Genomic DNA, 112,438 nt, shown 5'->3' with positions numbered 1-112,438 from the left:
GCAGCTCGGTCGACTGGATCGCCACCCTGACCGGCCGCATCGGCTATGCCTGGGACAACTGGCTGCTCTATGCCAAGGGCGGCGCCGCCTGGGGCGGCCGCGACGGCGGACGCAACTACGACCTCCTTGACGTCTACTACGACAACCGCGACGACACCCATACTGGCTGGACGCTCGGCGCTGGCGTCGAATGGGCGTGGACGCCGAACTGGTCGGTCAAGCTCGAATACGACTACATCGACTTCGGCGGCGGCCACGAATACTACGTCGGCGACTATTACTTCAAGGAAGAGGCCCAGATCCACACGGTCAAGCTGGGCGTCAACTATCGGTTCGGCGGGCCCGCTCCGGCGGTTGCAGCGCGCTACTGATTGCCGAAACCACCAGTTAACAACGCAACGTAGCCCCCGGCTCAGGCCGGGGGCTTTTTTTGTCCGACGGCGGTTCCCCCTCGCTGCCCCTCGCCAGCCGCGGCTCGCCCGTCGCCGGCCGCTGGTTTCCGGACTGTGGCGCCAAAGCCACAAACGATGGGAAAATTCTTCCTAGTAACCGGCGCTTAATCGCGTTCGCCCACAACAGCCGCATAGCCGAAAGGACACGGTCATGCGGCGCGTTGGTGTGCGTTTTGGATCTTCGCTGAGGGATCGCCCGACTGGGGCGGCCCGCAGCAGCCATGCCGTCGCATTCACTCTTGCCCGGTCGGCAGCGGTCGGCGGACGCGGCGGCGAGCATTCGCCCACCCGGCCCGTCCTTCGGAATGACCGTGGCGTCGACGCCGGCGCCGCGCTCGGCGGAGCTGACTGAGGAAATCCACCGCCCGCGGCGCCAGTGGTGCCGCGGACACCCAATACCAAGCCGCCGGTCTTGCGGACTTCGCCGTCGGCCCGGCCCATTTACTGGAGACTACCATGCGTCGAATCACCCTTGCGCTCCTGGCAACGACCATGATCGCCGGCACCGCCTCCGCCGCGGACCTCAGCTCGCGCCGCTATGCCCCGGTGCAGGCCCCGACTGCCTATGCCTTCAACTGGACCGGCTTCTATCTCGGCGGCAACGTCGGCTACGGCTGGGGCACCAACGACTGGACCGCGCCGTCGTGGTCGGCCGGCAAGCTCAACACCGACTTCGACGGCTTCGTCGGCGGCGGCCAGCTCGGCTTCAATTACCAGATGGGCAACATCGTCCTCGGCCTGCAGGGCGACATCTCCGGCTCCAACCTTGAAGGCAAGGTCTACGGCTTCGACGGCGAAGAGCTGAAGAACGAGGCCACCTGGCTCGCCTCCATCACCGCCCGCGTCGGCTACGCCGTCGACCGCGCCCTGTTCTACGTCAAGGGCGGCGCCGCCTGGACCGACCTCGACAGCACCTTCGTCGACGGCGCCGGCGACGTCTGGAAGAAGAGCAAGACCCGCGACGGCTGGACCGTCGGCGCCGGCGTCGAGTACGCCTTCGCCCCGAACTGGACCACCTTCGTCGAGTACGACTATTACGACTTCGGCAACAAGAACACCGAGTTCGGCGGCGACCTCTACAAGGTCGACACCGACGTCAGCGTCGTGAAGGTCGGCGTCAACTACCGCTTCGGCTACTGAGCCGCGGCTATCGTGGTCAATGGAAGCCCCGGCCCCGGCCGGGGCTTCCACGCCACCGTACGGCAACGGCGGGCCCGCAATCGGGCCAGCGCCTGATTCGGTAGCAAGCCCGTCGCGAGGGACCCCATCCCCGGTCGCGCGCCGCCGCGGCTTTGCCGATTCCGGTGACGCCTGTTCGCACAAACGGAAACCGCATCAGGCGCTTGGAGCGTCCGTCTGGCTCGGCCGGACCGCAGGCCGCTCGCGTTTAACGGGAATTTTCCGCCCCTCCATCCGCGCAGGCGCCGGCGGTCGGGCGCCGGGTCGCCTGTGCTGGCACAGCTTGCCGCCCCGTTGTTATGCAAATTTGCATGCAACCTGTGGATGAGGCCGCATTGTGGCATAGCTGCAACAGCCCGGCCAAAACCGGGGTGCTGCACGATTTCGCCATTTTTTCGGGCAGCGGCGGGTCTAAACGATGGCCTCCACCACAACGGAGACCCAACATGCGTCGTATCGCATTAGCCCTTCTCGCCTCGACCGTTCTCGCCGGCACCGCCTCGGCCGCTGACCTCGCGGCCCGCAAGGCCGCCGCGGCCGCGGCGGCGCCGGTGACCTACGGCACCAACTGGACCGGGTTCTACCTCGGCGGTAACGTCGGCTACGGCTGGGGCACCAACGATTGGACCTTCGACGGCGTCGGCACCGACAACGACTTCGACGGCTTCGTCGGCGGCGGCCAGATCGGCTTCGACTACCAGATCGGCAACATCGTGGTCGGCATCCAGGGTGACATCTCTGGCGCCAACCTCGAGGGCAAGAGCACCATCGGCGGCGTCGAATTCAAGAACGAAGCCACCTGGCTCGCCTCCGTCACCGGCCGCGTCGGCTTCACCGTCGATCGCGCGCTGTTCTACGTGAAGGGCGGCGCCGCCTGGACCGACCTCGACAGCACCGTCTCCGACGGCATTGACTCGGCCAAGAAGAGCGAGACCCGCGACGGCTGGACCGTCGGCGGCGGCATCGAGTACGCCTTCGCTCCGAACTGGTCGACGTTTGTCGAGTACGACTATTACGACTTCGGCGACAAGAACACCATCATCGGCGACGGCCTCGTCAAGATCGACACCGACGTCAGCGTCGTGAAGCTCGGCGTCAACTACCGCTTCGGCGGCGCGGCCGACCCGGTCGTCCGCAAGTATTGATCGACTGCTGTCGCACGTCTTTCGTGTGGCAAGGAACCCCGGCCTCGCGGCCGGGGTTCTTTTTTGCGTTGTCGGCGCCCGCCGCGACCGGCCGCCGCATTTTTGGATGAAACTTAATCGCAACCGGCGCGTTTCCGACGCGAGCTTAACCTGTGGGAGGGTTCCATGAAGCGCGTCGCCATCGCCGTTGCTGTTACCGTCGCGTTCGGCGGCTCCGCCATTGCAGCCGATCTCGGGCGCGCCCCGGTGCCCTATTCGCCCGCCTACGTGCCGTTCAGCTGGACCGGCTTCTACGTCGGCGCCCATCTCGGCGGCGCCTGGAGCGAGAGCGGCTGGGGTGACGACTGGGGCGCAGGCTGGGCCGGCGGCCATGATGCGAGCGGCTTCATCGGCGGCGGCCAGATCGGCTACAATTACCAGTTCGGCCAGTGGGTGGTCGGCGTCGAGGGCGACATGTCGTGGACCGACCTCGGCGGCACCGATTGGGGCGGGATCGGCTGGTCCGGCGGCAGCGACATCAACTGGATCGCCACCCTCACCGGCCGGGTGGGCTACGCCATCGACAACACCCTGATCTATGTGAAGGGCGGCGCCGCCTTCGCCGACGTCGAGCGCTGGGTGGCCTACAACGGCGGCACGGTGTTCAAGGACAGCGACACCCGCACCGGCTGGACCATCGGCGCCGGCGTCGAATGGGCGTTTGCCCAGAACTGGTCGGCCAAGCTCGAATACAACTACCTCGACTTCGGCAGCGACCGCGCCGATTTCACCTATGCCGATACCGCCTACGGCGTCAGCTCCGACCACCAGATTCACGCGGTCAAGCTCGGCATCAACTACCGGTTCTGACAAAGCAGCCGGCCGGCGTTCGGCAAGGCCGCGCGCGGGAGCCCCACGGGCTTCCGCGCCATTTGCGCATGCCGCGACAGCCGCCCCGCCAGAACCCGCGCGCCGCCAGCCGCGCACCCGCCCCCTGCGACGTCCGTCGTCTTTCGTGCACCGCCGTGTTTGGCTATGCGTAAGGCCGAGCGGGGCTGCAACGTCCCCGTCGCAACAAGATCGGGAGAGACGCATGCGGGAGTACGGGCATTTCATCGGCGGCCGCCATGTTCCGGGCAACTCGGGCCGGTTCGGCGAGGTGTTCCAGCCGATGACCGGCGAGGTGATCGCCAAGGTGGCGCTCGCCACCGCCGCCGAGCTGCGCGCCGCGGTCGACAACGCCCTCGCCGCCCAGCCGGCCTGGGCCGCCACCAATCCGCAGCGCCGAGCCCGCGTGCTGATGGAATTCCTGCGGCTGGTGCAGCGCGATTACGACGAGCTTGCCGAGCTGCTCGCCCGCGAGCACGGCAAGACCATCCCGGACGCGCGCGGCGACATCCAGCGCGGCGTCGAGGTCATCGAGTTCTCGACCGGCATTCCGCATTTGATGAAGGGCGAATACACCGACGGCGCCGGCCCCGGCATCGACATCTATTCGATGCGCCAGCCGCTCGGCGTCGTCGCCGGCATCACCCCGTTCAACTTCCCGGCGATGATCCCGATGTGGAAGTTCGGGCCGGCGCTGGCCTGCGGCAACGCCTTCATCCTCAAGCCGTCCGAGCGCGACCCCGGCGTGCCGATGAAGCTCGCCGAGCTTTTGCTTGAGGCCGGGCTGCCGGCCGGCGTGCTCAACGTCGTCAATGGCGACAAGGAGGCGGTCGACGCCATCCTGGACGACCCCGACATCAAGGCGGTCGGCTTCGTCGGCTCGACCCCGATCGCCGAGCACGTCTATTCGCGCGGCTGCGCCGCTGGCAAGCGGGTGCAGTGCTTCGGCGGCGCCAAGAACCACATGATCATCATGCCCGACGCCGACCTCGACCAGGCGGTCGACGCCCTGGTCGGCGCCGGCTACGGCTCGGCCGGCGAGCGCTGCATGGCGATCTCGGTGGCGGTGCCGGTCGGCAAGGCCACCGCCGACCGCCTGATCGAGAAGCTGATTCCCCGCGTCGAGGCGCTGAAGATCGGCCCCTCGACCTCGGCTGATGCCGATCTCGGCCCGCTGGTCACCAAGGCCCACCTGGAGAAGGTGAAGTCCTACGTCGAAATCGGCGTCCAGGAAGGCGCGAGGCTCCTGGTCGACGGCCGCAATTTCACCCTGCAGGGCTATGAGAACGGCTTCTATATGGGCGGTTGCCTGTTCGACGAGGTTACGCCCGACATGCGGATCTATCGGGAAGAGATCTTCGGCCCGGTGCTGTCGGTGGTGCGCGCCAAGGATTACGCCGAGGGCCTGAGGCTCGCCAACGACCACCAATATGGCAACGGCGTCGCCATCTTCACCCGCGACGGCGACGCCGCGCGCGATTTCGCCTCCAAGGTCCAGGTCGGCATGGTCGGCGTCAACGTGCCGATTCCGGTGCCGCTGGCCTATTACACCTTCGGCGGCTGGAAGCGCTCCGGCTTCGGCGACCTCAACCAGCACGGCCCGGATGCGATTCGGTTCTATTCCCGCACCAAGACGGTGACCTCGCGCTGGCCGTCGGGCGTCAAGGACGGCGCCGACTTCGTCATTCCGACAATGACGTGACAATCCACACCGCCGCGGCCACCGCAGCGTATGCAACGGTGGATCGGTGGCCGGAGCCGTTCGTCATTTTTCCGGCAACATGGTAAGAAGACGGACACTGAGTGGCCATCCGGGTGCGCAAACGCCCGCTGGCCTGCCGTCCGGTCGCGCATTTCGTGGTACCGGCAGGCACGCGAGTATGGGGGATTGCATGCAGGCGTTTTCTCGTTTTGCCGTGATTGCCGGCGCTGTGTTTTTGGCCGGATGTGCGACCGACGGGTCGACCTTGCTGAGTTCGACCGACCAGCCGCCGCCGCCCGCGGAAGAGGCGGAGGTGGCGCCGCCGGTCGCCAGCGCCCCGCCGCCGGCCCACAGCACGCCGGCCCGCTCCTCGACCGCCGCCAAGCCGCCGCGCCAGCCGGACAAGGAAAAGAAGGCCGCCAGCAAGCCCGAAACCAAGCAGGCGCCGCCCGCCCAGCAGGCCAGCAAACCGCCGGCGGCCGCGTCCGCTCCGGCGAGTTCGGCCGCCCCGGCGGCAGCAGCGGCGGAGGGCGGCAAGGCATTCAACGGCTCCTGGCAATTCTCCAACGGCCAGAAGGCCTGCATGATGACGCTGTCGGGCAGCGGCGCCAGTGGCACGGTGTCGGCCGGCGGCGAATGCTGGAACGCCTACACCAAGGCCAAGAGCTGGAAACTACAGGGCAACGAGATGGTGCTGACCGATTCCGGCAACCAGCCGATCGCCCGCATGCAGTCGACCGGCGCCACCCGTTACGACGGCTACGGCGCCGACGGCGAGCCGGTGGTGCTGATCCGCTGACGGCCGCGCTTCCAGCCGGCCCCTGACGGCGGGCGCGGCAGATGCGCGCCCCGGCCATCGGGCCGGGGAGCCGTCGTCCAATCGCCGGAACCCGGTCTGCGATCGGGGGGTCGGCAAAGGTGGCTTCGGGATTCCGCAACGGCATTCCGCCGGCCGAACGTTCCGGCCCGGCGCGCCGCCGGCAGCGTCGAGGTCCGAAGCGCTGGCGCGATGATCACCGCAGGAGGCCTCCCGGTTTGACCGCCGTCACCAAGCCGCGCCCCCCCGCCGCCGCCGTGCTCGCGGCCGTGCTGCTCGCCACCGCCGTTGGCGGCTGCGCCATCGAGCACCAGTTGGTGCTCGATTCCTCGACCGCCGAATCGACCGCCACCGCTGCGCCGGTCTCGGCCGCGCCCACCACCCCGGTCAGTTCCAGCGCGCTGCCGCCACCGCCCGGTGCCACCGAATCCGCTGCCCCGCCAGCCAGCCCGCCGCTGACCCCGCCGCTTGATCAGCCGCAGGCGATGGCACCCGCGGCGGCCCCGGCAGCCCCGGCGGACGAGCCGCCGCGCGTTGCCCCCGGCGCCCAGGCCGGCGGGCTCGGCGGACCGTGGACGCTGTCGGCCAACGGCCAGAGCTGCTCGCTCACGCTGCAGGAGCCGCCGTCGTCGCGCGCCGGCTGGGTGCAGGGCGCCACCGCCTGCGGCGGCTTTGCCGAGGCGGCAAGCTGGACGCTGTCCGGCTCGCAATTGCTGATCTACGACCGCAACACTCGGCCGCTTGCCCACCTCACCGCCGCCGGCCCGAGCCGGTTCGAGGGCACCACGACGCAGGGTGCGGCAATTTCTCTCGTGCGCTGACCGCCCCCCAAGGTGAACCAGCGCGTTGTTATCCCGTACAATTAAGATCGAGCTCCCCGCATCTGCCATAGAATTGGCAGGAACACGTTTCGTTGATCGGTCGCGCCTTAGAATTCACTGAAACGTAAATCAGACTACCGGGGAAATTCTAGACCGATCCGGTCTTCAGAATGTCCCTTGAGTGAGGTTGTAATGGTTTTTCGTCTGTTTGGTCTCGCCACCGAATTTGCAACCGCTGCGGTTATTTCGTCGATGGATGCCGCCGTAACGATCGCACACCGTATGCCAATTCTTGCCTCCGGAAACGGCCATGAGGAAGCGGTTCGCATGGTGTCGGAGAAGATCGATGCGGCGGTCCGCGGCAGCCTCGACGCCAGCGTCGCCGCCAGCGCCCTGTTCGGCCGTGCCGCCACCGGCCGGCTGAACGCCGACGAGCTTCCCGAAGGGCTGCTGCGGGTCGGCCAGGCCGCCCTCGCTCCGGCCTACCAGCAGGTGCACGCCAACGCCCGCCGGCTGTCGCGGCGCTGAGACCGACGTCCAGCTGAGCAGCCGCAAATTGCACGCGGCGACATCCGGCGCGACCGCGTCCCGGCCGAGAGCTGCGGAAGCTTGTCGCAGCGAGCCCGCTTGGAGAACGGCTCTTCCCCGCCGCCGAATCACCGCGGCGGGGCTTCGTCTCGGCGAGAGCATTCTCCGCAAACGTGAATGCCGGAATATAGACCAATAATTCAAAGACTTAGAGCGGCCGCTGGTCCAACCAGACCGGCGGCCGCTGTCGTTAACGTGGCATATAGCAGGCAGCGGAATTCTGCCGGGGCGTCAGACCAACGGCCCCGGATGTTGACACATGCGGCCGTTGACCCGGCCCGAACGGCAATCGGACCGAGTCGGTTCGATCTATCAGCGCCGGCGGGCGCGGGCGGCGACCCGGACCGGGATCAGCTCGCCGTCGACCGGCCGGCGAGCGGCGCCGCCGTCACCGCCGCTGCCGGTCGGCAGCAGCATCACCGCCGCACCCATTGCCACGCTCGACAGCGTGACAACGAAGCCGAAGGTGAGCACCGCCAGCGGCAGCAGCGGCGCCTCGGACTGCATGACCAGCGTGCCGAGGCCGTGGGCGTCGACCGCCACCAGGGCGGCGACCAGCGCCACCGCCGCCGCAGCGCCGGCCAGGGCATTGGTCAGGAGGAGTTTCAGCAGATGTCGGGGCACGCCGTGTCTCCTATCGTTCGATTTCACTTCAGACGAAGATAAGTCGCGTATGCCGCCTCCGCCACTGGCCGGCGCCCGCACGTTGCGGTGATCGGCGCCGCAGCCCGTCCGCCGCGATGAGAAAGATCCGCGCATGGTCAGCGCTTCGTTACTGTCCGCCCTCCCCGCCCCGGCCGAACGCGCGCTGTCGCACGCCGGGCTCACCGGCACCCTGACGCTGGCGCCAGGGCTCCACATCGGAACCGCCGCCCTCATTCTCGCCGGCTCCGGCCCGGTCGACCGCGACGGCAATGCGCCCAGCGCCCGCAACGACAGCCTGAAGCTGCTGGCGCACGGGCTCGCCGCGCACGGCCTTGCCACGCTGCGCGTCGACAAGCGCGGCATCGCCGGCAGCGGCGGCGTGGTGCGCGAGGAGGAACTGCGGTTCGAGACCTACGTCGCCGACGCGGTGGCGTGGCTCGACCGGCTTGGTGCGGAGACCGGCGCCGATCGCCTTGCCATCATCGGCCACAGCGAAGGCGCGCTGGTGGCGACGCTGGCCGCCCGCCGCCGCGACCTCGCAGCCCTCGTATTGGTGGCCGGCGCGGGCGAACCGGCGCCGGCAGTGATCGCGCGTCAGCTCGCCGCCGCCAACCTGCCGCCGGAACTGCTGAACGCCTTCCGCGGCATCGCCGAGGCGCTGAGCCGCGGCGATGCGGTGGCGGAGGTGCCGGCCGCACTCGCCCCGCTCTACCGGCCGAGCGTGCAGCCCTATCTGATGTCATGGTTCCCGCTCGATCCCGCCGCCGAACTCGCCAAGGTCGCCTGCGAGGTGCTGATCGTGCAGGGCTCGGCCGACCTCCAGATCGGCGAGGCCGACGCCCGCCGGCTCGCCGCCGCCAACCCGGCCGCGCAGCTGGTGGTGATTCCCGGCATGAACCACGTGCTGAAGGCAGCGCCGGGCGAGCGCGCCGCCAACCTCGCCACCTATGGCGATCCCGCGCTGCCGCTGGCGCCAGGGCTTGTCGAGGCGATCGCCCGCTTCTTGCGCGGCGGGTGAGCGGAAATCCGGAACCTCGACCGGTCGTCCCCGGCGAGCATGGCGAAGCCATGCGAGAACAGGGGGTTCGGTCGTCCCCCGGCGATAGCCTTCTTCGGTCGCCAAGGGACGCCCGATCGAGGGTCTGGCGCGTGGCGGAATACGCTGACGCTATTCCGCCACGCGCGTCCGCTCACCCCTTCGCGAGCTTGGCCGCCACCCGCGGGGCGAAATAGGTCAGGATGCCGTCGGCGCCGGCGCGCTTGAAGCAGAGCAGGCTTTCCATCATCGCCTTCTCGCCGTCGAGCCAGCCGTTCTGCACCGCGGCCATGATCATCGCGTACTCGCCCGACACCTGGTAGGCGTAGGTCGGCAGGCGGAAGGTCTCCTTCAGCCGCCACACGATGTCGAGATAGGGCATGCCGGGCTTCACCATCACCATGTCGGCGCCCTCGACCACGTCGAGCTCGGTCTCCTTGAGCGCTTCGTTGCCGTTGCCGGGGTCCATCTGGTAGGTGCGCTTGTCGCCGGTCAGCGCCGCGGTCGAGCCCACCGCATCGCGGAACGGGCCATAGAACGCCGAGGCATACTTGGCCGAATAGGCCATGATCGAGACGTCCTGGAAGCCGTTGGCGTCGAGCGCGGTGCGGATGGCGCCGATGCGGCCGTCCATCATGTCGGACGGCGCGATGATGTCGGCGCCGGCCTCGGCCTGGGCCAGCGACTGCCGAACCAGCATGTCGACGGTCTCGTCGTTGAGGATGACGCCGTCCTCGATCAGCCCGTCATGGCCGTGGCTGGTGTAGGGGTCGAGCGCGACGTCGGCCAGGAGGCCGATCTCGGGCACCGCCGCCTTGATGGCGCGCATCGCGGTGTTGACGAGGTTGTTCGGGTTGAGCGCCTCGGTGGCGGCCTCGTTGCGCCGGGCCGGGTCGGTGTAGGGGAACAGCGACAGCACCGGAATCTTCAAGGCCGCGGCCTGCTCGGCCGCCTTCACCGCCTCGTCGACGCTGAGGCGCTCGACCCCCGGCATCGAGGCCACCGGCACCCGGGTCTTCTCGCCGTCGACGATGAAGATCGGCCAGATCAGATCGTCGACCGTGAGCGTGTTCTCGCGCACCAGCCGGCGCGCCCAATCGGTGCGGCGGGTGCGTCGCGGCCGGTGGACCAGATCGAGGGTCGGCGCGGTGTGGCCGGCCGGCGCTTCGAGCGGGAAGAGGTTGGCGGGTTCGATCGGGCGGCCGTATTTGATGGCCATGGCGACGCCTCCGGAACACAGGAAAAGTGCGGCACGCCTTAGCACCGCAGGGCGGCCCCGGCCACAGCAAATCCCCACCCGCACTTGGCGTTTCCGCCTGCAACCAATGTCGCGTTGACGGTTGCGCTCCGGCCTCGTTAGATCGCAGTCAACGGGAGGACCGGCGCACCCAAGCTCCGGCAAAACAACGAGAAAATTCAAGATGGACTTCGCCCTCACCGCCGACGAGCGGGCGATAAGCGAGGCGGCGCGCGATTTTGCCCGCCACGAGATGGCCCCCAACGCCAAGGCCTGGGACGAGGCCGAGACCTTCCCGATCGACACCCTGCGACACGCCGCCGCGCTCGGCTTTGCCGGCATCTATGTCCGGGACGACGTCGGCGGCTCCGGCCTTTCTCGCTTCGAGGCCGCGCTGGTGTTCGAGGAGCTGGCGCAAGGCTGCGTCTCCACCGCCGCGTTCCTGTCGATCCACAACATGGCGTCCTGGATGATCGACGCCTTCGGCTCGGACGCGTTGCGCCAGCGCTATCTGCCGAGCCTGTGCACCATGGACAGGATAGCGAGCTATTGCCTGACCGAGCCCGGCGCGGGGTCGGATGCCGCGTCCTTGCGCACCCGCGCCCGCCGTGACGGCGATAGCTGGGTGCTCGACGGCGACAAGGCCTTCATCTCCGGCGGCGGAGTGTCGGACGTCTATGTGGTGATGGCCCGCACCGGCGAGGCTGGCCCGCGCGGCATCTCCTGCTTCGTGGTCGAGACCGGCACGCCGGGCCTCAGCTTCGGCGCCAAGGAAAAGAAGCTCGGCTGGAAGACCCAGCCCACCGCGGCGGTGCATTTCGAGGCCTGCCGCATTCCGGCCGGCAACCTAGTCGGGCCTGAGGGCCATGGCTTCAAGATCGCCATGGCCGGGCTCGACGGCGGACGGCTCAACATCGCCGCCTGCTCGCTGGGCGGGGCGCAATTCTGCCTCGATCAGACCGTCGGCTACATGCGCCAGAGAAAGCAGTTCGGCCAGCCGATCGCCGAGTTCCAGGCGCTGCGCTTCCGCGTCGCCGACTACGCCACCGAGCTGGAGGCGGCGCGCCTGTTGCTGCGCCGGGCGGCGAAAGCGGTCGCCGACCGCGAGGCGGGCGCCACCCAGCTTGCCGCCATGGCCAAGCGGCTGGCCACCGACGTCGCCTTCCAGGTGGTCGACGGCTGCCTGCAGCTCCATGGCGGCTATGGCTACTTGCGCGATTTCCCGATCGAGCGGGTGCTGCGCGACCTGCGGGTCCACCGCATCCTGGAGGGCACCAACGAGATCATGCGGCTGATCGTCAGCCGCGGTATATTCGACGCTTGAGGGGCTCTCAGGGAGGCGGCGATGGACGACGTCGCGAACAAGGCGCCGAAGCTCGGAAAGGCCACGGTGCGCTACGAGGACGACACCTATAGCTGGGCGTTCGAGCAGGCGGCATTGCTGCGCGCCGGCAAATGGTCCGAGCTCGACATCGCACACCTCGCCGACGAGATCGAGGACGTGGGCAAATCAGAAAAGTGGAAGCTGGAAAGCGCCTTGCGGCTGGTGCTGATGCACCTGTTGAAATGGGATTTCCAGCCCGAGAAGCGCACCCGCAGCTGGACCCTCAGCATTGCCGTCCACCGCAAGAACGAGGCCAGGGTGCTCCGGGAAAATCCGGGCCTGAAAGGCGTGCTGGCGGAGGTGCTGGCCGACGCCTACGAAACTGCCCGGCTCGAAGCGTCCGGCGAGACCGACCTCGACCTTTCCGTCTTCCCCGAGGTTTGCCCCTACGACCTCGACGCCATCATGACCCGGCCGGTCGAGTGGCCGGCGGCCGACTGACCATGCAACAGCCGGCTGAGACAGCAGTTCATTCAAGGATTAAGACAGCCGGCATGGATTGTGAAATTCTATTCGAGCAGCGCGGCGCCGCCGGCATCGTCACGCTCAACCGTCCCAAGGCGCTCAACGCCCTCACCCACGCCATGGCGCTGGCGCTGTCCCGCCAGCTCGACGCCTGGGCCGAGGACCGCACCGTCAGCTGCGTGGTGGTGAAGGCGGCCGGCGAGCGCGCCTTCTCGGCCGGCGGCGACGTCCGCAAGCTCTACGACCTCGGCCGCGCCGAGAAGTTCGACGAGCAGCGCGCGTTCTGGCACGACGAATACCTGCTCAACGCCAAGATCAAGGCCTACCCCAAGCCCTACGTCGCGCTGGTCGACGGCATCGTGATGGGCGGCGGCGTCGGCATCTCGATCCACGGCAGCCACTGCATCGCCGGCGACCGCTTCCTGTTCGCCATGCCGGAGGTCGGCATCGGCCTGTTTCCCGACGTCGGCGCCACCTACGCCCTGCCCCGCCTGCCGGACGCGGTCGGCAGCTATCTCGCCCTCACCGGCACCCGCATCGGCCGCGCCGACGCCGCCGCGGTCGGCCTGGTGCGCGCGGCGGTGTGGTCGGACGACTTCCCCGCCCTGATCGACGACCTCGCGAGCGGCGAGGACGCCGACGCCGTGGTGGCGGGCTGGACCATGGCGCCCGAGCCGGCGCCGCTCGATGAATTGCGGCCGCTGATCCGGGCCTGGTTTGCCGGCGACAGCGTCGAGGACATCCTGGCGCGGCTCGACCTGGCCGGCGCGCCCGGACCCGAGCTCGCCGCCGCCATCCGCACCAAATCGCCGACCAGCCTCAAGATCGCCTTCGCCCAGATGCAGCGTGGCGGCGCGCTGTCGTTCGCGGAGGCGATGCGGACCGAGTACCGCATTGTCACCCGGGTCGCCCGCGGCCACGACTTCTATGAGGGCGTGCGCGCGTTGATCGTCGACAAGGACAACGCGCCGCGCTGGAGCCCCGCCACCCTCGACGCCGTGCCGCCCGCGGACATCGAGCGCCACTTCGCCCCCCTCGACGACGAGCTGCCACTATGAGCGATATTCCGATCCACGACCCGCCGATCCAGATCGACAAGCTAGAGGAAAAGGGCGTGTGGGCGCGCCGGCTGACGCTATTCGTGCGCGCCGTGGCGGTGCTGGTGCTGCTGAAGGGCCTGTTCCACTGGTCGCTGCTGTGCGGGGTCGGCGACGGCTCCGGCACCCGGTTCGAGATCATGTCGCCGGCCTGGCAGATCGCCACCATCTTCTTCGCGGTGATCGACGTGGTGGCCGGCGTCGGGCTGTGGCTGCTGGCGGCGTGGGGCGCCGCGGTGTGGCTGATCGGCGGGCTGACCCAGGTGGTGATCGACATCTGGTTTCCCGACGTCTACGGCGGCGTGGTGCCGCTCACGGTGTTCTATGTGCTGCTGCTGGGCAGCTACGTGGTGCTGCGGGTCCAGGCGTTGCGCGAGAAGCCGGACCGCTGACGCGGTGTCCACGACCGTGGCCGCCGGTTTTGCGACCGCGCATGCGAGGACACGAGGGTATCTGGCATCCGCCCGATCGCGCCGAACCGGCGGATGCTCGAATGCGGCTGCCCGGCTCGTGACATCATTGATTTCAAGGACGAAAATCTGCGAGCTTCAGCAGCCCCATGCGTCAGCATCCGGGGCCGTCGATACAATGGTCAAGAAAACGGAAAATCCGTTCACGGGAGGAACGTGCGATGGCGAATATCGGGTTTATCGGGCTCGGCAACATGGGCGGGCCGATGGCGGCCAACCTCATCAAGGCCGGCCACCGCGTCACCGGCTTCGACCCGGCGCCGGCGGCGGTCGAGCGCTTCGCCGCGGCCGGCGGCATCAAGGCGGCGCAGGCGGCGGACGTCGCCGCCGGGGCCGAGGTGGTGGTGACCATGCTGCCGTCCGGCCGCCAAGTGCGCGAGGTCTATCTCGGCCCGGCCGGGGTGATCGCCGCGGCGGCGCCCAGCACCCTTTTGATCGATTCCTCCACCATCGACGTCGATTGCGCCCGCGCCGTCGCCGCGGCAGCGGAGACCGCGGGCCTTGCCATGCTCGACGCCCCGGTGTCCGGCGGCGTCGGCGGCGCCACCGCCGCCACCCTCACCTTCATGGTCGGCGGGCTTGAGGCCGCCTTCGCCCGCGCCGAGCCGATCCTGCAGGCGATGGGCAAGACCATCGTCCACGCCGGCGGCGCCGGCACCGGCCAGGCCGCCAAAATCTGCAACAACATGATCCTCGGCATCTCGATGATCGCGGTGTCGGAGGCGTTCGTGCTGGCCGAGAAGCTCGGGCTCGACGCCGGCAAGCTGTTCGACATCTCCTCGAAATCGTCCGGCCAGTGCTGGTCGCTGACCAGCTATTGCCCGGTGCCGGGGCCGGTGCCGACCTCGCCCGCCAACCGCGACTATGCCGCCGGCTTCGCCGCCGCGATGATGCTGAAGGACCTGAAGCTGGCCCAGGACGCCGCCGCCAGCGCCGGCGCTGCGACCCCGCTCGGCGCCAGCGCCGCCCAGCTCTACGCCCTCTATTGCGCCAGCGGCGAAGGCGGTCGCGACTTCTCCGGCATCGTCCGCTTCCTGCGCGGTCGCTGACCACCGATCCCGCAAATTGCGATGGCGGTATCAACCTTGTGTCAAGGCTGACGAGGTTCACAGACGATTCACGGTATTCTTTAAGGCGAACCTTAGTGGATGCTGTTAGCTTCCATTGTGAAGCCGGGAAACACCGGCACTGACAGCAGACAAGAGGCGCATGATGAAGAGTGCAGTGAAGACGGTCGAACCCGTCGACCGCCCGGCTCGTGGGCAGGATATACGTCCGCTCTATCTCGAGTCTCTGACGCTGGTGGAGCGGCTGCACCGCCGTCTCCTCGATGTGATCAAAGACGAATTTGACCGTCGTGGCCGCTCAGACGTCAACAGTGTGCAGGCACTGCTGCTGTTCAATATCGGCGACAGCGAACTGACCGCAGGTGAGCTTCGCACCCGCGGCTACTATCTCGGCTCAAACGTCTCGTACAATCTCAAGAAGCTGGTGGAGATGGGATACCTTCACCATCAGCGCTCGCGTGTCGACCGGCGCTCGGTGCGGATTAGTCTGACCGAGAAGGGCACGGAAGTGCGCAATATCGTCGAAAGCCTCTACGCCAAGCACATCAAGACCATCGAGCAAGTCGGTGGCATCAATTCCGCCGATTTCGCTGGCCTTAACAAGGCGTTGCAGCGCCTCGAGCGATTCTGGACCGACCAGATCCTCTACCGCCTATGACCGGTCGGCGCCGGCATCGACACGCGGCTCCGGGCCAGAACGGCCCGGGGCCGCACGTCGTTTATGGACTGTAAATCCGCACACGGAACTTCGGATCATCTTGCGAAATCTTTCGAAAACCATCGCCGTCGATCCGGACGACATCCGGCCGCTCAGGCCGGCGCCTCATGATCCTGTCTCCGAAAAAACCCTTTCCGATCAAGGACGTTTCGGCGAGGCGTGTCGTTAGGTCACGCCGTGACCAACCGGAAACCGCATCTGCCGCCCCGGCTCGCCCGGGCCGTCGGCCACGGGTCGCCCCGTTGTAGCCACTTTGTTTGTTAACGAAGCGGGTGTTAGTCCGTCCCGGCCGCGCCCCTGGCGCGGTGTAGCCGATTGAAACTGGAGTCCGGCCTCGTGTCCTCACGCGCCGACCGCCGCTTGGCGTCTTCTCCGCTTGCCGTTCTGTCCCGTCGCAGCCTGCTCGCAGGGCTCGGCGCCGGCGTCGTGGCCGGCCCGGCCGCGGCACAGGACTTCTTCGATGGCCTCATGCGCGCCGAACCCCGTCCGGCCGCCCACCGGGCGGCGCCGGGCGCGGAATGGAGCCAGGGCTTCGATTCGGCCTCGCGCAATATCCAGATGCCGCGCTCCTCGCTGCCGACGCTGTCGCCGGAGACCCGCGAAGCCACCGAGCAGGCGGTGCAGATCTACGCCAACATCGTCGCCCGCGGCGGCTGGCCGATGGTGCCGCCGGCCGACCGGCTGCGGCTCGGCATGCGCCACCGCTCGGTGCCAGCGCTGCGCCAGCGCCTCGCCGTCAGCGGCGACCTCGATTCCACCGCCGGGGTGTCGGATGTGTTCGACTCCTTCGTCGAGGCCGGCGTGCGCCGCTTCCAGGCCCGCAACGGCATCCAGGCCGACGGCGTGGTGCGCGAGAGCACCTTCCGCGCCCTCAACGTGCCGGCCGAGTTGCGCGCCCGCCAGCTCGAAATCAACGCTGCCCGGCTGCGCGCCCGCGCCGGCGCCCTCGGTAACCGTTACGTTGCGGTCAACATTCCCGCCGCCCAGCTCGAGGCGGTCGAGAACAACGTGGTGGTGTCGCGCCACACCGCCATCGTCGGCAAGCCCGACCGGCCCTCGCCAGAGCTGGCGGTGCGGATTCTCGAGGTCAATTTCAACCCGTTCTGGACGGTGCCGGTCTCGATCATCCGCAAGGACCTGATCCCCAAGATGCAGGCCGAGCCGGACTACCTCGCCAAGTACAAGATCCGGGTCTATGACGGCCGCGGCCGCGAGCTCGACCCGCGCAACATCAACTGGAACTCGGACGAGGCGGTGAACTACCAGTTCCGCCAGGACCCCGGCGAGCAGAACTCGATGGGCACGGTGCGGATCAACATGGCCAACCCGCACTCGGTCTATATGCACGACACCCCGCAGAAGAACCTGTTCGGCGAGGATCGCCGGTTCGACTCCTCCGGCTGCGTGCGGGTGCAGAACGTGCGCGACCTCGTCACCTGGATCCTGGCCGGCACCCAGTGGGACCGCAGCCACGTCGACGCGGTGAGCCGCTCCGGCGAGCGGATCGACGCCCGGCCGGTGCAGCCGATCCCGGTCTATTGGGTCTACGTCAGCGCCTGGGCCACCGCCGATGGCGTGGTGCAGTTCCGCGAGGACATCTACGACCGCGACGGCCTGGGCGGGCTGGTCGCCGGCCGCTAACGCCGCCGCCATCCGAGGCGCCGCCATGGCCGAGGTGCTGTTCGAGTTCACCCAGGTCGGCGCCTGTGTCCGCGTCGCGGCGATCGACGCCGCGAGCGGCGTCGAGGTGGTGGTGATGGCCCCGGCCGCCAGCGCCCGCAGCGACCTCGAACGACTGGCGCTGCAGAAGCTGGAACGCCGCCTCGGCGGCGGCCGGACACCCGATCGGGGCCGGTGATTTCTGTCCGGACATCAGAGATCTTGTGAAAATCCGCCGGTCGCGCCGCCGTTCGGGCGTGGTCGGCGCCGCCGGGACGCACATTTTTGCGGAACATGCCGCGGCCAGCTCTTGACCGCATCGCCGCCCCGCCGGCGTTTCACCACCCGTCAAAACCGGCAACGCCGGCTCAACCTCGCTGCGGCTGGCGTTTCCTTGCGCTATGCTTGCCGCGCCGTAGCAGAGGGATTCGGCATGACATACAGCTTCAAGGGCAGAGGTATTCTCTGGCACAGCCAAACCGGACCGGTGAAGTGGTGGCCGATCAACTGGTTCTGGTTATTCGTGGTCAATTTCGAGCAGCAGCGCCAAGCCAAGCGTGAGGAAGCGGCCGAGGCGGCCGCGGCCAAGGCGGCGGACGCCAAGGGCATCGCGGCCGAAGCCGAGGCGGCGAAGCCAGCCGAGGCCGCGGCGGTGGTCTCCAGCGAGGCGCTCGAGCCGCCGGCCGAACCGGCGGCGTCTCCAGCCGACGCCGCCGCCACCGCGGTGGTCGCCGGCCCGATCGCCGAGGCCATCATCGTGTCGCCGGCGTCCACCTCGGACCTGGCGCCACCGCCCCCGCCCGAGCCGGAACACCTCGGCGAGCCCGACAAGCCGGCCGAGCCACCGAAAACCTGACGCAGCGTCGCAAGCCTGATGGGGAGACCGACGTCGGCGGGGGCCGGTGTCGGTCTTCTGCGTTTTGCCGCCGCTCGCGCCTTCGACCAGGCGGCAGGTCGCCCGGTTCGAGCCACCACGGCGGCTTGCGGCGCGCTATCCCTCGAACCGGTTCGACTTCGGGAAGCCCTTGGGCGGCAGCCGGCCGGCATCAGAGCGGTTGCCGATCCACTCGCGCAGCTCGCGCTTCTCAACAGTGAAGGTGCGCTCGGCGGAATCGATCCAGGTCAGGCCCTCCGCCAGGGTGAAGCACTTGGCGTGCGACAGCCCGCCATTGCCGAAGCGTTGCAGCCGCACCCCCTTGCCGCGTGGCATCTCCGGCACCTGAGAGAGCGGGAACACCAAAAGGCGCCGGTTTTCGCCGATGGTGGCGACGCTGTCGCCCTCCGCCACCGTCACCACCTTGGCCTCGTCCGGCGGGTCGACCGCCAGCACCTGCTTGCCCTTGCGGGTGGTGGCGAGGCATTCGTCCTCCGCCACCACGAAGCCCCGCGCCTCGCGGCTCGCCACCAGGAACTTGCGCCCGCCCTCGTAGACGAAGGCGTCGACCACGTCGTCGGCCTGCTCCATGTCGAGATAGAGCCGGATCGGCTCGCCGTGGCCGCGCCCGCCCGGCAGCTTGGCGGCGTCGAGGGTGTAGAACCGGCCGTTGGTGACGAACACCATGATCTTGGAGGTGGTCTCGGCGTAGAACGCCAGCTTCAGCCGGTCGTCGGTCTTGAAGGTGAGGCCGGAGACGTCCTCCTGGTGGCCCTTCAACGCCCGGATCCAGCCCTTTTCCGACAGGATGACGGTGATCGGCTCGCGCTCGACCAGCGCTTCCTGCACCGCCTCGTCGTCGTGCTCGGGCGCGGTGCCGAACACGGTGCGGCGCTTGCCGAGCTTGGATTTGGGATCGTAGCTCTCGCGCACCTTGGCGATCTCGGCCGCGATGGCGCGCCACTGCACCGCGTCCGACCCCAACAGCCGCTCCAGGGCGGTCTTCTCCTTGGTCAGCGCGTCGAACTCGCGCTTGATCTCGATCTCTTCCAGCTTGCGCAACGATCGCAGCCGCATGTCGAGAATGGCGGTGGCCTGGACGTCGGTGAGCTGGAACTCCCGCATCAGCTCGGCCTTGGGCTCGTCCGTGGTGCGGATGATCTCGATGACGCGGTCGAGGTTGAGATAGGCGATCAGGTAGCCGCCCAGCACCTCCAGCCGGTGCACAATCTCGCCGAGGCGATGCTGCGAGCGCCGCGTGAGCACGGTGCGGCGGTGGCCGAGCCATTCGCGCAGCAAGTCGGCGAGGCTGACCACCTTGGGCACCTGGCCGCCGACCAGCACGTTCATGTTGAGCGGAAAGCGGCTCTCCAGCTCGGTGAGCTTGAACAGGCTCTCCATCAGCAGCGAGGGCTCGACGTTGCGGCTCTTGGGTTCGAGCACGACGCGGACGTCCTCGGTCGATTCATCGCGCACGTCGGCCAGCAGCGGCAGCTTCTTGGCGTCGAGCAGTTCGGCGATCTTCTCGATCAGCCGCGATTTGGCGACCTGATACGGAATCTCGGTGATCACCACCACCCAGGCGCCGCGGGCGCCCTCCTCGACGTGCCACTTGGCGCGGACGCGGAAGCCGCCGCGGCCGGTCTCGTAGGCTTCGCGGATCGCGGCCTTGTCGTCGACGATGATGCCGCCGGTCGGAAAGTCCGGCCCCTTGACGATCTTGAGCAGATCGCGCGTGGTCGCCTGCGGGTTGTCGATCAGGTGCGCGGCCGCATCCAGCAGCTCGGCCATGTTGTGCGGCGGGATCGAGGTCGCCATGCCGACCGCGATGCCGGCCGAGCCGTTGGCGAGCAGATGCGGAACCGCCGCCGGCAGCACCACCGGCTCGGATTCGGAGCCGTCATAGGTCGGGCGGAAATCGACGGTGTCGTCGTCGAGGCCGTCGAGCAGGAAGCGCGCGGTCTCGGTGAGGCGGGCCTCGGTGTAGCGCATGGCGGCGGCGCTATCGCCGTCGACATTGCCGAAATTGCCCTGGCCGTCGACCAGCGGGTAGCGCTGGGCGAAGTCCTGGGCGAGCCGCACCAGCGCGTCATAGACCGACTGGTCGCCGTGCGGGTGGAACTTGCCGATGACGTCGCCGACCACGCGGGCGCTCTTCTTGAAGGTCGAGCCGGGGTCGAGCTTGAGCACCCGCATGGCATAGAGCACGCGGCGGTGGACCGGCTTCAGGCCATCGCGCGCGTCGGGCAGCGCGCGGTGCATGATGGTGGAGAGCGCATAGGCGAGATAGCGCTCCTCGAGCGCGCTCTTGAGGTCGATCGGCTCGATATTGCCGCCCGCCCCAGCGCCGTCGCCCGACGGCGGCAGAATCCGTTTTCCCATGGCTCAAGGGGTACAGGAGGGGAACGGGGGCGGCAAGGGTGAGGGGAGACGTAGAATGATATGGTTAAAAAGTTACGGCCATGAAGCAATATCTATAAGTATATCAACCATTCCGCTGAAATGCTTATCCGATTCCGAAGCTTTCTTGATATGCGCTCCCCTCAGGCCATCACCTGACCCGCAGTCAAATACAGGCTTTTTTGCGTTGAGAGAGTACGGGATAAGGCTATGCAGGTTAGGTATTTGCCCCAACTTATATTCTTCATCGTCCCATTTAACAACTTGATCAATGGAAATCAACTTATCTATTATGTTACTTTTTATGGCTGGCTCAAGCTCGTCGCCATATATACTCCAGCCAGCCGTCATCCCATCTTTGGAAGCGCTTCTTAAGTTGTGCCGCTGGATAACATACCCAAGGTAGGAAGGCTGCCCTTTGGGGATTGATAACTCACCATCCCAAGCATTGTTGCATTGATCCCATTCCTTCCGCCAAGTTAATAGCTTGTTTCCAAGATTTTCCGTTCCTTGTATGGAAAATAGATCTGGAGAAACTGGCGTAATAAAGTAATCACTTGTGGCTAGAGCCGCCCTATTTAATGCGCCAAGGTTGGGACCCAAATCAAGAAGTACTAAATCAGCCTTTACTTTACGGGATGCAGCTTTGATATATCTATGAATTGCGGATTGTGCTCTAAGAGCGGGCTCACTTCCACCCTTCGCGCTGCTCCATGTGTCGCCCAACAGATCCTCGAAATTGTTTAGCCGCAAATCTCCCGGAACGAGATACAAACTTCCAACTTCGGACACAGAGGTAGGCGCACGATTTCTAATATCTCCAGTAGTTTTATAAACAGGCTCAATTACTTGGAAAATACTATTTCCATCATCACGCCAAGATCTCTTTATTTCAGAATCCGACATTGAATAGGACGTAAGATTGCATTGGCTATCACAGTCCACCATCAGCACAGTAAGGTCGCATCGAGACAACAAGTGTGCAACATGGTACATATAAGTTGTCTTACCAACTCCACCCTTATTATTGAAAATGCTGATCGTCTTTGCCATAAGCCCCTCCGAACAAGAGCAACCCTACCGCACTAAGCTGCATCTTCCAACCCCTACGGTAGAGAGTGCAGCGTGCCCCGTCATATGGCTGGCCGCATAACACCCATGGCTGAATCGCCACCGCCCGCCGTCGTTCCCGGCGAGCGCAGCGAAGCTGCGCGAGGGAAGGGAACCTATCTTCACCACAAGCAAAATCGCACCGCGCCACGCGGGAACGGCCCCACACAACGCAAGATGGGTCCCCTTCCCCTCGCCGCCAAGGCGGCTCGGCCGGGGACGACCGCCGTGGTGCACCGGGCACGGGCAGTCACCGGAGACGAGCGCGGTGGCGCCCAAGACACCGGCGCTCACTGGGGACGACCGCGGCGGGGATGGCGCGGGCGCCTGCCGTGGCGCAGCCCTACGGACGCCGCGTGCCGATCTCGCCAGTGGCGATCATCCGCCGGAGCTCCGCCACCAGTGCCTGCGGCCGCAGCGGCTTGGCCAGCGCCGGCACGCCGCGGAACGCCACCGGGTGCTGCTCGCGCGCAGAGCCCGACAGCGTGACGAACCGCTTGCCGCTGCGCTGCAGGCCGTGCGCGATCGGCTCGGAGGTCTCGCTGCCGAGATTGATGTCGAGCACCGCGGCATCGCAGCCGATCGTTTCCATCAGCTCCAGCGCCGGCCCGACCGCCATCGCCGGCCCGACCACATCGAACCCGGCCTCGGTGAGCGCCTCGGCAATCTCCAGAGCGATGAGCGCATCGTCCTCGACCACCAGCACCCGCGGTCGCGCGCCGGTGGCCTCGCCGGCCCGCGCCGCAGCGCCCGCGCCGGCACTGGCACCGGGCCGCCCGCCCTCCAGCAGCTTGCCCGCCGGGCAGCGCAGCCGCCACACCAGCCCCTCGGGCGGATAGCTCAGCTCGACGTGGCCGGCGAGGCTGAGCTCCGCCATCCGCCCCATCACCGTGGTGCCGAACCCGGTTTGCCGCGGCGGCGACACCGGCGGCCCGCCATGCTCGCGCCAGCTCATCACGAACGCGCTGTCGCCGCCCGCCTGCTCCAGCCGCCAGGCGATCTCGACCCGGCCGTCGGCCGACAGCGCGCCGTACTTGCCGGCGTTGGTGGCAAGTTCGTGCAGCGCCATGCCGATGGCCTGGGCGGCCAGGGCCGAGATGAACAGCGGCCCGCCGGCCAGCGTGATGCGATCGTCGATCAGATCGGCGAAATGCGCCAGTTGGGAGCGCACCAGCCGGTCGAGGTCGGCGCCCTTCCACTCGGTCTTGACCAGCAGATCCTGGCCGGCGGCCAGGGCGTAGATGCGTTCCTCGAACCGCTTGACGAAATCCTGCGGCCCGGTCGCCACCGTCTGCCGCGCGATCGCCTGCACCAGGGCCAGCATGTTCTTGGCGCGGTGGTTCACCTCGCGCAGCAGCAGCTTGATCTGGTCATCGTGGCGCTTGCGCTCGGTGATGTCGCGAATGGTGCCGGTGAAATAGCGCTTGCCGGCGTGGCGCCACTCGGCGATGGCGAGGTCTGAGGGGAACACCGAGCCATCCTTGCGGCGCGTCTCCACCTCGCGGCCGATGCCGATGATCTTGGCCTTGCCGGTGTTGAGGTAGCTGCGCAGGAAGCCATCGTGCCCCGAGCGGTCGGTCTCGGTCATCAGCACCGATATGTTGCGGCCGATCAGCTCGTCGGGCTCGTAGCCGAAGATGCGCCCGCCCGCCGGGTTGATCGACTGGATGGCGCCGCGCTCGTCGATAACGATGATGGCGTCGACCGCAGTGTCGACGATGGCGCGCAACCGCTCCTCGCTCGCGCGCAGCGCATCGTCGGTGCGGACGCGGGCGATGAACCCCGCCGCCTGGCGGGCGTAGAGATCGAGCCGCTTCAGGTCCTGCTCGGCCGGCCGATAGACGGTGCGAAAATGGGTCGACAGCACGCCCAGCAGCTTGCCGTCGCGGCTGATCAAGGGCGTGGTCTGCACCGCGCGGACACCGGCGGCAAACGACAGGTAGGCGGCAAAGTCGGGGCCGGTCGCGACGTCCTCGATCACGATGCGCTTGCCGGCGTGCAGCGCGCGGCCGATGGCGTCGTCCTCCAGCCGCACGTCCTGGAAACGGGCGACGAACGCCGGATCGAAGCCACGCTGCGCCGCCAGCGTCAGCACGCTGCGCGAGCTGTCCAGCAATCGCACGGTGCCCTTGTCGGCGCCGAGCAGGTCGATGGCAGCGCCGAGCATCTCGTCCAGCCCCTCGCGCAACGTCGAGGTCCGCCACAGCCGCGAGCTGGCCTCGCTCAGCCGCGACAGCGCCGCCACCTCGCGGGCAAGCTGGTCCTGGCTGGCCCGCAGCGCCGCCTTCGCCTCGACCGTCTCCGTGGTGTCGGTTGCGGTGCAATAGACGCCGACGACGGCGCCGGTGTCGTCGCGCAGCGGCGTCCAGGCGAAGCTGTACCAGCGCTCCGGCTGGCCCGGCGCCGACAGCGGCTGGTCGAGGAGTTGCCGGGCGTCGCCGGCCATCGCCGCCGCGACCAGCGGACGATGGCGCACGAACGCATCGCCCCAGGCGGCCGCCCACGCCGCCGACCACGGCTGGCCGAGCGCGTCGGGATGGTGGTCGCCGAGCAGCGGCACGAAGGCGTCGTTATAGATCGCGATCAGGTCGGGACCCCAGCCGATCATGGCCGGCTGACAGGTCTCGAGCAGAAGGGAAACCAGACAGCGAAGGCGCGAAGGCCAGGACTCGACTGGCCCGAGCGGGGTCGATGCCCAATCGAACGCCTGGATCGGCCCCGCCATCACGTGGTCGCCGGCGGGACTGTGCCAACTGGTGACGTCGACTCTCGGCATCAAGGTTATGCCTACGCTGTGCAACGACGCCAGCATCTGACAGTAACAGACATTGCATGTCAAATGCACGGGCGAAGTTGGCCTTGACCGTCGTCCGTGGTCTCCACGTATTCGGCGGCGTGTCGACTTGCCGGCCCAAGCGTCAACTTGGCCGGTAACGTGCCGCGATCGGCCCGGCCTGGCCAGCGCCATGTTGCAGCGCACCGCGCGCCTGTATTGCCCGCGATCAAAACGGTCGGGCCGGCGTGAGCCGGTCCGGCCGCCGGCGTTACCGACCGGCTGGGCAGATTTCGCGTGGTTGGCTATGGTTCGCGCGACCGGCGCGAGGCGGGATGACGCCTTCCCGATCTGGAGTGCTGCCGATGACCGAGCTCCCCACCTCCGACCTGCCGTCCTATTTGGCCCAGCTCGAGGACGAGTTGACGGCGCTCGACTCTGGCGCCGACGTCATGCTGCTGAGCGAGCTCGACGGCTTCCTGACCGCCATCGCGCTCAATCCCGAGCCGATCGCGAGCGAGAGCTGGCTGCCGGCGGTGTGGAGCGGCGGCGAGGACGGCGTCGCACCCGGATTCAAGGACGACAGCAACGCCGCGCGCATCGCCGCGCTCATGGTCCAGCACCGCGACCGCCTCGACGACATCCTGCGCAACCGCGCGGAGGACTACACGCCGGTGTTCGACATCGACGAGGGCCAGGACGACATCGTGTGGGGCGTCTGGGTCGAGGGCTTCGAGCGCGGCCTGGCAATCCACGCCGAAAGCTGGAGCAAACTCGCCACCGAGGACAACAAGGCGTCTGAAGCTCTCGCCTTCCTCACCGTGCTCGGCGCGGTCAACCGCGGCGACAGCGGCCTATCCGACGACAAGGCTTTCGAACTGACCGCGATGGCGCCCAGCATCATCCCGCTGCTGGTGCTGGTGTTGAACGCCTGGCGGCTGGGCAGTCTCGATGACCTCGACGAACTGGACGATCTCGACGACCTGGACGATCTCGACCTCGACGACCTCGATTGGGACGATCTCGACGACGACGACCTCAAGACGCTCGAGGCTGAACTGTTCAAGGACAACACCGCTCCGCCGCCGCAACCGCCGTCCCCGAGCATCAAGATCGGCCGTAACGATCCCTGCCCGTGCGGCTCGGGCAAGAAATTCAAGAAGTGCTGCGGCAGCAACTGAGCCGTGAGGTCGAAGCGCGGCGTCCGTCTCCAGGGCGCCGCCGCGCCATCGCACAGCCGTCCGATCCGACACGCCGCGTTCGATCACGCCGCCCGATCGGGCCGCGTCGTCTCGGCCAGCACCGCCACGCGCCGCTTGGCGGCGTAGCGTGCACGAACGACTGGCGTGATCAGCCACGCCGCCACCGCCGCGATCACGAACGACGACACATTCACCACCGGCAGCCAGACGTTGCCGTTCTCCATCAAGGACGGCGTAATCACGACGACAGCCGTTCCCAGGCCGAACACCATGGCCTGTGCCGTGAGAAAGATCAGAAACATGATCAAACGGTGAAACGACATGGGAAAGCTCCCGCATTTCTTCACCAGCCAACGCCGGTCTTGGCCGGGCGTTCCGATGCTCTGCTGCGTCAAAGTGGTTTGGCGACCATCACCCAGATGCCGACCAGCAGCGGGCAGACGCTAACCACGCCCCACACCAGCCAACGCCGGTTGTCCCGCCAGTAGGCATCGGGGATGTCGCCGCCGGCGGCGAAGCGCTGCGCCAGTTTCGCCATGCGGATTTGGGCGGGGACCAGCACCGCGATCCAGATGCCGCCCGACACCAAGAACAGGATCTGGCCCCACAGCAGCCAGCCCTTGAACGGGTCGAGGCCGCTGGCCCACGCCGCGCCGAACCCGCCGAGATAGACCAGCACGATGCCGCCGGCGGTGAACACGAAATCGGTGATGGTGACGAGGCGCTGGCTGAAGGCGATGACCTGGGGATTGCCGGTGCGGTTGGCGAACACCTTCCAGAAGGCGGTAACGCCGACATTGCCGACCAGAGCGATGATCCCGAAAATGTGCAGGGTTTTGAAGGCGTCATAGAGCATGAACGGTTCCGGTCGCTCGACATTCGGGAGATGGACGGTCCGTCTCCGGGATTACGAAAAGACCTCCCGGAACCCGCCTCGCAGATCGTCGGGACACTCAGACCATCTCGCCACCCTGCGCAATTGCCGTGAAGGCTCCGCTGGAATGTGGCCCCGCGGCAGTGCTCCGGCCATAGGCGCTGTCCCTCAGACCAGTGCGAGCGCGCGCAGGAATGCCTCCCGCTCGTGCGGCACCGCCAGGCCCCGCGGCTCGTAAACGCGGCGGGCAAAAAAATAGCCGGTCAGGGCGAAGCCTGCGGCGATGTCGGCGGCGGTCGGCATCTCCGCCGTTCCAGTGAGGAAGGCCGGCAGCACCAGGAGCTTGTCGGCCCACGGCGCGCCCGCGGTCCGCGAGGCGGCCCGACCGGTCTTGGGCGAAACATAGCTCAAGTCGGTGCGGACCCCGGTCATGGCACAGGCGTCGAGGTCGAGGCCGAAGCCGAGGTCGGCCAGAACGCCGAGTTCGAACCGCACCAGCAGCGCCGCCGCCAGCATCGGCTCGGTCAGTTGGCCGACCACCCGTTCGGCGGCGGCATGGAGGTCGGGGTGCGGATCGCGCTCCGGCAACAGCCGCAGCAGAGCAGCAACGTGCTGCAGGCCGAACGTCGCCGCTGGCGTCGCGATCAATGTCGCGGCGCGCTGCACCTGCGGTTCCACCGTGTAGGTGCCGAGATGCTCGTCGAGCCGGGCCCGCCACGTCGCCTGCACGGTGTTGCCGGGCTGGAGCACCGCAGCGAACCTTCGCGAGCGGCCGCCGCGCACCATGCCGAGATGGCGGCCATGGGCCAGCGTCATCAGTTCCAGGATGACGCTGGTTTCCCCGTGGGTGCGGGCGCCGATGACGAGGCCGACGTCGGTCCAATCCATGGCGTTTCATACCCCGGATGACCGGCCAGCGACATCTGCTGCCGCGCGATGTCATCCAAGGCCACCCCGGCCGCCCGGGCACCGGCAAAAGTCGGCGAGAGACCAAAACGGCACCTGCCTGCCGAAATATCCGCTCGCCACCCGCCCAATCAGGGACGCTACGGAGCGCCGCGCTTGATCCAACGCAAAGCCTGCGCTTTCTTTTAAGTTATTCTAATACTCGTTCGCATCAAGCGACCCAAGCTCACGGGGGGAGTCATGAAATCCGTACTGCTGGCGACCGCAATTTTCGCCTGGATCACCATACCGGTCGCGGCCGACGACCAATCGCTGATGAAGGATGCCAAGTCCCACTTCAAGCCGATCCCCTCGCTCGTCCCCGCCGTCAAGGACAATGCGGTGACTCACGACAAGGTCGAGCTCGGCAAAATGCTGTTCTTCGATCCGCGCTTGTCGGCGTCTCATCTGATCAGTTGCAACACCTGCCACAATATGTCGATGGGCGGCGACGACAACTTGGAGACTTCGATCGGCCATGGTTGGGCCAAGGGGCCGCGCAACGCCCCGACCGTGCTCAACGCAGTGTTCAACATCGCCCAGTTCTGGGACGGCCGCGCCAGCGATCTCAAGACCCAGGCCAAGGGGCCGATCCAGGCCGGCGTCGAGATGAACAATACGCCCAAGGTGGTCGAGGAGACGCTGCTCAGCATCCCGACCTACGTCGCCAAGTTCAAATCGGCCTTCCCCAATGAGGCCCAGCCGGTGACCTTCGACAACCTCGCCCGCGCCATCGAGGCGTTCGAGGCCACCCTGATCACCCCGGCTTCGCGGTTCGACCAGTTCCTTGAAGGCAAGCTCGACGCGCTTGACGCCACCGAGAAGACCGGGCTCCGCCTGTTCGTCGACAAGGGCTGCGTCGCCTGCCACAGCGGCGTCAATGTCGGCGGCGAGGCGTACTACCCGTTCGGCGTGGTGGAGAAGCCGGGTGCCGACATCCTGCCGGCCAAGGACCGCGGCCGGTTCGAGGTGACCAAGACCGCCGATGCCGACTACGTGTTTCGCGCCGGGCCGCTGCGCAACATCGCCCTCACCGCCCCCTATTTCCATTCCGGCAAGGTGTGGGACCTGAAACAGGCGGTGGCGATCATGGCCACCAGCCAGCTCGGCACCAAGCTCAACGATCCGGAGATCGAGGCAATCACCGCCTTCCTCTGCTCACTCACCGGCGAGCAGCCGCGGGTCGAGTTGCCAATCCTGCCGGTCAGCACCACCAAGACGCCCCTGCCGAAGTGAGGAGGCTTTGGGCTTGAGCTCCGCACCAGTCATCCCGGGCAAGCGGCTGAGTCTGCTTGGCCGGGACGACGAAAACGCCGTCCGGGGTGGCGAGGTGCTCACTCCCGCGGGAACTCCAGCCCCATCTCGCGATAGCGCTCGGGGTCGTTGCCCCAGCCCTCGCGCACCTTGACGAACAGGAACAGGTGCACCTTGGCGTCGACCGCCTCGGCGATCTCCTTGCGCGCGGCCATCGAAATCGCCTTGATGGCCTCGCCGCCCTTGCCGAGCACGATCTTCCGCTGGCTCTCGCGCTCGACGAAGACGGTCTGCTCGATCCGCACCGAGCCGTCGCTTCGGGTCTGCCAGGAGGTGGTCTCGACCGTCGACTGGTAGGGCAGTTCCTCGTGGAGCCGGAGCGTCAGCTTCTCGCGGGTGATTTCGGCGGCCAGGCTGCGCAGCGGCGCGTCGGACACCTGATCCTCGGGGTAATGCCACGGCCCCGCGGGGACGCGCTGCGCCAGCCAGCTCCGCAGTTCGTCGACGCCGCTGCCGGTGGCGCCGGACACCATGAAGGTGGCCTCGAACGGCAGGCGGACGTTGAGGTCCGCCGCCAGTTCCAGCAGCCGGGGCTTGTCGGCGACGACGTCGACCTTGGTCAGCACCAGCACCAGCGAATGGCTGACTTGCTTCAGCTTGCCGAGGATCGCCTCGATCTCCTCATCGACGCCGCGGCGGGCGTCGATGAGCAGGCAGACCATGTCGGCATCGGCAGCGCCGCTCCAGGCGGTGGAGACCATGGCGCGGTCGAGCCGCCGCTTGGGCGGGAAGATGCCGGGGGTATCGATCAACACCAGCTGGGCATCGCCCTCGAGGGCGATGCCGCGCACCAGCGCCCGCGTGGTCTGCACCTTGTGGGTGACGATCACGACCTTGGCGCCGACCAAGGCGTTGACCAGCGTCGATTTGCCGGCGTTGGGCGCACCGATCAGCGCGATGAAGCCGCAGCGGCGCGCGACGGGCAGTGTTTCAGGCATCACGTCCTCATGCATCGGATGGCGCCCGGATCACGCCCTGCCGGATCAGGAATTCCTCGGCGGCGGACTGCTCGGCGAGGCGTTTGCTGCGGCCGCCGCTCTCAACGGTCGGCAGGCCCGGCAGTTCGACCTGGATGGTAAATCGCGGTGAGTGATCGGGTCCGACCCGGTCGGTCACCCGGTAGACCGGCGGCGGCAGGCCGCGCGCCTGCGCCCATTCCTGCAACGCGGACTTTGCGTCGCGCACCGGATTGACCGGCTTCAGCATCCGCCCGGACCAGTGCTGCTCGATGAACTGCTCGGCCGGGCCGTAGCCGCCATCGATAAACACCGCGCCGATTACCGATTCGCAGATGTTGGCGAGAATCGCCGCCTTGCGCCGGCCGCCGGTCTGGATCTCGCCGGGGCCGAGCCGGATGTGGGGGCCGACCTGCCAAGCCAGCGCCACCTCGGCGCAGGCCTCCTTGCGCACCAGATCGGCGAGGCGTTGCGACAGCTCGCCCTCCTCGGCGTCGGGGAAGGCGCGATAGAGCATCGCCGACACCGCAAGGCCCAGCACATGGTCGCCCAGGAATTCGAGCCGCTGATAACTGTCGAGCCTGGCCCGCACGCCGCTGGCGGCGCTGACATGGGTCAGCGCTAGCTCCAACAGCGAACGGTCGGCAAAGACATAACCGATGCTGGTTTCGAACTGTCCAAGATTGTCGCGCTTTCGACTCATCGCACCAGCTTGAACACCCGGCTCCAGCGGACCGACCACGGCCACTCCCAGATCGCCCAGGCCGACTTGCCCTCTTCGATCGAGAAGAAGATGACCTCGGCCCGGCCGATCAGATTCTCGAACGGCACCGGCCCCACCGCGCTCTCCACCCGCGAATCGGTGGAGTTGTCGCGGTTGTCGCCCATCATGAAATAGTGGCCGGCCGGAACGACATAAACCTTGGTGTTGTCGTAGAAGCCGTTCTCGACCATGTCGAGCGTGGTGTGGGTGACGCCGTTCGGCAGCGTCTCGCGATAGCGCGCGACCGGAACGCGGCGACCCTCGGCGTCCTCGCCCAGGAAGTCGTCGATGCGCTCACGCTTCACCGGCTCGCCGTTGATATGCAGCACGCCGTCGACCATCTGGATGCGGTCGCCCGGCAAGCCGATGACCCGCTTGATGAAATCGGCGTCGTCCTGCTTCGGATTGCGGAACACCGCCACATCGCCGCGCTGCGGCTCGCTGGCGAAAATCCGCCCGGAGAACAGTTTGGGCGAGAACGGGATCGAAAACCGGCTGTAGCCGTAGCTGAATTTCGACACGAACAGGTAGTCGCCGATCAGCAGCGTCTCCTTCATTGATCCCGACGGGATGTTGAAGGGCTGGAACAGGACCGTCCGGATGACGAGCGCGATCAGCAGCGCCTGCACGAGGACGCGCAGAGCCTCGCCAATACCGCCCTTTTTGGTGGTTTCGGTCGACACGTTCATGATCCTGGTTCTCGACGCCGGTCGCGTCCCGAGGGCTCGTATAGCCTCAGGACGGCCGGTGACGCAATCAAGCGCCGGCGGTTGGGAGCGGAACCGCCGAAATGATGACGACGGCACTGGCCAGCGGATAGTCGTCGGTCAGTGTCAGGTCGATGCGGGCCTCGTAGCCCGGCGGCGTCATCGCCGCGAGGCGGGCTGCGGCGCCACCGGTCAGCTTGAGGGTGGGCCGGCCGCCCGGCAGGTTGACCACCCCCATGTCGCGCCAGAACACCCCGGCCCGGATGCCGGTGCCAAGCGCCTTGGCGCAGGCCTCCTTGGCGGCGAAGCGCTTGGCATAGGTGGCCGCCGGGCCGACCCGGCGTTCCGCTGCGGTACGCTCAACGGCAGTGAAAACCCGCGCGATGAAGCGCTCGCCGTGGCGCTCCAGCGTCTTCTCGACGCGGCGGATGTCGATCAGGTCGGAGCCAAGGCCGAGAATCATGCCGTCACCGCCCGGCTGCGGCCGCGTTCCATCGCCGCGCGCATGGCGCCGATGACCGCGGCAAGCCCCTCGAACACCGCCTCGCCGATGATGAAATGGCCGGTGTTGAGCTCGACGATCTCGGCAACGGCGGCGATGGTCTCGGAGGTGGCGCAGTCGAGGCCGTGGCCGGCATGGACCTCGATGCCGAGCGCATGGGCCTGCCGGGCGCCGGCGATGATGCGGGCGAACTCCGCCTCGGCCTCCACGGTTTGCCCGGCGGTGACGAAGTCGGCCCAGTGGCCGGTGTGGAACTCGATCGCCGGCGCGCCCACCGCCGCCGCCGCCGCGATCTGCACCGGGTCGGGGGCGATGAACAGCGACACCTGGATGCCGGCCTCGACCAGACGGCCGACATAGGGCGCGAGCGCCGCGCGGGCGGCCTCGACGTCGAGCCCGCCCTCGGTGGTGCGCTCCTCGCGCCGCTCCGGCACCAGGCAGCAGGAATGCGGCCGGGTGGCAAGCGCGATCGCCATCATCTCCGCCGTCGCCGCCATCTCGAAATTGAGCGGCGCGGCGATCTCGGCCTTGAGGCGACGGACGTCGTCATCGCGGATGTGACGGCGATCCTCGCGCAGGTGGAAGGTGATGCCGTCGGCGCCAGCCGCCAGCACGGCGTGGGCCGCCCGCACCGGGTCGGGGTGGGCGCCGCCGCGGGCATTCCGCAGCGTTGCGACGTGGTCGATATTGACGCCGAGGCGAAGCGGCGGAACTGGCACGACGTCCTCCAATAACTCATACGGTTGCGGCGACGATCTCGTCCCCTCGTCATCCCGGGTCGCGCAACTGCGCTCGCCCGGGGCAACGCCAGACGTTTCCTGTCGTCCCGGGCAAGGGCCGAAGGCCCGCGACCCGGGATCGCCGTCAGGAAGAGGTGCCCTTCCCTGCGGACGGTCCCGGATCTCGGCTGAAGCCTCGCCCGGGACGACAAGGGAGAGATCGTCACCCCGGGTCGCGCTACTGCGCTCGGCCGGGGCGACGCCAGACGTTTCCTGTCGTCCCGGGCAAGGGCCGAAGGCCCGCGACCCGGGATCGCCATCAGGAAAAGCTGCCCTTCCCTGCGGACGGTCCCGGATCTCGGCTGAAGCCTCGCCCGGGACGACGCCAAGTGGATCAACTCAGCCATTGTAGCGCTCGACCGACGACACCACCGATTTGGTGCGCAGGTCGGCGATGATGGCATTGAGGTGCTTGAGGTCGTGGACCTCGATATCGATGGTGACCTCGGTGAAATCCGGCGAGCGGCGCGACATCCGGACATTGTCGATGTTGCCGTCGCGCTCGCCGATCACCTGGGCGATCTGCGCCAGCGAGCCGGGCTCGTTGAGCGAGGTCAGCTTCAGCCGCGCCGGAAACCGTTGCTGGTCGTCGCTGTCGATGTCCCAGCGCACGTCGAGCCAGCGTTCCGGCTCGTCGTCGAACGCCTTCAGCGCCGGCGACTGGATCGGGTAGATGGTGATGCCCTCCCCCGGCGTCAGGATGCCGACGATGCGGTCGCCCGGCACCGCGCCGCACTCGGGGGCGAAGCGCACCGGCAGGTCGCCGTTGATGCCGCGGATCGGAATCGCCGGACCGACCGGCGACACCGCCTCGGCACCCGGAACTTTGAACTTGAGGCTCCGCGCCCGCGACAGCGCGAACCAGCCGGCCTCGGTCGCCGCCGGCTGGCGGCGCTGCTGCTGCGGCGCGCTGACATCCTCGGTCCAGTCGGGATAGACCGCCTTCACCACGTCGTTGGCGCGAACCTCGCCGCGGCCGACCGCGGCCAGCGCGTCCTCCAGCGAGGTGCGGGCGAGGCGATGCAGCGAGGCGACAAGGCGCGGCTCCTCGAACGGCTTGGCGGCGCGCTCGAACGCGCGCTCGACCAGCTTGCGGCCGAGCCCGGCATACTGGGCGCGAATCGCCGCGCGTGTCGCGCGACGGATGGCGGCCCGCGCCTTGCCGGTGATCACCAGCGACTCCCATGCCGCCGGCGGCCGCGACCCCGCCGAGGTGATGATCTCGACCTCCGAGCCGTTCTGCAGCTCCGTCACCATCGGCGCGATCTTGCCGTCGATCTTGCAGCCGACTGCGGTGTCGCCGACGTCGGTGTGGACGGCGTAGGCGAAGTCGATCGGGGTCGCCCGCCGCGGCAGCGCGATCAGCCGGCCCTTGGGCGTGAAGCAGAACACTTGGTCGTGGAACAGCTCGAGCTTGGTGTGCTCGAGGAATTCCTCCGGGCTGTCGCCCTCGGCAAGCAGCTCGATGGTGCGGCGCAGCCAGCCATAGGCCTGCGAGTCGGTGGACAGGCGCTCGTAGGCGTTGGTGCCGTCCTTGTAGAGGGCATGCGCGGCGATGCCGTATTCGGCGATTTCCTGCATCTGCCTGGTGCGGATCTGCAGCTCGACGCGCTGGCGGCCGGGCCCGACCACAGTGGTGTGCAGCGACCGGTAGCCGTTCTGCTTCGGCGTCGAGATGTAGTCCTTGAAGCGGCCCGGCACCATCGGCCAGGTGGTGTGGACGATGCCGAGCGTGCGGTAGCACTCGGCAAGTTCGTCGACGATGACGCGGAAGCCGATCAGGTCCGACAGTTGTTCGAAGCCGATGGTCTTGCGCTCCATCTTGCGCCAGATCGAATAGGGCCGCTTCTCGCGCCCGGTGACCTCGGCGGTGATGCCGTTGTCGGCGAGCTTCTTGGTCAGCTGCTGCTCGATGTCGGCGATCGCCTTGGTATGACGCTCGCGCGAGGCTTCGAGGCGGGACACGATGGTGTGACAGGCGTCCGGCGACAGCTGGCGGAACGCCAGCTCCTCCAGTTCCTCACGCACCGACTGCATGCCCATGCGGGCCGCCAGCGGCGCGTAAATCTCCAGCGTCTCCTCGGCAACGCGATTGCGCTTGGCGTCCGGCACGTAGCGCAGCGTGCGCATGTTGTGCAGCCGGTCGGCCAACTTGACCAGCAGGACACGGACGTCCTCGGCGATGGCGAGCAGCAGCTTGCGCAGGTTCTCCGCCTGGGCCGCCTGCTTGGACACCAGGTCGAGCTTCTTGATCTTGGTCAGGCCCTCGACCAGCGAGCCGATGTCAGGGCCGAACAGCTCGTCGATCTCGCCGCGGGTGGTCGCGGTGTCCTCAATGGTATCGTGCAGCAGCGCGGCAACGATGGTGGCATCGTCGACGCGAAGGCCGGTGAGGATCGCCGCGACTTCCAGAGGGTGCGAGAAATAGGGATCGCCCGAGGCGCGCTTCTGCGTCCCGTGCGCCTTCATGGCGTAGACGTAGGCGCGGTTGAGCAGCGCTTCGTTGGTATCGGTATTGTATCGACGAACGCGCTCGACGAGCTCGTACTGCCGCATCATGGACGAACACCCCGATGCGAAACACCCTTAGACCCGAGAGACCAAATCCCGACCGGCACAACGTCGCCCGGCGCGATACCGCGGAGGTTCCGGGCATGGCGCCGTGGCTTCGACCGCTGCCGGCGGGAAGATGGCCTCGTCACTCCCGCTCGTCGTCGTCGTTGTTCTGCGGCGGGACGAGCCCTTCCAGGCCGCGCAGCAGCTCTTCCTCGGTCATGCGGTCCATGGCGATGTCGCTGTCGTCGGACTCCTCGCCGCCCGACCCCGCGATCAGCGGCACCGCTTCGGACTCGGGCTCGTCGACCTCGGTGAACTTCTGCAGCGAGTGGATCAGCTCTTCCTTCAGATCCGCCGGCGTGATCTGCTCGTCAGCGATCTCGCGCAGCGCCACCACCGGATTCTTGTCGTTGTCACGATCGACCAGGATGGGGGCGCCGGCGGAAACCATGCGGGCGCGGTGGCTTGCGAGCAGGACCAGCTCGAAGCGGTTCTCGACCTTGTCGATGCAGTCCTCGACGGTGACGCGAGCCATCGGTCGTCACTCCACAACGTTCGACGTATTGGTTGATGCGAACGTTCCGCCTACACGAAACCGTTGCCGGATTCAAGAACAGCGTTGGATGCGACGGTAAAGCGCTTTGCAGCGCGCGGAAGTCCTGCTAGGCATGGCGATAAGTTGCAGCCGCGAACAATAGTTTCGCCATCCTGAGGTTGATCGGACCTCGATTTCATCCAAGCGATGTGACGCAGGCATTGTCGATATCCGCGCAGCCGGTCGGAGACGCTGACCGCACCGCCGGGCGTAGTGTTCAACAAAAACGTGTCAGGGCCGAGCCGCCGTTGCCCTAAAGGAAGTCGGATTATGAGCGCTTCTACTGAAAAATTTGCTCTTTTCATTGACGGTGCCAATCTTTACGCTACCGCAAAGGCGCTCGGTTTCGACATTGATTACAAGCGCCTGCTGAAGGAATTCCAGAGCCGCGGCTATTTGATGCGGGCATTCTATTACACCGCTCTGATCGAGGACCAGGAGTATTCCTCGATCCGCCCGCTGCTCGATTGGCTCGACTATAACGGTTACACGGTGGTGACCAAGCCGACCAAGGAGTTCGTCGACCAGTCCGGCCGCCGCAAGGTCAAAGGTAACATGGACATCGAACTCGCGGTCGATGCCATGGAGCTGGCCGAGCACATCGACCAGATGGTGCTGTTCTCCGGCGACGGCGATTTTCGCTCATTGGTGGAAGCGGTTCAGCGGCGCGGCGTGCGCGTTTCGGTTGTTTCGACAGTCTCGACGCAGCCCCCGATGGTGGCCGACGAGTTGCGCCGTCAGGCCGACGAGTTCGTCGACCTCGCCAGCCTTGCCTCGAAGATCGGACGCGACCCGGCCGAGCGGGTGTCGCGCCAGTCCGAGCACACTCCGAACTTCCTGCGCCGGCCGACCTCAACCACAGCAATCGACGACACCGATTGACGATGGCCGAACCGGAGCCGGGCGGCGACTGTCAGCTGTGCCCGAGGTTGTTCGAGTTCCGCGCTGCGAACCGGGCAGAGTGGCCGGACTGGTATAACGCGCCGGTGCCGTCGTTCGGCCAAGCCGACGCGCGGCTGCTGGTGGTCGGGCTGGCGCCCGGGCTCAAGGGCGCCAACCGCACCGGACGGCCGTTCACCGGCGATTATGCCGGCGACTTGCTCTACAGCACGCTGGTCGCCTACGGGATGGCGCGCGGTCGCTATGAGGCGCGCCCCGACGATGGACTGACCCTCATCGACGCCCGCATCACCAACGCGGTGCGCTGCGTGCCGCCGGAAAACAAGCCGACCACCGGCGAGATCGTCGTCTGCCGCCGCTTCCTCGAAGCGACGCTGGCGGAGATGCCGCGGCTTGAGATCATCGTGGCGCTCGGCCGCATCGCCCACGATTCGACGATCAGGGCGCTCGGCGCCCGCCCGACCCACCACCCGTTCGGCCACGGCGCCGAGCACGCCATCGGCGGCCGCGCCGTGTTCGACAGCTATCACTGCTCCCGCTACAACACCAACACCGGCCGGCTGACCGCGGCGATGTTCCACGCCGTGTTCGCCGCGGTTCGCGCCCGCCTCGACCGTGCCGGCCGCCCGGCGGCGTGATCCATTCGCCGTCCCGTGCGTTGTCAGGCTGTCGTATGCCGCAACACGCCCGGGAGACGGTCATGAACAGACGCGATACTCTGCAAACTCTTGCGACGGTGATGGCGGTCGGCCTCGCCGGCCGCAGTGGCTTTGCCTTCGCGCAGTCCACCGCGCCGAGCGGGCCGTTCACGCTGCCGCCGCTCGGCTACGACTATGCCGCGCTCGAGCCCCACATCGACGCGCAGACGATGATGATCCACCACCAGCGCCATCATGCCGGCTATGTCGCCAAGGCCAACGCGCTTGCCGCCGACGTGCCGCTGCTGCGCACGCGCAGCGTCGAGCAGATCCTCGCCGATCTCGCCGCAGTGCCGGAAGCGAGCCGCACCGCCGTGCGCAACAATGTCGGTGGGCACTGGAACCACAGCTTCTTCTGGATCCTGATGCAGCCCGGCGGCGCACGCGAGCCGGTCGGCGCGCTCAAGGCGGCCATCGATCGCGACTTCGGCGGCCTGCAGCAGCTCAAGGAGCGCATCAACGCCGCCGGCGAAGGACGTTTCGGCTCCGGCTGGGCCTGGCTGGTGGTGGGCAAGGACAAGAAGCTCGCCGTGCTGTCGTCGCCGAACCAGGATAGCCCGCTGATGGACGGCACGCCGGGCGTCGTGCTCGGCGTCGATGTTTGGGAGCACGCCTACTACCTGAAATACCAGAACCGCCGGCCCGAATATCTCACCGCCTGGTGGAACACGGTGAACTGGGACAACGCCGAGAGCAACTATCGCAAGGCGGTCGCCTAACGTTGCGGAATCGGCTATCATTTCGGCGGCTGATCGCAACCGAACCGTGCGACGCGCATCGCAGCCGGCAACACCCGGCTGCGTGTTCGATCACATCGCGGCCGAGCCGACAGTGTGCGATGCTCGAAATGGAGCATTTCCGCAAAGGTGGGTACCGGTTGTCCCAGCAAAAATGCGAAAACCAGAAGCTTAGAGCCGCCGATCTGATGCAATCTGATCGGCGGACGCTCAATCCCCGATCGAGAGCTTGAAGCCGATGGATCGGCGGACCCGCACCGCCTCCGGCGCAAGAGCAGTTCAATGACCGAAAAGACCTCGTACTCCGCAACCGAATTTTCGCGGTCGGCCGATGGCGCGGCCTCCCGCCGGCCCGAGCTCGACAGCGTCTGCGTCTATTGCGGCTCGACCGATGGCAGAAACCCGGTGTTTTTAGAAACCGCCCACCAGCTCGGCCGATTGCTGGCAGAAGACGGCATCCGGCTGATATGGGGCGGCGGCAGCATCGGCCTGATGGGGGCGGTGGCACGCGCGGTGCTCGACCACGGCGGCAGCGTCACCGGCATCATTCCGCAGTTCCTGGTCGACCGCGAGCTGTCGTTCGAGGGGGCCAGCGAACTGATCGTCACCGAGGACATGCATACCCGCAAGCGCCAGATGTTCGAGCGGGCCGACGCGTTCGTCGCGCTGCCCGGCGGCATCGGCACGCTTGAGGAACTGGTCGAGCAGATGACGTGGGCGCAGCTCGGCCGCCATCGCAAGCCGATCCTGATCGCCAACATCGCCGGCTTCTGGGATCCGCTGCTGGCGCTGATCGATCACATGCGGGACAGCGGCTTCATCCGCCCGCAATGGGAGGTACGTCCGCTGGTGGCGACCCGCGTCGAGGACATCATCCCGATGCTCCGCGCCGCCATTCGCCCGCCGCTGATCGCCGAGGAACGCGACATCGGCCGCAAGATGTGACGCGGTGCTGTGGTTCCTGGGCCCCTTCCCTCGCATCGCTGAAGCGATGCTCGCCGGGGGCGACGGCCCCCAGTTCCGCACAATTCATACTAACGGCCTTTACGTTTGACCTTTCACCGACGCCAGCTCGCCTCATCCTGAGGAGCGGTCGCAAGACTGCGTCTCGAAGGATGAGGCGACGCTGACGGCGGCCTTCGGCCCATGCTTCGAGACGGCTGCTGCGCAGCCTCCTCAGCATGAGGCCGAGAAAGGTCGCTCATCAGCGCCACTGGTATCACGCGGTCGCGCCGACCCGCACCAGTTGGTAGACGACCGAGTCCATCAACGCCTGGAACGAGGCGTCGATGATATTGGGCGACACCCCGACCGTGGTCCAGGTCTCGCCATCGGCAGCGCGCGACGTGATCAGCACGCGGGTCACCGCGTCGGAGCCGCCCTGGAAGATCCGCACGCGATAGTCGATCAGCTCGAGGCCGCAGATCAGGCTCTGGTACTTGCCGAGGTCCTTGCGCAACGCGACGTCGAGCGCGTTGACCGGACCGTTGCCTTCCGCGGCCGAGATAAAGATCTCACTGCCGATCCTTACCTTGACGATGGCCTCCGCCACCGTGACCAGCTTGCCAACCGCGTTCCAGCGCCGCTCGACATTGACCGAGAAGCGCTCGACCTTGAAGAACTCCGGCACCTCGCCGAGTACGTCCTTGGCGAGCAGGAAAAATGAGGCGTCGGCACCCTCATAGGCATAGCCCTCGGCCTCGCGCTCCTTGATGCGATCGAGCAGGTGCGAAATGCGCGGGTCGTCGCGATTGGCCGACAGCCCAAGTCGTTCCAACTCCGCCAGCACGTTCGACTTGCCGGCCTGGTCCGACACCAGCACCTTGCGGCGATTGCCGATGCGCTCCGGCTCGACGTGCTCGTAAGTCGCCGGGTTCTTGGCAATGGCAGAAGCGTGGATGCCGGTCTTGGTGGCGAATGCGCTTTCACCGACGAACGGCGCGTAGCGGTTCGGCGCGCGGTTGATCATCTCGTCGAACACGCGGCTGACGTGGGTCAGGCTCGCCAGCGCCTCGTCCGAAACGCCGACGTCGAAGCGCTGGGCGAACTCCGGCTTCAGCTTCAGCGCCGGAATGATGGTGGTGAGGTTGGCGTTGCCGCAACGCTCGCCGAGGCCGTTGAGTGTGCCCTGCACCTGGCGCACGCCGGCCGCCACCGCCGCCAGCGCGTTGGCGACCGCGCAGCCGCAGTCATCATGGGTGTGGATGCCGAGATGATCGCCCGGCACCACCCGCACCACCTCCGCCACGATCCGGCTCACCTCCTCCGGCAGCGTGCCGCCATTGGTGTCGCACAGCACCACCCAGCGCGCGCCGGACTCGTACGCGGTCTTGACGCAGGCCAGCGCGTAGGCCGGATTGGCCTTGAAGCCGTCGAAGAAGTGCTCGCAATCGACGATCGCCTCCCGGCCGCGACCGCGCGCGGCGGCGACGGACTCGCGGATGCAGTCGAGGTTTTCCTCGCGCGAGATGCCGAGCGCGACGTCGACGTGATAGTCCCAGCTCTTGGCGACGAAGCAGATGGCGTCGGCTTCCGCATCGAGCAGCGCATTGAGGCCGGGGTCGTTGGAAGCCGAGCGCCCGCCGCGCTTGGTCATGCCGAAGGCGGTGAAGGTGGCGGCAAGGTCCTTCTTCTCGGCGAAGAACTTGGTGTCCTGCGGATTGGCGCCGGGATAGCCGCCCTCGATGTAGTCGATGCCGAGCCGGTCCAGCATCGCCGCCACCGCGGCCTTGTCGTCGAGGGAGAAATCGACGCCGTTGGTTTGCGCGCCGTCGCGCAAGGTGGTGTCGAACAAATAGACGCGCTCGCGACTCATCGGCTGTGGTCCTTGGATTTTTGCCCCGCCAGGGCTTTTCTCATTGTGGTGTTGCCGAGCCATTCGCCGCCCAGCACTTTGGTGTTGCGCTGCTCGGGCGAATAGCCGCGGCGCTGGAAGAACGGCTCGGCGGTGTCGCTGGCCTCGACCTCCAGCGTGCTTGCGCCCCGCGCAGCGGCAAGCTTCTCAAGCGCCTCGATCAGCTGGGTCGCCACACCCTGCCGCGCCAACTCGGGATGGACGTAGAGCAGGTCGATCTTGCGGTTGTCCGCGAGCGCGGCGAAGCCGGCCACCTGGCCGCCGACGGTCGCGACCAGCGCGAGCTGGTCGGCCATCCGCGCGGCGAGTTCCTCCTCGTTGAGCGAGGCCATCCAGGCGGCGAGCTGGGCCTCCGAATAGTCCTCGGCCGCCAGCTCGGCGATCGCGGCCTCGAAGATCGCCGCGGCCGCCGGCGCGTCAGTGGGCAGGAACGGCCGGAGCGCAATGGTCGGTTTGGATTGGCCCATGGCATCACCTCATAGCGTGGTGCGAGAGGGCGGCCGCGCTCATCGCGCCACCTTCCAGGTGGTGGTGAGCTCGCCGGTCGCCGGGTCCTTGGCGTCCATCAGCGCGATGCCCATCGCAACGAGTTCATCGCGAATGCGGTCGGACTCGGCGAAGTTTTTCGCCTTTCGCGCGGCGAGGCGCGCGGCAATCAAATTTTCGATTACCGTCGCGGCTTCTCCCCCCGAAGGAGTCGTCTCACCGTCGGCAGAAGACATCGTTATTTCGACCGGATGACCCTCTAACCTGTAAGCTGCAGAGCCAAGCGCAATCCGGCGGTTGAGCGTACTGAGCTTCTCAGCCTCGTTCTTCTTCTGCCACGCCTCGAACCGCGCGCGGTCGAAACCGAGGAAGGCGAGATTGCGCGCCAAGTCTTCAGCGTCCGCGCCCTGCTGCGGCACGCGGATGCGGTTTCGCATCGCGTGCAGCTCGGCCATCATCTTCGGCGTGTTGAGGTCGTCGGCGAGCGCCGCCTCCAGCGACGGCGACAGGGCCTCGCCCTGCCCCGGCGCGGCGAGGCGGAACCAGTCACCGAGGGTGCCCGCGCTTTCCTCCAGCCCCTTCGCCGTCCAGTCGATCGGCTGGCGATAGTGCGTCTTCAGCATGTTGAGGCGGATGACGTCGCCCGGCCAATCGTTCAGCAGCTCGCGGATGGTGATGAAGTTGCCGAGCGACTTCGACATCTTCTCGCCTTCGACCATCAAGAAGCCGTTGTGCATCCAGAACGCCGCCATGCGGGTGGTGCCGAAGGCGCAGCACGACTGCGCGATCTCGTTCTCATGATGCGGGAACACGAGGTCGATGCCGCCGCCGTGGATGTCGAACTCCTCGCCCAGCAGCGCGCCCGACATCGCCGAGCACTCGATGTGCCAGCCGGGGCGCCCGAAGCCCCACGGCGAGTCCCAGCCCGGCTCCTGCTCGGGGTCGGAGGGCTTCCACAGCACAAAGTCGGTCGGGTCGCGCTTATAGGGCGCGACGTCGACGCGGGCACCGGCCACCATCTCGTCGAGCGAGCGGCGGGCGAGCTTGCCATAGGCCGGCATCGAGGGGACGTCGAACAGCACGTGACCGTCCGCGACATAGGCGTGGCCGCGGGCGATCAGCTTTTCGATGATCTTGATCATGTCGAGCGCGCCCGGCGCCGGCCGGCACACGAAGTCGGTGGCGCGCGGCTCATGGCTCGGCCTCAGGCAGCCCAGCGCGTCGACGTCGTCGTGGAATTGCTTCAGCGTCGTATCCGTTAACGCACGGATCTCGGCGGTCAGGGGCCGCTCACGGCTCCAGCGCTCGAACGCGCGCTTGTTGATCTTGTCGTCAACGTCCGTGATATTACGGACATAGGTGACCCGGTCTTCGCCGAAGAGATGGCGCAGCAGCCGGAACAGCACGTCGAACACGATCACCGGCCGCGCGTTACCGATATGAGCAAAATCGTAGACGGTGGGTCCGCACACGTACATGCGTACCCCGCGTTCAGAATCGAGCGGCTGAAACGGCCGTTTCTCTCGCGTTAACGTGTCGTAAAGCCTAAGAGTTGCCACGACATTCCCCCTGCCGGGCCGGCGGAGGCGCTCGCTGATGGCGTAAAGCGTGGCGTCCGCGGCCGGTTCTACCTCAGCCGCCGATAATCTGTGCGATGATGGCACAGCGCGATGTGACGCCAGAATTGGTCATGGCCGGCACCGTGATGACGCCGCCGGACCTTGTCAAGCACGACCATGCCGCGGATTCGAAATTGGCGTTCCGTCCACGCAACCCCGGATAATCCGACTTGTTTTGGAACCTTTAAGACAACAGTCTGTTCACAACGTATCTTGGGCGGTCGTGAACCTTCGATGGCGTAGAGACAACATATCAACAGGGCCATTGCCGGAAGGCAGGCCAATGCCACAGGAAGGCGTAATGACCAGACCGCATCCTCAGTTCCCCAGCCCCGCCGACACCCCGCTGTTCGAGCGCGTGGAGAGCGACGGCACGCGCGTGCTGGTGATGATGCCCGACCTCGACACCCTGCTCGGTGTGCTCGGCTTCTCGCGGTCGGATGCGATCGTGCTCAAGGGTTACACGCCCCCGGTCGATGGCTGGACGCTGTTCGGGCGAGGCCGTGCGCAACGCGCCGTCACGCTACACTGACCGGACGGCCTGACCAATCGGCGATGCCGGCGCTGCGAGACTTCGCCGCCCGCAAACCGCAACGTCAGATCGCAATCAAGCCCTTTGCCGAACCAGAGGCTGCGGGTTCCAGCCGCGGCTGCGACCCACGGGCAACACCTCGCGGCAAAATCGGCGGCGCACGGCACCGTTGATTGACGAGAGCTCGACCGGACCGCTCTAACCATCACGCGCGATTGAACCCGCCGTCGTCGCGACGAGCGGCGGGGTTCGTCGTTGACGTGTGTTGGTGGGCTGCGGGTGTCCTGGCCCATGCGTAATAAGGTCATGGCCATGGGTTTTCCCCGTTCAGTCCTGGTCGGCTGCGTTGCGGCCGTGCTGTTTGGCGCCGCCGCATCGGCGGAGACGACCACCTTCGTCATTCCGAACGTCGACGGCTATGGAATCGATGAATGCCTGGCGAGCGGCCGGCCCTGCGGCCAAGCGGCCGCAGCGGCGTGGTGCCGCAGCCGCGACTATACCGCCGTGGTCGAATTCGGCCGGTTCGACCGTGACGAAAGCACCGGCTCGCTGCCGGCCACCCAGGTGGCGCAACTGTCTCCGATCACACCGTCGTGCAGCGGCCGGTCCTGCCGCGAGCAGGTCGCCATCATTTGCGTCCGCTGAGCGCATACGTTGCCGGGCCGCCGGCCGTGACACCGTGCCGTTCGCTTGGCTGAACGTTCGGGACGTCGACCCGGCGGTTTTCCGCCGCCGGATCGACCCGCATTCACGTCACTTCACGAAGTCCGCGCAGCGAGCCGGGGTGTCACTGCCGCCCCAGGGCATGATCGGAACCGTCGAGGTCGAGTTCTTCGGCGACCCTTCGATGATCTTGTCGGAATAGATCAGATAGACCAGTACGTTGCGTTTTTCGTCGCAGCCGCGCACAATCTGCATCTTCTTGAAGAACAGCGACCGCGACTGGCGGAATACGACATCGCCTTGCGAGAACTTGACCTTGAACTTGATCGGACCAATCTGCCGGCAGGAGAGCGAGGCGTCGGACGCCTCTTCGGCGACGCCGAACATGCCAGAGACGCCGCCGCGCTCGGGCACGGTGAAGTGACAGGCCACGCCCTCCACGTCGGGATCGTCAATGGCGTACGTTGCGAGCTTGTCGTCGGGCGTCAGCATCTTCCACACTGTCGACTTCCGAAAGATCAGGTCAGGCTCTTCCGCCGCGGCCGGTCCCGCCAGCGCCACGCCGAGCACAAAGATCGCCCCGCACACACCGCTTAGGATTCGCTTGGTCATGACTTGCCTCCGTTCTTCCCATATAGGTGCGTCGCGGCGGCAGGGCGAGCCGTCCACCGCGTAATACGGCCTCGCCAGCGCCGCCGCCGCCGTCCCACCAGGTTGCGGTCCAAGGATGCCAACCCGTTCACCAGCGCCGCGTTCGGCGTCCCTCAAAGAGGATTCGAGCATGGAGAGACGAACGTTCCTGAAGGGCGCCACGGTGGCTGCGACGGCAACCGCGATCGCCAGCCCCGCCGTGGCTCAGTCCATGCCGGAGGTGAAGTGGCGCCTGACATCGAGCTTCCCCAAGACGCTCGATACCATCTACGGCACTGCGCAGCAGATGGCGAAATTCGTCTCCGAGGCCACCGACGGCAAGTTCCAAATCCAGTGCTTCGCCGCGGGCGAACTGGTGCCGGGCCTGCAGGCGCTCGACGCCGTCACCACCGGCGCAGTCGACTGCGCCCACACCCCGACCTACTTTTATACCGGCAAGGACCCGGTGCTGGTGTTCGGCACCGGCACGCCGTTCGGCCTCAACGCCCGCATGTCCAATGCGTGGTGGCATTTCGCCGGCGGTGCCGACCTCATCAACGCCTCGCTCGCCAAGTTCAACGCCATCGGCCTGCTGTGCGGCAATTCGGGCTGCCAGATGGGCGGCTTCTTCCGCAAGGAACTGAAGGAGGTCGCCGACCTCAACGGCCTCAAGTTCCGCATCGCCGGCATGGGCGGCCAAGTGCTGGCCCGCCTCGGCGCGGTGCCGCAGGTGATCGCGCCCGGCGACGTCTACCCGGCGCTGGAGCGCGGCACCATCGACGCCACCGAGTTCGTCGGCCCCTATGACGACGAAAAGCTCGGCCTCTACCGCGTCGCGAAATATTACTACTATCCCGGCTGGTGGGAAGGCGGCGCGATGATCCATCTCGTTGCCAATCTTGAGAAGTACAATGAACTTCCCAAACACTACAAAGCGATCCTGTTCCAAGCCTGCGAGGCGGCCAATACCTGGATGCTGGCCAAATACGACACGGTGAACGCACCGGCGCTGCGCCGATTGATCGCCGCCGGCACCGAGCTTCGGCCGTTCCCGCAGGCGATCATGGAGGCGTGCCTGAAATCGACCAACGAACTCCTCGCCGAACTGGCGGGCGCCAACCCCGATTTCAAAAAGACGCTGGATTCGGTCAACGCCTACCGTGGCGACCAGTTGCTGTGGTGGCAGGTCGGCGAGCTGTCGTTCGACACGTTCATGGCCCGCACCCGCGGCCGGACCTGATGGTGCCGGCGCGGGGCACCCTTGCCCCACGCCGACGACACTGAAGCATGCCTGCCAATCTAAGGCTCAACCAGAAAGCGTTTCGCCGGTCCCGCCCCTGCCCCCGCCGTCGGCTGGTATCCGTTCGCCGGAATTGCTGAAATTTGCGCCAAATTTGGCGCTGCAGCCGATTAGTCCGTAGCGCTACCAATTCGATGTGCGATCAGGAGGTGGCAGGGTCCTTTCCAGCAAACCTGCCCTAAGCTATCGGAACGGCGCGATCTCGTCAGAGTTCCGGTTCACCAGAAGACTGTGCATGCAACCTCATTCAACGCGGCCGGCCGTCCCCGAGCAGGATTCCGAGGCCAGTGTCATCCCGTTCCCGACCGGCGAACCGCCGCTGCAGCTTGAAGCCTTCCTGCCCTATCGTTTCAATGTGCTGTCGGCACTGGTGCTGCGGGCGTTGGGCCAGATTTTCGGCGAGCGCTACGGCATCGCCATTCCCGAATGGCGCGTCATCGCCACCATCGGCCAATTCGGCACCCTGACCGCCAAGCAGATCGGCGCCCACAGCCACATGCACAAGACCAAGGTGTCTCGGGCGGTGGCGACGCTGGAGCGGCGGAACCTCATCATCCGCCGGTCGAACAAGGCCGACCTAAGGGAAGCGTTCCTGTCCCTGACCGAGGACGGGCTGGCGATCTATCGCGACATCGCGCCGACCGCGCTCGAATTCGGCGACCGCATGGTGGCCGATCTCGACCCGACCGATTACGCGGTGCTGGACCGGGTGCTCGACAAGCTCACGGCCCGCGCCGCCGCCCTGGCCTCGGAAGCAACCTCCGGCCCGGACGACGATCTCGACTGAGCGGAACGCCAGCGTATAAATCAGCGCCCGAGCCGGGATCCGGATCGGGCGCTGCGCGTTTTATGTCGGCGGCGCCGGCAGCGCCGCCGTTTGTGGCGCGATGTCCACAAATCGGACACTAAGCTTGGCTTGAAAGGATGCCGTCCCCGCCCGGGTGGCAGGCCCACCGCCGTTTTGAGAGCGCAATGCTCGCCATCGCAGTTCCCATTGCCGCCGTCCTGGCGCCTGTCTTGGCTTCCGTCCTGGCCCTTTTCGCCGGCCCCGCCGCGGCGCAGGCGCCGGGGATGCCGCAGGCGCAGATGCAGATGTGCATTCGGCTGGAAGCCGAACTCGCCCGCATCGACCGGCCCTCGGGCGACGCCTATGAGCGCCGCCGCTACGAGGAAGCCATCGCCCGCCAGCAGGCCGAACTCGACCGCACCATCGCCCAGGCCCAGCGGCTCGGCTGCACGCGGCCCACTGACTTCTTCCTGTTCGGCGCGCCCGAGCGCCCGCGACAGTGCGATCAGCTCGACCGGCAGATCGACCGCATACGGCAGAACCTCGACCGCATGATGTCCGAGCTCGGCCGCTTCCGCGGGGCGCAGGGCGCCGATCGCGATTTCCAGCGGCGGCAGCTGCTGGTGGCCCTGGCCCAGAACAATTGCGGCCCGCAATACCGGGCCGCCCTGCCGCAGCAGCCCCCGCAGCAGAGGGCACGGCCGCGTTCGGGCAATTTCTTCGAGCAGCTGTTCGGCCAGCCCGGCGAGTTCTACGACGACGAGCCCACCACCGAGCCGCCGGCCGACCTGGCGGCCCCCACCACTGTCGGCACCTACCGAACCGTCTGCGTACGCACCTGCGACGGCTTTTATTTTCCGATCAGCTTCTCGGCAACGCCGGTCAAGTTCGGCGAGGACGAGCACATCTGCAAGGCGCAGTGCCCGGCGGCGGAAGTAATGCTGTTCGCGCACCGCAACCCCGGCGAGGACGTCGCGAACGCGATGTCGATCGACGGCCAGCAACGCTATTCCAAGCTGCCGAACGCCTTCCGCTACCGCCAGACCTACGATCCCAGCTGCGCCTGCAAGCCGGCGGGACAGAGCTGGGCCGAAGCGATCGGCCAGCTCGACAACACGGTGCAGCGCGGCGACATCGTCGTGACCGAGGAGCGATCCAAGGCGCTGCAGCTGAAGGCGCTGGAAGAGGCCAAGGAGGCGGCCAAGCCGCAGCCGAAACCCAGCCGCGACAAGAAAACCGGCCGCAAGACCGACCCCGCTGCCGCTCTGCCGCCGCCCCCCGAGCCGGCACCTGCGGCGCCCGAGCTGCAACAGCCATCGACGGCGGCGGCGCCCGACGGCCGCGGCGTGCGGGTGGTCGGACCGACTTTCCTGCCGGGGCGGTAATCGCGTCGGCGATCAGCGCCCGTGGCCGGCCGACCCCAGAAGTTCGCCGATCGCCTGCGGCAGGCTGTCGAAATGGTCGATCAGCCGGTCGGCGCCAAGGTCTTCGGGCGGCACGTCGCTGTAGCCGAAGCTCACCGCCACCACCGGCAGCGCGGCGTTGCGGGCGGTGGCGACGTCGGTTCGCGAATCACCGACCATCACCGTCCGGGTGGGGTCGCCGCCGGCATCGGCGATGGTGCCCCAAAGATGACCGGCATCGGGCTTGCGCATCGCGAACCGGTCGCACCCCGCCACCGCGGCGAACCGGTCGATCAGCTTCAGCTCGGTCAGGAGCTGGACCGCCAGAGCCGTCACCTTGTTGGTGCAGACCGCGAACCGGAAACCCTGCCCGGCCAGCCGGTCCAGCGCCGCCTCCATGCCCGGGTACGGTCGCGACAGCCGGGCGATGCGGGCTGAATAGGCGTCGATGTAATCGGCATAGATGCGCTCCAGCTCGTCGGCCGCGGTGTCGCGGCCGAGTTCGGCCAGGGCGCGCACGATCAACGGCTTGATGCCGGCCCCGACCAGCCGGCGCCCTTCCTCCACCGACAGCGGCGGCAGGCCGAGCTCGTTCAGCGTGTCGGCCAACACGTCGATCAGGTCGGGCAGGGTGTCGACCAGCGTGCCATCGAGGTCGAACACGGCGAGCGGCGGAAGGATCAAGGACATGGGCGGCCCGGTCGTGGTGGGAGCTTCCCCTATCACGCCTGGCTGCTCCTGTGTCCAGCCCGACCGTGGCTGCCACTCGGCGCCCATGCTAAAGCGCCGTCATCGACAAGGCGCCCGGACGGGCAGCGGGAGAGATGACATGGCCGCGAACAGCGACTCCGCCAAACGCGCCGCCGCAGCGCGGGCGCTCGACGAGGTGAGGCCCGGCATGCGGCTCGGCCTCGGCACCGGGTCGACCGCCAACATTTTCGTTGAATTGCTCGGCGAGCGGGTGCGTGGCGGCCTCGCCGTCCGCGGCGTGCCGACCTCGGAGGCAACCCGAGCGTTGGCCGAGCGGGTCGGCATCGCCTTGGCGACGCTCGACCAACTGCCCGAACTCGACCTCACCGTCGACGGCGCCGACGAGATCGGGCCCGACCTCGCGTTGATCAAGGGCGGCGGCGGCGCGCTGCTGCGCGAGAAGATCGTCGCCGCCGCCTCGGCAGCGATGGTGGTGATCGCCGACCACACCAAGGTGGTCAGCACGCTCGGCCGCTTCCCGCTGCCGATCGAGGTGGTGCCGTTCGGGCTGGAGGCGACCCGCCGTGCCATAATCGCGGCGGCAACCGCGCTCGGTCTCACTGGGGATGTTCGACTCCGGATGGAAAACGGCCACGTTTTCGTCACGGATGGAGGCCACTTCATCCTCGATGCGGGGTTCGGCGCCATTCCCGATCCCTTGGCGCTGGCTCAGCGCCTCGCCGGCATCCCCGGCGTGGTTGAGCATGGGTTGTTTATCGGCTTGGCGACCAAGGCCATCGTTGCCGGAGACGGCGGCGTACAGGTGCTGACGCGAGCGGCCACGACGGAGTCCTGAGGAGATGCATATGTCCCTTTCTCTGGCGCGCGCCCTGCGGGGCAGCCTGATTGCGCTGAGCCTGGCCGCGGCCCTGCCCGCGGCCGCCCAAACCGCCGCGACGCCGTCGGCGACCCAGACTTCGCCGGCACAGGTCCAGCTCGCCCGCGAACTGATCGAAACAAACGGCTCGTTGCGGGCGCTGGACGAGATCGTGCCGGCCTACCTCGAGCAGACCCGGCGGATGTTTGCCGCCAACAATCCGGACGTTGCCGGTGCGCTGGGCGAGGTCGCGACCAGCCTGCGGGCGGAATTCGACGCCAAGCGCGCCGAGGTCATCGACGCCATTGCGCGGGCCTACGCGGCGCGCTTCACCGAAGCGGAACTGCGCGAGTTGGTGACGTTCTACAAATCGCCGACTGGCAAGAAGTTCGTCGCCGTCCTGCCGGTCGTGCTTCAAGAGAGCTTCGAGCGCATGCAGGCCTGGAGCACGAAGCTGTCGGAAGAAATGGTGGCGCGGATGCGGGCCGAGATGCGCAAGAAGGGCTTCGAACTCTGAGGCTTGACGCACAGCTGCGGGGTTCGGCTCTGCGCAAACGCCCTGCTTGAGCGGAAACGACGTCGCGCCGACGATGCTGGCTAAACGCACCGTGCTTTTCAGTCGCCCGTCACGCAGCGAAACCGAGGGAAAGACAATGACTGTTCGCGTTCGCGTGTTCGCAGCGGCGCTGGCGTGCCTGCTCGCGCCGGCGCTGCCGGCACTCGCCCAGGCTCCCCAGCCGCAGCCGGCCACCCAGCCCAAGCCGCCGGCCGATCCGCAATTGATCGCGATCGCCCGCGACTACGCCCGCGCCGCGGAACTGACCGCCGGCCTGTCGCGCTCGCTGCCGGCGATCTCCGAGCAGATCGTCCGCGCGGTGCGCCAGAAGAACCCGAGCGCCAGCGACGACACCATCCGGGCGTTTTCCGACGCGTTGTTCGACGAGTTCCTGCTCAAGCGCGCTGGCGAGATCGAGGCCGTGGTGATCGACATCCTGGTCGAGATCTACAGCAAGGAAGAGCTGACCGCGCTGAAGACGTTCTATTCGAGCCCCGTCGGCCAAGCGATCATCAAGAAGCAGCCGCAGCTCGGCGCCAAGCTGCCGACGGCGCTGCAGGACTGGACGCGGCGGGCGGCGCCCGAGGCGGTTCAGGCCGCCGGGGCGCGGATGAAGGCAGCGGGCAAGGAGCTGCGGCTCTGATACGAATTCCGGCGGAACAGGCCGGAATTTCGTCGTCCGGCCGCCGGATGTTCCCGTTCGACCAAGGGTTTTCGGCGAGGGTGTTTCCGGGGACACCGGGATGACCTTCCGAAAACCGTGGGACGCGTGCAGAAACTGCCGTTGGTCCTGCTCACGTTTTCTCGCGAAAACGTTGAACTCGGATCGGAAGGCCGGCGCGTTGCATCGGCCCCATGCCTCGGCATCCGGCGCCGGTGGCAGGGCCCCTCTCGTCTGACCGGACCGCAGCCGGAGGCACCATGGCCGAATTCGACGTCGATCTGTTCGTCATCGGAGCGGGATCGGGCGGCGTGAGGGCCGCGCGCATCGCCGCCGGCTACGGCGCCAAGGTGATGATCGCCGAGGCGTTCCGGTTCGGCGGCACCTGCGTCATCCGCGGCTGCGTGCCGAAGAAGCTGTTGGTCTATGCCGCGCGCTTCGCCCACGAATTCGAGGACGCGCGCGGCTTCGGCTGGAGCCTGGATCAACCTCTCCACGACTGGCCGGCGCTGATCGCGGCCAAGGACCGCGAGATCGCGCGGCTGGAGAAGATCTACCGCACCAACCTGGAGCGCGCCGGTGTCGCCATCGCCGCCGAGCATGCCGCCTTCGCCGACGACTATACCGTGGTGCTCGGCTCGGGCCGGCGGGTCACCGCCCGGCACATCCTGATCGCCACCGGCGCCCACCCGATCCGGCCGGTGTTCCCCGGCTGCGATCTTGCCGTGACCTCCAACGAGGCGTTCGACCTTCCCGAGCGGCCAGGCCGCGTGGTGGTGCAGGGCGGCGGCTACATCGCGCTCGAATTCGCCGGCATTTTTTCCGGCCTCGGCGCCGAGGTGACGGTGGTGCACCGCGGCGACAAGGTGCTGCGCGGTTTCGACGACGACGTGCGGATCCAGATCCAGCAGGAGATGGAGGCACGCGGCATCCGTTTCCGGCTGGCCGAGACCATCCGCGCCGCCGAGCGCGCCGAAGGTGGCGTCGCCGTGCTGCTGTCCGGCGGCGAGGAGCTTTCGGCCGACCTGCTGATGGTCGCCACCGGTCGGGCGCCCAACACCCAGGGGCTCGGGCTCGACCGGACCGGCGTCGCGCTCGACGCCCGCGGCGCCATCTCGGTCGATAGCGCCTCCCGCACCAGCGTGCCGCACATCTATGCGGTCGGCGATGTCACCGGCCGCGTCGCCTTGACCCCGGTCGCCATCCGCGAAGGCCACGCCTTTGCCGACACCGTGTTCGGCGGCAAGCCGGCGGGGGTCGACTACCTCGCCATCCCCACCGCGGTGTTCACCGAGCCGGAGATCGGCACCGTCGGCCTGAGCGAGGCCGAGGCCCGCGCCAGCACCGGCAAGGTCGACGTCTACAAGGCCCAGTTCCGCCCGATGAAGGCGACGCTCACCGGCCGCGAGACCAAGGTGCTGATGAAGCTGGTGGTGGACGGCGACAGCGACCGTGTGCTCGGCATCCACATCATCGGCGAGGGCGCCGCGGAAATGGTGCAGTGCCTGGCCATCGCGGTGAAGATGGGCGCGACGAAGGCGGACTTCGACGCCACCATGGCGCTGCACCCCTCGGCCGCCGAGGAACTGGTGACGCTGCGCACCAAATGGCAGCCGGCCTGATTGGCCTCCGCCTCGCCGTCCCGCGCCGAGCGCAGGAAGGACCCGGGACCCTGAGCAGAAAGGACGCGCCTCGTTCTGACAACGATCCCGGCTCTCGCTCCGCTCGGCCGGGATGACGCGTATTTAAAGGGTCGTCGTCCCGGGCAAGCGCCGCAGGCGCGCGACCCGGGACCGTCAGCGCTGAGCGGCTCGGCGCCGGAGCACGATTGAACCTCCGGCCGATTTGGCAAAGCTCCCCCCTGGTGTATAACGCCCGCGCCTTGGCGGCGCCGGCATGCGTACTGCCCCCGGCCCAAGGTGGCAGGACAAGGACCATGGCTGAGCGTTGGACGCCGTCGAGCTGGCGGAATAAGCCGATCGTGCAGGTGCCGGATTATCCGGACCAGGCTGCCCTAGCGGCGGTCGAGAAGCAGCTCGCCTCGTTTCCGCCGCTGGTTTTTGCCGGCGAGGCCCGCAAGCTGAAGAAGTCACTGGCGAAAGTCGCGGCGGGCGAGGCCTTCCTGCTGCAGGGTGGCGACTGTGCCGAGAGCTTCGCCGAGCATTCGGCCGACAACATCCGCGACTTCTTCCGGGTTTTCCTGCAGATGTCGGTGGTGCTGACCTTCGCCGGCTCGGTGCCGGTGGTGAAGGTCGGCCGCATCGCCGGCCAGTTCGCCAAGCCACGCTCGGCGCCGACCGAGACGCTGGACGGCGTCGAGCTGCCGTCCTACCGCGGCGACATCGTCAACGACATCGCCTTCACGCCGGACGCACGCATTCCCAACCCGCGCCGCCAGATTTCGGCCTACCGCCAGTCGGCGGCGACGCTGAACCTGCTGCGCGCCTTCGCCACCGGCGGCTACGCCAACCTTGAGAACGCCCACCGCTGGATGCTGGGCTTCGTGAAGGATTCGCCGCAGTCGGCGCGCTACCAGCAGTTAGCCGACCGCATCACCGAAGCGCTCGACTTCATGCGCGCCTGCGGCATCGACCCGGAAACCCATCCGGAGATGCGAACCACCGACGTCTACACCAGCCACGAGGCGCTGCTGCTCGGCTTCGAGGAGGCGCTGACGCGAGTGGATTCCACCACCGGCGACTGGTACGCCACCTCCGGCCATATGCTGTGGATCGGCGACCGCACCCGCCAGACCGACCACGCCCACGTCGAATATTGCCGCGGCATCAAGAACCCGATCGGGCTGAAGTGCGGCCCCTCGCTCTCTGCCGACGGGCTGCTGGCGTTGCTCGACATCCTGAACCCGACCAACGAGCCCGGCCGCATCCAGCTGATTGCCCGCTATGGCGCCGACAAGATCGGCGAGCACTATCCGGCGCTGGTGCGGCGGGTGAAGCAGGAAGGTCGCGCAGTACTGTGGACCTGCGATCCCATGCACGGCAACACCGTGAAGGCCGGGACCGGCTTCAAGACCCGGCCGTTTGACCTGATCCTGCAGGAGGTCAAGAACTTCTTCGCGATCCACGCGGCCGAGGGCACCCATCCCGGCGGCATCCACCTCGAAATGACCGGGCGCAACGTCACCGAATGCACCGGCGGCGCCCGCGCCATCAGCGAGAACGATCTGTCGGACCGCTACCACACCTATTGCGACCCACGCCTCAACGCCGAGCAGTCGATCGAGCTGGCGTTCCTGGTCGCCGACCTGCTCAAGAAGGCCCGCACCGGCAAGACCCGCCCGCAGGTCGAGGCGGCGGAGTAACCCTCACGCGTCGTCCCGGGCAAGCAGCGAAGCTGCGCGACCCGGGACCGTTTGCAGAACGGGGACCGTTTCCGGATGACGATCCCGGCTCGGCGCGTCGCGCCGTCCGGGATGACGAAGCCCCGGCTGTCGTCCCGGGCAAGGGCCGTAGGCCCGCGACCCGGGACCGCTGGCCGGAAGAGGTGTCCTTTCTGCGCACGATCCCGGCTCGGCGCGTCGCGCCGTCCGGGATGACGAAGACCTGTCGTCGTCCCGGGCAAGGGCCGCAGGCCCGCGACCCGGGACCGCCGGCCGAAAGAGGTGTCCTTTCTGCACCACGATCCCGGCTCTCGCTCCGCTCGGCCGGGATGACGAAGACCTGTCGTCGTCCCGGGCAAGGGCCGCAGGCCCGCGACCCGGGACCGCGGGCCAAAAGGGGTGTCCGTTCTGCACACGATCCCGGCTCTCGCTCCGCTCGGCCGGGATGACGAAGACCTGTCGTCGTCCCGGGCAAGGGCCGCAGGCCCGCGACCCGGGACCGCGGGCCAAAAGGGGTGTCCGTTCTGCACACGATCCCGGCTCTCGCTCCGCTCGGCCGGGATGACGAAGACCTGTCGTCGTCCCGGGCGCTGACGCTCGGCCGGGATGACGAAGCTGAAATTGGCGCCTCCCCGCTGCGATGCTATGCCTTGCATCAACTGGCATTTCGGGAATGATCGTGAACCGCCTCTACCGCGCGACGATGAACTCCATTCGCGGTCTATCCGCCGCGCTCGACACCGACGCGGCGGTGCGCGAGGAACTGGTGGTGCTGGCGCTCGCCGTGCCGGTCGGGTGGCTGTTGTCGCCCTCGCTCGGCTGGTTCGTGGCGATGATCGCCGGGCTGATGCTGCTGCTCGCGGTCGAGATGCTCAACACCGCAATCGAGAAGCTTGCCGACCACGTCACGCCGGAAAGCCACCCGCGCATCGGCGTGATCAAGGACATGGGCTCGACCGCCGTGCTGTTCGCCATGGTGGCAGCGCTGCTGATCTGGCTCGCCGCTCTCGCCGTCCGGCTGGGGGCGGCTTGATGCACCCCGCCCGTTGAGCCGCCGCACCGCGCGCGCTACACCGGCACCATGCTCACCATCGCCCTTGCCCAGCTCAACCCGATCGTCGGCGACATCGCCGGCAACACGGAGAAGGTGCGCCGCGCCCGCACTGATGCCGCCGCCGGCGGCGCCGACATGGTGCTGTTTCCGGAGCTGTTCCTCGCCGGTTATCCGCCCGAGGATCTGGTGCTGAAGCCCGCCTTCCAGGCCGCCTGCCGAAGCGCCGCCGAAGAGCTGGCGCGCGAGACCGCGGACGGCGGCCCGGCCCTGATCATCGGCACGCCATGGGTCGAGGCGGGCCGGCTCTACAACGCCGTCGCGGTGCTGGACGGCAGCGGCGTCATCGCACTGCGCTACAAGGTCGATCTGCCGAACTATGGCGTGTTCGACGAGAAGCGGGTGTTCGCGCCGGGTCCGCTGGCCGGCCCGGTCGAACTGCGCGGCGTCAGGATCGGCCTGCCGATCTGCGAGGACATTTGGGGGCCGGACCCGATCGAGTGTCTCACTGAGACCGGCGCCGAGATCGTGCTGGTGCCGAACGGCTCGCCCTATCGCCGCACCATCGCCGCGCAGCGCCTAGGCGTGGCAGCGGCGCGGGTGGCCCAGTCCGGGCTGCCGCTGGTCTATCTCAACCAGGTCGGCGGCCAGGACGAACTGGTGTTCGACGGCGGCTCGTTCGTGATGGGTGCCGACCGCACGCTGGCGGCGCAGCTCCCCGCTTTCCGGGAGGCCATCGCCCTCACGCGCTGGGAGAAGCGCGCAGCAGGCTGGGTCTGCACCGCGGGGCCGGCCGCCACGCCGCTCGCGGAGGACGAGGCCAACTATGCCGCCTGCGTGCTCGGCCTGAAGGATTATGTCGATAAGAACCGCTTTCCCGGCGTGGTGCTGGGCTTGTCCGGCGGCATCGATTCGGCGCTGTGCGCGGCGATGGCGGTCGACGCGCTGGGCGCAAGCCGCGTCCATTGCGTCATGCTGCCCTACCGCTACACCTCGAACCAGTCGCTGTCGGATGCCGCCGACATCGCCACCCGTCTTGGCGTGCGCTACGACATCGTGCCGATCGCCGCGGCGGTCGAGGGGTTGGAGGCGACGTTGGCGGGCGTATTCGCCGGGCGGCCGCGCGACGTGACGGAGGAAAATCTCCAGTCGCGCGCCCGCGGCACCATCTTGATGTCGATCTCCAACAAGTTCGGCGCGATGGTGGTGACCACCGGCAACAAGAGCGAGATGTCGACCGGCTACGCCACGCTTTATGGCGACATGAACGGCGGCTTCAACCCGATCAAGGACCTCTACAAGACCGAGGTGTGGCGGCTGTCCCGCCTGCGCAACCGCTGGAAGCCGGACGGTGCCGGCGGGCCGGACGGCGAGGTGATCCCCGACGCCATCATCACCCGGCCGCCCACCGCCGAATTGAAGGACGACCAGACCGACCAGGACACCTTGCCGCCCTACGAGGTGCTGGACGATATCCTGGAACAGCTGGTCGAGCAGGAGAGGCCGATCGCCGACATCGTTGCCGCCGGCCATGAGCTTGAGACCGTCAAGCGGGTCGAGCGCATGCTGACGCTGGCCGAATACAAGCGCCGGCAGGCGGCACCCGGCGTCAAGGTGACGGAGAAGAACTTCGGGCGCGACCGCCGCTATCCGATCACCAACCGCTTCCGCGACCCCGGTGCGACGCCGAGCCGCACCTGACGCCCGCGACCCCGCGGCGGGATTTGGGTGCGTGATATGCTGGCGTCGCCTGCAACCCTCCCGGATGCTGCGCGCGGTTTGCACGCGCGCTTAAGCTGCCGTTAAGCCGCGATTGGCACCTTTACCGACATCTCGCCGCACCATGATCCGGCGAAGCGCCAGCGCGGGCTACGTCATGTTGAACCTGTCGTTCCGCCGGCGGAATTCCGCCGACACCCTGCCGACCGTCCCCTCCCCCGTCATTGCACCGACCGCGCCAGACAGCAGCCGGGAGGACCTGCAGCTTCGGCTCGACCGCATGCGCGAGGCGCTCGACCTGATCGAGGTGGACCTCGCCGCGCTGATCGGCGATGTCACCAGCGGCACCGACGCGGTGCGCGCCGGCGTCGGCGCCGTGACCGACGCGCTGGGCGGCATCCGCGACCACTCCAGCGAGATCGCCGACCTCGCCCGCAAAGCCAATGACGACGCCGGCCAGCTTGCCGCCGCCACCGAGGAACTGGCGTCATCCTCCGGCGAAATCGGTCGGCAGGTCGCCGAGGCCGGCCGCCTGACCGGCCAGGCGACGGACGCCGCCGCCGAGGCCGGCCGCTCGGTCGACGGGCTGAAGACGTCCTCGGGCGAGATCGGTCAAGTGCTGTCGCTGATCGCCTCGATTGCCAAGCAGACCAACCTGCTTGCGCTCAACGCCACCATCGAGGCCGCCCGCGCCGGCGACGCCGGCCGCGGCTTCGCGGTGGTGGCGAGCGAGGTCAAGGCGCTATCGGTGCAGACCCAGAAGGCGACCGAGGAAATCGCCCGCAAGATCGACGGGCTGCAGAATGACGCCGCGCGCTCGATCGACGCGGTGGACCGCATCACCCAGGCCATCGACGCCATTCGCCCGGTGTTCAGCGCCATCGCCGCCGCGGTCGAACAGCAGATCGCCACCGCCGGCGAGCTGTCGCGCACCGCCGCCGAGACCTCCTCGTTCGTCACGCGCGTCTCCGACGGCGCCAGCGAGACCGAGGTCGCAGCCAACGACATTTTCGACAAGGCCCGCGGCATCGACGACACCAGCGCCGATGTCGCCTCGCTGGCCGAGAAGCTGCGCTCGCGCCTCGTCATCGTGCTGCGCAACAGCGACATCGGCGATCGCCGCCGCGCCGACCGCCTGCCATGCGACCTCGGCGCGAAGCTCGCCGTCGGCGGCCGCACCCTGGTCGGCCGCACCCTCGATCTGTCGGAGGAAGGCGCGCTGCTGCGGGTCGAGGGCGGCAGCGGCATTGCCGGCGGCACGGCCGGCGAACTCGACCTCGCCGGCCTCGGCCGGCTGTCGGTGCGCGTGGTCGGACATTCGGCGCTCGGCCTGCACTGCGAATTCGTGCGCATCGCCGAACCGGTGCGCGCCGCGATCGACGCCAAGCTCGCCGCCATCCGCACCGAGAACGAGGCCGTGGTCGCCCACGCCACCGGCATGGCCGAGGAGGTGCAGGCTGCGTTCGAAGCCGCGGTCGCATCCGGCCGCGCCACCATCGAAGACCTGCTCGACAACAGGGTGGCGGAGGTGCAGGGCTCGGACCCGCCGCAATTCACCGCGACGACGCAGCCCCTGCTGGAGGCGATCCTGCCGCCGATCCAGGAGCGCGCGCTGGCGGCCGACCCGACGCTGGCCTTCGCCATCACCTGCGACCGCAACGCCTTCGTCGCGGTCCATAACAAGGTCTATTCCCAGCCCCAGCGGCCGGGCGAGCGCGATTGGAACATCGCCAACTGCCGCAACAAGCGCTACTTCGACGATCGCACCGGCCTCGCCGCGGCGCGCAACACCCGGCCTTATCTGCTGCAGGTCTATGCCCGCGACATGGGTGGCGGCAAGACGGTGATGATCAAGGAAGTCGACGTGCCGATCCGCATCCAGGGCAAGCACTGGGGCTCGGTGCGCCACGGCTACCGCATGTAATGCGTGAATGGAGCGGGTACCCGGAAAATTCCGTTGAGATTTCCAAACACCCGAGACGCGAAATTCGGCCGACTAGGCCGAAGAATTGCGATCCGCTCACCGAAAAACCCCTTTTAATCAGGGATTTTTCGGTGAGGTTGCTCTAAAGATCACGAGGTGATCTTGCAGAGGTCGGATCACGCCTTCTTGGCGTAGAGGCGGCACCAGCCCTCGCCGGCCACCGGGCCTTCCACCACCTGGCAAGCGTTTGGCGCCACGAACATGCGGCAGTTCTGGCAGGTTTGGCCGCCCTTGGGCATCGCCTGATAGCCAGAGGCCTTCTGACTGGCCTTCTTGGCGACCTGCGCCTCGGCGGAGGTCACGGCAAGACCGGCGGTGGCGCAGGCGCCCAGCAGATAGGCGGTCCAGGCGAGCGCGTCGCGGCGCGATAGGCGGCGAGCGGTGAGCATACGAATGTCGTCCATGGTCTTCCTCCGTTTAGGCTGGCCGTTCCGGCTCAGGTTTACGTCGTCATTAAGCAGACCAATTCACCACTTGATCGCAAGCGACGCGGTGATCAGCTGAACGTCGTAATTTGGATTGTATGCCGCCAGAGAAATATTCCTGACCTGGGCGCCGTCGACGAGATACATGTACGGCGTAGCAAGATCGTTCTGCCAGTTCTCGACCTCGTTGCGCTCCCAGGCGTAGCGCAGCTTGAAGACGACGTCGCCAACCAAGCCAAGCTTGGTCACCAAGCCGGAGTCGAGCCGATACTTCAGCACCGCCTCGAAGCGCTGGTAATCCGTCGTCACCGTCGGGAACGGCTGGCACAGATTGGTGACGTTGTTGGGTGCCGCTGCGGTGTTGAGGCACTGGCTGGTGGCGCCGAACGCCTCGGCGCTCCAGTCCTCGTCGGCGTGGGCGTAGGAATAGCTGAGCCTGAGGTCGAGCGTGTCGGGGATCAACTCGATATTGGCCGAGGCGATATAGGTGTTGACCCTCTCGACCATGTTGCTGAAGAACCGGCTGCCGATCACCGGACCGGCGGCGACGGTGTTGGTGGTGACGCTGCCGACGAGGTCGCGGTCGAAATCCTCGCGCACATAGGCGAGCATCAACGTGGTGCCGGGCGATACCGCGTAGGCAACCTCGATCCCGGCGTTCCAGTTGCGATCCTTGAGCAGCCCGAGTTCGCCGGCGTCCGGGTCGGTCTCGTAGTCGTCGAACCGCAGGCCAAGGGTCGGCGTGACGGTCAGGTTCTCGAGCGCCGCCCACTCCAGCGACACATTGGCTTTTTGCCGGTCGCGGTCGGCGAGGTCGAACTGGCGCATGTAGAAATTGGTCACGCCAACGGTTGTCGAGGCGTAGTAGATGTAGCGGGCGATCGACTGAAAGTCGTAGTTGTCGTAAGCCCGCTCCGAATACTGGTAGCTCGACCGCAGCCGCAGGTCATCGTTGAACCGGGTGTCGAGATAGACCTTGCCGATGATTTCGTTGGTGACATCGACCGAGCGACGGTCACGGTCGTACTGCTCCCAACCGACGAGGCCGCCGAGCGTGAGGTCCTTGTCGGCGCGCCAGGTCAGTTCTTCCGAGGCATTCTGCTTGGTGTAGCCATAGGCGAGGTTGCGGCGGAGCGAGCCGGTGCCGGCGCCGTCCTCGACCACGAACGCCGGCATCAGCAGTTCGGCAGTATTGTTGTCGTTGTCGTAGTAGCGATAGCGCAGCGTCGACTTCACGTCCTTGCTGAGCGGAGTGTTCAGCACGTTGTTGACCAGCAGCGTGTTGACCTTGGCGTCCGCGCTCGAGGCCGGCAATACGTTGGAGGTGTTCGCGTTCAGTGGGTTGGTCGAGAGCGGGATGAACGCATCGTCCTGCCGCATCATGGTATAGGACACCGTGCCCATGTAGCGGCTCTTGTTGGGCAGGTCGACGCCGGTGGTGGCGGCAACGTTGTAGGCTTGGTTATCCGGCGACAGGCTGACGCGGCCGTACTGCGGATAGTTGGCGTTGCCGGCGACGTAGAACGGGTTGGTGAAAGTGTAGGAGTCGAAGTCGTTGGCGTAGGACGACACGCTGGCCGACGTCTTGACGTTGAACTTTCCGCCCCACAGTGCGTCGCCATAGTATTGGCCGGCCAGCTTGGCGTTCTGAGTGGTGTCGGCCACCGGCGCTGGAAGTTGCATGATCTGCTGATTGGTGGCGGCGATGCCGCCAATCACCGCGCCGGCGACTTGGCTGCCTTCGCGCCGCTCGTGCGAATAGTCGGCGCGGACGTCCCAATTCTGGTTCGGCGTCCAGCGCTGCATCGCGGTAAACTTGTCGCGCTGGATGCCGATGTCGATGGTTTGCAGGTTGCCTTGCAGCGCGTCGTACATCGCCCGCTCGGCAGCGAGGCCGTTCTGACCGGGATTGCCGATGATCACCGGCGTGGTGAGGACGTTGGTGCCGACGCCGTTCCAGATGCTCTGAGCCGAGGTGCTGTAGAGATGCGGGATCTGGTCCCAGGCATAAGTGCCGTAGATCTCGCCCGCCTTCGACCAATCGAAGATGTAGCGCTGATTGTTGTTGCCGACATTGTCGGCCCGAAGTTCGGCGAAATAGTCGCCGTCCTTGGTCTGGCCGCCAAGCGTCAGCTTCTCCAGGTAAAAGCCGGGGCTGATATCGCCATATTCTTCAAACTTCGCGCGGTTGTTGCGGTCGGTGTTGATCACCGGCGCCGGCAGGCCGCCGCCGGTCGCGGTTGGGGCCGTGGCCGGGCGCCCGCCCGGCAGCACGCCGGGCAGCGCCGAGTGCGGCGGGCGTTCGATGAAGGCGCGGAACCCGGCCTCGACCACGCCCCAGGTTTCGACGCCGCCGTGCTCGGCCCACGGCCCGTTCAAGGCCTGTTTCAGGGCCTCGCCGCTCGGCGGCGCGGCCATCGTCTCCTGCGCCCGCGCGCCGTGCGACAGGGCTGAACCGGCCGCGATCAGCAGCACGCCGGTCAGCGTCATTCCCCCGTTGACCTTCATCGAGCCCTCCCCTTCGGTAGCGCCTCTCGCGGGCGTTTGCCGTGGTCATTCCTGCAGCGACAGCGGCAAGCTCAGGTGGTCGCCGTCCGCGGTGCTCCGCCGCCGGTATCAGCGGTGCCAGCGCGAGCCGGACGGGCTGTTGGAGCCGTGAATGTTGGTGTGGCAGTTCTGGCAGGAGCCACCGATCGCGAAGCGCATGGCGTTGGCGCCGCCGGTTCCTGCGACCGTTCCGACCGAACCGAGCGTGCCGAGGCCTGCCTGGCTGTGCGGGTTGGTGTGGCAGCGCTGGCACAGCCGCTCACGCGACACCACCAGCAGCTTGTCGTGCATCGAGCCGTGCGGATCGTGGCAGTTGAGGCAGTTCTCGCGAACCGGCGGATGCTCGAACAGGTAGGGCCCGCGCTTTTCAGCGTGGCAGGTGTAGCAAGTGTCGTTGACGGTATCCTCGCGCAGCATCGCCTCGGTGGCGCTGCCATGCGGGTTGTGGCAGTTGGCGCAGGTGATCTTGCCCTCGCGCACCGGCATGTGGGAGGTCCGCAGCGACTGCGCCCGCCGGTCCTTGTGGCACTGGAAGCAGGTGTCCATCACCGTGGTCTTGGCGAGCTGGAAGCGCGGCGTGGTCTTGCGCATCACGGTGTGACAGTCGGTGCAGGCAACGTCGCGGGTCTCGTGGGTCGAGCCGCGCCAATAGGTCTGCTCGCCCTTCTCGTGACAGCCCAGGCACACCGTATTGGTGTCGGCGACCGAGGTGCGCGGGTCCGACTTGCGGAAGGAGCGGATGTGGCCGGCGCCGCGGCCGCCGCCGGCGTTGACGTGGGCGGACCCCGGGCCGTGGCAGCTTTCGCACTCCATCTTGCCCTGCGGCGTCGCCTTCCCGGACTTGATGTTGCGGCCCATGATGGTTTCGGCGAACTCGTCGAACAGGCCGGCGTGGCAGGTCTCGCACAGTTTGGAGCCGACGTAGGTGCGACCCTCCGGATCGTCCGGCGCGAGGCGCAGCACCGGCATCTGGGGTCCGGCGGCGACCTGCAGCGCCTTGGCGTCGGGGACCGTTCCGGCCGCCGGCGGCACCGCGCCGGCCGGCGGCGCGGAAACCGCCACACCCACCGCAGCGACGGTCAATTTGTGCCCGTGCGGCTTGACGACGCCCGCCCCTGTCGCCGCAGTTCCAGCAGCGGACAGCCCGACATTACGGGCATAGCTGGCCAATGCTCGGTATTCATCCGGACTGATGAGATAGCCCGTGTGCGAGGAGGGCGCCAATGGTTCGGCTACAACGTCAGAAGGACTTATGATCGAAAAAATCCCAAATACTGCTGGGACCGCAAACACAGCTCCAAATAAAACGACCATGAATTGGCGTTCACGGAAGGCTTTATGCCCTCCACTGACTGAAGAAGACATGCACGTATCCCCCCGGATAAAACGGCATTATTGTTTTTATGGGATGTTTTGCGCTTTCTACGGCCACGACCGCAGAAACGCCGTTATTATTCACCGAGAAAACCCTAACAGCGCCATTGTTGCGACGGCAACCATAAACATTGCCGCGACGGCATATTAGGTATTCATCCGGATAGCATCTTTTTGCAAAAGGGGATTGCCGTGCGTCGCAACATTGTCCTTCAGCGACAACCGCCAGCCCGGCATTCCCGTTCGGAAACGGGCGATATCCTCGGCCGATCGCGGCGGCGACGACGTTCCGGCGCGGAAACGTCAGCCTATGATCGAATTTTTCCAAACTGCAGCGATGCCGCAGCGCACGCATTTTCGCGCGTGATCGCGCTGCCAGCCGTCCCGGCGATGCTTCCCGGCGAAGACCACACCCCCGGTTATCCCCAGCTCACCGCCGGGCCGCTCAGGCCGGCCGTTCCGGGCACGTTGCGCAAACACAGATGCCAGCCTTGCGGCGGAAAATGGCGCAGTCCATCCGAAATCCGGCCGATCACGCCGGCGTTTCGTCGTCCGGCCGCTGGAAATCCCCTTTCCGATCAAGGTTTTTCGGCGAGATTGTTTCCAGGATCGCGAGTGATCGTTCGGAAACCGCATCAGGGCCCGGAGTATTCGCCGGTCAGGTCCGACCGCCACATGCTTACAAGACTCGCTCGGCCGCCCCCGGCGCGAGTCGTTTCGCCGCAGCCAAGCCGCCGGGCATCAAACCCGCGGATCATGTGGGAAAGGCGAGAACAGTCTCGCCGACGGGCGCAACGTTCTTGACAGCGCCGGGCGAGCGCTCCAAGAAAGCACCCTCGCTGCGGCGGGCGCGTAGCTCAGCGGGAGAGCACTCCCTTCACACGGGAGGGGTCACAGGTTCAATCCCTGTCGCGCCCACCATTTGCCCGTGCGATTCTCCGAAATCGAAGACATCTCGACTGTTGCGTTTGGCTCGCGGACGCTCGACCTGTGGTCGCAGCGGCCGGTACGACAATGCAACCTTCGAAGCCTGCGGCGATTACGCATCCCGAAGGCCAACCGAAAGCGAAACAATGATCGGGTCACACCCGATCCGGGAAGGCTGAGCGCGCGTACGCCATGTGCGCGTGATGCGAGCGCAAAACGAGGAGGATGGCGATGATGCGGATTCTCGTTGCCACCGATTTGTCCGAGCGGTCGAACCGGGCGCTGCGCCGCGCCGCAATGCTTGCCTCCGAGCGCCGGGACGATCTGATTGCGGTGCACGTCGTCGACGACGACCAGCCCGCCCGCATGGTCGAGTTGGAGTGCCGCGAGGCCGCCGCGGTGATTGAGGACGCCTTTGATGCGCTCGACCTCCCCGACACCGTCACCGCGAAAATCCTGATCGAAACCGGCGACGCCTTCGACGGCGTTCTGCGGGCCGCCGCCTCGCAGCAGGCCGATCTGGTGGTGATGGGCAGCCACCGCCGTCGCATGCTCGCCGACGTGTTCGTCGGCACCACCGCCGAGCGCGTCATTCGCCACGGCACCCGGCCGGTGCTGATGGTCAATCGGGAGCCCGAGGGCCCCTATCTTAACGTGCTCGCTACCACCGACCTGTCGGAGGCCTCGGTGGTGGCGTTTCGCGCCGCGCGCCGGCTGGGGCTGACGGACGGCCCGCACGTCGGGCTGTTCTACGCCTTTGATCCCGCTGCCAAGGGCCTGGTCACGCTGTCGAGCGGCAGCGGCACGGCAACGCGCGACTATGTCGAGGACGTGCGCTCGCACCTGCGCCGCGAGGTTCATGCCTGGATCAAGCAAAATGCTCTGCCCGTCCCGACCTCGCTGACGCTGGCCGAGGGCCCGGCCCCGGCCGAAATCGTCGCCGAAGCCGATCGGGGCGGCTGGGAACTGGTGGTGGTCGGCACCCACGCCCGCAGCGTCGTACCCCGCCTGCTGCACGGCAGCGTGGCCGAATACGTGCTGCGTCACGCCGCGCGCGACGTGCTCGCGGTGCCGCCCGCGGCGCTGGCCAAGGCGGCCTGATCCGGTCTGTCGCCGGTTACGCGCTCGAACCGCAGCCCGCGCGCCGAGCACGCGGCTCCGGCGAAGCCGCTCCGGCAGTCACGGCGTGATCACCCGGAAGCCGACAAATCCGTCGCCGCAACGGAAGCACGGCGGCGCAATGCGCGACGGCGTCCGCCGCCTTGAGAAAAAAAACGCACTCGACCGCCCGCCCCCCTGGGCATCGGCGCGACACCGGCTTATGGGAGAGTGGCTGCAGCGCAACGTCAACTGCCGAAATTCCGGCGCAGCGCTCGTTTCATCGGGCCAAGACGTTCCCAGCCGCCGGACCGTGCCACGCGGCGCCGGGGGATCGGCTGCAGCGCAGGACAGGTCTCACCATGTTCGGACGCGGCTCACCGGAGCTGCCCGACCGATCCGCGCCGCCCGCGCGATCACGGAGGTTCGATGAACGGCAGAACACGACGGCCCCTCGACGCGCGCACCGCGGCCGAGGCCGCGTTCAAGGCCATCACCAACACGCCTGCCACCACCACGCCCGCCACCAAGACGCCTGGCACCAAGTCAGCTGGCACCAAGACTCTCGGCACAAAGACTCTGGGCGCAAGCACACTGGCGCCGGCGCCGGTGCCGCCCCCGCGCCCACCGGTGCCCGGCATCAAGGAGCAGGTCTCGCTCCGCCTGGACCAGGACGTGCTCGACCATTTCCGCGCTGGCGGCCCCGGCTGGCAGGACCGCATCAACACCGCTTTGCGCAAAGCCGCCGGCAAATAGCTTGCACGCAGCGCGCACCCGTCCTGATCGCTCAAGCGGAACCACCCGCATTTGAGGCGTTGAGGACTATCGTCGCCCTTCGGCTGTTTCGCAGAACCGGCTCCGCCGTTTTGCGGAGAAGCTCTAGAGCCTTCTCCGATCTGACCGCGTCGGACCGAAAGCTCTACAGTCCAATCGACCGCGTTGCCGTCGCAAATGCAGTTGCTGTTTTGCGTACGACATCATATCCCCGACCGCCCTGCGGAGACGACCAATGACCAACGACACCAAGACCCATCGCGACGGTGCGGCCAACCCAGGCTTATTGCAGTACGAGCTCGACGCGCGGACGCTGCGCGAGAAGACCGAACGGCTGAAGGCGCTGCGGATGGCGCGCGCGGCGACCGAACCGGCCGCTGGCGCCGCATCGTCTCGCACCGGCAAGCCGGCGACCGCCACCGCCGCAAAGACTCCCGGCAAGATCACCGGCAAGGTCACAGGAACCCGCAGCACCGGCTCGCGCGGCACCAAACAGGCCAAGGGCGCCAAATCCTCCCGCAGCCTGTCGGAGTGGCTGTCGGACCAGGAGGCGCTCGGCCGCAAGCCCTGAGCGCGCTGCCGGCAACCGGATGAAAATACCGTGCACTTTCGTCCGGACCTCAGATAGCGCCAGCGGCCACACCCAACCGTTTCGTCGTCCAACCGGCGTTGGGTGAGGCACACGACCAACCGAGCGGTTGTCCCGCCGGCGCCGGGCTCCAAGGTATGGTGGAACCTCCCTGGTCCCGCGCGCGCCGCGGCAGACCGTGGCCAGCGACCGCGAATGAGTCGGCCGCTCCGCCCAGCCCGATCTGCCGATGCCATCGGCTTGCCCCCACCCGCCTGCGCGCCATCCGCTCGGCCCTGCCGAACCACCCTCGTGGCGCGAGCGCTGCAATGTACTCGCCTTCTGGTTTATGCAGAATGGCCGGGCAGCGGCGTCTCGCTGCGCCGCACGAATGCGTGAGTGGCCATCCTCGCCGCATGGTGTGTTTTGGGTTGAAGACAGCGGCAAATTATGGCGTTCATCAGCGTAAGCAGCGCCATGCTGCCCGCCCCTGCCAAAGCTGCCAACCTGTCCGACTGACCTTCCAGACCGAAAAGGATTGCCATGCGCTCGAAGCTGATCCCGTTTGCCGCCATTGTCGTGGCCGCCGCGGGCTCGACGACGGCCTGCGCCGTTTACGATGATCGCTATCCCCATACGTTCGCGCGATCCGGCTCTGGTGGCGTTTACGAATTGTTCGGATCTTCGCCGATCGCGCGCCAGACGGTGCGCTATGACGGGCCCCACAAGCCCGGCACGGTGATCATCAGCACCTCCGAGCGGCGGCTCTATCTGGTGCAGGAAGGCGGCACCGCGCTGAGATACGGCATCGGTGTCGGCCGCGAGGGCTTCCAGTGGTCGGGCACCCAGTCGATCACCCGCAAGGCAGAATGGCCGGATTGGCGGCCGCCGGCGCCGATGCTCAAGCGCCGGCCCGACCTGCCGCGCTACATGCCCGGCGGTCCCAGCAATCCGCTCGGCGCCCGCGCCATGTATCTCGGCTCGTCGATGTTTCGCATCCACGGCTCCAACGAGCCGGAAACCATCGGCGAGGCGGTGTCGTCCGGCTGCATCCGCATGACCAATGACGACGTGATCGACCTCTACAATCGGGTTCGCGTCGGCACCACCGTGGTGGTGCGCCGCTGAGGCTCCGGCGTCCCGCCCGGGCGGGACGCCCCCTTGCCGACCCCGCGCGCTGTTACCGGACCCGGCGGTCCGTCACCGCGGCAGGTCGGGGGTCTCGCGCGACAGGCCCTTGGCGGCAAGCTCGGCGAGGTAGCGCTGCCAGCGCTCGTCATGCTGCTCGCCAAGTTCGGCAAGGTAGTCCCAGCCGTAGAGCCCGGTCGAATGGCCGTCGTCGAAGCTGATGCGTACGGCATAATTGCCGACAGGCTCGATTCCGACAATCCTGACATCGATGCAGCCGGAAACGGTCTTGCGCTCCGCCGGGGCGTGGCCGCGCACCTCCGCGGAGGGGCTTTCGACGCGCAGGTATTCCGCCTCCAGCCGGTGGCTGACACCGTTGTCGAACACCACCGTCAGGCTGCGACGATCCTTGCCGAGCCGCAGTTCGGTTGGCCAAACCCGCAGTGCAGACATCGGATGTCGTCTCCCTTCCATAATGACCCACGCCGATTTGACGCAGGCTGCGCTTGTTTCCATCGCGCCGCATGAAGATGATCATAACAAGTCGGCACAAACGCCAAGTCTTGTATGTGGAACCGATTTTGCACGACAGGTTTCCATTCGCCCGGCGTGACAAGCCGGAACGGTAAGCCAGCACGGGAGGACCGCGCATGCGTCTCGACGACCCGTTCGCGGCGGGGACCGGATTCGCACGGCCGGCGCTCCGGCCAATGGTCGATCCGTTCGGGCGCCACGTCTCTTATCTCAGGCTGTCGGTCACCGACCGCTGCGATTTCCGCTGCGTCTATTGCATGAGCGAGGACATGGCGTTCCTGCCCAAGCAGGACCTGCTGTCGCTGGAGGAACTCGACCGGTTGTGCAGCGCCTTTATCGCACGCGGGGTGCGGCGGCTGCGGCTGACCGGTGGCGAGCCGCTGGTGCGGCGCGGCCTGATGCGTTTGGTCGGCCGCCTGTCGCGCCATCTGGCCAGCGGCGCGCTGGACGAGCTGACGCTGACCACCAATGGCTCGCTGCTGGCAAAGTTCGCCGCCGAGCTCGCCGCCCACGGCATCCGCCGCGTCAACGTCTCGCTCGACACCCGCGATGCGGCCGCCTTCAAGGCCATCACCCGCTGGGGAAACCTCGACGCGGTGCTGGCCGGCATTGCGGCCGCGCGGACCGCCGGCCTCAAGGTGAAGATCAACACGGTGGCGCTGAACGGGATCAATGACGGCGAGATCGAGAGCCTGATCCGCTGGGCCCACGGCGAGGGCATGGACCTCACGCTGATCGAGGTGATGCCGCTCGGCGACGCCAGCGGCGGCCGGCTCGACCGGTTCATGCCACTGTCGGCGGTGCGGACCCGGCTTGCCGAGCGCTTCACCCTGGCCGAGACCGACCACCGCACCGGCGGCCCGGCGCGCTACGTTTCAGTTGCCGAAACGGGGGGCCGGCTCGGCTTCATCACCCCGCTCACGCACAATTTTTGCGAAAGCTGCAATCGCGTGCGCGTCACCTGCACAGGAACGCTGTTCATGTGCCTCGGCCATGACGATGCCGCCGACTTGCGAACGCCGCTGCGCGCCCACGCCGACGACGGGGCGCTCCACCGCGCCATCGACAGCGCGATCGGCCGCAAGCCCAAGGGTCACGATTTCGTGATCGCCCGTCGCCGCAGCGAGCCTGCGCTGGCGCGTCACATGAGCGTCACCGGCGGCTGACGCCGGCCGGCAGGTCATCGCCGGCTCGCCGCCCAAAATACCTCACCCAGCGGAAATTCCATCGTCCTGTCCGCGAAGTAAGTTTCGGATAACGGCGTCGCAAAGCGCGCTCGAGCCCCCCCTTCGCGTGATTCAAATTGACGCTCGGCGGCGTGACGCTTAGGCGTACGCCCTCAATGCCCATTCCTGGCCGGGCCTCGGCTCGGTGTAAGCTTTCGGCCAATCGTCCGGCTGGCGAGGAACGCAATCCAAGGAACGCCCTTCATGAGAGCGCTGCTCGGTTTCAGCCGCGCGGTCGATGCCCTGAACCGAACGATTGGCCAGGCGACCAGCTGGCTCATCTTGGTGGCGGTGCTGGTTTCCGCCGGAAACGCCATCGTTCGCAAGCTTTACGACACCTCCTCGAACGCCTGGCTCGAGATGCAGTGGCAGCTGTTCGGCGCAGTATTCCTGCTGTGCGCGGCATGGACGCTGCTGACCAACGAGCACATCCGCATCGATATCGTCAGCAACATGCTGCCGAAGCGGGTGCGCGACGGCATCGACGTGTTCGGCCATCTGGTGTTCCTGCTGCCGTTCACGCTGGTGATGATCGTCACTTCGTTGCCGTTCTTCCTCAGCTCCTACCGCGTTGGCGAGCAGTCGATGAACGCCGGCGGCCTGCCGGTGTGGCCAGCGAAGGCGCTGGTGCTGGCCGGCTTCGTGCTTTTGTTCCTGCAGGCGCTGTCCGAGATGATCAAACGCATCGCCATCCTGGCCGGCCGATTGCCGGACCCGGCCATCGCCGGCCAGCGCCCCGCCGGCATCGCGGTGCCGGACCAGACGGCCCCGGCCTCCTCTTCGAACCCTTAAGATCGTCCGGTATCCCATGACCTTGCTGCGCACGATCAGGGTGACGCTTTCATTGGCGGTGCTCGCCGCCTTGGCGCTGTACCTCGCCATGCCCGCCGAAGCGGCGGTGCCGGCCGGGGTCGCCGGCTTTGTCGAGCACAACATGGCGCCGATCATGTTCGCGGCGCTGGTGGTGTTCTTGCTGCTCGGCTACCCGGTGGCATTCGCCCTCGCCGCCAACGGCTTGGTGTTCGGCCTGGTCGGCATCGAGTTCGGCTTGTTCCGGCCCGATTTTTTGCAGGCTCTGCCCGAGCGCGTCTTCGGCACGATGAACAACGACGTGCTGCTGGCGATCCCGTTCTTCACCTTCATGGGCCTGGTGCTGGAGCGCTCCGGCATGGCCGAGGATCTCCTCGACACCATCGGCCAGCTGTTCGGCCCGGTGCGCGGCGGTCTCGCCTATGCCGTGATCTTCGTCGGCGCCCTGCTCGCCGCCACCACCGGCGTGGTCGCCGCCTCGGTGATCTCGATGGGGCTGATCTCGCTGCCGATCATGCTGCGCTACGGTTACGACCGTCGCCTCGCCTCCGGCGTCATCGCCGCCTCCGGCACGCTGGCGCAGATCATCCCGCCGTCGCTGGTGCTGATCGTGATGGCCGACCAGCTCCAGCGTCCGGTCGGCGACATGTACGAGGGCGCCTTCATTCCCGGCCTGATGCTGGCTGGCCTTTATGCGCTGTGGGTGTTCGCCTCCTCCATGATCAACCCGGCCGCGGCGCCCGGCCTGCCGCCGGACGCGCAGACGTTGCGCGACGCCGACGGCAAGACCCGCCGGCTGTCGCTGCTGGTGGTGACGATCATCTCCGCCACCGGCGCCATCACCTTGATGCAGACTTTCTCCACCGTGAAGGCTGGCGCCGACTATGTGGTGCTGACGCTGTCAGCCGGCATGTTGATCGCGTTCGCGCTTGCGGTCCTCAACCGGCTGCTCCGCCTCAAGCTGCTGTCACGGCTGGCCGAGCAGGTGGTGTTCGTGATGGTGCCGCCGCTGGCGCTGATCTTCCTGGTGCTCGGCACCATCTTCGTCGGCGTTGCCACCCCGACCGAGGGCGGCGCGATGGGCGCGACCGGCGCGTTGCTGCTCGCCGCGGTCAAGGGCCGCATGAACTTGAAGCTTCTCAAGCAGGCGACCGAATCGACCGCAAAGCTGTCGGCGTTCGCGATGTTCATCCTGCTCGGCGCGCGCGTGTTCTCGCTCACCTTCTACGGCGTCAACGGCCACCGCTGGGTTGAGGAGCTGTTGACCTCGCTGCCGGGCGGCGAGACTGGTTTCCTGATCTTCGTGAACGTCTTGATTTTCGTGCTGGCGTTCTTCCTCGACTATTTCGAGCTCGCCTTCATCGTGATCCCGCTAATCGGGCCGGCCGCCGAGCACCTCGGCATCGACCTCGTCTGGCTCGGCGTGATGCTGGCGGTGAACATGCAGACCAGCTTCCTGCACCCACCGTTCGGCTTTGCACTGTTCTTCCTAAGGTCGGTGGCGCCAAAGGACAGCTACCTCGACCGTGTCACCGGCAAGCATACCGATGGCATCACCACCGCCCAGATTTACCGGGGCGCGGTGCCGTTCGTGGCAATCCAGCTCGTCATGGTGACGCTGGTGATTCTGTTTCCGGGCATGGTGATGCACTATAAGTCCAGCACGCCGACGGTCGATCCCGCCACCATCCAGATCGACGTGCCAATGCCGCCAAGCGACGACCTGCCGCTCAACATCCAGCCGCCGAGCCTGCCCGAGGCTCCCGGCCTGTCGCCCGAGCTGCAGGCGCCCGACAGCACGCAGCCCGAACCGCAAGACGCCCCTCCTCGGGCGGACTGACGGCATATCCCAGCGTCATCCCGTCTCGCCGGCGGCCGGGGTGACGAATGATGCGAACTCCGGCCGATCAGGCCGGGGTTTCGTTGGCCGGTCGCACCAAGATCCCGGCTAATCCAAAATTCTCGGCGAGGTCCGGGGCGGGAACCCGACGTGATCATGCGAAAACCGCATGAGCCGCGGGGAAGGGCCCTCGTCCCAGGTCGCGGCCAGGCCGCACCCGGGACGACGGCAACCAACTCAGCTCCGCGAGCGGGCGCGAATCATGAAGGTGTCGTAGGTGTACTCGGCGACCTGCCACCACAAATACTGATCCGAGCGCGAGGCGACGACGCTGTCGTAGATCTTCTTGAAGTCGGCGTTCGACGCCGAAACTTCGGCATAGATTTCACCCGCCGCCTTGTAGGCCGCTTCCATCACCGACTGCGGGAACGGCCGAAGCTGGGTGCCGGCAGCGACCAGGCGCTTCAGCGCCGCCGGGTTCAGCGAGTCGTAGCGCGAGCCCAGCCAGTCGTTCTGCAGCGTCGACGCGGTGCGCAGCACCGCCTGATAGGCCGGCGGCAGCTCGCCCCACTTCTCGAGATTGACGAGGTTGTGCAGCATGGAGGCACCTTCCCACCACGCCGGGTAATAGTAGTACTTGGCCACCTTGTAGAGGCCGAGCTTCTCGTCGTCGTAGGGGCCGACCCACTCGACCGCGTCGATGGTGCCCTTCTCCAGCGAGGGATAGATGTCGCCGGCGGCAGTCTGCTGCGGCACCACGCCGAGCTTGGACAGGATGCGCCCGGCGAAGCCGCCGACGCGGAACTTCAGGCCCTGCAGGTCGGCGAGGTCCTTGATCTCCTTGCGGTACCAGCCACCCATCTGGGCGTTGGTGTTGCCGGCCGGGAAGCTGATGACATTGTATTTCTTGAGAAAATCGTTGGCGAGCTCGGTGCCGCCGCCATGAGTGAACCAGGCGTCCTCCATGCGGGCGTTGAGGCCGAACGGCATGCCGGTGAGCAGCGCGAAGGTCGGGTCCTTGCCGAGATAGTAGTAGCAGGCGGTGTGGCACATCTCGACGGTGCCATTGGTGGTGGCATCCATCGCCTGCAGTCCGGGCACGATTTCGCCGGCCGCGAACACCTGGATCTGGAACTTGTTGTCGGTCATCTCGGCGACCGCCTTCGCGAACACCTCGGAGGAGGCGAACAGTGTGTCGAGCGACTTCGGAAAGCTTGACGCCAAGCGCCATTTGATCGCCGGCGACGACTGGGCGACCGCCGGCGCGGCGATCGTCGCCGACGCGGCAGCGCCGATTGCAGCGGTTTTCACGAACTGACGACGGTTCATTGTCTCAACCTCCCATGAGCCTCGGATGCTTCATCGGCACCCGACGGCGATCCTGGCCACGATCTGTTGGTGGAGCGGTTCGCATCGGACGGATCCGATTCGGGATCGACCGCGCCCGGTCGCGACGAAGGTGGGCAATCTAGAGCATTTCGCTGAAAAAGTGGAACCGGTTTTGCTAAAGAAATGTTCAACAAATCAAACTCTTAGCATCGGCGCGTTTTGGCGCCGCCCGCCCGAACCCGCTGCGTCCCGGCAGTCAGCCGCTTGCCGGCGACAGGCTTCGATCCCGCGTGAGCCGGGTCAGATATCGCGGCCTTCGACCTTTGCCGTCAGGTCCTCGATCAAATCCGGCACGCGATCGAGATAGGGATTGAGCGCCAGCGCCTGGCGAAACGCCTCCAGCGCCTGGCTGTCCTGGCCGAGCTCCTGGAAAATCAGGCCGAGCCCGACCAGGGCGCCGAAGTGGCGCGGCTCGCGCGCCAGCGCCTCGGCGAGATCGTTGAGCGCGCTGCTGAAGTCCTTGCGCAAATAATACAGCGTCGCCCGCCGGTTGCGACCCTCGACGTAATCGGGCGCCAGCGCCACCACGGCGTCGAGCAGTTCGAGCGCAAGGTCGGTGTCCTTGGCCTCGGCGGCGGCGCTCGCCCGCGACATCAGCAGGTCGGCGGTGACGCTGCCGGACTGGTACCACTGCCCCCAGATCCGCGCCTCGATCGCCTTGGCGGCGTCGCGGTCGGGCGCTCGTTTGAGCAGGCTGAACAGGCGGTCGAGATCGGTGCGGCCCTGCGGGCGCTTCAGGTCTTTGGGCGGCTCCGGCGGCAGCTCCGGCTCGCGCAGGCCCTGGACGCGATCGTCCGCCAACTCCAGCGCGAACGCGGGCACGTCCACAGCGGCAATGACGAGGAGAGCGAGGACGCAGCGGAACACGGCCATGCCGCGACATTAGGGCCAGCACGCGCCGCGGCCAAATCGAAGCTGCGTGAAAAGCCAAAGAGCCGCAGCAGGTGCGGCTCTTTGCAGGTTGGCGACCGGACGCCGGCACACCGGCAAGTCCGTCTCAGCGCTCGGCCAAGCCATGCCAGGCTCGGCCGTGTTGCTCAGCCCTGACGGGCCTTGAACCGGCGCTGGGTCTTGTTGATGACGTAGACACGACCCTTGCGGCGCACCAGGCGGTTGTCGCGGTGGCGCCCGCGCAGGGACTTCAGCGAATTACGGACCTTCATGACACGTTCCTCGGCGACCGGAAGCGCGGGCCACCGGTTGAATTGGGAGCGCAGCGTGTAGCTGGCCGGCAACCGCCGTGTCAACTGTGGCGGAGGCGCCCGAGAGCGGATCCGGCAGCGAAACGATTTCACAAGATGTCACGAAAAGTGTACGTTAAGTTTGCTTGACACTCGTCTCGGCGCCGCCGGGCCGAGTGATTTGTGTTTGTTTGGCATTTTGTGGCGTCGCGCTTGGATTGATGACGTGCGTTCGCTCGATCGCGAGAATGGAGAAGCCGATGCTGGTGCAACAGAACGGTGGAGAAAACACCGGCCATGACGCTGGGCACGATACCGGCGACGTCGCGCGGATTGGACCGAACTCGATCACCCGGGTCGCCGAGGCGCTGGAAACCGACGTCGGCCGCGACGAAACGGTGGCGCTGTTCCAGAGCGTGGGCCTGGAGGGCTATCTCGCCAGCCCGCCCAACCACATGGTCGACGACCGCGAGGTGATGCTGCTGCACCAGGCGCTGCGCTCCACGCTCGGCCTTGAGCGGGCCCGCGAGATCGCCCGCGAAGCCGGGCGCACCACCGGCGACTATCTGCTCGCCCACCGCATCCCGCGCGGGGTGCAGATTCTGCTCAAGATGCTGCCGCCCTCGCCCGCCGCCCGGCTGCTGATGGCCGCGATTCGCCGCAACGCCTGGACCTTCACCGGCGGCGGCGCCTTCCACATCATGTCCGGCTCGCCGCTGCGCTTCACCATCGCCGGCGGCCCGATCAGCCGAGGCGCCACCAGCGACGTGCCGGTGTGCGACTATTACGCCTCGACCTTCCAGCGGCTGTTCCAGGTGCTGGTCAGCCCGGCCGCAACGGTGGTCGAGATCGCCTGCGAAGCGCTGGGCGATCCGGCCTGCGTGTTCGAGGTGCGCTGGGGCTGAGCGGGTGGCTGGCGGTCGCCCGTCGGGCGAAGCTTCAGCCGGACCCGAGCAGCCATGATCCACGGCTGCCGCGGATGCAGACCATCCGACGCTCGGCCGGACCGACTGCGAGAGACTACCGCGCCGCCGCTTGCGCCGGCTCCATCGCGCCGTCGGCGGCGTCGATGTCGAACGCCTCGTCCACCTCGACAAAGGTGTCGGGATAGAAGCCGTTGAAGTGGGTGCGAAGGCCGAGCGAATAGGCCCCGATGTGGCCGATCTCGATCCAGTCGCCGGTATCGACGCTCTCCGGCAGCCAGAACGGCCGCGACAGGATGTCGACCGAATCGCAGGTGGCGCCGCACACCCGGAACGGCTCGATCTTGGCCGGGTTGCCGGACCGGCGCCTGCGGGCCGGATCGGGTAACAGTTGCACGGGGAGCGGTATCCTGCCGGTCCAGCTGTCGGACAGCGAGCCCCACACCCCATCATTGATGTAGACGCGCTGGCCCTTCTTCAGGAGCACCCGCACGATCACCGACAGCGCGCGGGCGACGATCACCCGGCCGGGCTCGGCGATCAGCGGCACGTCGGAAAAGCCGAACTCGGCCACCTCGCCCTGGATCTCCTCCAGCAACGCCGCAAGGTCGGGCGCAGGCGCGGTCTTGCGGCCGGGTTCGCGGCCATAGCGGGCGGGAAACCCGCCGCCGATGTCGAGCCCGGCGATCGCGACCCCGGCGCGACGGCGCACCGCGGCGGCGATCGCCAGCGCCTGGTCGTAGGCGTCGGGGTCCTCGACCTGGCTGCCGACGTGGAAGGCAAGACCGACCTGGAAGCCGATGCCGGCGATGCGCTGGACCAGTTCGACGGCGTGGCCGGGTGCGGCGCCGAACTTTTTCGACAGCTCGTAGGCCGCCTCGCCCTTGGTGGCGAGGCGGACGTAGAGCGTCACCTCGCCGGGGTCGATGTCCATGGCGCGAACGACGCGGAGAATCTTGGCGACCTCGTCCTCGTGGTCGAGCGCAAGGGTGCGGATGCCGTAGCCCTCAAGGGCGAGGCGGATGTCGGACAGCGCCTTGACCGGGTGCATGTAGAGCAGCTCGGCGTGAGGCGCCGCCGCCCGCACCGCGGCGAACTCGGCCGGGCTCGCCACGTCGAAGCAATCGACCCCGGCCCGCGCCAGCGCCGACAGCACCATCGGCTCGCCATTGGTCTTCACCGCGTACGCCATCTTGCCGCGGAACGCGGAGCGGAAGGCAGCGATGTCGGCGGCCAGCACCGCCGGCCGGAAGCAATAGACCGGCTGGTCGGGCCGCAGCCGCATGGCGGCGTCAGCGGCGGTGGCAAAGCGCGGCAGCGCGGTCTGCGGCATCTAAACTCTCCCCTGCGGCGAGCCCGCCGCGAATCGGTGCCAGCCTGCCCTACCATGCGGCTCCGAAATGGCGATGTCGGCCGCGCGGCGCCATGGCGCTATCGCCTTCTCTATTGGGGCAAAACCGGGGCGCGCCCTTGACCGTGGCGGCGCCTCCGCGCATCGTTCGCCGAGATACCGAGCGAGCGGGGGCACGTCCATGCAGGACGGGAAGCGGATGGGACTTGCGGCGCTGGCCGCGCTGGCGGCTTCGGCACTGGCGGCGTGCTCGCCAAGCGTGGCGGGAATTCCCTACGCCGTCGACCGCTCGGTGATCGTCGAGGCGTCGCCGGCCGACCCCAGCCCGATCGAGCGCCATTACAGCGGCGCGCTGCCGTCGTGCGGCGACCCGTGGGCGCTGAGCCGGATCATGCTGTTCTTCGCCGAGAAGGAGCAGCACTTCTGGGCCTCCCCGCTCGCCATCCAGGGCTTCAGCGACCTGCGCGAGGTCGCCTACCGGCCGTGGGGTTATGGCAAGATTCCGCGCCGCTACTGCCAGGCGGTGGCCCACGTCAACGACGGCCGGCCGCGCACCGTCTACTATTCGATCATCGAGAACGGCGGCTTCGCCGGCTTTGGCACCGGCGTCGAGTGGTGCGTGAAGGGGCTCGACCGCGACTGGACCTACGCCCCCGATTGCCGGATGGCGCGGCCGTGAGGCTGCTTGCCGCCGGCTTTGTTGCCGCAGCGGTTGCATTGGCGGGCACCGCGCCGGTGCGCGCCGACCAAACCAGCGATAACACGCCCGGCGCGTTCGATTTCTACGTGCTGTCGCTGTCATGGTCGCCGAGCTATTGCCGCGACAAGGGCGGCGAGCGCGACGCCGAGCAGTGCCGCAGCGGGCGGCCCTACGGCTTCATCGTCCATGGCCTGTGGCCACAGTTCGAGCAGGGCTATCCGGCCAACTGCATCGCCAGCCCGCCGCGCATCGACGACAAGCTGATCCGCGGCATGCTGGACATCACCCCGAGCTTTGGGCTGGTGATCCACGAGTGGCGCAAGCACGGCACCTGCTCCGGGCAGGAGCCGGCCGCCTATTTCGACACCGTGCGGCGCGCCTTCGCCAAGGTTTCGATCCCGGCCGAGTTCCGCGATTCCGACCGGCCGCGCCAGATGGCGGCGGTCGAGGTCGAGAACGCCTTCGTGCGCGAAAACCCTGGCCTCGCTCGCGACATGATCGCGGTCGACTGCCGTGGCAACCTGCTGCGCGAAGTCCGCGTGTGCCTTGACCGCGACCTCGCCTTCCGCGCCTGCGACGAGGTCGACCGCAAGGCCTGCCGCAGCGGCCGCATCGAGGTGCCGCCGGTGCGGGGGCCGTAGATCGCGCTTCGGGCCGGGCAGGCTTGAGACAGGCAGTCCGCTCGCGTCGTCTCCCCACTGCAGGAACCACCACGCATGGCTCGGTCGGACGCTCCCAACGCAGCAAGACGGTCTCTCCCACGGTGGCTCCGGCCACCGCGGACGGGACCTTTGCTCGTCCTGGTCATTCTCCTGAGCGCCGTCTTGATCGCCGCGACCGAAGCAAGAGGCATTGGCCTGCTGGCCTCTCCGCTCCCCATGGCCATCCCCTACGCGGTCGCCGCCTTGAACCTCGCCGTTGCCGTTGCCGGCCTCTGGACGCGGCACAAGCTGGGCTGGAGCCTCTATCTGATCGCGAGCCTTGCCGGCTTCATCTTGATCGGTGCAACCACGCCCATCACGGCGGTCTTAACCCTGATCACCGTAGCTTCGAACTGATCGCCCGCCATGAACTATCGCCACGCCTTCCATGCCGGCAATTTCGCCGACATCCTCAAGCACGCGGTGCTGGCGCAGGCTCTCGCCTATCTCGGCAACAAGCCGGCGCCGTTCGCGGTGCTCGACACCCATGCCGGCCGCGGCCTCTACGACCTTGCCGCCGACGAGGCGACGCGCACTGGGGAGTGGCGGAACGGCATCGGCCGGCTCGGTGCTCCGCTCGCCCCTGACGCCGAGGCGGTGCTGGCGCCGTTTCGCGCCGCCCTGGCGGCCAACCCTCCCGGCCATTATCCCGGCTCGCCGTCGATCATCGCGGCGCTGGCGCGGCCGGGCGACCGCCTCAATTTCATCGAGCGCCACCCCGACGACGCCGCCGCCCTGGCCGCGCTGTTCCGCCGCGACAAGCGGGTGAAGGTGACCGAGCTCGACGGCTGGCTGGCGCTGCCGGCGTTCGTGCCGCCGCCGGAGCGGCGCGGCGTCGTGCTGGTCGACCCGCCGTTCGAGCTGCCGGGCGAGTTCGACCGCATGCTGCACGGCGTCGAGAAGGCCCATGCCCGCTGGCCGACCGGCACCTATCTGTTGTGGTACCCGCTGAAGGACGTCACGGCGGCCGAGGCGTTCGCAAATCGCCTCGCCCACGCCGGCATTCCCGACATCATCCGCGCCGAGCTGCGGGTTGCCGCCATCCGCAGCGACGGACCGCTCGCCGGCTGCGGCGTGATCGCCATCAACCCGCCTTATACGCTGGAGCAGGGCCTCGCGTCACTGCTACCCGCCCTCGCCAAGCGGCTGGGACAGGACGGCCGCGGCCGCTTCCGGCTCGACCGCCTGGCTGACGAGGCCGCCGCCCGCCCCGCCACAAGGACACCGCGATGATCCTGCGCTCGTCAAAACCCTCGCCGTTCGGCCGCAAGGTCAAGATCGCCGCAGCCCTGCTCGGCCTGTCCGAGAAGATCGAGATCGTGATGGCCGACACTCTCGACCCGAGCGATTCGCTGCGCCGCCAGAACCCGCTCGGCAAGATCCCGACCTTGATCCTCGACGACGGCGCCGCGCTGTTCGACTCGCGAGTGATCCTGGAATATCTCGACCACCTCGCCGGCGGCGGCCGCCTGCTGCCGGCCGAGGCGGGGTCCCGCTTCGCCACGCTCCGGCTGCAGGCGCTGGCCGACGGCATCATGGACGCCGCGCTGCTGCAGGTGCTGGAAGCGCGTTTCCACGCTGAGGGCGCACGAAGCCAGACCTTCCTCGATCACCAGGCCGGCAAGGTGGCACGCGCGCTGGCCGAGCTGGAGGCCGCGCCACCGGCGCGGGCGGGCGGCGAGACCGCCGGCACCATCGCGCTGGCGTGCGCGCTGGGCTACCTCGACCTCAGGTTCGACGGAACGTGGCGTCACACCCACCCCCGGCTGGTGGCCTGGCTCGACGGCTTTGCCGCCGACGTGCCGGCATTCGCCGCAACGCAGCCAGCATGAGCCACCTCTGCCCGAAATAAAAGGCCCCGGCTTTGGGCCGGGGCAAGGTCGTCATTTCGGAGGCGGACGATACAGAGGCAACAGGTTTAGAACCGGTAGTTGACGCCGGCGCGAAGAACGTTAGCGTCGAACTCGTTCTTCCACGGCAGATCGCCGTATTGCTTATCGCCGAGGTCGACGTAGAGGTACTCGACCTTGGCAGTCCAGTTCTGGGCAATGGCACCCTCGACGCCGGCACCGACGGTCCAGCCGATATGGGTCGCATCGGCCTTGTCGCCCCATATCGTGTAGCTGCCGCGGCCATAGGCGATGCCGCCGGTGATGTAGGGCAGGAAGCGGTCCCAGGCGTAACCGGCGCGGACGCGGGTGGTGCCGAACCAGTCGAGTTCCCACTTGTAGCCGGAGACGCCGTCGTCGACGCCGGAATAATTGATGTCGGTCTCCAGACCGAACACCACATTGCCCCACTGCCAGTTGGCGCCGCCGGTCAGGCCGCCGAGGAAACCGGCCGGCTCCAGACCAGCGGAATTCGACAGATCACCGGACGCCAGGCCGGCATTGAGCCCGAGATAGAAGCCGCTCCAGTTGTAGCTGGGCGCCGGCGCCGAATAGTAGGGCTGGCGCTGCACCATGTCGGCCGCCATCGCCGGCACGGACGCGAGCACCAGGGCCGCGAATGCTCCTGCGATCTTGGTCATCAGTCGTACTCCCTTACGCGCGGTAACTCACACCACCGCAACTGTCGTCGATTATACAATGAACGATTCACCGTTTGCGGTAGCCGCTCCCGTCACTTCGGCGAAAGCGAACGCCATGCTGAACGAAGCGTAAATTTGCGCTATGTTGCGGTTAATCCGGCAGAAATCATGGCCAAACATGGCCGAAATCGAATCCAGGTGGTGGCGATGCCGGGCGCCCCCGTCAGATCGACATGTTTAATGTTCGGTTAAGCTGGCCGACACCGCGAATCGCTCAAGCCAACGCCGGCGGCCAGCCGCAGCACGGGCGGCCGCGCGGTGCTGGGGCGCTTGCCGGCTCGCCGGCGCCATGGCATCGAGGCAGCACCCACGAGAGAGCCGATGGCCGCATCCCCCCTCCCCGTCTCGATTTTCCTGATCGCCGGCAACGAGGCCGACCGCATCGGGCGGACCCTTGCCGCGGTGAAGGACCTCACCGATGACCTCGTCGTCGTCGAATCGGGCTCGACCGATGGCACCCCGGCAATCGCCCGGGAATACGGCGCGCGGGTGGTGTTCAACGCCTGGCCCGGCTACGGCCCGCAGAAGCGCTTCGCCGAGGAGCTGTGCCGCCACCGCTGGGTGCTCAACCTCGACGCCGACGAAGTGATGCCGCCGGATCTGGTCGCCGAACTGCGCGCGCTGTTCGCAGACGGCGAGCCGACGTGCGATGCTTACGAAATCCCGATCGCCGAGGTGTTTCCAGTCGAGTCCGAACCCCACCGTTGGGCCTATTGGCTGGCGCCGGTCCGGCTCTATCGCACCGACCGCGGCCGCTACGCCGACAGCCTGGTGCACGACCGCGTCGTGCTGGCGAAGGGGGCGCGTATCGGCCGGCTGCGCGGCCGCGTCCACCATTTCTCGGTGCGCTCGCTCGGCGAGCAGATCGCCAAGCTCAACGCCTACACCGACCAGCAGGCCGACGACCTCGACCAGCGCGGCGTCAGCCTGCCGACCTGGCGGCTGTTCGTCGAGTTTCCGGCCGCCTTCTTCAAGGCCTATGTCGGCCGGCGCCACTTCGTCCGCGGCGTCTACGGCGTGATGACGGCGGCGAACTACGCCTTCTTCCGCCACCTCAGGCTCGCCAAGCATCTCGAACGCCGGATGGTCCGGCGGGCGCGGGGCGGCGCGTGACCGCCCCTGCCGCGGCGCTGGTGACCGGCGGCGCCAAGCGCATCGGCCGCGCCATCGTCGAGGCCCTGGTGGCGCGCGGATACGCGGTTGCCATCCATTACGGCCAGTCCCGGCAGCAAGCCGCCGACGTTGCCGACGCCCTCACCGCCCGCGGCGCGCGCGTTGCCACCGTATCGGCCGACCTCGCCGACCCGGCGGGCGTCGATGCGCTGGTGCCGGCGGCGGCGGCGGCGGTCGGACCGCTGACGCTGCTGGTCAATTCGGCGTCGGAATTCGTGCCGGACGAAATGGGCGACCTCGACCGGGCGCAGTTCGAGCGCCACATGAGGGTCAACCTCGAGGCGCCGGTGTTCCTCGCCCAAGCATTCGCCCGCCAGTTGCCCGAGGGCTGCACCGGCACGGTGGTCAACATCCTCGACCAGCGGGTGTGGCGGCCGACGCCGCGCTTTCTGTCCTACACCCTGGCCAAATCGGCGTTGTGGACCGCGACCCAGACCATGGCGCAGGCGCTGGCGCCGCGCATTCGCGTCAACGCGGTCGGCCCCGGGCCGACGCTGGCCAACACCCGCCAGGGGGCGTCGGATTTCGCCCGGCAATCGGCCGCGGTGCCGCTCGGCCGCGCCGCCACGCCGGCCGAGGTCGCCAGCGCCGTATTATTTCTGGCCGAGGCCCACAGCGTCACCGGGCAGATGATCGCGGTCGACGGCGGCCAGCATCTCGCCTGGCGCACACCCGACGTCGAAGGAATCGCCGAATAGGCTCGAAAATTGAACCGGCGCCTTCCGGGCGGGGGGCCAGAAGGCGCCGGTATTGGTCCGGGCGATCGAAAGTCAAGATGCTTTCCGGCCGATCGCGCCGGAAAGACGTGGTCCTGTCGCCGAAAATCCTGCTTCGAAACAAGATCTTCCGGCCTCGCGGCTTCCTTGGATCAGGCGTGACCGTCCGGAAACCGGATCGCGATCACATCCGTCCCGGGCCACCGGGGCCACCCGGACCCGGCTTGCCGCGCGGCCCGAAATGGCCCTCACCGAACTTCAGCAGGATGCCGAGCCGGCGCTTCTGGCCGTCGTCGAGCGTGGCGTTGAGCGGCGCCACCGCATCGGCGAGACGGCGGAAGTCGGCCGCGGTGTCGGTCATGCGGTCGGCACCGGCGCGCAGACGCTCAACCACGTCGGGCCGGGTGTTGCGCTCGTCGCGCAGCTTGCGGGCCTCGTCGATGCGCGCTTGCCGCTTGGCAGCGGTGTCGCGGACGGCGGTTTCCACCGCCGGCCACAACTTTTCCTGCTCCGGGGTGAGCTTGAGGCCTGCCTTCAGCGCCGCGATGCGCGCATCGACCAGCGCGGAGCGATCGGCGGGGTTGAGCTGGGCGCGTTCGGGCCGTTGCGGCCCGCCCGGCCCCGGCGCGCCCTGGGCGTAGGCGCTGGTGGCCCCCGCCGCGAGCGCCGTCGCCAGTAGAATGGTGGTGATCTTCATGGCTTCCTCCAGACGAAGTCGATGGCGGGAGAATGGGGCACCGCACCGGGTGAAGCAATTTAAGCTTCTGTAATATTGAGGAAATTTCCGGTCGTTCCTGAATAACTGTTCAGGTTCGCCCCCCGTTGCGGCCACCTTGCAACGGTCTCGTGAGCTGGCGCCGGGCGGCGTGTCAAACCCGGCCGAGCAGCGCCAGCACCAGCAGCACGACCAGGATCGCCCCCACCAGGCCGCTCGGCCCGTAGCCCCACCCGGAGCTGTAACCCCAGCGCGGAAGCGCACCGATCAACAGAAGAATGAGGATTATGATCAGAACATTGCTGAGCATCGGGTCATCTCGCCTCTGCGCCCCAGCAGCGAACCAACGGAGCGTAGAGCTTGAGGTTCCCGGCCTCGGGCCGTGGCGGTCGGAAAATCCCAAACCCTGTCCAGCCGGTGTGTTGCGGATGTGTGAACGCGCCCGTGGGCGCATACTTTTTTTATGGCACGCTCGTCGCGGTGCCCGAGATCGGGTTGCGCAGGTGGTGCGGTGAGGTGGACGCTTTGGGGCAGCCTCGAAACGGTCGTGAACTCGGCCGCTTCGATCCGTTGCCTGAGTGAGCGCGGTGCGCCGACGGCGGTTCCCCAGTCACGCACCCATCCACCGAGGGACGCGGTTTCGCCTTGTGCTGAGACCGCACCCAGTGGCATCCGCGGCGGGCGTGCTTCCATTTTCCAACCGCCGCCGACAGGCGTTCGGCAAACAGGCTGCCCGAAAGTGCATGTCCGCAACAGCGGGTGCCATCCCGTCTTTCGCACCAGCGCGCGCAAGGGCACGCCGAACCGGTTCAACGCCAGTCGCCGCGCACCGCCTGCACCAGCGCCAGCGCCGCGACTGCCGCAGTGTCGGCGCGCAGGATGCGCGGGCCGAGCGACAGCCGCACCACCTTCGGCACCGTCATCAGCCGCGCCCGCTCGGCCGGATCGAAGCCGCCCTCCGGGCCGATCAGCACCGCAAGCGGCCCCTCTGCCGCCGCACCCAGCGCCGCAGCGGCGCCGCCGGCCGCAGCGTCCTCGTCGCAGAACACCAGCGTGCGCCCCGCCGGCCACGTCGCCAGCAGCGCCTCCAGCCCGACTTCGGCGCGAACCTCGGCCAGGTCGAGGATGCCGCACTGCTCGGCGGCCTCGATGGCGTTGGCGCGCATGCGATCGAGATTGATCCGGCTGACCTGGGTCCGCCGCGTCATCACCGGCTGAAGCACCGCGGCGCCCATCTCGACCGCCTTCTGCACCATGTAGTCGAGCCGGGCATGCTTGAGCGGCGCGAACAGGTACCAAAGATCGCACGGTGCGGTCTGCGGCCGGGTCTGCTCGACCAGCTCCAGCGTCGCTGCGCGCTTCTTCAGATCGCTGATCCGCGCGCGCCACTCGCCGTCGCGGCCGTTGAACACCAAAAGCTCATCGCCAGCGCGCAACCGCAGCACGTTGGCGAGGTAGTTGGTCGGCTCTAGCCCGAGCGGAAACTCGGCACCGGGCGCGAGCGCAGCATCGACGAACAGCCGGACGGAACTGAAATCATAGGCAGCCATGGCCGCTCCATTCGCCCGCCCGCGCCGGACAGGTCAAGCCGGCGCGTTCCTCGCTGTCGCGTCATCGGCCGGATGCATCGCCAAGCTATGAGCTGGCATCTGCCTGGATTATGGTCGTGCTGTGCCGTCGCGACCTGCGAGTCGCGATTCCATCGACACCGTCCCCAAGGTGCCCTCATGGAGGCCATCCGCCTTCCAGATACGCTTCAGGGCGCAATCATCCTGAGTGTGATCGATTTCCTTCTGAGCTTCGTCATCATCGCCGGCATCGGCGTGGTGCTGACGTTGCTGCCGCTGATCAACCGCCTGGGCCGCAAGGACGAGGCCGCACAGGCCGAGCCGACGCCTGCCGAGCAGCATCAGGCCGAGCTGGCCGCGATCCGCGCCGCCCACGTTCCGGTGATCGCCGCCGCCGTCCATGCGGTGTTCCGCGCCGGGCATGTCGTGCGCATCGAGGGACCGCTGCAGAGTTCGAGCTGGGCCGGCCAGGGTCGCGCCCGCCTGCTCGCCCACGCCGCCGGCTCCGCCAGCCGCAGTCGGCCGGCCGAGCCGCCGTCCCGCCGCGAGCCGGACGCCAACTGACCGCGCCGGGGGCGAGTTATGATCGACCAAATCGGCATCTTTCTGAGCGCACTTTACGCGCAGACCGGCATCGCCCACTTCTGGTGGGGCAATTTGGTGATGATCCTGGTCGGTCTCACCATGATCTACCTCGCCATCGCCCGCCACTACGAGCCGTATCTGCTGATCGGCATCGGCTTTGCTTGCGCGGTGGCGAACGTGCCCGGCTCCGATCTTATCCTGGAAGGCGGCCTGTTCTGGTACGCCTATCAGGGTGTGGCGCTGCTCATCATTCCGCCGCTGATCTTCCTCGGCGTCGGCGCCATGACCGATTTCGGGCCGATGATCGCCAACCCCAAGCTGGTGATCCTTGGAGCCGGGGCGCACCTCGGCATCTTCGTGGCGCTGATCGGCGCGAAACTGCTCGGCTTCTCGCTGAACGAGGCCGGCGCCATCGGCATCATCGGCGGCGCCGACGGCCCGATGGCGATCTTCGTCACCATGAAGCTGGCACCCGACCTGTTGCCGCAGATTTCGGTCGCCGCCTATTCCTACATGGCCTTGATGCCGCTGATCCAGCCGCCGGTGATGCGGCTGCTCACCACCAAGGCCGAGCGCAACATCCAGATGGCGCAGATGCGCGAGGTGTCGCGGGCCGAACGCATCGCCTTCCCGCTGCTGATGGCGTTCATCGTCAACATGTTCTTTCCGCCGGTGGCGCCGCTCATCACCATGCTGATGCTCGGCAACCTCCTGCGCGAGACCGGCGTGGTCGACCGCCTCGCCCACACTGCCGCCGGCGGCCTGATGAACGTCATCACCATCGCGCTGACGCTGGCGATCGGCTCGACCATGACGGCCGACCGCTTCCTCACCGTTCAGACCTTGGAGATCGTCGGGCTGGGCCTCATCGCCTTCGTGTTCGGCACCGCCTCGGGCGTCGTCACCGCCAAGGCGATGAACCTGTTCCTCAAGACCAAGATCAACCCGCTGATCGGCTCGGCCGGCATTGCCTCGGTGCCGATCGCGGCCCGGGTGTCGCACATGGTCGCCTACCAGGAGAACCGCAACAACTTCTTGATCATGCACGCCATGGGGCCCAATCTTGCCGGCGTGTTCGGCACCGCCATCTCCGGCGGCATCATGCTGGCGCTGCTCGGCGTTCGTTGAACGGGGACAGCCGGGTGCACCGCGCCTTGCGGGTGCCACGATATCGCGATAAGCCGAGCCAGCGGACATGACACGCGAGCCGGAAAGCCTGATGAACATCGTCCAATCGCTGCCGATCGCCCTGTTGATGGTTTGGGCCGCTTTCGGGGTGAATCCAGCGGCGGCGCAGGCCCAGATGGAGATGCAGGCGTCCTGCAATCAGCAGGAAATTGCCTCGTTCCAGACAGAGCTCCAGAAAGCCAACGCCGACGCGCTGGCCGCCAACAAGCGACGAGCGCCGCCCGAGGAGCAGTGCAAGAATTTCCGCCGGCTGCTCGATACCCATTCGCGTTGGGTCAAGTACGTCGAGACCAACATCAACTGGTGCTTCCCGCCGCAGGCCGTCACCCACTTCAAGGCCGAGCACCAGAAGCTGAGCGAAATCCGCACCAAGATCTGCCAGGCCCGCCCAGTGGTCGGCCCCACCGGCCCGGCGCAGCCCGCGGGCAAGGGCATCGGCTCGCTCGGCGGCCCGACCGGCCTCGGCGGTGGCTCCTCGACCCCGACCAATCCCAGCACGCAAGGCTCCGGCGTGTTTTCAACCTTGGGCGGTGCATCCCGGTGACTGAGCATTCGGCGCACGACGTCCGCGTCGCCGACGCGGTTCCCGACCACTGGGCGGACCGCTACGCCCCGCTCGGCTGGCGCCCCTATTTGCGGCTGGCGCGGATCGAGCGCCCGATTGGCTGGTGGTTGCTGCTGCTGCCGTGCTGGTGGTCGGCGGCGATCGCAGCGATCGCCGGCGGCGACGCCTTTCCCAACCCCTGGCACCTCATTCTGTTCTTGGTCGGCGCGATCGTGATGCGCGGTGCCGGCTGCACCTGGAACGACATCCTCGACCGCGACATCGACCTCAAGGTCGAGCGCACCCGCCAGCGCCCGCTGGCCTGCGGCCGCGTCAGCCTCGGCGCGGCGCTGGCCTTCCTGGTGCTGCAGGGGCTGATCGGGCTCGCGGTGCTGGTGCAGTTCAACGGCTTCGCCATCGCCACCGGCATCGCCTCGCTGATCGTGGTGCTGATCTACCCCTTGATGAAGCGCGTCACGTGGTGGCCGCAGCTGTTTCTCGGCCTCGCATTTTCGTACGGCGCCCTGATGGGCTGGGCCGGGGCGTTCGGCCGGCTCGACCTTGCCCCGGTGCTGCTCTATCTCGGCTCGATCTGCTGGGTGATCGCCTACGACACCATCTACGCCCACCAGGACCGCGAGGACGACGCTTTGGTCGGCGTCAAGTCCACCGCCCGGCTGTTCGCCGACCGCACCCGCGAGGCGCTGATCGTGCTCTACGCCCTCGCGGTGGTGCTGATTGGCGCCGCGGTGGTGCTGGCCGGCGGCCATACCATCGCGCTGATCGGCCTCGCCGCCTTCGCCGCCCACCTCGCCTGGCAGGTGATCAAGCTCGACATCTCGGATTCGGCGCTGTGCCTGCGCCTGTTCAAATCGAACCGCGACGCCGGGCTGATGCTGTTTGCCGCCCTGTGCCTCGACGCCGCGGTGCAGGCGCTGGCCTGACGAGGTCAGCCCCCGGCGAGCAGCGCCAGCCGCGCCGCCATTGCGAACGCTCAACGGTCTGCGGCAGCCCGGCTCGGACGCTACGAATTGCCTCAACTCCGGGCGATGATCTCGCACTCGTCGCGGTAGACCTTGGCGGTTGCCGCCGGCCGGCCCGGCTTGCGTCGCATCAGCGCCTTGGGCCGCCGCCTGGTGTGCGGCGAGTGTCGCCGCCGCCGCGGCGAGGGCGTCGTGACCACCACCGCGCCAAGCCTGGTCATCGGCTCGCGCCAACTCCCGTCGCCATTGCCGATCAGGAGCGGGCAGCCGAGGCTCTTGGCCCAGGCTTGCCAGTCGGCGATGACGTCGTCGCAATCGTCGGCCGCCGACAGCGTCACCGACAGCGCCGGGTCGCGGTGAGCGAGCACCACCGCGATCTGGCTGTGGTCTGGGGTGACGTCGGGCTCGATTCGGACGACGACGCCGAGATAGCTCTCGATCGGCACGTTCAGCCGCATCCGCACCCCGGCCACCGCCCGCCGCACGATGACGCGGGTGCGGTCGATCTCGATTTCGCGAATACGTCCGTCGGCAGACGGATCGACCGCCGCGAAGCACGCAGGCAACGCGAAAGGATCGATCCGAGACGTGCGAGCGGCTCCGGAAGATAAACCGATGCCGCACTCAGTTTGACGCTGCATAGTACTCCCCGCCGGTTTTTATTCGTCCCGGTTTGACATGAAGACTACCGCGGCGGTTTCGCTATGCGCTTAAGAAGTTGGGTTAACTAAACCTGAGCTTGGTCCGTTCCGCAGCCATGCTTGACGCAACCTTTCCAACACCAACCCTGGCGGGTCCCGGCGGCGTTGGCGGCCGGCGCGGCGCGCGCGAGCCGCGCCCCCTCTTTCGGAAGCCGGCGCAGCTTTGCCAGAATTGCAGTTCACCTCTGGTCTGCCGCGCTGGCCCGCCCGGCGCTCGCGCAAAGCCGTTTCCACTTTGCTCGAAACGGCTTAAACCGCACTGGAAAGGACACCCATGACCGATCTCATCGACCTGTCGGCGCTTCAGGCGCGCGTTGAAACCTTGCTGGCTGCCGCCCGCCGTGCCGGCGCCGATCAGGCCGACGCCGTCGCGCTGCGCGGCGTGTCGCTGTCGGTCGAGGTGCGCGACGGCCGGGTCGAGGAGAGCGAGCGCGCCGAGGGCGATGACATCGGCCTTCGGGTGTTCGTCGGCCGCCGCCAGGCTGCGGTCTCCACCAACGACGTCGTTCGGCTCGACCCCGACCAGTTGGCCGAGCGCGCGGTGGCGATGGCGCGGGCGACGCCGGAAGACCCCCACGCCCGGCTGGCCGATCCGGCCCGGCTGGCCACGACGGTGGCCGATCTCGATCTGCTCGACCCCGTTCTGCCCGACGCAGCAGTGCTGGAGCGCCTCGCGCGCACCGCCGAGCAGGCCGGCCTCGGCGTCGCCGGCGTCGCCAAATCCAACGGCGCCTCGGCCTCCGCCGGGCTGGGCGGCTTCGTGCTGGCGACCTCGGGCGGCTTCCGCGGCGCCTATGTGTCCAGCCAGCACAGCCTGTCGATGACCGCCATCGCCGGCGAGGGCACCGCGATGGAGCAGGACTGGGAGATGAGTTCGGCGCGCCACGCCCGCGACCTCGACGCCGCCGCCGACATCGGCCGCAAGGCCGGCGAGCGCGCGGTGCGGCGGTTGAACCCGCGCAAGGTGGCCACCACCCGCGTGCCGGTGATCTTCGACCCCCGCGTCGCCGGCAGCCTGGTCGGCCACATCGCCGCCGCGGTCAACGGCGCCGCCATTGCCCGCAAGACCAGTTTCCTGCTCGGCAAGCTCGGCAGCGAAATCATGCCGCGCGGCACCCGCATCGTCGATGACCCGCTGCGGCCGCGCGGCCCGCGCTCGCGCCCGTTCGACGGCGAGGGCGTCGCCAGCGCGCCGCTGGTGCTGGTCGATGACGGCGTGCTGTCGTCGTTCCTGCTCGACAGCGCCACCGCCGACGAACTCGGCCTTGCCACCACCGGCCACGCCAAGCGTGGCACCGGCGGCCCGCCCAGCCCGGCGCCGACCAACCTCCATCTCGCCGCCGGCCCGCTGAGCCCGCGCGAGCTGATCGGCGATCTGGCGGAGGGCTTCTACGTCACCGACCTGATCGGCATGGGCGCCAGCATCGTCACCGGCGACTATTCGCGCGGCGCCTCCGGCTTCTGGATCGAGAATGGCGAGCTCACGTTTCCGGTGTCCGAGGTGACGATCGCCGGCCACCTCGCCGATATCTATCGCGCGCTGACCCCGGCGAACGACCTCGAATTCCGCTACAGCACCAACGCGCCGACCGTGCGGGTGGAGGGGCTCACCATTGCCGGACGCTGACGCTCTCGCCGATCCGGAATCCGCCTGCGCCGTTCTCGCCGCGGCCGCCACCGCCGCCGGCGACATCGCCCTTCGCTACTTCCGCGCCGACGTGCGCAGCTGGACCAAGGGCCCCGCCAAGTCGCCGGTCACCGAGGCCGACGTCGCGGTCGACGTCTTCCTTCATCAGCGTCTGCTCGAGCTGGCGCCGGCCTATGGCTGGCTGTCGGAGGAAACCCGCGATTCGACCGACCGGCTGACGCGGTCGCGGGTGTGGATCGTCGACCCCATCGACGGCACCCGCTCCTTCATCGCCGGTGGCGCCGACTGGTCGATTTCCGCCGCGCTGGTCGAGGACGGCCGCCCCATCGCCGCCGCGCTCTATGTGCCGGTCTCACAAGAGCTGTTCGTCGCGCGCCTGGGCGGCGGCGCCAGACTGAACGGCCGGCCGATCCGCGCCGGCGACCGCACCGACCCAGCCGGCGCCCGCATGGCCGGCCCCAAGCAGGGCTATCCGGCGGTGACACGGCTGATGGAGCAGGCCGGCGCGACCGAGCGGGTGCGTTCGCTGGCGCTGCGCATCGCCCGCGTCGCCGAGGGCGCGCTGGACGCCGCCTTCGCCAGCGCCGGCGGCAACGACTGGGACCTCGCCGCCGCCGCCCTCCTGGTCGGCGAGGCCGGCGGCCGGCTCACCACCCACGCCGGCGCCGGGCTGGTGTTCAACCGGCCAAAGCCCGTTCACGGCGCGCTGGTGGCATCCGGGGCGGCGCTGCACGGCCCGCTGCTGGCGCGGCTCGCCGACATCGGCGCGCCACCGACGCCACCGGGCTGACGGTCCAGGCCCGACATTTGCCCCGCAAGCAGGACGTCGGGTGTGTTGGCGATTGTGGATTGGACCTTTGCAGGCGACCCCGGCGGCCGGGGGCAAGTGTCAAATTCGTTCCAAAGGCTGCCGGGATCGGCCTTGGCTTGACCGCTATCCACAGCGACGCCCGGGCGCTGCCTTCATAAACTCGACACCGTCGCCCACTAACCCGATGATGACGTCGGCGGGATGCATGAAGCCCCGTCTCAGCGGGCGGGTGCCCGTTCACTCGTTTCTCCGCTCGATCCGGAGCACCAACCGCGGACTGACCCTGTTGTGGAAGCGTCTTGCCCGCTCGCCGACGTTCCGGCGAGCCGCCGGTGCGTTACTCGCCGGTTACCTTCGTCTGGTCTGGAACACCGGCACGCCGGTGCGGGAGCCGTCCGACATCTACGACCGGCTCGACCCGGATTTGCCGCTCATCCTGACCTTCTGGCACGGCCAGCATTTCCTTTCCCCGTTTGTGATGAAACCGGGAATGAAGGCGAAGGTGCTGGTGTCGCGCCACGCCGACGGCGACATCAACGCCATCGCCGCCGAGCGCTTCGGCGTCGGCACCATCCGCGGCTCGGGTGACCACAAGGGCCGCTTCCAGCGCAAGGGCGGGGTGTCCGCCTTCCTGGAGATGGCGCAGAGCCTGGCTGAGGGTTTCAACATCGCCGTCACCGCCGACGTGCCGAAGGTCTCGCGCAGGGCCGGCCTCGGCGTGGTGATGCTGGCGCGCACCAGCGGCCGGCCGATCTATCCCCTCGCCATCGAGTCGAGCCGCCGCATCGTGCTGCCGTCGTGGGACAGAGCCAGCGTCGACCTGCCATTTTCACGCCTTGCCTTCGTGGTTGGTGAGCCGATCCGGGTTGCCGCCGATGCCACCGACGCCGAGTTGGAACAGGCCCGCTGCCTGCTGCAGGATCGCCTCGAAACCGCGCACCAGCGCGCGGCGGAGATCGCCGGACGGGGACGACGCTGACCGATGATTGGCCCGGTGTGGAATGGCCTTGCGTTCACGGCCTATCGCGGCCTTGCGGCCGCGGTTCGGCCGTTCGTGCCGATTTACCTCGACCGCCGGGTCCGGCGCGGCAAGGAAGACCCGGAGCGCCTGAGCGAGCGCTACGGCCGCGCCTCTGCCGGCCGCCCGCCGGGGCCGCTGATCTGGGCCCATGGCGCCAGCGTCGGCGAAACGCTGTCGATCATGCCGCTGCTCGACCGCCTGACCGAGCGCGGCTTCGACCTTTTGCTCACCTCCGGCACCCTGACATCGGCCAGGCTGGCGGCGCGGCGCGCACCTGCCGGCGTCATCCACCAGTTCACGCCGCTCGACGTGCCCGCCTTCGTCAGCCGTTTCCTCAACCACTGGCAGCCGGACCTGGCCCTGTTCGCCGAATCGGAGCTGTGGCCGAACTTGATCCTTCAGACCACCGGTCGCGGCACGCCGATGATCCTGGTCAACGGCCGCATGTCGGAGGCCTCGTTCCGACGCTGGCATAACCTGAAATCGGTGCCGACGGCGCTGCTCTCGACCATCGACCTCTGCCTCGCCCAGAGCCGCGACGACGCCGAGCGGTTCGAGGCGCTGGGAACGCCGCGGGTGACCACCACCGGCAACCTGAAATTCGACACCCCGCCGCCGCCCGCCGACCCGCGGGAGTTCGCCGCGCTGTCGGCCCACCTTGCCGGCCGCACCGTGATGCTGGCGGCCTCGACCCATCGCGGCGAGGAGCAGGCGATCTTCACCGCGCACCGCGCCCTGCGCGAGGACCACCCCCAGCTCTTCACCATCGTGGTGCCGCGCCACCCCGAACGCGGCCTCGAAGTCACCGCCGTCGCCGAACAGGAGGGGCTGCAGGCGCTGATGCGCTCGCGCGGCCACCTGCCAGACGCCGGCACCGAGGTCTATGTCGCCGACACCATCGGCGAACTCGGCCTGTTCTACCGGCTGGCGCCGATCGTGTTCATGGGCGGCTCGCTGGTGAAGCACGGCGGCCAAAACCCGATCGAGCCGGCCAAGCTGGACTGCGCCGTGCTGCACGGCCCGCACGTGTTCAACTTCACCGAGGTCTACGCCGCGCTCAACCAGGCCCGCGGCGCGGCCACCGTCGCCGACATCGGCTCGCTGGCCCGCAGCCTGGCGCTGCTGCTCGACAATCCGGAAACGGCCAGGCGCATGGCGCTGGCCGCCCGCGACACCGTCGGCAAGTTTACCGGCGCGCTCGACCGCACCTTGGCGGCGCTCGACCCCTACCTCATCCAGCTCCGTCTCGGCCGGGCCTGAAATGCGCGCCCCGGCCCTGTGGTGGCGCAAGCCCGGCATCGCCGCCGCCATGCTGGGACCGGCCGCCTGGCTTTACGGCAGCATCGCCGAACGCCGGCTGGCGCACGCCGGCCAGCGCGCGGCGCGGCCGGTGGTCTGCGTCGGCAACCCCACCCTCGGCGGCGCCGGCAAGACGCCGACCGCGATCGCGCTCGCCGCGCTGCTCGCTGAGTTGGGCGATGAGCCGGTGTTCCTGTCGCGCGGTTATGGCGGGCGCATCGCCGGGCCGCGGGTCGTCGATCCCGGCCGCGACACCGCGGCAGAGGTCGGCGACGAGCCGCTGCTGCTCGCCCGCGCCGCCCCGACCGTGGTCGCCCGCGACCGCCCGGCCGGCGCCGCGCTGGCAGCAAGCCTCGGCAGCGTGGTGGTGATGGACGACGGCTTCCAGAACCCGTCGCTGATCAAGGACCTGTCGCTGCTGGTGGTCGACGCCGCGGTCGGCCTCGGCAACGGGCGGGTGTTTCCGGCCGGCCCGCTGCGGGCGCCGCTCCGGCCCCAGCTCGACCGCGCCGACGCCATGGTGCTGGTCGGCGATGGCCCGTCGATCGACGCGGCGCCCTTGCCGGTGCTGCGCGCCCGGCTCGAACCGGACGCTGCGCCCCTGGAGGGGCTCGGCCCGATCCTGGCGTTCGCGGGCATCGGGCGCCCGCAGAAATTCGCCGACACCCTGGCCGCGCTCGGCCGCCCGCCGGCGCGGTTCGTCGCCTTTCCCGATCATCACCGCTACAGCGCCGCCGACGCCTCAGCGCTGCTCGACCACGCCGCGCGCGAAAACCTCGCGCTCGTCACCACGGAAAAGGACAGGGTTCGTCTCGCCGGCGACCCGGCGCTGGAGACGCTGGCGCAGACCTGCCGGACGCTGCCGGTGCGCCTCGTCTTTGAGGATGAGCCGCGCGTCCGCGGCCTGTTGGCCGAGGCACTGCGGCGCTGACGGTTTGTCAGCGGGCGCGGTCGGGATGCAGCCGCTGCAGCACCGCGGTCGGGCTGGCATAGGCTTCCTGCAAATCGACGCTCCAGTATTTGAGCTCGTCGAGCGGGATCGGCTCGCCGGTCACCGCGCAGCGGACATATGCCCCCGGCCGGATGATGCGGAAGTCACCATCCAGGTATCTCACCTCGGCCTCACCCACCGGATTGGGCGACCTGTCGTAGCGATTGAGCACGGCATCCTCGCGACAACCGCGCCGGACGATCAGCCGGCGCCTACCGCAGACATAATGCCACGCGCCGCTCTCGCCAAGCCTTTGTCGCGGGGATCACCCCGCCGCCGGCGCTCAATCAAACAGCGAGCCTTGCCCGGACCCCGAGCGCCGCCTGGCGCCAGCCGGACGGCCGCCGCCGCCCGCCACCGCCGGAGCGCGGCCGTCGGCGAACTCGATCTCCAGCCGATCGCCCGCCTTGATCGCGGCGGCGGTGCGGACCGCGCGCCCCTCGGCGTCGCGCACCAGCGCAAAGCCGCGCGCCAGCACCGCGTGGTAGGACAAGGCGTCGAGCAGCGCCGTCCGGCCAGCCAGCCGCTCGCGCTTTGCGGCGAGCGCCCGCGCCAACGCCGGCCCGAGCCGCGCGCCCAGGGTCGCAAGCCGCTGGCGGTCATGCGCCAGCCGCTGGCGGGCGTCGCGGAGCTGCGTGGTCCGCGCCGTCGAAAGGCGCCGCGCGAACGCCTCGATGCGGTCGCGGTCGCGGCCGATCCGCCACGCCAGCGCCCGCGGCGTCAGCCGGCCGGCAACGCGGAGAAAGGCGCCCCGATGGATCTGGTTGTTGGCGGTAAGCGCTCGCGGCAGCCGGTCGGCGACGGCGTCGAGCCGCTGGCGGGGCCCGGCCAGCAGCGCCTCCGCCCGCGGCAGCGCCCGCGCCGCACCGCGCAGCAGGTCGCGGCGGCGCTGCACCAGCCGCACCAGCGCGCCGACCAGCCGGCTGCCGCGGTCGGCGACCTGGGCGAGCAGCTCGGCCCTGACCGGCACCGCCATCTCGGCCGCGCCGGTGGGCGTCGGCGCACGAACGTCGGCGGCAAAGTCGATCAAGGTGGTGTCGGTTTCGTGCCCGACCGCCGAGATCAGCGGGATGTCGCTCGCCGCCGCGGCACGCACCACGATTTCCTCGTTGAACGACCACAGATCCTCCAGCGAGCCGCCGCCGCGGGCGACGATCAGCACGTCCGGGCGCGGAATCGGGCCGCCCGCCTTGAGCGCGTTGAAGCCGGCGATAGCGGCGGCGACCTCGGCGGCCGAGGTCTCGCCTTGCACCCTGACCGGCCACACCAGCACGTGGCAGGGACAGCGGTCGGCGAGGCGATGAAGAATGTCGCGGATCACCGCGCCGGTCGGCGAGGTGACGACGCCGATCACCCGCGGCAGGAACGGCAACAGCTGCTTGCGGGCGGGGTCGAACAGACCCTCCGACGCCAGCATCGCCTTGCGCTGCTCCAGCAGCGCCATCAAGGCGCCGGCGCCGGCCGGCTCGATCGATTCGATGACGATCTGGTACTTCGAGGAGCCGGGATAGGTGGTCAGCCGGCCGGTGGCGACCACCTCCAGCCCCTCCTCCGGCTTGAAGCGCAGCCGGCCGTAGACGCCCTTCCACACCACCGCCTCGATGCGGGCGCCCTCGTCCTTGAGCGCGAAATAGGCGTGGCCGGAGGAATGGACGCCGCGGAAGCCCGACACCTCGCCGCGCACCCGCACGTAGGGGAACGTTTCCTCGACCGTGCGCTTCAGCGCAGCGGAGAGTTCCGTGACGGAGAATTCGGGCAGATTCGGGCGAGGGGCGTCGGTCATGGGATGAGTTTACACACAGGACCGCGACCGTTCACCTCGTCGCCCCGGCGGGCGTCGCGAGACACGGGGCCGTCGGCAAACCGTAACGTCACTCGATCCCGGCTCGCGCGGCTTTGCCGCTTGGCCGGGATGACGGGACACAACGACCTGCGCGCCGTCACTCCGCCGTCCCGCCCTCCTCCTCCGGCGTCTCGTCGTTCTCCACCACCGGAATGGCGTAGGCGCCGGTGAGCCAGCGGTTGAGGTCGACGTCGGCGCACCGCTTGGAGCAGAACGGTTGCCAGCGCCGCTCCGCCGGCTTGCCGCAGATCGGGCACGGCTTCGCCGACGGTGAAGCGGTGTCGGGCTTGTCCTGGTCGGAAGCCGGCTTGGTCATCGTTCCCTCGGCCGCCAAGCGTTAGAGTTTGCTCGCCCAATCGGCGTGGACCGGGTAGCCCTCGCCGCCGAGCAGCGACAGCGTCTCGTACAGCGGCAGCCCGACCACGCCGGTGTAGGAGCCGACCAGCTTGACCACGAAGGCGCCGGCCAGCCCCTGGATGGCGTAGCCGCCGGCCTTGCCGCGCCACTCGCCCGAGCTGAGATAGGCCTCGGTGTCCTCGCGCGACAGCCGCTTGAAGCGCAGCCGGGTCTCGACCAGCCGGGTGCGCACGCTGCCCGACGCCGTGACCAGCGCCACGCCGGTATAGACCCGGTGCGAGCAGCCGGACAAAAGCTTCAGGCACGCCAGCGCCTCGTCGGCCAGCTCCGCCTTGGGCAGGATGCGGCGGCCGACCGCGACCACGGTGTCGGCGGCAAGGATCAGCGCGCCCTTGAAGGCGGGGTCCAGCGCCAGCAGGTCGCGGGCCTTGGCCGCCTTCTCGCTGGCGAGGCGGGACGCCAGCGTGCGCGGCAACTCGCCGCGCTTGGGCGTCTCGTCGATTTCCGCCGGCATCAGCCGCTCCGGCCGGATGCCGGCCTGATCGAGCAGAGCCAAACGGCGCGGAGACCCCGAGGCAAGAACGAGTTTCGGCCGGCCGGACATAAGCGCACTCATCGCGGACAAGCGGACGCGCGGAAACCGCGGGTCCAGGAAACGGATTCGGATGCCTGCTTATCCGATTCCGGGCGATCAGGCGCCGCCGTTCTCCCCGCGCGGACCGGAGGCGCAAGGGCGGCGACGCGGCAACCGCGGCGAGACCGCTGCGGCGTCGGAACACGGCTTCGCGCACACCGGCGGGAAATTCAAGCGTTTCGGCCAAATCCCGGCTGGCTGCGACGTCTCATAGCGGTGGCCCTGAGAAGCGACCTTTCTCGGCCTCATGGTGAGGAGGCGGCGCCGCAGCCGTCTCGAACCGTGGGCCGCCGTCAGCGTCGCTCATCCTTCGAGACGCGGTCGTGCGAAATCAGAAAGGTTATTCCGGCACCTGAAAACGCGGCCTATTGGTCTGAATTGCCCGGCGTTCCGACAAACCTTGCGCGGATCCGTCGCACCAAAAGGTCGCGCACCTCACGGTAGACCGCGAGGCATTGGTCGCGGTTGCCGCCCAGACAGTCCGGCTCCGGGGTGGGCCAGTATTCGACGTCGACCGACAGCGTGCGGGTCAACTCCATGGCGCGGTGGTGTGCCTCCGGCGACAGCGACACCACCAAATCGAAGTTGAACCCCTCCAGTTCGTCCAGCTCCTCGAACGTCATCGGCTTGTGCTTGGACATATCGATGCCGATCTCGGCCATCACGATGTCGGCGAACGGATCGTGCTCGCCTTTGATGATGCCGGCCGAGGCGATGTAGGTCAGGCGGCGGAAATAGCGGCGCATGATCGCCGCCGCCATCGGCGAGCGGACGGTGTTCATCCGGCAGGCGAACAGAACCGATTGCGGCTGCCGGATCGCGGCCGGGGCGCTTCCGAACCGCTCGCTCCCGGTCGTCACCGACTCACCCCTTCCAGTGCAAGGCACAGATCAGCGTAAACAGCCGCCGCGCGGTGTCGAAGTCGAGTTCGACCTTGCCCTTCAGCCGCTCCGCCAACCGTTCCGAGCCCTCGTTGTGCAGCGACCGCCGCCCCATGTCGAGCGCCTCGATCTGGCTCGGCGTCTGGGTGCGGATGGCCTCGTAATAGCTGTCGCAGACCATGAAATAGTCTTTCACCACCCCCCGGAACGGCGTCAACGACAACAGGTGCGCCACCACCGGCACGCCATCGGCACGGCGGATGTCGAACACCAGGCGATTGTCCTGAATCGACAGATTGAGCTCGTAGGGGCCGCAATCATAGCCGATCGGCGTGAACTCGTTGTTGTCGAGCAGGTCGCAGATGGCGGTCGCCCGCTCGTGCTCGATGTCGGGCGAGGAACGCCCGATCGAGTCCTCGTCGATGGTGATCGCCGCCAGCCGCTGGCTGGGCGCGCGCGCGAGCGTGGTCATGCCCGATCCAGGTTGAGACGGATCGCGACCGAACGGGCGTGGGCGTCGAGTCCCTCGGCCGTTCCGAGCGCGATGGCGGCGGGGCCGAGCGCCTTGAGCGCCCCGGCGTCGCACCTGAGGAGCGAGGTCCGCTTCATGAAGTCGAGCACGCCGAGCCCGGAGGAGAACCTCGCCGAGCGCGCGGTCGGCAGCACGTGGTTGGAGCCGGCGACGTAATCGCCGATCGCCTCGGGGGTATGGTGGCCGAGGAAGATGGCGCCGGCATTGCGGATGCGCGCCGCCAGCGCCTCGGCGTCCTGGGTCGCGATCTCCAGGTGCTCGGCGGCGATACGGTCGGCCAGCGGCAGCGCCTCTTCGAGGTCGCGTACGGTGATGATGGCGCCGAAATCCCGCCACGACGCGGCGGCGACCCCGGCCCGCGACAGCGTCCCGAGCTGGCGCTCGACCGCCGCCTCCACCGCATCGGCAAGCGCGGCATCGTCGGTGATCAGGATCGACTGCGCCGAGACATCGTGCTCGGCCTGGGCCAGAAGGTCGGCGGCGATCCAGTCCGGGTTGCCGTCGCGGTCGGCGATGATCAGCACCTCGGACGGCCCGGCGATCATGTCGATGCCGACGCGGCCGAACACCAGCCGCTTGGCGCACGCGACATAGGCGTTGCCGGGGCCGACGATCTTGGCGACCGGGCGGATGGTTTGGGTGCCGTAGGCCAGCGCGGCGATGGCCTGGGCGCCGCCGACGCGGTGGACCTCGTCGACGCCGGCGAGCTTGGCCGCCGCCAGCACCAGGGGGTTGAGCACGCCGCCCGGCGCCGGCACGGTGACCACCAGGCGCGGCACGCCGGCGACCTTGGCCGGCACCGCGTTCATCAGCACCGAGGAGGGATAGGCGGCGGTGCCGCCCGGAACGTACAGTCCCGCGGCCTCGACCGCCGTCCAGCGATAGCCGAGCTCGACGCCGATATCGTCGCGCCAGCGGTCGTCCTTGGGCAGCTGGCGCTGGTGGTAGGCTTGAATGCGGTCGCGGGCGAGTTCGAGCGCCTTGAGCGTCTCCGGGTCGACGGCATTTTGCGCCGCGTCGATCTCGGCCTGCGGCACCCGGATGCCGATTTCGCCAAGATCGATGCGGTCGAACCGCCGCGAATACTCGATCAGGGCGTCGTCGCCGCGCGCCTCGACGTCGGCGAGGATCGCCTTCACCGCCGTCTCGACGTCCGCGGCCGTCTCGCGCTTGGTCAGGAGGAACGCGTCGAACCGCGCGGCGAAGTCGACTTGAGTGGTGGCAAGACGAAGAGGCATGACGTCGACTTTCTAGAACTCGAACGGCAAATTCCAACCCGGATGGCTGGCCAATCCGGGAGGCTTTAGAGCATTTTCGCCAGGAACGGGACTCACGTCTGCGAAAGAAAAAGCGGCGGGCCAAACGCTTAGAGCATCGGTCCCGCGGCTGTCAGCCCGCCCGCGCCTTGTGTGAAACAGCGCTCGCGCCGCAGGCGATTTCCTCGTGGGTCGGCAGCGCCTCGGTCGACCACACCGGGCCGAGATCCGACACCGCCGCCTCGATGCACTCGACCTCGAGCCTTATCGCCGCGTCGGCGGAGAACACCAGCGTGACGGTGCCGGACGGCGCCGCGCCGGGGGTGAAGGTGATGGCGAGCAGGTTCAGCACCCGGTCGCTGTCGCAGGGCGAGAAGCCGTGGGTGGCGGCGCGCAGCACGCGATGGATCTGCAGCCCCGACCGTCGGCGGCGATATTCGGGCCTGGCATTGTTGGCCGCCAGCCAGTCGAAGCGGTTGACCACCATGGCGAACCGCCGCTCGTGCGGCAGGTAGGCCATGTCGCCCACCGTGACGGTGGCGTCCTGCAGATGGGCCGAGATCGTCTCCAGATCGTCGGCGTCCAGGGCGGCGAGCTTCAAGAGATCAACCATCGGAACGACCCGGTTCGCATGCGCTGTCCTGAACCGCTCTCGCCGGAGGGAGAGCCGCCCCGGCGCGGTGTTCGCACTCGATATGTTGGTGCCCATGGCGGGGTTCAAGTCAGGAATGGCCGTGTCCGGCAATGATCCTACGGAGTTGTTCCGCTCAGCCGCTGACGCGCTCGATATCGGCGCCGCAGCGCGACAGCTTCTTCTCCAGCCGCTCGAAGCCGCGGTCGAGGTGGTAGACGCGATGGACGGTGGTCTCGCCCTCGGCCGCCAGCCCGCCGATCACCAGCGACACCGAGGCGCGCAGATCGGTCGCCATCACCGGCGCGCCCTTCAGCTTGTCGACCCCCTCGATGGTGGCGCGCTCGCCGTCGAGCTGGATGCGGGCGCCGAGCCGGGCCAGCTCCTGCACGTGCATGAAGCGGTTCTCGAAAATGGTCTCGGTGATGACGGAGGTGCCGCTCGCGCGGGTCATCAGCGCCATCAGCTGGGCCTGGAGGTCGGTTGGAAAAGCGGGGAACGGCGCGGTGGTGACCTCGACCGGCAGGATGGCGCCGCCGTTGCGGCGGACCCGGATGCCCTGGTCGGTGAGAATGATCTCGGCGCCGGCCGCCGCCAGCACGTCGAGCGCGGATTTCAGCAGCTCGGGCCGGGCGCCCTCCAGCAGCACGTCGCCGCCGGTCATCGCCACCGCCATGGCATACGTGCCGGTCTCGATGCGGTCGGGCAGCACGGCATGACGGGTGCCGGCAAGCTTTCCCACGCCGCGGATGGTGAGGGTCGAGGTGCCGATGCCCTCGATGCGGGCGCCCATCTTGATGAGGCAGGCGGCAACGTCGCCGATCTCCGGCTCGCGGGCGGCGTTGACGATCACGGTCTCGCCGTCCGCCAGCACCGCCGCCATCAGCGCGGTGTGGGTGGCGCCGACCGAGACCTTGGGGAACAAGATCTCGGCGCCTTTCAGCCCGCGCTTGGCCGAGGCCACCACGTCGCCGGCCTCGATGTCGATCTTTGCCCCCAGCCGCTCCAGCGCCAGGATGTGGAGATCGACCGGCCGTGTGCCGATGGCACAGCCGCCCGGCAGCGACACCCGCGCCTCGCCCATCCGGCCGAGCAGCGGGCCGATCACCCAGAACGAGGCGCGCATGCGCGACACCAGGTCGTAGGGCGCAGTGGTGTCGACGATGGTGCGCGCGGAAAGCTGCAGCGTCTGCGCCGCCTCCTCGCCCTCCCCGGCCCGCCGGCCCGGCACCATGACGTCGACGCCGTGATTGCCGAGGATGCGCTGCAGCAGGGCGACGTCGGCGAGCCGCGGCACATTGTCGAGGACCAGCGTGTCCTCGGTGAGCAGGCTGGCGATCATCAGCGGCAGCGCCGCGTTCTTGGCGCCGGAAATCGGGATGATGCCATTGAGCGGGCGGCCGCCCGTGATGCGGATACGGTCCAAAGCGGCCTCCGATGCGCCAAGAGCTAGAAACAAGAGGTAGAAAACTGCCAGCAGACGCCGGACCCGCCCCTCTAACGCGGCTCAGCCGGCGAAACAATGGCAAAGCCCGCGGCGGGGCCGGCCGGGGGCGCAAGGTGGGGCCGGCCGGGGGCGCAAGGTGTTGTGCGGTTTCCATTTGATCCGCTCGGAACATCCGCGACCCGGAGCCGCGCTCTTCTCGCCCCTTGCGGGTTGCGGCGTTCACGGATCTAAATTGCCGCATGAGTTCAATCATTAAGCCCATGCCAATCCGGCTAATGCAGACGCTTGTTATACATGGACCTAGCGGAAAGCCTGATCGAGACCACCCGATCTCCCGCGATCGGTACCAAGGAGCCAATTACGGGCGACAGCTAGTGACGGCTTGACACAAAGCCGACGTCCTAACCCAACCGGCATCGATCTCGAATATGCCGTCCGTGTTCGCGCTGGCGGTTACGATACGGGTTGCATAGCAGCGAAATTCCGGTCTAGCTTCCGCATTACACTTTTCGTCGCGCTTCAAGGACAGGCAATGGCCTCGCTTTCTATTTCAAATTTTTCCTGCATCGCATCTGCGACCTTTGAAATTGCGCCAGTCAGCATCATCATTGGCCCACAAGGATCTGGAAAGAGCGTTACAACAAAGCTTCTTTATTTCTTGAACGACATCCTTATGAACTTTCCTCAGTTTGCCGAACGCGGCGAATCCTTTGAAGACTTCAAGAGGGCGCTATCGAAGCAATTCGCCATTTGGTTTCCGGCGAGCGCCTGGGGCTGCCATAGATTTATCATAAACTATACAAACGGACCATTCACCGCCCGCGTTCTTCGTCGAAGCAAAGCTAGAAAGCTTCAGGATGAAGTGTCGTTTGCATTCTCCCCTTGGTTTGAAAAAGAGTATCGAGCCGCCGCCGAACTCTTTGAAAAATCCAATGAAAGGGAAAACCTCGATTCAGACGCTTTAATGCAAGTAAGTTTTGAAAAATCGTGGCGCCTGAGGGAAGCAATAACGAATCGAATCGCCGTTGCGTTAGAGGGTGCCTTCGTTAGCAGGCAGACCTTCATTCCTGCTGGGCGCGCATTTTTCACCAGCATAGGCCGGCTTGTGGCAGGCCTTGAGCAAGTTGGCAGCCTAGACCAAGTTACTATTAAATTTGCGCGTATATTTGCAAGTATTAGAGACCAGCACCCTTCAAGGTTTATTAGAAGGGATGGCTCTGATGATGAATACATAAACAAAAGATCTATGTATATGAACAAATTTTTTGGTGGTGAAATTAATTTTGGCCGCGAAACAGAATTCGTCGCAACCGATGATGGCCGCCGCGTTCCGTTCGCATCGCTATCGAGCGGACAGCAAGAGCTTCTACCTATGTGGTCTTTAATTGACTATTATAATCAAATGGATGGCCGTCGAATTTTGCCAAACTCACGCCGCTCAGGTGAGATTCTTTACATAGAAGAGCCGGAGGCTCATCTATTTCCATCCGCTCAAAGTCTCCTCATGGAGTTTCTAATTAGCTCTATTGCCAGAGGCAAAGTAAGCAGGAAATTGGTGATCACAACTCACAGCCCCTATATAATGAGTCAACTTAATGTGTTTTTGAAGGCTGGCCAGCTTGCTCGTCGCAAGAAGAAGAACACAGAAATAAACTCCATCGTTCCGCGCGAGTGCTGGTTAACAGACGATCAAGTTTCTGCCTATTGCATTGAAGAGGGAAAATTTCGTTACATTATGGACGAGGACGGCTTGATCGACGGGAGATACTTAGACGCGATATCAGAACAAATATCGATGGATTTTTCAAAACTCTTAAAGATAGAGAGCGAATTGTGATGAGCGCCAGATGCACCAGCAAAGTTAAGCATTCTTTGGTAAAGGTTGAAGAAAACAAGCGAAAGGTTATTTTCAGAAATAGCTCTCGCCACAATTTTGATGTGACAAAAATCGATGGCTGTCTTGTAATTTCTGGAATACGAACTGACTACCTTGTCAGCAAGGATGCAACCTCAGTGCTCGTTGAACTGAAAGGCACTGACGTTGAGCACGCGTGCGAACAGCTACTGGCAAGCGCAAAGCGGCCTGAGGTGAAGCCTCTGTTGAAGGAAACCGTGGGCTTCTTAGTGATTTGCAGCCGTTACCCCCGCTTTGACAGTTTCGTCGCCAAGGCTAAGACGAAATGCGCAAGGGAATACAAATCTGGATTTCATGTCATTTGTGATAAACGTGAGCTAGACATAGAAAAGGCAGCCGCAATTGATGGCCCCTATTGAGACCCACGCGGGCCGCCAGCTAATCTATTGGCATTTGATGAATAAATCAGATCCCTGAATGATGCAGCGCCTTGCGGGAGAGGGGAAGAAGAAGGCTCGGCCGGCGCGTCCATCACGACGTTGCCCCGTTTGGCGGATCAAGGCATGGTGCGCGGCCTCGCGCTTCGGATTGGAATGATTATGCCTCAGTATCGCTCCCGGACCTCAACCCACGGCCGCAACATGGCGGGCGCCCGCGGCTTGTGGCGCGCCACCGGCATGAAGGACTCCGACTTCGGCAAGCCGATCATCGCTGTCGTGAACTCCTTCACCCAGTTCGTGCCGGGCCACGTCCACCTGAAGGACATCGGCCAGCTGGTGGCCCGCGAGATCGAGGCAGCCGGCGGCATCGCCAAGGAATTCAACACCATCGCCATCGACGACGGCATCGCCATGGGCCACGACGGCATGCTCTACAGCCTGCCCTCGCGCGACCTGATCGCCGACAGCGTCGAGTACATGGTGAATGCGCACTGCGCCGACGCCATGGTGTGCATCTCCAACTGCGACAAGATCACCCCCGGCATGCTGATGGCCGCGATGCGGCTCAACATCCCGGCGGTGTTCGTGTCCGGCGGGCCGATGGAGGCCGGCAAGGTGACGCTGGCCGGCAAGGCCCACAAGGTCGATCTGATCGACGCCATGATCGCCGCCGGCGACGACAAGGTGTCGGACGCCGACGTCGCGGCCATCGAGCGCTCGGCCTGCCCGACCTGCGGCTCGTGCTCGGGCATGTTTACCGCCAATTCGATGAACTGCCTCACCGAGGCGCTCGGCCTGTCGCTGCCCGGCAACGGCACGGTGGTGGCAACCCACGCCGACCGCCGGCGGCTGTTCGTCGAGGCCGGCCACCTGATCGTCGATCTCGCCCGCCGCTACTACGAGCAGGACGACGCCTCGGTGCTGCCGCGCGCCATCGCGACGTTCGAGGCGTTCGAGAACGCCATGACGCTCGACATCGCCATGGGCGGCTCGACCAACACCGTGCTACACCTGCTCGCCACCGCGTCTGAGGCCGGCGTCGACTTCACCATGACCGACATCGACCGGCTGTCGCGCCGGGTGCCGGTGCTGTGCAAGGTGGCGCCCTCGGTGGCCGACGTCCATGTCGAGGACGTCCACCACGCCGGCGGCATCATGGCCATCCTCGGCGAGCTCGACCGCGCCGGCCTGATCAACACCTCGACCCGCGTCGTCCACGCCGAATCCCTTGCCGCCGCGCTCGACCGCTGGGATGTCGCGCGCTCGAACAGCGAGGCGGTGCACACCTTCTATCGCGCCGCGCCGGGCGGAGTGCCGAGCCAGGTCGCCTTCAGCCAGGAGGCGCGGTTCGGCGCCGTCGACACCGACCGCGCCAACGGCGTGATCCGCGACCTCGAGCACGCCTTCTCCAAGGATGGCGGCCTCGCCGTGCTCGCCGGCAACCTCGCGAGCGACGGCTGCATCGTCAAGACCGCCGGCGTCGACGCCTCGATCCTCACCTTCGCCGGCCCGGCGAAAGTGTTCGAGAGCCAGGACGACGCGGTGACCGGCATCCTGGGCGGCAAGGTCGAGGCCGGCGACGTGGTGGTGATCCGCTACGAGGGTCCGCGCGGCGGCCCCGGCATGCAGGAGATGCTGTACCCGACCAGCTACATCAAGTCGAAGGGCCTCGGCAAAGCTTGCGCCCTGATCACCGACGGCCGCTTCTCCGGCGGCACCTCGGGCCTCTCCATCGGCCACGTCTCGCCGGAAGCCGCCGAAGGCGGGCTGATCGCGCTGGTCGAGGACGGCGACACGATCGAGATCGACATTCCCGCGCGCTCGATCCGCCTCGCCGTGCCTGAGGCCGAGCTCGCACGCCGCCGCGCCGCCATGGACGCGCGCGGCGACAAGGCCTGGCAGCCCAGCGCGCGCAGCCGGGTGGTCTCGGCGGCGCTGCAGGCCTATGCGGCGATGACCACCAGCGCCGCCCGCGGCGCGGTGCGCGACCTGAAGGCGCTCAAGCGCTGAGCGCGCGGCACGACAACGACGAAAATCTGCGAGTTTCAACGGCCCCAGGCGTCAGCATCGGGGGCCGTTGGAGTCACGCGTCGGCGTCCTCCTCAGCAGGATAAACACCTTCGAGAACCCGCTCGAAATGGGCGCGAACCGCGTCGTTGCAGCCGCAGGTCAGGCCGCGCAGCACCTCGGCATCGCTGATCCGGAGCCTGCCGCGGCTGGTGGCGAGCGCGCCTTGCGCCTTCAGCGTCTGAACCACCCGGCTGATGTAGCTGCGGCCGACGCCGAGCATGGCGGCGAACTGCTCCTGCGTCAGCGGCACCTCGCTCTCGCCGGTATGGTCCAACGCCGCCAGCAGCCACTTGGCGGCCCGCTGCTCGATGGTGTGGGCGGCATTGCAGGCCACCGACTGGAACACCTGCGCCAGCAGGCAATCGGCGTAGCGCGCGAACAAATGCCGCAGCGCGAGCGAAGCGAGCTTTGCGCGCTCCAGGTGAGCCGCCTCGATGCGCAGAAACGGCCCGCCCACCACCACCACGGTGCGGGAAAACGCCGACAATTGCCCCTGGCTGACGATGCCCCCGACCGCCCCCTCCCGGCCGACCGTCACAATCTCGACCGCACGGCCGTCTTGCAGTGGCACCACGAAGCTGACTAGGCTGGGGCCACAGGGAAAATACACAAAGCGGACGCGGTCGCCCGGCTCGTACAGCACCGTCTGCGCCCGCAGCACCTGTTCCTGGGCCAGCGGCCCCAGCAAGGCGGCGTCGTTCGACCGCAACGCGGCCAACAGATTGTTGCCGCGGATTGCCAACCCATCGCCGGCCCGGTCGGATGTCTGTTTGCTCACGGAGTCTGCAGCCAAGTTCGAAACGGAGCGGAAGAGGCGGAATAATGCAAGGACCGATCGAACGTTCACAAGTGGGCAGACGGTTTTCCCGCGTCTGTCTACAACAGAACATATCTTTCAAGATTCCGATTTGCAGGTGACACATGAGTGAGGCTCCGATCCTCCGCCAAGGGATAGCCGCCCCGGGCCGCGAGTCTCGAAATCCTGCGCCGAACGGAACGCTGCCCGAGCAGGTTACAGCGGGCGCCCGCCTCCGGGCCCTGGCCGAGACCGGCCTGCTTGATTCGGAAACCGAGGAGCGGTTCGACCGCATCACCCGCATGGTGGCGCGCACGCTGGGCGTGCCGATCGCGCTGTTCTCGCTGGTCGACGACCACCGCCAGTTCTTCAAGAGCGCGTTCGGCCTGGCCGAGCCGTGGGCCAGCCGGCGCGGCACCCCCCTCAGCCACGCCTTTTGCCAGCACGTCGTCGCCCGCGACGCGCCGTTCAGCGTCGAGGATGTCGATACCCACGAGGTGGTGGCCGCCAACCCGGCGATGCGCGAACTCGGCATCGCCGCCTATCTCGGCGTCCCGGTTCGCGATCGCGACGGCCAGGTGCTGGGCGCGCTGTGCGCCGTCGACATCGAGCCCCACCCCTGGAGCGATGAGGCGGTGGCGGTGCTGGCGGATTTCGCCGCGCTGGTCGAAGGCGAGATCGACCTGCGCGCCGAGGTGACACGCCGCCGCGAGGCCGAGGAGATGCTGCACCTCGCCGCCGCCGCCACCGGCCTCGGCCTGTGGTGGCTGAACGGCGCGGACGGCGATCTCACCTGCACCGCGGCCTGCCGCACCATGGTCGGCCTCGACGGCGAGGGCGTGATCCCGACCGCGGTGTGGCGCGGCCATATCCACCCGGACGACCGCGACGAGGCCGCGCGCAAGGTGCGCGCCGCGTTCGACCCCGCCGGCGACGGCCGCCTTCAGCACGAATACCGCATGCTGAAGCCGGACGGCGAGGTGGTGTGGATCTCTTCGATCGGCCGAATCGACGGCCAGCCCAACGTTGGGAGCCGCACGCCCCGCCTGGTCGGCACCGTTCAGGACATCACCCAGCGCAAGCGGACCGAGGAGATGCTGGCCCACAACGAGCGGCGCTGGCGCGAAATCCTCAACACCATGCCGCAGATGGTGTGGTCGGCGCAGCCCGACGGCCGCTACGACTTCTTCAACGACCGCTGGTACGAGTTCACCGGCTTTCCGCGCGGCATGGTCGACGGCGAGATGCGGCGCGCGGTGCTGCACCCCGACGACGCCGAACGCGGCTGGTCGTGCTGGCAGCACGCGCTGGCCACCGGCGAGCCCTACGACATCGAGTATCGCCTGCGCCGCTTCGACGGCGAGTACCGCTGGACGCTCGGCCGTGCGCTGCCGCTGCGCAACGAGGCCGGCGAGATCGAACGCTGGCTCGGCACCTCGACCGACATCCACGACCGCAAGATGGCCGAGGAGCAGCGCGAGCTGATCTCGCGCGAGCTGTCGCACCGCATCAAGAACATCTTCGCGGTGGTCAACTCGCTGGTGACGCTGTCGGCGCGGGTCGACCCCCAGGCCCGGCCATTCGCCGATGCGGTGCGCGCCCGCATCGAGGCGCTGGCCCAGGCCCACGACTACGTCCGCCCGCCGCGCGGCGCCGCCGGCCAGCCCGGCCGGCAGAGCGTGCTCGGCCTGCTGGAAACGCTGCTGGTGGCCTATCGCGAGAACGGCCGCAGCCACATCACCCTGTCCGGCCACGACGTCTCGACCGGCGTCCACGCCGCCACCGCGCTGGCGCTGCTCGTCCACGAACTCGCCACCAACGCCGTCAAGTACGGCGCGCTGTCGACGCCGGACGGCACCGTGACGCTGACCTGCACCGACACCGCCGACAGCTATAACATCGTCTGGCAGGAGCGCGGCGGCCCGCCGGTCGAGGGCCCACCGACCCGCAAGGGCTTCGGCACCCTGATGTCGGAACGCGCCGCCGCCGCCCAGCTCGGCGCCGACATCACCCACGCCTGGGCGCGCGAGGGCCTGACGGTCGAGATCACCGTGCCCCACGGCCGGCTGGAGCATTGAGGGCTCAGCCGGGCAACAGCCACGCCGGCGGGATGCGCTGACGCTCTTGCGCCTTACGGAATCTCGTGACGGCGCAGCAGAAAGATGTCCATGATCCAGCCCTTGGCGGCGCGGCGGTCGCGGCGAAGGCGCAGGATGTCCTCCACCACATCGCTCGCCGGCCCGGCGATCAGCACCTCGTCCGCCGTGCCGAGATAGGCGCCCCAATAGATGTCGAACTCATCGCGCGGGAAACCGGCGAGGCCCTGGCCGTCGTCGAGCATGACGACGATGGTGTCGGCCTCGGTCGGCACCGCCTCCGCCAGCCGGCGACCGGTGGTGACGTGGACCGCCCCGCCGATGCTGTTGAGCGGAATGCGGTGCGCCGCCGCCAGCGCCTGCACCGCGCTGATGCCGGGAATCACGCGATAACGAAAGGCAACGACGCCGCGCGCCAAAACCTGGTCGAGGATGCGGATGGTGCTGTCGTAGAGCGCCGGGTCGCCCCACACCAGGAAGGCGCCGGTCTCGCCGTCCTTGAGCTCATCGGTGATCGCCGTCTCATAGGCCACCGCCCGCTCATGGTGCCAAGTCTCGACCGCAGCAAGGTAATCGGCCGGAGCACGGTCGCGCTTGGGGTCGGGGATGCTCGCCACCCGGTAGCGCGGCGCCGTGATGAAGCGGGCGCAGATCTCCTCGCGCAGCCGGATCAGGTCCGAGGTGCGCGCGCCCTTATCGACCACAAAGAACACGTCGGCGGCATTGAGCGCGTCGATCGCCTCCACCGTGAGTTGGGCGGGATTGCCGGCGCCGATGCCGATGAGCAGGATGGTTTTCATGCGGGTTCCGTTTAAGTGCAGGCGCTCCCGCCATCAAGGAGGCCGGCAATGACCCCCAGCGCCATCGCGAAAATCGGCATCGTCACCGTGTCCGACCGCGCGTCCCAGGGCCTCTACCGCGACGAGGGCGGCCCGGCCATCGAAGCCTATCTCACCGAGATCCTCACCTCAAAGTGGCAGGCCATCGCCCGCGTCATTCCCGACGGCTTCGAGAGCGTGCGCGACACCCTGATCGACCTCACCGACAATGAGCGCTGCGATCTCGTTCTGACCACCGGCGGCACCGGGCCGGCACCACGCGACGTCACCACCGAGGCAACGCACGCGGTGATCGCCAAGGAACTGCCGGGATTCGGCGAGCTGATGCGGTTTAAAAGCCTGGAGCAGGTGCCGACCGCCATCCTGTCGCGCCAGACCGCCGGCACCCGCGGCGCCTCGCTGATCGTCAACCTGCCCGGCAAGCCGGCCTCGATCCGGCTGTGCCTCGCCGCGGTGTTCCCGGCGATTCCCTATTGCCTCGATTTGATCGGCGCGGCGCGGCTGGACACCGACCCCGCCCGCTGCGCGGCGTTCCGGCCGAAGGGATAGCCGTTATATCGGTGGCCCTGAGGAGCGACCGTTCTCGGCCTCATGCTGAGGAGGCTGCGAAGCCGCCGTCTCGAAGCATGGGCCGAAGGCGGCCGGCAGCGTCGCCTCATCCTTCAAGACGCGGTGTTGCGACCGCTCCTTATACGGTTTCCGGCCGATCAGGCCGGAGAACTGTATTCCGGTCGCCGGAAATCCCCTTCTTTGCAAAGGGATTTTCGCGAACTTGTTTCCAGGATCCCGAAGGGATCTCCCGGAAACCGAATTACTCGGTGTGCTTCCGGCGGATGCGCCGGACCAAACGCCACAGCACCAGCACCACGACCGGCACCGCGGCCGCGGTGATGAGGCCCGGCGAGACCGGCGCCCCAGCGTCGGAGGCGCCCTTGGCGATGTAGCCGACCAGCCCGACCACGTAATAGCTCACCGCCGCGATCGACAGCCCTTCGACGGTCTGCTGCAGCCGGAGCTGCAGGCGCGAGCGGCGGTTCATCGATTCCAGCACTTCGAGGTTCTGGCGCTGCACGTCGATGTCGACGCGGGTGCGCAACAGGTCGGCGGCGCGGGCCAGCTTGTTCGACAGATCGGCCTGGCGGTCGGCGATGGCCTGGCAGGTGCGCAGCGCCGGCGCCATGCGCCGCGACAGGAACACCAGCCAGGTCGGGAAATCGGCCACCGGCTGCTCGTCGATGGCGAGCAGCCGCTGCTGCATGATGTCGTCATAGGCGCGGGAGGCGCTGAAACGGTAGGACGAGGCCGCAACGGCGGCCTCGATCTCCGACGACAGCGTGATGAGCTTGTCGAGCTGCTCGTGGTTGGCTGCCAGCCCCTCCGCCAGCCGCATCGATTCGGTGAGGTCGGCCAGCGCCCGCTCGATCCGCCTCACCTGCGGGGTGATGCGCTGGGCCTCCGGCAGGCCGAGCAGCGCCAGCGCACGATAGGTCTCGATTTCGAGCAGACGCTGCACCAGCGAGCCGGCGCGGGCCGGGCCCAGCATGCG

111 protein-coding genes and 1 tRNA gene (2 of these 112 running past the window's edge) are annotated in these 112,438 nt (G+C 67.5%); 67 read left to right on the top strand and 45 right to left on the bottom strand.

Features of this window, described 5'->3' with window-relative positions:
• The 8 genes from BVIR_RS04120 to BVIR_RS04085 all read left to right on the top strand — a co-directional run.
• Positions 1-371 carry the 3' portion of an outer membrane protein gene (locus BVIR_RS04120; RefSeq protein WP_169788578.1) on the top strand. It extends 370 nt beyond the left edge of the window, so the window shows 371 of its 741 coding nt (coding positions 371-741); its start codon lies beyond the left edge, outside the window; the stop codon is at positions 369-371.
• 537 nt (positions 372-908) lie between these two features.
• The gene (locus BVIR_RS04115; protein WP_060832925.1) at positions 909-1,592 is read left to right on the top strand and encodes an outer membrane protein; all 684 of its coding nucleotides are present in this window, start codon (positions 909-911) and stop codon (positions 1,590-1,592) included.
• Positions 1,593-2,077: 485 nt separating this feature from the next.
• A complete protein-coding gene (locus BVIR_RS04110) occupies positions 2,078-2,776 on the top strand; it encodes an outer membrane protein (RefSeq protein WP_055036555.1) in 699 nt (232 codons plus the stop codon).
• A 165-nt stretch (positions 2,777-2,941) separates the two neighbouring features.
• Complete coding sequence (locus tag BVIR_RS04105; RefSeq protein WP_055036554.1) at positions 2,942-3,625, top strand: outer membrane protein; 684 nt, start codon at positions 2,942-2,944, stop codon at positions 3,623-3,625.
• A 223-nt stretch (positions 3,626-3,848) separates the two neighbouring features.
• Positions 3,849-5,345: a CoA-acylating methylmalonate-semialdehyde dehydrogenase gene (locus BVIR_RS04100; RefSeq protein ID WP_055036553.1), complete on the top strand. Its 1,497-nt coding sequence runs from the start codon at positions 3,849-3,851 to the stop codon at positions 5,343-5,345.
• 265 nt (positions 5,346-5,610) lie between these two features.
• Complete coding sequence (locus BVIR_RS04095; protein ID WP_145911869.1) at positions 5,611-6,144, top strand: AprI/Inh family metalloprotease inhibitor; 534 nt, start codon at positions 5,611-5,613, stop codon at positions 6,142-6,144.
• Between the two features lie 236 nt (positions 6,145-6,380).
• Complete coding sequence (locus tag BVIR_RS04090; RefSeq protein ID WP_055036551.1) at positions 6,381-6,983, top strand: AprI/Inh family metalloprotease inhibitor; 603 nt, start codon at positions 6,381-6,383, stop codon at positions 6,981-6,983.
• Between the two features lie 282 nt (positions 6,984-7,265).
• On the top strand, positions 7,266-7,511 hold the full coding sequence (locus BVIR_RS04085) for a hypothetical protein (protein ID WP_060832926.1): 246 nt from the start codon (positions 7,266-7,268) through the stop codon (positions 7,509-7,511).
• A 372-nt stretch (positions 7,512-7,883) separates the two neighbouring features.
• On the opposite strand, the gene BVIR_RS04080 is transcribed toward BVIR_RS04085, so the two are convergent.
• Positions 7,884-8,195, bottom strand: a complete 312-nt coding sequence (locus BVIR_RS04080; RefSeq protein ID WP_055036549.1) for a hypothetical protein — start codon at positions 8,193-8,195, stop codon at positions 7,884-7,886.
• 133 nt (positions 8,196-8,328) lie between these two features.
• Here BVIR_RS04080 and BVIR_RS04075 point away from each other — a divergent pair, with 133 nt between their 5' ends.
• Complete coding sequence (locus BVIR_RS04075; RefSeq protein ID WP_055036548.1) at positions 8,329-9,234, top strand: alpha/beta hydrolase; 906 nt, start codon at positions 8,329-8,331, stop codon at positions 9,232-9,234.
• 172 nt (positions 9,235-9,406) lie between these two features.
• Here the strand turns inward: BVIR_RS04075 and hemB are convergent, their stop codons facing one another.
• Positions 9,407-10,471, bottom strand: coding sequence for a porphobilinogen synthase (gene hemB, locus BVIR_RS04070; RefSeq protein ID WP_055036547.1), 1,065 nt, complete (start codon positions 10,469-10,471; stop codon positions 9,407-9,409).
• A gap of 202 nt (positions 10,472-10,673) precedes the next feature.
• Between hemB and BVIR_RS04065 the strand changes: the two genes are divergently transcribed.
• The 9 genes from BVIR_RS04065 (at position 10,674) to BVIR_RS04025 (ending at position 18,205) form a co-directional block, all read left to right on the top strand.
• Positions 10,674-11,813: an acyl-CoA dehydrogenase family protein gene (locus BVIR_RS04065; RefSeq protein WP_055036546.1), complete on the top strand. Its 1,140-nt coding sequence runs from the start codon at positions 10,674-10,676 to the stop codon at positions 11,811-11,813.
• Between the two features lie 21 nt (positions 11,814-11,834).
• Positions 11,835-12,314: a DUF29 domain-containing protein gene (locus BVIR_RS04060; protein ID WP_055036545.1), complete on the top strand. Its 480-nt coding sequence runs from the start codon at positions 11,835-11,837 to the stop codon at positions 12,312-12,314.
• 53 nt (positions 12,315-12,367) lie between these two features.
• Complete coding sequence (locus BVIR_RS04055) at positions 12,368-13,396, top strand: enoyl-CoA hydratase/isomerase family protein (protein WP_055036544.1); 1,029 nt, start codon at positions 12,368-12,370, stop codon at positions 13,394-13,396.
• Complete coding sequence (locus BVIR_RS04050) at positions 13,393-13,827, top strand: DUF6163 family protein (protein ID WP_055036543.1); 435 nt, start codon at positions 13,393-13,395, stop codon at positions 13,825-13,827. The genes BVIR_RS04055 and BVIR_RS04050 overlap by 4 nt, the downstream gene beginning before the upstream one ends.
• Positions 13,828-13,994: 167 nt before the next feature.
• Complete coding sequence (gene mmsB / locus BVIR_RS04045; protein ID WP_417852041.1) at positions 13,995-14,954, top strand: 3-hydroxyisobutyrate dehydrogenase; 960 nt, start codon at positions 13,995-13,997, stop codon at positions 14,952-14,954.
• Positions 14,955-15,117: 163 nt separating this feature from the next.
• The gene (gene ldtR, locus BVIR_RS04040; RefSeq protein WP_417852051.1) at positions 15,118-15,630 is read left to right on the top strand and encodes a transcriptional regulator LdtR; all 513 of its coding nucleotides are present in this window, start codon (positions 15,118-15,120) and stop codon (positions 15,628-15,630) included.
• Between the two features lie 396 nt (positions 15,631-16,026).
• Complete coding sequence (locus BVIR_RS04035; RefSeq protein ID WP_236823699.1) at positions 16,027-17,331, top strand: L,D-transpeptidase family protein; 1,305 nt, start codon at positions 16,027-16,029, stop codon at positions 17,329-17,331.
• 25 nt (positions 17,332-17,356) lie between these two features.
• Positions 17,357-17,548 (top strand): DUF6898 family protein, encoded by a 192-nt coding sequence (locus BVIR_RS04030; RefSeq protein ID WP_055036540.1) that lies wholly within the window; start codon positions 17,357-17,359, stop codon positions 17,546-17,548.
• A gap of 234 nt (positions 17,549-17,782) precedes the next feature.
• Positions 17,783-18,205 (top strand): hypothetical protein, encoded by a 423-nt coding sequence (locus tag BVIR_RS04025; protein ID WP_145911871.1) that lies wholly within the window; start codon positions 17,783-17,785, stop codon positions 18,203-18,205.
• Positions 18,206-18,340: 135 nt separating this feature from the next.
• Here BVIR_RS04025 and parC read toward each other — a convergent pair whose 3' ends face one another.
• The 3 genes from parC to BVIR_RS04015 form a co-directional block, all read right to left on the bottom strand.
• The gene (gene parC, locus BVIR_RS04020; protein WP_055036538.1) at positions 18,341-20,605 is read right to left on the bottom strand and encodes a DNA topoisomerase IV subunit A; all 2,265 of its coding nucleotides are present in this window, start codon (positions 20,603-20,605) and stop codon (positions 18,341-18,343) included.
• Positions 20,606-20,677: 72 nt separating this feature from the next.
• On the bottom strand, positions 20,678-21,676 hold the full coding sequence (locus tag BVIR_RS16255; protein WP_082416659.1) for a ParA family protein: 999 nt from the start codon (positions 21,674-21,676) through the stop codon (positions 20,678-20,680).
• A 400-nt stretch (positions 21,677-22,076) separates the two neighbouring features.
• Entirely contained in the window at positions 22,077-24,509 is a 2,433-nt protein-coding gene (locus BVIR_RS04015; protein WP_169788577.1) for a PAS domain S-box protein, read from the bottom strand.
• A gap of 362 nt (positions 24,510-24,871) precedes the next feature.
• Here BVIR_RS04015 and BVIR_RS04010 point away from each other — a divergent pair, with 362 nt between their 5' ends.
• The gene (locus tag BVIR_RS04010; RefSeq protein ID WP_169788576.1) at positions 24,872-25,687 is read left to right on the top strand and encodes a UPF0149 family protein; all 816 of its coding nucleotides are present in this window, start codon (positions 24,872-24,874) and stop codon (positions 25,685-25,687) included.
• 83 nt (positions 25,688-25,770) lie between these two features.
• Here the strand turns inward: BVIR_RS04010 and BVIR_RS04005 are convergent, their stop codons facing one another.
• The 3 genes from BVIR_RS04005 to recO form a co-directional block, all read right to left on the bottom strand.
• The gene (locus BVIR_RS04005) at positions 25,771-26,031 is read right to left on the bottom strand and encodes a hypothetical protein (protein ID WP_055036535.1); all 261 of its coding nucleotides are present in this window, start codon (positions 26,029-26,031) and stop codon (positions 25,771-25,773) included.
• Positions 26,032-26,099: 68 nt separating this feature from the next.
• Positions 26,100-26,564: a DUF2269 family protein gene (locus BVIR_RS04000; protein WP_055036534.1), complete on the bottom strand. Its 465-nt coding sequence runs from the start codon at positions 26,562-26,564 to the stop codon at positions 26,100-26,102.
• 186 nt (positions 26,565-26,750) lie between these two features.
• On the bottom strand, positions 26,751-27,470 hold the full coding sequence (gene recO, locus BVIR_RS03995) for a DNA repair protein RecO (protein ID WP_055036533.1): 720 nt from the start codon (positions 27,468-27,470) through the stop codon (positions 26,751-26,753).
• 258 nt (positions 27,471-27,728) lie between these two features.
• On the opposite strand from recO, the gene BVIR_RS03990 reads away from it, so the two are divergent.
• The gene (locus BVIR_RS03990) at positions 27,729-28,763 is read left to right on the top strand and encodes a cytochrome-c peroxidase (RefSeq protein WP_055036532.1); all 1,035 of its coding nucleotides are present in this window, start codon (positions 27,729-27,731) and stop codon (positions 28,761-28,763) included.
• Positions 28,764-28,861: 98 nt separating this feature from the next.
• Here the strand turns inward: BVIR_RS03990 and era are convergent, their stop codons facing one another.
• The 7 genes from era to rpoZ all read right to left on the bottom strand — a co-directional run bounded on the left by era (position 28,862) and on the right by rpoZ (position 35,639).
• Positions 28,862-29,779: a GTPase Era gene (gene era / locus BVIR_RS03985; protein WP_055038667.1), complete on the bottom strand. Its 918-nt coding sequence runs from the start codon at positions 29,777-29,779 to the stop codon at positions 28,862-28,864.
• Between the two features lie 7 nt (positions 29,780-29,786).
• Entirely contained in the window at positions 29,787-30,500 is a 714-nt protein-coding gene (rnc, locus tag BVIR_RS03980; protein WP_055036531.1) for a ribonuclease III, read from the bottom strand.
• The gene (lepB, locus tag BVIR_RS03975; protein ID WP_055036530.1) at positions 30,497-31,249 is read right to left on the bottom strand and encodes a signal peptidase I; all 753 of its coding nucleotides are present in this window, start codon (positions 31,247-31,249) and stop codon (positions 30,497-30,499) included. Before lepB ends, rnc begins: the two co-directional genes overlap by 4 nt.
• A 67-nt stretch (positions 31,250-31,316) precedes the next feature.
• Entirely contained in the window at positions 31,317-31,730 is a 414-nt protein-coding gene (gene acpS, locus BVIR_RS03970; RefSeq protein ID WP_055036529.1) for a holo-ACP synthase, read from the bottom strand.
• Positions 31,727-32,488, bottom strand: a complete 762-nt coding sequence (locus tag BVIR_RS03965) for a pyridoxine 5'-phosphate synthase (RefSeq protein WP_055038666.1) — start codon at positions 32,486-32,488, stop codon at positions 31,727-31,729. The genes acpS and BVIR_RS03965 overlap by 4 nt, the downstream gene beginning before the upstream one ends.
• 399 nt (positions 32,489-32,887) lie before the next feature.
• Positions 32,888-35,107, bottom strand: a complete 2,220-nt coding sequence (locus BVIR_RS03960) for a RelA/SpoT family protein (RefSeq protein WP_055036528.1) — start codon at positions 35,105-35,107, stop codon at positions 32,888-32,890.
• Positions 35,108-35,246: 139 nt separating this feature from the next.
• A complete protein-coding gene (rpoZ, locus tag BVIR_RS03955; protein WP_055036527.1) occupies positions 35,247-35,639 on the bottom strand; it encodes a DNA-directed RNA polymerase subunit omega in 393 nt (130 codons plus the stop codon).
• A 330-nt stretch (positions 35,640-35,969) separates the two neighbouring features.
• On the opposite strand from rpoZ, the gene BVIR_RS03950 reads away from it, so the two are divergent.
• The 4 genes from BVIR_RS03950 (at position 35,970) to BVIR_RS03935 (ending at position 38,979) form a co-directional block, all read left to right on the top strand.
• Positions 35,970-36,581 carry a LabA-like NYN domain-containing protein gene (locus BVIR_RS03950; protein WP_055036526.1) on the top strand — a complete coding sequence of 204 codons (612 nt, stop codon included), beginning with the start codon at positions 35,970-35,972 and terminating at the stop codon, positions 36,579-36,581.
• Positions 36,582-36,583: 2 nt separating this feature from the next.
• Entirely contained in the window at positions 36,584-37,237 is a 654-nt protein-coding gene (locus BVIR_RS03945; protein WP_055036525.1) for a uracil-DNA glycosylase, read from the top strand.
• A gap of 62 nt (positions 37,238-37,299) precedes the next feature.
• Positions 37,300-38,016: a superoxide dismutase gene (locus tag BVIR_RS03940; RefSeq protein ID WP_236823698.1), complete on the top strand. Its 717-nt coding sequence runs from the start codon at positions 37,300-37,302 to the stop codon at positions 38,014-38,016.
• Between the two features lie 300 nt (positions 38,017-38,316).
• A complete protein-coding gene (locus BVIR_RS03935; protein WP_082416654.1) occupies positions 38,317-38,979 on the top strand; it encodes an LOG family protein in 663 nt (220 codons plus the stop codon).
• A 274-nt stretch (positions 38,980-39,253) separates the two neighbouring features.
• Here the strand turns inward: BVIR_RS03935 and cimA are convergent, their stop codons facing one another.
• From cimA to cysS, 3 genes are read right to left on the bottom strand one after another with little or no spacing between them, the layout of a single operon-like run.
• Complete coding sequence (gene cimA / locus BVIR_RS03930; protein WP_055036524.1) at positions 39,254-40,849, bottom strand: citramalate synthase; 1,596 nt, start codon at positions 40,847-40,849, stop codon at positions 39,254-39,256.
• Entirely contained in the window at positions 40,846-41,355 is a 510-nt protein-coding gene (locus tag BVIR_RS03925) for a GNAT family N-acetyltransferase (protein WP_055036523.1), read from the bottom strand. The genes cimA and BVIR_RS03925 overlap by 4 nt, the downstream gene beginning before the upstream one ends.
• A 39-nt stretch (positions 41,356-41,394) precedes the next feature.
• Positions 41,395-42,933 carry a cysteine--tRNA ligase gene (cysS, locus tag BVIR_RS03920; protein ID WP_055036522.1) on the bottom strand — a complete coding sequence of 513 codons (1,539 nt, stop codon included), beginning with the start codon at positions 42,931-42,933 and terminating at the stop codon, positions 41,395-41,397.
• 361 nt (positions 42,934-43,294) lie between these two features.
• Here cysS and BVIR_RS03915 point away from each other — a divergent pair, with 361 nt between their 5' ends.
• Positions 43,295-43,525, top strand: coding sequence for a hypothetical protein (locus BVIR_RS03915; RefSeq protein ID WP_055036521.1), 231 nt, complete (start codon positions 43,295-43,297; stop codon positions 43,523-43,525).
• Between the two features lie 312 nt (positions 43,526-43,837).
• Positions 43,838-44,170 carry a hypothetical protein gene (locus BVIR_RS03910; protein WP_145912070.1) on the top strand — a complete coding sequence of 111 codons (333 nt, stop codon included), beginning with the start codon at positions 43,838-43,840 and terminating at the stop codon, positions 44,168-44,170.
• A gap of 108 nt (positions 44,171-44,278) precedes the next feature.
• On the opposite strand, the gene BVIR_RS03905 is transcribed toward BVIR_RS03910, so the two are convergent.
• Positions 44,279-44,800 carry a CreA family protein gene (locus BVIR_RS03905; protein ID WP_055036519.1) on the bottom strand — a complete coding sequence of 174 codons (522 nt, stop codon included), beginning with the start codon at positions 44,798-44,800 and terminating at the stop codon, positions 44,279-44,281.
• A 169-nt stretch (positions 44,801-44,969) separates the two neighbouring features.
• Here BVIR_RS03905 and BVIR_RS03900 point away from each other — a divergent pair, with 169 nt between their 5' ends.
• The 3 genes from BVIR_RS03900 (at position 44,970) to BVIR_RS03890 (ending at position 48,290) form a co-directional block, all read left to right on the top strand.
• Positions 44,970-46,058: a TRAP transporter substrate-binding protein gene (locus BVIR_RS03900; protein ID WP_055036518.1), complete on the top strand. Its 1,089-nt coding sequence runs from the start codon at positions 44,970-44,972 to the stop codon at positions 46,056-46,058.
• A 295-nt stretch (positions 46,059-46,353) separates the two neighbouring features.
• The gene (locus BVIR_RS03895; RefSeq protein ID WP_082416651.1) at positions 46,354-46,905 is read left to right on the top strand and encodes a MarR family winged helix-turn-helix transcriptional regulator; all 552 of its coding nucleotides are present in this window, start codon (positions 46,354-46,356) and stop codon (positions 46,903-46,905) included.
• A 299-nt stretch (positions 46,906-47,204) separates the two neighbouring features.
• A complete protein-coding gene (locus BVIR_RS03890; protein WP_236823696.1) occupies positions 47,205-48,290 on the top strand; it encodes a DUF2865 domain-containing protein in 1,086 nt (361 codons plus the stop codon).
• A 12-nt stretch (positions 48,291-48,302) separates the two neighbouring features.
• Here the strand turns inward: BVIR_RS03890 and BVIR_RS03885 are convergent, their stop codons facing one another.
• Positions 48,303-48,998 carry an HAD family hydrolase gene (locus tag BVIR_RS03885; RefSeq protein WP_055036516.1) on the bottom strand — a complete coding sequence of 232 codons (696 nt, stop codon included), beginning with the start codon at positions 48,996-48,998 and terminating at the stop codon, positions 48,303-48,305.
• Positions 48,999-49,137: 139 nt separating this feature from the next.
• Between BVIR_RS03885 and rpiA the strand changes: the two genes are divergently transcribed.
• From rpiA to BVIR_RS03845, 8 genes are all read left to right on the top strand, one after another.
• Entirely contained in the window at positions 49,138-49,854 is a 717-nt protein-coding gene (gene rpiA, locus BVIR_RS03880; RefSeq protein WP_055036515.1) for a ribose-5-phosphate isomerase RpiA, read from the top strand.
• A 10-nt stretch (positions 49,855-49,864) separates the two neighbouring features.
• Positions 49,865-50,392, top strand: coding sequence for a DUF2059 domain-containing protein (locus BVIR_RS03875; RefSeq protein WP_055036514.1), 528 nt, complete (start codon positions 49,865-49,867; stop codon positions 50,390-50,392).
• A gap of 136 nt (positions 50,393-50,528) precedes the next feature.
• Positions 50,529-51,074, top strand: coding sequence for a DUF2059 domain-containing protein (locus BVIR_RS03870; protein WP_060832929.1), 546 nt, complete (start codon positions 50,529-50,531; stop codon positions 51,072-51,074).
• A gap of 278 nt (positions 51,075-51,352) precedes the next feature.
• Positions 51,353-52,714, top strand: coding sequence for a glutathione-disulfide reductase (gor, locus tag BVIR_RS03865; protein WP_055036512.1), 1,362 nt, complete (start codon positions 51,353-51,355; stop codon positions 52,712-52,714).
• 314 nt (positions 52,715-53,028) lie between these two features.
• On the top strand, positions 53,029-54,414 hold the full coding sequence (locus BVIR_RS03860; RefSeq protein ID WP_055036511.1) for a class II 3-deoxy-7-phosphoheptulonate synthase: 1,386 nt from the start codon (positions 53,029-53,031) through the stop codon (positions 54,412-54,414).
• 691 nt (positions 54,415-55,105) lie between these two features.
• Positions 55,106-55,465 (top strand): diacylglycerol kinase, encoded by a 360-nt coding sequence (locus BVIR_RS03855; RefSeq protein ID WP_335338140.1) that lies wholly within the window; start codon positions 55,106-55,108, stop codon positions 55,463-55,465.
• 48 nt (positions 55,466-55,513) lie between these two features.
• Positions 55,514-57,184: an NAD+ synthase gene (locus tag BVIR_RS03850; RefSeq protein ID WP_055036510.1), complete on the top strand. Its 1,671-nt coding sequence runs from the start codon at positions 55,514-55,516 to the stop codon at positions 57,182-57,184.
• 142 nt (positions 57,185-57,326) lie between these two features.
• Positions 57,327-59,126 carry a methyl-accepting chemotaxis protein gene (locus BVIR_RS03845; RefSeq protein ID WP_055036509.1) on the top strand — a complete coding sequence of 600 codons (1,800 nt, stop codon included), beginning with the start codon at positions 57,327-57,329 and terminating at the stop codon, positions 59,124-59,126.
• A gap of 176 nt (positions 59,127-59,302) precedes the next feature.
• Here BVIR_RS03845 and BVIR_RS03840 read toward each other — a convergent pair whose 3' ends face one another.
• The 3 genes from BVIR_RS03840 to BVIR_RS03830 form a co-directional block, all read right to left on the bottom strand.
• On the bottom strand, positions 59,303-59,590 hold the full coding sequence (locus BVIR_RS03840; RefSeq protein ID WP_055036508.1) for a high-potential iron-sulfur protein: 288 nt from the start codon (positions 59,588-59,590) through the stop codon (positions 59,303-59,305).
• A 63-nt stretch (positions 59,591-59,653) separates the two neighbouring features.
• Positions 59,654-62,119 (bottom strand): MtrB/PioB family decaheme-associated outer membrane protein, encoded by a 2,466-nt coding sequence (locus BVIR_RS03835; RefSeq protein WP_236823694.1) that lies wholly within the window; start codon positions 62,117-62,119, stop codon positions 59,654-59,656.
• 108 nt (positions 62,120-62,227) lie between these two features.
• Complete coding sequence (locus tag BVIR_RS03830; RefSeq protein ID WP_236823693.1) at positions 62,228-63,241, bottom strand: DmsE family decaheme c-type cytochrome; 1,014 nt, start codon at positions 63,239-63,241, stop codon at positions 62,228-62,230.
• Positions 63,242-64,378: 1,137 nt separating this feature from the next.
• Between BVIR_RS03830 and BVIR_RS03825 the strand changes: the two genes are divergently transcribed.
• From BVIR_RS03825 to BVIR_RS03805, 5 genes are all read left to right on the top strand, one after another.
• Positions 64,379-64,453, top strand: a tRNA-Val gene (locus BVIR_RS03825).
• Positions 64,454-64,690: 237 nt separating this feature from the next.
• Positions 64,691-65,560 carry a universal stress protein gene (locus BVIR_RS03820; protein WP_169788575.1) on the top strand — a complete coding sequence of 290 codons (870 nt, stop codon included), beginning with the start codon at positions 64,691-64,693 and terminating at the stop codon, positions 65,558-65,560.
• 426 nt (positions 65,561-65,986) lie between these two features.
• Entirely contained in the window at positions 65,987-66,313 is a 327-nt protein-coding gene (locus BVIR_RS17405; RefSeq protein WP_055036505.1) for a BrnA antitoxin family protein, read from the top strand.
• 253 nt (positions 66,314-66,566) lie between these two features.
• Positions 66,567-66,902 carry a hypothetical protein gene (locus tag BVIR_RS03810; RefSeq protein WP_055036504.1) on the top strand — a complete coding sequence of 112 codons (336 nt, stop codon included), beginning with the start codon at positions 66,567-66,569 and terminating at the stop codon, positions 66,900-66,902.
• Between the two features lie 540 nt (positions 66,903-67,442).
• Complete coding sequence (locus BVIR_RS03805; RefSeq protein ID WP_055036503.1) at positions 67,443-68,027, top strand: L,D-transpeptidase; 585 nt, start codon at positions 67,443-67,445, stop codon at positions 68,025-68,027.
• Positions 68,028-68,099: 72 nt separating this feature from the next.
• Here the strand turns inward: BVIR_RS03805 and BVIR_RS03800 are convergent, their stop codons facing one another.
• Positions 68,100-68,480, bottom strand: coding sequence for a gamma-butyrobetaine hydroxylase family protein (locus BVIR_RS03800; RefSeq protein ID WP_055036502.1), 381 nt, complete (start codon positions 68,478-68,480; stop codon positions 68,100-68,102).
• A gap of 197 nt (positions 68,481-68,677) precedes the next feature.
• On the opposite strand from BVIR_RS03800, the gene moaA reads away from it, so the two are divergent.
• The 3 genes from moaA (at position 68,678) to BVIR_RS03785 (ending at position 72,437) form a co-directional block, all read left to right on the top strand.
• Positions 68,678-69,727, top strand: coding sequence for a GTP 3',8-cyclase MoaA (gene moaA / locus BVIR_RS03795; RefSeq protein WP_236823691.1), 1,050 nt, complete (start codon positions 68,678-68,680; stop codon positions 69,725-69,727).
• Between the two features lie 264 nt (positions 69,728-69,991).
• Complete coding sequence (locus BVIR_RS03790) at positions 69,992-70,579, top strand: TRAP transporter small permease subunit (protein WP_055036500.1); 588 nt, start codon at positions 69,992-69,994, stop codon at positions 70,577-70,579.
• An 88-nt stretch (positions 70,580-70,667) separates the two neighbouring features.
• The gene (locus tag BVIR_RS03785) at positions 70,668-72,437 is read left to right on the top strand and encodes a TRAP transporter large permease (protein ID WP_169788622.1); all 1,770 of its coding nucleotides are present in this window, start codon (positions 70,668-70,670) and stop codon (positions 72,435-72,437) included.
• Between the two features lie 237 nt (positions 72,438-72,674).
• On the opposite strand, the gene BVIR_RS03780 is transcribed toward BVIR_RS03785, so the two are convergent.
• The 3 genes from BVIR_RS03780 to ykgO all read right to left on the bottom strand — a co-directional run bounded on the left by BVIR_RS03780 (position 72,675) and on the right by ykgO (position 74,989).
• Positions 72,675-73,766 carry a TRAP transporter substrate-binding protein gene (locus tag BVIR_RS03780; protein ID WP_055036499.1) on the bottom strand — a complete coding sequence of 364 codons (1,092 nt, stop codon included), beginning with the start codon at positions 73,764-73,766 and terminating at the stop codon, positions 72,675-72,677.
• 300 nt (positions 73,767-74,066) lie between these two features.
• On the bottom strand, positions 74,067-74,699 hold the full coding sequence (locus BVIR_RS03775) for a tetratricopeptide repeat protein (protein ID WP_055036498.1): 633 nt from the start codon (positions 74,697-74,699) through the stop codon (positions 74,067-74,069).
• A gap of 164 nt (positions 74,700-74,863) precedes the next feature.
• Positions 74,864-74,989 carry a type B 50S ribosomal protein L36 gene (ykgO, locus tag BVIR_RS03770; protein WP_055038661.1) on the bottom strand — a complete coding sequence of 42 codons (126 nt, stop codon included), beginning with the start codon at positions 74,987-74,989 and terminating at the stop codon, positions 74,864-74,866.
• A 278-nt stretch (positions 74,990-75,267) separates the two neighbouring features.
• Between ykgO and bchJ the strand changes: the two genes are divergently transcribed.
• Positions 75,268-75,912 carry a bacteriochlorophyll 4-vinyl reductase gene (gene bchJ, locus BVIR_RS03765; protein ID WP_082417311.1) on the top strand — a complete coding sequence of 215 codons (645 nt, stop codon included), beginning with the start codon at positions 75,268-75,270 and terminating at the stop codon, positions 75,910-75,912.
• Between the two features lie 115 nt (positions 75,913-76,027).
• Here the strand turns inward: bchJ and BVIR_RS03760 are convergent, their stop codons facing one another.
• Positions 76,028-77,263 (bottom strand): alanine racemase, encoded by a 1,236-nt coding sequence (locus BVIR_RS03760; RefSeq protein WP_055036497.1) that lies wholly within the window; start codon positions 77,261-77,263, stop codon positions 76,028-76,030.
• A gap of 217 nt (positions 77,264-77,480) precedes the next feature.
• Here BVIR_RS03760 and BVIR_RS03755 point away from each other — a divergent pair, with 217 nt between their 5' ends.
• The 5 genes from BVIR_RS03755 (at position 77,481) to BVIR_RS03735 (ending at position 80,514) form a co-directional block, all read left to right on the top strand.
• Complete coding sequence (locus BVIR_RS03755; RefSeq protein WP_236823689.1) at positions 77,481-77,960, top strand: hypothetical protein; 480 nt, start codon at positions 77,481-77,483, stop codon at positions 77,958-77,960.
• Positions 77,957-78,622 (top strand): ribonuclease T2 family protein, encoded by a 666-nt coding sequence (locus BVIR_RS03750; RefSeq protein ID WP_055036495.1) that lies wholly within the window; start codon positions 77,957-77,959, stop codon positions 78,620-78,622. The genes BVIR_RS03755 and BVIR_RS03750 overlap by 4 nt, the downstream gene beginning before the upstream one ends.
• Positions 78,623-78,772: 150 nt before the next feature.
• Positions 78,773-79,039 (top strand): hypothetical protein, encoded by a 267-nt coding sequence (locus BVIR_RS03745; protein ID WP_055036494.1) that lies wholly within the window; start codon positions 78,773-78,775, stop codon positions 79,037-79,039.
• 9 nt (positions 79,040-79,048) lie between these two features.
• Positions 79,049-79,915: a 23S rRNA (adenine(2030)-N(6))-methyltransferase RlmJ gene (locus tag BVIR_RS03740; RefSeq protein WP_055036493.1), complete on the top strand. Its 867-nt coding sequence runs from the start codon at positions 79,049-79,051 to the stop codon at positions 79,913-79,915.
• On the top strand, positions 79,912-80,514 hold the full coding sequence (locus BVIR_RS03735; RefSeq protein ID WP_055036492.1) for a glutathione S-transferase family protein: 603 nt from the start codon (positions 79,912-79,914) through the stop codon (positions 80,512-80,514). Before BVIR_RS03740 ends, BVIR_RS03735 begins: the two co-directional genes overlap by 4 nt.
• An 86-nt stretch (positions 80,515-80,600) precedes the next feature.
• On the opposite strand, the gene BVIR_RS03730 is transcribed toward BVIR_RS03735, so the two are convergent.
• Positions 80,601-81,212, bottom strand: a complete 612-nt coding sequence (locus tag BVIR_RS03730) for an outer membrane protein (RefSeq protein ID WP_082416645.1) — start codon at positions 81,210-81,212, stop codon at positions 80,601-80,603.
• 381 nt (positions 81,213-81,593) lie between these two features.
• On the opposite strand from BVIR_RS03730, the gene BVIR_RS03725 reads away from it, so the two are divergent.
• Both BVIR_RS03725 and BVIR_RS03720 read left to right on the top strand, forming a co-directional pair.
• Positions 81,594-82,385 (top strand): glycosyltransferase family 2 protein, encoded by a 792-nt coding sequence (locus tag BVIR_RS03725; RefSeq protein WP_055036491.1) that lies wholly within the window; start codon positions 81,594-81,596, stop codon positions 82,383-82,385.
• Positions 82,382-83,143 (top strand): SDR family oxidoreductase, encoded by a 762-nt coding sequence (locus BVIR_RS03720; RefSeq protein WP_055036490.1) that lies wholly within the window; start codon positions 82,382-82,384, stop codon positions 83,141-83,143. The genes BVIR_RS03725 and BVIR_RS03720 overlap by 4 nt, the downstream gene beginning before the upstream one ends.
• A 202-nt stretch (positions 83,144-83,345) precedes the next feature.
• Here the strand turns inward: BVIR_RS03720 and BVIR_RS03715 are convergent, their stop codons facing one another.
• From BVIR_RS03715 to BVIR_RS03710, 3 genes are all read right to left on the bottom strand, one after another.
• Positions 83,346-83,858 (bottom strand): Spy/CpxP family protein refolding chaperone, encoded by a 513-nt coding sequence (locus tag BVIR_RS03715; RefSeq protein ID WP_055036489.1) that lies wholly within the window; start codon positions 83,856-83,858, stop codon positions 83,346-83,348.
• 172 nt (positions 83,859-84,030) lie between these two features.
• A complete protein-coding gene (locus BVIR_RS16245) occupies positions 84,031-84,186 on the bottom strand; it encodes a DUF3309 family protein (protein WP_082416643.1) in 156 nt (51 codons plus the stop codon).
• Positions 84,187-84,685: 499 nt separating this feature from the next.
• Positions 84,686-85,426 carry a 16S rRNA (uracil(1498)-N(3))-methyltransferase gene (locus tag BVIR_RS03710; RefSeq protein WP_055036488.1) on the bottom strand — a complete coding sequence of 247 codons (741 nt, stop codon included), beginning with the start codon at positions 85,424-85,426 and terminating at the stop codon, positions 84,686-84,688.
• A 228-nt stretch (positions 85,427-85,654) separates the two neighbouring features.
• Between BVIR_RS03710 and BVIR_RS03705 the strand changes: the two genes are divergently transcribed.
• The 4 genes from BVIR_RS03705 (at position 85,655) to ubiA (ending at position 88,705) form a co-directional block, all read left to right on the top strand.
• Positions 85,655-86,008 carry an OadG family protein gene (locus BVIR_RS03705; RefSeq protein ID WP_169788560.1) on the top strand — a complete coding sequence of 118 codons (354 nt, stop codon included), beginning with the start codon at positions 85,655-85,657 and terminating at the stop codon, positions 86,006-86,008.
• Positions 86,009-86,026: 18 nt separating this feature from the next.
• Complete coding sequence (locus BVIR_RS03700) at positions 86,027-87,157, top strand: sodium ion-translocating decarboxylase subunit beta (protein WP_055036486.1); 1,131 nt, start codon at positions 86,027-86,029, stop codon at positions 87,155-87,157.
• A 67-nt stretch (positions 87,158-87,224) separates the two neighbouring features.
• Complete coding sequence (locus BVIR_RS03695) at positions 87,225-87,761, top strand: hypothetical protein (RefSeq protein WP_055036485.1); 537 nt, start codon at positions 87,225-87,227, stop codon at positions 87,759-87,761.
• Positions 87,758-88,705, top strand: a complete 948-nt coding sequence (ubiA, locus tag BVIR_RS03690; RefSeq protein ID WP_055036484.1) for a 4-hydroxybenzoate octaprenyltransferase — start codon at positions 87,758-87,760, stop codon at positions 88,703-88,705. Before BVIR_RS03695 ends, ubiA begins: the two co-directional genes overlap by 4 nt.
• 92 nt (positions 88,706-88,797) lie before the next feature.
• Here the strand turns inward: ubiA and BVIR_RS03685 are convergent, their stop codons facing one another.
• Positions 88,798-89,385: a DUF6101 family protein gene (locus BVIR_RS03685; RefSeq protein WP_257720206.1), complete on the bottom strand. Its 588-nt coding sequence runs from the start codon at positions 89,383-89,385 to the stop codon at positions 88,798-88,800.
• 334 nt (positions 89,386-89,719) lie between these two features.
• Here BVIR_RS03685 and BVIR_RS03680 point away from each other — a divergent pair, with 334 nt between their 5' ends.
• The 5 genes from BVIR_RS03680 (at position 89,720) to lpxK (ending at position 95,155) form a co-directional block, all read left to right on the top strand.
• The gene (locus BVIR_RS03680) at positions 89,720-91,072 is read left to right on the top strand and encodes a TldD/PmbA family protein (RefSeq protein ID WP_055036482.1); all 1,353 of its coding nucleotides are present in this window, start codon (positions 89,720-89,722) and stop codon (positions 91,070-91,072) included.
• Entirely contained in the window at positions 91,059-91,883 is an 825-nt protein-coding gene (locus BVIR_RS03675; protein WP_055036481.1) for a 3'(2'),5'-bisphosphate nucleotidase CysQ, read from the top strand. Before BVIR_RS03680 ends, BVIR_RS03675 begins: the two co-directional genes overlap by 14 nt.
• A gap of 226 nt (positions 91,884-92,109) precedes the next feature.
• Positions 92,110-92,883, top strand: a complete 774-nt coding sequence (locus BVIR_RS03670) for a lysophospholipid acyltransferase family protein (protein ID WP_082416641.1) — start codon at positions 92,110-92,112, stop codon at positions 92,881-92,883.
• Positions 92,884-92,886: 3 nt separating this feature from the next.
• Positions 92,887-94,185: a 3-deoxy-D-manno-octulosonic acid transferase gene (locus BVIR_RS03665; RefSeq protein WP_055036480.1), complete on the top strand. Its 1,299-nt coding sequence runs from the start codon at positions 92,887-92,889 to the stop codon at positions 94,183-94,185.
• Between the two features lies 1 nt (position 94,186).
• Complete coding sequence (gene lpxK / locus BVIR_RS03660) at positions 94,187-95,155, top strand: tetraacyldisaccharide 4'-kinase (RefSeq protein ID WP_055036479.1); 969 nt, start codon at positions 94,187-94,189, stop codon at positions 95,153-95,155.
• 7 nt (positions 95,156-95,162) lie between these two features.
• Here the strand turns inward: lpxK and BVIR_RS03655 are convergent, their stop codons facing one another.
• From BVIR_RS03655 to murA, 9 genes are all read right to left on the bottom strand, one after another.
• Positions 95,163-95,387 carry a DUF2093 domain-containing protein gene (locus BVIR_RS03655; RefSeq protein ID WP_055036478.1) on the bottom strand — a complete coding sequence of 75 codons (225 nt, stop codon included), beginning with the start codon at positions 95,385-95,387 and terminating at the stop codon, positions 95,163-95,165.
• 111 nt (positions 95,388-95,498) lie between these two features.
• Complete coding sequence (gene xseA / locus BVIR_RS03650; protein ID WP_055036477.1) at positions 95,499-96,998, bottom strand: exodeoxyribonuclease VII large subunit; 1,500 nt, start codon at positions 96,996-96,998, stop codon at positions 95,499-95,501.
• Between the two features lie 157 nt (positions 96,999-97,155).
• Positions 97,156-97,374 (bottom strand): DNA gyrase inhibitor YacG, encoded by a 219-nt coding sequence (gene yacG / locus BVIR_RS03645; RefSeq protein ID WP_055038657.1) that lies wholly within the window; start codon positions 97,372-97,374, stop codon positions 97,156-97,158.
• Positions 97,375-97,395: 21 nt separating this feature from the next.
• Positions 97,396-98,019: a Maf-like protein gene (locus BVIR_RS03640; RefSeq protein ID WP_055036476.1), complete on the bottom strand. Its 624-nt coding sequence runs from the start codon at positions 98,017-98,019 to the stop codon at positions 97,396-97,398.
• A gap of 395 nt (positions 98,020-98,414) precedes the next feature.
• Positions 98,415-98,909 carry an arsenate-mycothiol transferase ArsC gene (locus BVIR_RS03630; RefSeq protein ID WP_257720205.1) on the bottom strand — a complete coding sequence of 165 codons (495 nt, stop codon included), beginning with the start codon at positions 98,907-98,909 and terminating at the stop codon, positions 98,415-98,417.
• A gap of 4 nt (positions 98,910-98,913) precedes the next feature.
• Positions 98,914-99,402, bottom strand: a complete 489-nt coding sequence (locus tag BVIR_RS03625; protein WP_055036474.1) for a UPF0262 family protein — start codon at positions 99,400-99,402, stop codon at positions 98,914-98,916.
• Positions 99,399-100,700 carry a histidinol dehydrogenase gene (gene hisD / locus BVIR_RS03620; RefSeq protein ID WP_055036473.1) on the bottom strand — a complete coding sequence of 434 codons (1,302 nt, stop codon included), beginning with the start codon at positions 100,698-100,700 and terminating at the stop codon, positions 99,399-99,401. Before hisD ends, BVIR_RS03625 begins: the two co-directional genes overlap by 4 nt.
• Positions 100,701-100,851: 151 nt before the next feature.
• The gene (locus tag BVIR_RS03615; RefSeq protein ID WP_055036472.1) at positions 100,852-101,331 is read right to left on the bottom strand and encodes a DUF2948 family protein; all 480 of its coding nucleotides are present in this window, start codon (positions 101,329-101,331) and stop codon (positions 100,852-100,854) included.
• Between the two features lie 154 nt (positions 101,332-101,485).
• Positions 101,486-102,775, bottom strand: coding sequence for a UDP-N-acetylglucosamine 1-carboxyvinyltransferase (gene murA, locus BVIR_RS03610; RefSeq protein WP_055036471.1), 1,290 nt, complete (start codon positions 102,773-102,775; stop codon positions 101,486-101,488).
• 553 nt (positions 102,776-103,328) lie between these two features.
• Here murA and BVIR_RS16240 point away from each other — a divergent pair.
• The 3 genes from BVIR_RS16240 to ilvD all read left to right on the top strand — a co-directional run bounded on the left by BVIR_RS16240 (position 103,329) and on the right by ilvD (position 107,101).
• Entirely contained in the window at positions 103,329-104,633 is a 1,305-nt protein-coding gene (locus BVIR_RS16240; protein ID WP_082416639.1) for an AAA family ATPase, read from the top strand.
• Positions 104,633-105,070 (top strand): hypothetical protein, encoded by a 438-nt coding sequence (locus BVIR_RS16635; RefSeq protein ID WP_145911875.1) that lies wholly within the window; start codon positions 104,633-104,635, stop codon positions 105,068-105,070. Before BVIR_RS16240 ends, BVIR_RS16635 begins: the two co-directional genes overlap by 1 nt.
• A gap of 180 nt (positions 105,071-105,250) precedes the next feature.
• Positions 105,251-107,101 carry a dihydroxy-acid dehydratase gene (gene ilvD / locus BVIR_RS03605; protein WP_055038655.1) on the top strand — a complete coding sequence of 617 codons (1,851 nt, stop codon included), beginning with the start codon at positions 105,251-105,253 and terminating at the stop codon, positions 107,099-107,101.
• A gap of 73 nt (positions 107,102-107,174) precedes the next feature.
• On the opposite strand, the gene BVIR_RS03600 is transcribed toward ilvD, so the two are convergent.
• On the bottom strand, positions 107,175-107,939 hold the full coding sequence (locus tag BVIR_RS03600; protein WP_055036470.1) for a Crp/Fnr family transcriptional regulator: 765 nt from the start codon (positions 107,937-107,939) through the stop codon (positions 107,175-107,177).
• A gap of 143 nt (positions 107,940-108,082) precedes the next feature.
• On the opposite strand from BVIR_RS03600, the gene BVIR_RS03595 reads away from it, so the two are divergent.
• Positions 108,083-110,035 carry a PAS domain-containing protein gene (locus BVIR_RS03595; RefSeq protein ID WP_055036469.1) on the top strand — a complete coding sequence of 651 codons (1,953 nt, stop codon included), beginning with the start codon at positions 108,083-108,085 and terminating at the stop codon, positions 110,033-110,035.
• A gap of 53 nt (positions 110,036-110,088) precedes the next feature.
• On the opposite strand, the gene cobF is transcribed toward BVIR_RS03595, so the two are convergent.
• Positions 110,089-110,853, bottom strand: a complete 765-nt coding sequence (cobF, locus tag BVIR_RS03590) for a precorrin-6A synthase (deacetylating) (RefSeq protein ID WP_055036468.1) — start codon at positions 110,851-110,853, stop codon at positions 110,089-110,091.
• A gap of 48 nt (positions 110,854-110,901) precedes the next feature.
• On the opposite strand from cobF, the gene mog reads away from it, so the two are divergent.
• On the top strand, positions 110,902-111,441 hold the full coding sequence (gene mog / locus BVIR_RS03585; RefSeq protein WP_171841639.1) for a molybdopterin adenylyltransferase: 540 nt from the start codon (positions 110,902-110,904) through the stop codon (positions 111,439-111,441).
• 262 nt (positions 111,442-111,703) lie between these two features.
• Here the strand turns inward: mog and BVIR_RS03580 are convergent, their stop codons facing one another.
• Positions 111,704-112,438 carry the 3' portion of a DUF3422 family protein gene (locus BVIR_RS03580; protein ID WP_055036467.1) on the bottom strand. Its footprint extends 567 nt past the window's final position, so the window shows 735 of its 1,302 coding nt (coding positions 568-1,302); the start codon falls outside the window, past its right edge; it ends in the stop codon at positions 111,704-111,706.

The organism is Blastochloris viridis (genome assembly GCF_001402875.1).
GTDB classification, from domain to species: domain Bacteria; phylum Pseudomonadota; class Alphaproteobacteria; order Rhizobiales; family Xanthobacteraceae; genus Blastochloris; species Blastochloris viridis.
Note: the sequence above shows the minus strand (reverse complement) of the source record. Positions and strands in the feature narration are given on the sequence as shown.

Coding starts and splice junctions, on each gene's coding strand:
- lepB (WP_055036530.1), bottom strand. CDS start 31,249: ATGAACGTGTCGACCGAAACCACCAAAAAGGGCGGTATTGGCGAGGCT.
- recO (WP_055036533.1), bottom strand. CDS start 27,470: ATGGATTGGACCGACGTCGGCCTCGTCATCGGCGCCCGCACCCACGGG.
- BVIR_RS04075 (WP_055036548.1), top strand. CDS start 8,329: ATGGTCAGCGCTTCGTTACTGTCCGCCCTCCCCGCCCCGGCCGAACGC.
- BVIR_RS16635 (WP_145911875.1), top strand. CDS start 104,633: ATGAGCGCCAGATGCACCAGCAAAGTTAAGCATTCTTTGGTAAAGGTT.
- BVIR_RS03860 (WP_055036511.1), top strand. CDS start 53,029: ATGGCTGAGCGTTGGACGCCGTCGAGCTGGCGGAATAAGCCGATCGTG.
- BVIR_RS04085 (WP_060832926.1), top strand. CDS start 7,266: ATGCCAATTCTTGCCTCCGGAAACGGCCATGAGGAAGCGGTTCGCATG.
- BVIR_RS03800 (WP_055036502.1), bottom strand. CDS start 68,480: ATGTCTGCACTGCGGGTTTGGCCAACCGAACTGCGGCTCGGCAAGGAT.
- BVIR_RS03715 (WP_055036489.1), bottom strand. CDS start 83,858: ATGAAGATCACCACCATTCTACTGGCGACGGCGCTCGCGGCGGGGGCC.
- BVIR_RS04110 (WP_055036555.1), top strand. CDS start 2,078: ATGCGTCGTATCGCATTAGCCCTTCTCGCCTCGACCGTTCTCGCCGGC.
- BVIR_RS03775 (WP_055036498.1), bottom strand. CDS start 74,699: ATGGCCGTGTTCCGCTGCGTCCTCGCTCTCCTCGTCATTGCCGCTGTG.
- BVIR_RS03755 (WP_236823689.1), top strand. CDS start 77,481: ATGGGACTTGCGGCGCTGGCCGCGCTGGCGGCTTCGGCACTGGCGGCG.
- BVIR_RS03950 (WP_055036526.1), top strand. CDS start 35,970: ATGAGCGCTTCTACTGAAAAATTTGCTCTTTTCATTGACGGTGCCAAT.
- BVIR_RS03855 (WP_335338140.1), top strand. CDS start 55,106: ATGATCGTGAACCGCCTCTACCGCGCGACGATGAACTCCATTCGCGGT.
- hemB (WP_055036547.1), bottom strand. CDS start 10,471: ATGGCCATCAAATACGGCCGCCCGATCGAACCCGCCAACCTCTTCCCG.
- ilvD (WP_055038655.1), top strand. CDS start 105,251: ATGCCTCAGTATCGCTCCCGGACCTCAACCCACGGCCGCAACATGGCG.
- BVIR_RS03680 (WP_055036482.1), top strand. CDS start 89,720: ATGACCGATCTCATCGACCTGTCGGCGCTTCAGGCGCGCGTTGAAACC.
- BVIR_RS03850 (WP_055036510.1), top strand. CDS start 55,514: ATGCTCACCATCGCCCTTGCCCAGCTCAACCCGATCGTCGGCGACATC.
- BVIR_RS03875 (WP_055036514.1), top strand. CDS start 49,865: ATGTCCCTTTCTCTGGCGCGCGCCCTGCGGGGCAGCCTGATTGCGCTG.
- rpiA (WP_055036515.1), top strand. CDS start 49,138: ATGGCCGCGAACAGCGACTCCGCCAAACGCGCCGCCGCAGCGCGGGCG.
- BVIR_RS03810 (WP_055036504.1), top strand. CDS start 66,567: ATGACCAACGACACCAAGACCCATCGCGACGGTGCGGCCAACCCAGGC.
- BVIR_RS04010 (WP_169788576.1), top strand. CDS start 24,872: ATGACCGAGCTCCCCACCTCCGACCTGCCGTCCTATTTGGCCCAGCTC.
- BVIR_RS03670 (WP_082416641.1), top strand. CDS start 92,110: ATGAAGCCCCGTCTCAGCGGGCGGGTGCCCGTTCACTCGTTTCTCCGC.
- cimA (WP_055036524.1), bottom strand. CDS start 40,849: ATGAGTCGCGAGCGCGTCTATTTGTTCGACACCACCTTGCGCGACGGC.
- ykgO (WP_055038661.1), bottom strand. CDS start 74,989: ATGAAGGTCCGTAATTCGCTGAAGTCCCTGCGCGGGCGCCACCGCGAC.
- BVIR_RS03910 (WP_145912070.1), top strand. CDS start 43,838: ATGGGTTTTCCCCGTTCAGTCCTGGTCGGCTGCGTTGCGGCCGTGCTG.
- BVIR_RS03820 (WP_169788575.1), top strand. CDS start 64,691: ATGATGCGGATTCTCGTTGCCACCGATTTGTCCGAGCGGTCGAACCGG.
- era (WP_055038667.1), bottom strand. CDS start 29,779: ATGCCTGAAACACTGCCCGTCGCGCGCCGCTGCGGCTTCATCGCGCTG.
- gor (WP_055036512.1), top strand. CDS start 51,353: ATGGCCGAATTCGACGTCGATCTGTTCGTCATCGGAGCGGGATCGGGC.
- BVIR_RS03940 (WP_236823698.1), top strand. CDS start 37,300: ATGAACAGACGCGATACTCTGCAAACTCTTGCGACGGTGATGGCGGTC.
- BVIR_RS16245 (WP_082416643.1), bottom strand. CDS start 84,186: ATGCTCAGCAATGTTCTGATCATAATCCTCATTCTTCTGTTGATCGGT.
- BVIR_RS03835 (WP_236823694.1), bottom strand. CDS start 62,119: ATGAAGGTCAACGGGGGAATGACGCTGACCGGCGTGCTGCTGATCGCG.
- lpxK (WP_055036479.1), top strand. CDS start 94,187: ATGCGCGCCCCGGCCCTGTGGTGGCGCAAGCCCGGCATCGCCGCCGCC.
- BVIR_RS03665 (WP_055036480.1), top strand. CDS start 92,887: ATGATTGGCCCGGTGTGGAATGGCCTTGCGTTCACGGCCTATCGCGGC.
- BVIR_RS03710 (WP_055036488.1), bottom strand. CDS start 85,426: ATGGCTGCCTATGATTTCAGTTCCGTCCGGCTGTTCGTCGATGCTGCG.
- BVIR_RS04030 (WP_055036540.1), top strand. CDS start 17,357: ATGGCCGAGGTGCTGTTCGAGTTCACCCAGGTCGGCGCCTGTGTCCGC.
- BVIR_RS03945 (WP_055036525.1), top strand. CDS start 36,584: ATGGCCGAACCGGAGCCGGGCGGCGACTGTCAGCTGTGCCCGAGGTTG.
- BVIR_RS03990 (WP_055036532.1), top strand. CDS start 27,729: ATGAAATCCGTACTGCTGGCGACCGCAATTTTCGCCTGGATCACCATA.
- yacG (WP_055038657.1), bottom strand. CDS start 97,374: ATGACCAAGCCGGCTTCCGACCAGGACAAGCCCGACACCGCTTCACCG.
- BVIR_RS04115 (WP_060832925.1), top strand. CDS start 909: ATGCGTCGAATCACCCTTGCGCTCCTGGCAACGACCATGATCGCCGGC.
- BVIR_RS04065 (WP_055036546.1), top strand. CDS start 10,674: ATGGACTTCGCCCTCACCGCCGACGAGCGGGCGATAAGCGAGGCGGCG.
- mog (WP_171841639.1), top strand. CDS start 110,902: ATGACCCCCAGCGCCATCGCGAAAATCGGCATCGTCACCGTGTCCGAC.
- BVIR_RS03740 (WP_055036493.1), top strand. CDS start 79,049: ATGAACTATCGCCACGCCTTCCATGCCGGCAATTTCGCCGACATCCTC.
- BVIR_RS03960 (WP_055036528.1), bottom strand. CDS start 35,107: ATGATGCGGCAGTACGAGCTCGTCGAGCGCGTTCGTCGATACAATACC.
- rnc (WP_055036531.1), bottom strand. CDS start 30,500: ATGAGTCGAAAGCGCGACAATCTTGGACAGTTCGAAACCAGCATCGGT.
- BVIR_RS03890 (WP_236823696.1), top strand. CDS start 47,205: ATGCAGATGTGCATTCGGCTGGAAGCCGAACTCGCCCGCATCGACCGG.
- BVIR_RS03935 (WP_082416654.1), top strand. CDS start 38,317: ATGACCGAAAAGACCTCGTACTCCGCAACCGAATTTTCGCGGTCGGCC.
- BVIR_RS03735 (WP_055036492.1), top strand. CDS start 79,912: ATGATCCTGCGCTCGTCAAAACCCTCGCCGTTCGGCCGCAAGGTCAAG.
- xseA (WP_055036477.1), bottom strand. CDS start 96,998: ATGACCGACGCCCCTCGCCCGAATCTGCCCGAATTCTCCGTCACGGAA.
- BVIR_RS04050 (WP_055036543.1), top strand. CDS start 13,393: ATGAGCGATATTCCGATCCACGACCCGCCGATCCAGATCGACAAGCTA.
- BVIR_RS03725 (WP_055036491.1), top strand. CDS start 81,594: ATGGCCGCATCCCCCCTCCCCGTCTCGATTTTCCTGATCGCCGGCAAC.
- BVIR_RS03640 (WP_055036476.1), bottom strand. CDS start 98,019: ATGTCCGGCCGGCCGAAACTCGTTCTTGCCTCGGGGTCTCCGCGCCGT.
- BVIR_RS03915 (WP_055036521.1), top strand. CDS start 43,295: ATGACCAGACCGCATCCTCAGTTCCCCAGCCCCGCCGACACCCCGCTG.
- BVIR_RS03805 (WP_055036503.1), top strand. CDS start 67,443: ATGCGCTCGAAGCTGATCCCGTTTGCCGCCATTGTCGTGGCCGCCGCG.
- BVIR_RS04100 (WP_055036553.1), top strand. CDS start 3,849: ATGCGGGAGTACGGGCATTTCATCGGCGGCCGCCATGTTCCGGGCAAC.
- BVIR_RS04060 (WP_055036545.1), top strand. CDS start 11,835: ATGGACGACGTCGCGAACAAGGCGCCGAAGCTCGGAAAGGCCACGGTG.
- BVIR_RS16240 (WP_082416639.1), top strand. CDS start 103,329: ATGGCCTCGCTTTCTATTTCAAATTTTTCCTGCATCGCATCTGCGACC.
- BVIR_RS04000 (WP_055036534.1), bottom strand. CDS start 26,564: ATGCTCTATGACGCCTTCAAAACCCTGCACATTTTCGGGATCATCGCT.
- BVIR_RS03625 (WP_055036474.1), bottom strand. CDS start 99,402: ATGACCACGCTCGCGCGCGCGCCCAGCCAGCGGCTGGCGGCGATCACC.
- BVIR_RS03840 (WP_055036508.1), bottom strand. CDS start 59,590: ATGGACGACATTCGTATGCTCACCGCTCGCCGCCTATCGCGCCGCGAC.
- BVIR_RS03895 (WP_082416651.1), top strand. CDS start 46,354: ATGCAACCTCATTCAACGCGGCCGGCCGTCCCCGAGCAGGATTCCGAG.
- rpoZ (WP_055036527.1), bottom strand. CDS start 35,639: ATGGCTCGCGTCACCGTCGAGGACTGCATCGACAAGGTCGAGAACCGC.
- hisD (WP_055036473.1), bottom strand. CDS start 100,700: ATGCCTCTTCGTCTTGCCACCACTCAAGTCGACTTCGCCGCGCGGTTC.
- BVIR_RS17405 (WP_055036505.1), top strand. CDS start 65,987: ATGAACGGCAGAACACGACGGCCCCTCGACGCGCGCACCGCGGCCGAG.
- BVIR_RS04055 (WP_055036544.1), top strand. CDS start 12,368: ATGGATTGTGAAATTCTATTCGAGCAGCGCGGCGCCGCCGGCATCGTC.
- BVIR_RS16255 (WP_082416659.1), bottom strand. CDS start 21,676: ATGGCAAAGACGATCAGCATTTTCAATAATAAGGGTGGAGTTGGTAAG.
- acpS (WP_055036529.1), bottom strand. CDS start 31,730: ATGATTCTCGGCCTTGGCTCCGACCTGATCGACATCCGCCGCGTCGAG.
- BVIR_RS04105 (WP_055036554.1), top strand. CDS start 2,942: ATGAAGCGCGTCGCCATCGCCGTTGCTGTTACCGTCGCGTTCGGCGGC.
- BVIR_RS03785 (WP_169788622.1), top strand. CDS start 70,668: ATGCCCGCCGAAGCGGCGGTGCCGGCCGGGGTCGCCGGCTTTGTCGAG.
- BVIR_RS03870 (WP_060832929.1), top strand. CDS start 50,529: ATGACTGTTCGCGTTCGCGTGTTCGCAGCGGCGCTGGCGTGCCTGCTC.
- parC (WP_055036538.1), bottom strand. CDS start 20,605: ATGGGAAAACGGATTCTGCCGCCGTCGGGCGACGGCGCTGGGGCGGGC.
- BVIR_RS03700 (WP_055036486.1), top strand. CDS start 86,027: ATGATCGACCAAATCGGCATCTTTCTGAGCGCACTTTACGCGCAGACC.
- BVIR_RS04025 (WP_145911871.1), top strand. CDS start 17,783: ATGACATACAGCTTCAAGGGCAGAGGTATTCTCTGGCACAGCCAAACC.
- BVIR_RS03685 (WP_257720206.1), bottom strand. CDS start 89,385: ATGCAGCGTCAAACTGAGTGCGGCATCGGTTTATCTTCCGGAGCCGCT.
- ldtR (WP_417852051.1), top strand. CDS start 15,118: ATGAAGAGTGCAGTGAAGACGGTCGAACCCGTCGACCGCCCGGCTCGT.
- BVIR_RS03595 (WP_055036469.1), top strand. CDS start 108,083: ATGAGTGAGGCTCCGATCCTCCGCCAAGGGATAGCCGCCCCGGGCCGC.
- BVIR_RS03760 (WP_055036497.1), bottom strand. CDS start 77,263: ATGCCGCAGACCGCGCTGCCGCGCTTTGCCACCGCCGCTGACGCCGCC.
- BVIR_RS03900 (WP_055036518.1), top strand. CDS start 44,970: ATGGAGAGACGAACGTTCCTGAAGGGCGCCACGGTGGCTGCGACGGCA.
- BVIR_RS03845 (WP_055036509.1), top strand. CDS start 57,327: ATGATCCGGCGAAGCGCCAGCGCGGGCTACGTCATGTTGAACCTGTCG.
- BVIR_RS04005 (WP_055036535.1), bottom strand. CDS start 26,031: ATGTCGTTTCACCGTTTGATCATGTTTCTGATCTTTCTCACGGCACAG.
- BVIR_RS03905 (WP_055036519.1), bottom strand. CDS start 44,800: ATGACCAAGCGAATCCTAAGCGGTGTGTGCGGGGCGATCTTTGTGCTC.
- mmsB (WP_417852041.1), top strand. CDS start 13,995: ATGCGTCAGCATCCGGGGCCGTCGATACAATGGTCAAGAAAACGGAAA.
- BVIR_RS04015 (WP_169788577.1), bottom strand. CDS start 24,509: ATGCCGAGAGTCGACGTCACCAGTTGGCACAGTCCCGCCGGCGACCAC.
- BVIR_RS03695 (WP_055036485.1), top strand. CDS start 87,225: ATGACACGCGAGCCGGAAAGCCTGATGAACATCGTCCAATCGCTGCCG.
- BVIR_RS03780 (WP_055036499.1), bottom strand. CDS start 73,766: ATGAACCGTCGTCAGTTCGTGAAAACCGCTGCAATCGGCGCTGCCGCG.
- bchJ (WP_082417311.1), top strand. CDS start 75,268: ATGCTGGTGCAACAGAACGGTGGAGAAAACACCGGCCATGACGCTGGG.
- cobF (WP_055036468.1), bottom strand. CDS start 110,853: ATGAAAACCATCCTGCTCATCGGCATCGGCGCCGGCAATCCCGCCCAA.
- BVIR_RS03885 (WP_055036516.1), bottom strand. CDS start 48,998: ATGTCCTTGATCCTTCCGCCGCTCGCCGTGTTCGACCTCGATGGCACG.
- moaA (WP_236823691.1), top strand. CDS start 68,678: ATGCGTCTCGACGACCCGTTCGCGGCGGGGACCGGATTCGCACGGCCG.
- BVIR_RS03615 (WP_055036472.1), bottom strand. CDS start 101,331: ATGGTTGATCTCTTGAAGCTCGCCGCCCTGGACGCCGACGATCTGGAG.
- BVIR_RS03790 (WP_055036500.1), top strand. CDS start 69,992: ATGAGAGCGCTGCTCGGTTTCAGCCGCGCGGTCGATGCCCTGAACCGA.
- BVIR_RS03925 (WP_055036523.1), bottom strand. CDS start 41,355: ATGGGCCAATCCAAACCGACCATTGCGCTCCGGCCGTTCCTGCCCACT.
- BVIR_RS03730 (WP_082416645.1), bottom strand. CDS start 81,212: ATGACCAAGATCGCAGGAGCATTCGCGGCCCTGGTGCTCGCGTCCGTG.